The following is a 109,859-nucleotide window of genomic DNA, read 5'->3' on the forward strand; positions in this document are numbered from 1 at the left end:
GCGCCGACCTCGGCGGCGACCCGACCTTCGCCGAAGCGCTGGACCGGGTCCGGGACACTGTGCTGGAGGCGCTTGACCGCGCCGAGGTGCCCTTCGCGCGCATCGTCGAGGAGGTGCGGCCGCCGCGCGACCCGGCGCGGACCCCGCTGTACCAGGTGGCCTTCAACCAGTTGCCGTTCGACGTCCGCGGCCAGTTCGGGACCGGTACCGCCAAGACGGACCTCACGCTGGAGGTGCAGAACCCGGACGGGGAGATGAGCGCCTGGCTGGAGTACAGCACCGACCTGTTCGACCCGGAGACCGTCGCCGAGCTCGCCGGCAGCTACCTCGCCCTGCTCGACGCGGCCACCGCCGACCCCGCGCTGCCCCTGTCCCGGCTGCCGCTGATGTCGGCCGCGCGGCGGGCCGAGGTGCTGGCCTCCTGGCACGGGCCGCGCCTGCCGTACCCGCCGCAGCCGCTGCACGAGCTGGTCGCGGCCCGCGAGCCGGACGCGCCCGCGGTGATCGTCCCGCACGAGGACCGCACGCTGACGTACGGCGAGCTCGACCGGCGGGCCCGCGCGCTGGCCGCCGAACTGATCCGCCGCGGCGTCGGCGGCGAATCACCGGTCGCGGTCTGCCTGCCGCCGGGCGGCGACCTGGTGATCGCGCTCCTGGCGGTCCTGAAGGCGGGCGGCTGCTACGTGCCGCTCGACCCGCGCTACCCCGAGGCGCGGCTGCGCTTCATGCTCGACGACTCCGGGACCGCCCTGGCGCTGACCACGCCCGAGCTGGCCGGGCGGCTGCCCGGCGTGCCGTGCCTCGTCGACTTCCCCGGCGAGCCGCCCGCCGGCCTGGTGCTGCCGCGGGTGTCGCCCGACGATCTCGCCTACCTGATCTACACCTCCGGCTCCACCGGCACCCCCAAGGGCGTCATGGTGCCGCACCGGGGCGTGGTCAACCTGGTCGAGAGCCTGGCCTTCGACGCCGCCGAACGCATGCTGCTGCTCACCCCGCTCTCCTTCGACATCGCCGCCCTGGAACTGTTCGGGCCGCTGCTGGCGGGCGGCGCGGTCGTGGTGGCTCCGCCGTCCGGCAAGCTCAGCGGCCTCGACGTCACCACCGTCCAGGCCCCGCCCTCGGTGCTGGCCGAACTCCTCGACCAGCTTCCTCCCGGGCTGCCCCGCCTCTTCAGCGGCGGCGAGCCGCTGACCGCCGGCCTCGCCGCGCGGCTGCAGGCCGTGGCCGGGCAGGTGCACAACATGTACGGCCCGACCGAGACCACCATCTGGTCCCTCACCCACCGCCTCCGGCCCGACGACCCCGCCATCCGCATCGGCCGCCCGGTGGCCAACACCACGGCCTACGTCCTGGACGCCTCCATGGAGCCCGTGCCGCCCGGCATGATCGGCGAGCTCTACCTGGGCGGCGACGGCCTGGCCCGCGGCTACCACCGCCGCCCCGACCTCACCGACACCCGCTTCGTCCCCGACCCCTTCGGGCCGGGCGGGCGCCTGTACCGCACCGGCGACCTGGTGCGCCGCTGCCCGGACGGCCTGCTGGAGTTCATCGGCCGCACCGACGACCAGGTCAAGGTCCGAGGCGTCCGCATCGAGCTCGGCGAGGTCGAGTCGGCCCTGCTCACCCACCCGGGCGTCACCCGCGCCGCCGCCGCGGTCCGCGACGACGCCCCCGGCGGCCCCGCCCTCGTCGCCTACGTCGACCGCCTCGCCCCGGTCGGAGAACTGCGGGCCCACCTGGCCGACCGCCTCCCACCCACCATGGTCCCCAGCCTCTACGTCAGCGTCGACACCTTCCCCCGCCTGCCCAACGGCAAGCTCGACCGCACCGCCCTCCCCCCGCCCCAGCCCCTGGCCCCCTCCACGTTCGCCGCACCCCCTTCCACGGCAGCGGAAGAACTGGTCCACGAGATCTGGGCCGAGGTGCTCGGCTTCGACACCTTCGGCGTGGACGCCGACTTCTTCGACCTCGGCGGCCACTCCATGCTCGGCACCCGCGTGATCGCTCGCCTCTGCTCCGACCTGGACCTCGAACTGCCGCTCAACACCCTGTTCCTCACCCGCACCGTCCGCCGCCTGGCCGCCGCCGTGGAAGCCCGCCTCACCGCCGAAATCGCCGCACTCTCCGACGAGGAGGCCCTCACCCGCCTCACCTCATCCACCGGACAGGAGGACACCTGACCCAGGTGGCACCCGCCGCCCTGAACGAGGCTCTAGGCCGGGCGAGGCACGCTGACGGCGTGAACCTCGCCCTCGACGACGACGATCTGCGCGCCCGACCCCGGCTGCAGGAACTCCCGCACGTCTGCCTGGGCACGAGGCCGTTCGACCAGACCTACGCCAAGCTCAGCCAGCGCCGCCCGCAAGGATTCAAGGGGGAGCGCCGGCTGCAGCGGCCCGTACTCGATCCGGATCGGATCCGCAGCGATGCCGACCCCGGCTGACCGAAGCCGATGGAACTGCACCGTGAAGTGGACGCCCCACCACGTCGGCGCACCGATGTGCCGTTCCCAGAAGAACTCGATCAGACCGTAGTCACGCCACATCCGCCGCCGAGCCCGGTTCTCCGCCGACGTGGCCCCGAGGATCCCGTCGACCTCGTCCGGACTGCTCGTCGAGTCGGCCCTCAGGACATGCCCCCGCACGATGACATCGACGGCAAGGCGCAGCGTACTCACGCTGGGGTGTTGTGGGGAGCTCTCGTCACACCGGCTGAGTGTAGACAGGTCGCTCTTCTTGGCGCCTGCTGGGGCCGCGCGCATAACCCCGGTCAGCACGTGGAGCGCATGCGGCCGAACCTTGACGGACGTCGTGGCAACCTTCGGCCCAGCCTCGGTCCTCTTCGCCGGAACCAACCCCGGCGTCGCCGTCCCTTCCTGTGGGTGGAAAAGGGTTGGACGGGGTGGTGTTCAGGCCGCTAAGTTGCGGGCGACCGTGACATCGCCCGAGGAGGTGGGACCCATGAACGCAGTAGCTATGTGGGTGCTCCCCCTGCCGTCACGGTCGGGCGATTGACGTAGGTGTCGCCGGGAGCGCCAAGGCACTCCTGAAGGGCAACACCTATGCATTCTCAGCAGGAGCCCACGCCGAGCGGTGTGGAGCGGGAGCTGGACAGGTTCGATGTGGTCGTCGTGGGCTGCGGGCCCACCGGGGCGATGCTGGCCGCCGAACTGCGGCTGCACGAGGTGCGCGTACTCGTGCTGGAGAAAGAGACCAGGCCCACGTCGTTCGTTCGCATCGTTGGGCTGCACGTGCGCAGCCTCGAGTTGATGGCGATGCGCGGGTTGCTGGAACGCGTGCTGCCGCATGGGCGGCGGCGGCCGGCGGCGGGGTTCTTCGCCGCGATCCCCAAGGCGGCGCCCAAGGGGCTGGATTCGGCGTACGCCTACTTGCTGGGCATTCCGCAACCGGTGATCGAGCGGCTGCTGGAGGAGCGCGCGGTCGAGCTCGGGGCGGATGTGCGGCGCGGGAGCGCGGTCGTGGGGATCGAGCAGGACGGCGAGGGGGTGACCGTCGAGCTCGCGGACGGGGAGCGGGTGCGGGCGCGGTATGTCGTCGGGTGCGACGGCGCGCGCAGTACGGTGCGGAAGCTGCTCGGGGTCGGGTTTCCCGGGGAGCCGGCACGGGCGGAGACGCTGATGGGGGAGATGGAGGTCGGGGTGCCGCCGGAGGAGGTCGCCGCCAGGGTGGCGGAGATCGGCGGGGCGCAGCAGCGCTCCTGGCTCCGGCCGTTCGGCGAGGGGGTCTACAGCGTCCTGGTCCCTGCGGCCGGGGTCAGTGATCGTGCGGAGGCGCCGACGCTCGATGACTTCCGGCAGCAGTTGCGCGCGATCTTCGGGACGGACTTCGGGGTGCATTCCCCGCACTGGCTGTCGCGGTTCGGGGATGCCACGCGGCTGGCCGAACGGTATCGGGCCGGGCGGGTGCTGCTGGCCGGGGATGCCGCGCACATCCATCCGCCCATCGGCGGGCAGGGGCTCAACCTGGGCATCCAGGATGCGGTCAACCTCGGCTGGAAGCTGGCCGCGCAGGTGCGGGGCTGGGCACCGGAAGGCCTGCTGGACACCTACGAGGCCGAGCGGCGGCCGGTGGCCGCGGATGTGCTGGACAACACCAGGGCGCAGACGGAGCTGCTGTCTCCCGAGCCGGGGCCGCAGGCTGTACGCAGGCTGCTCACCGAGCTGATGGACTTCGACGAGGTGAACCGGCACCTGACCGAGAAGATCACCGCGACCGGCATCCGATACGACTTCGGCGCGGGGCCCGACCTGGTCGGCCGCCGCCTGCCCGATCTGGCAACGAAGCAGGGCGATCTGTACGGGCTGCTGCATCGCGGGCGGGGGCTGCTGCTGGACCGCACGGAACGGCTGGACGTCGGCGACTGGGCCGACCGGGTCGACTGCCTTGCGGATCCGGCGGCGGAGATGGACGTCCCGGCCGTTCTGCTCCGGCCGGACGGGCATGTGGCCTGGGTGGGCGACGATCAGCGGGAGCTGGACGATCAGCTCGCCCGCTGGTTCGGCTGACGGGCCGAGCCAGACGGGAGGGCATCAGCTCGGGGTGCGCTGGGCGGCAGGCCGTACAGCGCACCCCGAGCGGTTCTACGGCTCGCGGCGGGACAGGGCCCGGTCGAGCAGGACGGCCGGTACCACCGCGGCCGCCAGGGCGGCGCCGATCCAGGTGACGGACGTGATGCCTGCGCCGGCGGTCAGGGCGGCGGCGGCGAGGGCCGGGACGAGGCTGATGCCGAGCTGGAACGCCGAGACGGTGGTCGCCCCGGCGAGGGTGGGCGCCGCGGCGGCGATGGTGAAGACCCGGCCGTAAAGGGCGGGGTTCAGGACGAACGCGGCGACCCCGAGCAACAGGACCAGGGGGACGACGGCCAGCGCGTGCCGGCCCAGCAGCGCCAGCAGGATCGACACGGCCGCGATCCCGAAAGCCCCGGCCAGCAGCGCGAAGGTGGGCCGCCGGTCGGCGATCCGGCCGCCGACGGACACGCCGGCGAAGGCCCCGACGCCGAAGAGCGCGAGGACGGCGGGGATCCACACGCCGGGAAGGCGGGTGAGGTCGGTCAGGAAAGACGCCAGGTAGTTGAACGTGATCATGTAGGCGGCCGTGCTCAGGATGGTGACGCCGTAGATCACCCAAAGCTGGGGCCGCCGCATCGTCCGCAGCTCGCGGCGCACGCTCGGCTCGGTGTCCGCCCGGGTCGCCGGCACCGCGATCAGGCTCAGGACGGTCCCCGCCACGGTCAGGACGACCACTCCCCAGAACCCGCCACGCCAGCCGGTGAAGTAGCTGAGCATCGCCCCCGCCGGTCCGCCGGCGACCATCGCCAGGCTGAGCCCGCTCACCACGACCCCCGAGGCCCGGGCGGTGCGGTCGGGCGTGACCAGGCTGATCGCGATGACCGCCGCGACCGCCCAGTACCCGGCGTAGGCCAGCCCGCTGACGAACCGGGTGGCCAGCAGCACGGCGTAGCTGTCGGTCAGCAGGCCGATCGCCACCGAGGCGGCGAAGACGACCTGCGTGGCCACCAACGTGGTACGGCGAGGCCAGCGCAACGTCAGGATGGCGAAGGGCGGTCCGCCGACGACCACCCCGGCGGCGAAGGCCGAGATCAGCGCCCCGGCCGTCGACAGGCTGATCCGGAAGTCGCCGGCGATCTCCGGCAGCACCCCGGCCAGCAGGAACTCCGCGCTGCCCATCGCGAACAGGCTGAAGGCCAGGATGTAGACGCCGACCGGCAACCTCCCGCCCGAAACCGCAGCCTGCTGAGGGGCGGTCTCGACGCTCATCGGCCCTCACCCGTTCCCATCATCATGATCACGTCCTGCGTCTTCAGTGTCGTCTCGCTCATCGCGATCACCTCCGCCGCAGACGATGCGCCCTCCGTCCCGGAGGAGGCAATTCTTGTTGCCGTTTCTGGGAACGGTGCGGTGAAATGGCGGCGTGGACGACCTTTCCGCCATCACGGCCGCGCTCGCCGAAGTCGGGCCGCGCCTCAAGCGGCTGCGCATCCAGCGGGACGTGACGCTGGCCGAGCTCGCCGCGGCCACCGGCATCTCCAAGAGCACGCTGTCGCGGCTGGAGTCCGGCCAGCGCCGTCCCAGCCTGGAGCTGCTGCTGCCCATCTCGCAGGCGCATCAGGTGCCGCTGGACGAGCTGGTGGGCGCGCCCGAGGTCGGCGACCCCCGCATCCGGCTGACCGCGAGGAAGGTGAACGGCAACACCGTGCTGCCGCTGACCCGCCAGCCGGGCCCGATCCAGACGTACAAGATGGTCATCCCGGCGCGGCGGACGGAGCCCGAGCTGTGCACGCACGAGGGCTATGAGTGGCTCTACGTGCTCTCGGGAAAGTTGCGGCTGCTGCTCGCCGACCATGACCTGGTGCTGGGGCCGGGGGAGGCCGCCGAGTTCGACACCAAGCTGCCGCACTGGTTCGGCAGCACCGGCGAGGGGCCGGTGGAGATCCTCAGCCTCTTCGGCCGCCAGGGGGAACGCATCCACGTCCGCGCCCGCCCGCGTTCGTCGAAGAAATGACCCGAGGGTAGAGTTCCTGGCCGCGTGAAAACGCGCCGCTCCGCCGCCGGGCGGTTCCCTCCTCGCCCAAGGACGTCGTCTTGCTGTTGCCCGTCACCCGTCCGGCCTGGCTCTCGCCGAAGGTCGCCCGTACCGAGCTCCTGTCCGGCCTGGTGGTCGCGCTCGCCCTCATCCCCGAGGCGATCTCGTTCTCGGTCATCGCCGGTGTCGACCCCAGCGTCGGCTTGTTCGCCTCCTTCACCATGGCCGTGGTCATCGCCGTCGTGGGCGGCCGGCCCGCGATGATCTCGGCGGCCACCGGCGCGGTCGCCCTCGTGGTCGCCCCGCTGGTCCGTGAGCACGGGCTGTCCTACCTGATCGCCGCGGTCATCGTGGGCGGCCTCATCCAGATCGCCCTCGGCGCGCTCGGGGTGGCCAGGTTGATGCGGTTCGTGCCGCGCTCGGTGATGGTCGGCTTCGTCAACGCCCTCGCGATCCTGATCTTCATGGCGCAGGTGCCCGAACTCACCGGCGTGCCCTGGGCGGTCTACCCGCTGGTCGCCGGCGGCCTGGCGCTCATGGTGTTCTTCCCGCGCCTCACCACCGTGGTGCCGGCCCCGCTGGTCTCCATCGCGATCCTGACCGCGATCACGCTCGGCGCGGGCCTGGCCGTCCCGTCCGTCGGCGACCGTGGCGAGCTGCCCTCGGCACTGCCCGCCTTCGGCCTGCCGGACGTGCCGTTCACGCTGGACACCCTGGCCGTCGTCGCGCCCTACGCCCTGGCCTTGGCGCTGGTCGGGCTCATGGAGTCGCTGATGACCGCCAAGCTGGTGGACGACCTCACCGACACGCACTCGAACAAGACGCGCGAGTCCGTCGGCCAGGGTGTCGCCAACATCGTCACCGGCCTGTTCGGCGGCATGGGCGGCTGCGCGATGATCGGCCAGACGATGATCAACGTGAAGAACGGCGCCCGCACCCGGTTGTCGACGTTCTCCGCCGGCGTCTTCCTGCTGATCCTGTGCCTGGTGTTCGGGCCGTGGGTCTCCCAGATCCCGATGGCCGCCCTGGTCGCGGTGATGATCCTGGTCTCCTTCGCCACCTTCGACTGGCACTCGGTCGCCCCGGCCACGCTCCGGCGGATGCCGTGGGGGGAGACCATCGTGATGGTCACCACCGTCGCCGTCGTGGTCGTCACGCACAACCTGGCCATCGGCGTGGTGGTCGGCTCGGTCACCGCGATGGTGATCTTCGCCCGCCGGGTCGCGCACCTGGCCACGGTCACCGCCGTCCCCGACTCCGACCCTGGCCGGGCCGTCTACGCCGTCACCGGTGAGCTGTTCTTCGCCTCCAGCAACGACCTGGTCTACCAGTTCGACTACGCGGGCGACCCTGACGAGGTCGTCATCGACCTGTCCGACGCCCACATCTGGGACGCCTCCTCGGTGGCCGCCCTGGACGCCGTCACCAGTAAGTACGCCGCCCGCGGCAAGACCGTCACGGTGACCGGCCTCAACGCGCCGAGCGCCGAGCTGCACGACACCCTCGCCGGCCGACTGTCCTGACCGGCCCGCGCCCGGCTCACCGGGCCGAGGCCACGGCCGGGTCGCTCCGCCGTACCTCGGAAGCAGCGTCCGGGCCGGGCCTGCGGCGGAGCGAGAGGACGGCCCCCACGCTGAGGGCCGTGCACAGCCAGGCGAACCAGTCGCCGAAGCGGGCGTACGGGGTCTTGCCGGGGCCGGCGGGGACTGTGGCGGTGGTCAGGACGAAGTCCTCCCGGGTGTTCTCTGTGTCGCCGCCGGCCAGCACGCGGCCGTAGCCGTCCGAGATCATCGGCGTGCCCTTCTGTGCGGCCCAGGCGATCGCGACGCCGCTCTCCACCCCGCGCAGCAGGCCGCTGCGGCTGTGCTGCCAGCCGTTACCGAACTCGTCGGCAGCCGGTACGGCCAGCAGCCCCGCCCCGGCCAGGCCGTAGGAGCGGGCGGGGTCGGCGAAGTTCAGGTCCATGCAGTTGGCCAGCCCGATCGTGCCCCCGGCCGCGTAGACCAGGTCGCGCCCGGCGACCAGCCCCGCGCCGGGCGCGACGTGCCACTTGGTGTAGACCGCGGGCGCCGAGCCGTCGCCGGCGTAGGCGAGCACCTGGTTGTACTTGGCCTCCGGCGTCTTGTGGATCACCCCGACGACGACGGTACGGCCCAGCGTGCCCAGCGCCCGGTCGAGCACGGCCCGGTCGTCCGGGCGGGTGGCGAACGCGGCCTCGGGCAGGACGACGGTCTCGACGGAGGCGGGCAGCGCGGCGATCCGTTCGGCGTAGCCGCGCAGCCGGTTCTGGGCGTCCGGCTCGTCGAGCTGCGGCGCCCACTGGAACCGCCCGGCGACGAGGAGGGCGACCTGCCGCCCGCCGGTCGCCGGTTCGGCCAGCCGTACCAGCCCGAAGCCGACCGCGGCGGCGCAGAGCACCGCGCCCACGGCGATCGCCCGGGGCCGGAGGGAGGCGAGGGCGGCGGGGACCAGCAGGACGAGGTACTCGACCGACCACGACCCGGCCACCGACGCGATCTGGATGACGGCGGGCAGGTCGGCCTGGGTGCCGGCCAGCGGCCACAGGATGCCCACCGGGCTGGTCATCAGGTACAGGTGCCCGAGCGCCACCCAGAGCGCGGGCGCGGCCAGGACGGCGAGCACCGCCCGGCCCCGGACCATCAGCGCGCGGAAGAGCGCGACGACCAGCGCGAACAGCAGCGCCGAGCCCGTCATGATCACCAGGGCGACCGGGAACGGCACGGACGGGGTGTTGAGGTAGAAGTGCAACTGGTTGCCCTGGGCGAGCAGGTAGGCCAGGAAGGCCGCCCCCGCCGCGCTCCACCCGCCCACGCGCGGTGCTACCAGCAGCAACGGCAGGGGAGCCAGCCAGGTCAGCGCGGGCACCGGGGTGAGGCCGGTGCCGAAGAAGAACAGGACGGCCGAGGCCGTCGCGGCTAACGGAAGGCTAAGCCTGGAGACCATCGATGATCCTTCTCGCGGTCCGCTCGCACAGGCGGCGGAAGTCGGGTTCCGGCAGGGCGATGCGGCCGTTCAGGTAGAGCAGGACCAGGCCCTGCGCCGCGGAGGTGAGCGCCATGGTGGCCTCCAGCGGGTCGTCGCGGCGCAGCAGGCCCTCGTCCATCCAGTCGCGCACGGCGGTGAAGATCGGCCCGAAGGTGGGGGAGTCGCCGGTCTGGAAGTCGTCGGGGTAGCGGCGGGCGTCCTCGCGGCGGTCGGTGAGCAGGAAGCGGTAGACGTTCGGCTGGCCGAGGGCGAAGTCCAGGTAGTCGTTCAGCAGGCCGGTCAGCCGCTCGGCCATGGGCTCGTCGCGGCGCTCGCTCCAGGTGCCGGCCGCGGCGGCGAAACCGGCCTCGGCCACCGCGCGCAGCAGCGCCTCCCGGCTCGGGTAGTGCCGGTAGGCGGCCATGGCGCTCACGCCGACGTCCGCGGCCACCCGGCGCATGGTCACGGCCTCCGCGCCCTCGGCGGCGAGGATCGCCAGGGCGGCGGAGGCGATACGTTCGGCGGTCGTCACGTTTACAGCGTATACAGCCGACGTATACGCTGTAAACAATCAGCCGGTTCCGGCCCGGCGGGCGAAGCCCCGGAGCTGCCCTTCGTGCACGTCGCCCACCCACTCCCAGCCGGGCCTGGCCGAGGTGACGCGGGGGTCGCCGAAGGGGCGGCCCTCCCGCAGGGCGAGGACGTACGCCCGGTCCAGCTCGATCCGCTCGCGGAACCGGCCGGCTCCGCAGGGCGACCCGTGGCCGGGGACGACGGCCTCGACCTTGGCCGCCACGCCCTCGAACAGGTCCAGGGCGGCGAGGTAGTCCTCGACCGGGTCCGCGGTGCCGTCCCAGTCGAGGATCGGGACCAGCACGTCGGAGAGCATGTCGCCGGCCACCAGCACCCCGCGCTCCTCGATGAGCAGCGCCGCGTGGCCCGGCGCGTGCGCCCGGTGCTCGATGATCCGGACCTGCGGGCCCTCCCAGGGGAGCCGGGTGGTCCCGGCCGGCAGGGCGGTGATGAGGCCGAGCAGGTCCAGCGGGATGTGCTCGGCGAGGCCGGTCGGTTCCAGGTGGGCGGCTATCTCGGCCTTGGCGTCCGGGGCGGCCAGTTGCTCGCGGATGACGGCCGCGCAGCGGGCCGTGCCGTACCGCGGTGGCGTGCCGAACCGGGGGTGCCAGAGCAGGTGGTCCCAGTCCGGATGCGTGGAGAAGCCCGCCGCGACCGGCCGCCCCGACGCGGCCAGGTCGTCGGCGAGGCAGGCCAGCTCGTGGTCCTGGATCCCGGGATCGACGAGCAGCACGCCGTCCCGGCCGTGCACGACCACGGTGTTGGTCCGCACGAACTCGCTCTCGTGGACCAGCACACCGTCGGCGACCTGGTTCAGCACGGGTGACTCCCTTTCATTTCGCGCCGTAGGCGCGGAGGAAGGCCTGGACGGCTGAGGTAGCCAGTTGGGCGCGCTCGGCGTCGGAGTAGTCGGCCGAGGCGCCACCGCAGAACATGGCCCGGTTGACCGGGATCCACAGCAGCAGGCCCATCAGGTGGTTGGCCGCCAGGTAGGGGTCGTCGGCGTGGAGGAGCCCGCGCTCGGCCAGCCGCTGGAAGCCCGCGCTCAGCGTGGCCAGGACCGGCTCGAAGCCGAGCTCGTACCAGCTCCGGCCCAGGTCGGGGAAGCGGTCCGCCTCGGCGATGATCAGGCGCCGCAGCCGCAGGACGTCCGGTTCGAGGAGCCGGTCGAGGAAGGCGCGGGTCAGCCGTCCGAGGTCGCGTTCGAGGTCCTCGGTGTTGTCCAGGGTGGCGGCCACGACCTTGATCACGCCGTCGAGCTCGCCCGCCGTACTGATCACCAGGTGGGCGAAGAGCTGCTCCTTGTCGGTGAACTGCTTGTACACCGTCTGCTTGGAGACCGACGCGAGCGAGGCCACCTCGTCCATGCTCGCGCCCACATAGCCATTGCGCAGGAAGACCGAGCGGGCGGCCTCCACGATCTGTGCGCGCTTGCGGGCCGACCGGCCCTCTTCAACCTCTGCCATGAAAGAAGAGTACTAGACAGTCCAGTACTGTGACGAGTACTGTACCGTCTAGTTCCGAAACGACGAGTAAGTCAGGTGGATGACATGAGCGAGCTTCAGAAGCAGGTCCAGGGTCTGGCCGACGAGCTGGTGGACTCCGGCGCCGAGCGCGGGATCCAGGTCGCGGTCTACCGCGACGGGCAGCAGGTGGTCGACGTGGTCGCCGGTGTGGCCGACCCCGAGACCGGCCGCCCGGTGACCCCCGACACCCCCTTCTACAACTTCTCCATCGGCAAGGGCGCCACCGCCACGGTCGCGCACGTGCTGGCCGAGCGCGGTCTGTTCGAGTACGGCACGCCGGTGGCAGAGCTGTGGCCCGAGTTCGGCGCGCACGGCAAGGGCGGCGTGACCGTGGCGCACGTCCTGTCGCACACGGCCGGCGTCCCCGGCGTGCCGCTCGACACCACGCCCGAGGACATCTGCACCTGGGACACCATGGTCCACGCGCTGGAGAACGCCGAACTGTGGTGGGAGCCCGGGACCAAGGTGGGCTACCACGCCTACACCTTCGGCTTCCTGGTCGGCGAGATCGTCCGGCGGGTCACCGGCAAGCCGATCTCCCAGGTGCTGCTGGAGGAGGTCTCGGGACCGCTCGGCATCGGTGACGAGCTCTACTTCGGCATGCCCGCCGACCAGCACCACCGCCTGGCCCGGCTGGAGGACGCGCCCATGGACCCGTCGGCGTTCATGGACATGCCGGCCGACCTGCCCATGTTCAAGGCCGGCCCGATGACCCTCATGCCGACCGCCGAACTCGGCAGCCGCACCGACTACCTGCTGTCCGACATCCCCGCCGGTGGCAAGACCTCCGCCCGCGCCATCGCCCGGATGTACGCGGCGCTGCTCGGCGAGGTGGACGGCGTCCGGCTCATCTCCGAGTCCCGCCTGCGCGAGGCCACCTCGGTGGTGTCGAGCGGCATGGACGAGGTCTTCGGCATGCCGACCGCCTGGGGGCTCGGCTTCGCCATCGGCCGCCCGGACGGGATGCCGGGAGCCGGCCAGGGCGTCTTCGGCGTGGGGGGAGCCGGCGGCAGCGCGGCCTACGCCGACACCGCCACCGGCGTGACGGTCGCGATCACCAAGAACCGGCTGACCCACGACTTCGACGTCGTCAAGGCCGTCGGCGACCTGGTGGCCGCCCACTAGACCCCGCTCGGGCTCCCGAAGAGGGAGGGCCGCTCGGGCAGGTCGAGCACGCCCGACAGCGCGAGCAGCCCGACCAACGCCACCCCCGCGACGAGGACCCACGCGAGCGGGTGGCCGAGGTTGAGCGTCCACGAGCCGGACCTGATCCGGGCGTGGACCAGGAACGCCGGGTCGCGGCGGTTGGCGTACACGGCCCCGGCGAGGAACCAGTGGCGATCGTCGTCGCGCTGTACGACACCCGAGTCCTCCTGCTCCTCTCCCGGCAGGGCGGGCAGCCGGTGGCCGGCCTGGCCGACCCGGAACTCCCAGGCGACCCAGACCGCCGCCAGCACGACGAACGGGGCGAAGGCCGCCACCTGCCAGAGCGGGCCAGGACGGACCACCTCCCACTGGAGCAGGGCGGAGACGGCCAGGCTGAGGTTCACCGCCGCCACTGCCAGCAGGGACAGGACGGCGACGCCGCGCAGGTACGCCCGGTAGCGCCGCGCCGATCCGCGAGGCCGGGCGGCGTCGAGGTCGGGCCTGGCCCGCAGCACGGCGAGGGTCGCGAGGAGGCCCACCACGGTGACCGCCACCTGCGCGAGCACCGGCTCGAAGGCGCTCAGCGGGGTCGTGGGCACCCGGGCGGCGCCGCCGTACCCCGGGAAGGCGGGGAGGGTGGCGGGCAGCGAGCCGTACCGGACCCAGCCGAGCCCGGCGGTGAGCAGCAGGACCGCCGCCGCCGGAAGCGCCCAGAGCCACGGCAGGCGCACCGGGTCGGTGCGGAAGCCGGTGTCCACGGTGACGCCCTGCCGCCGCTCGGCGCTCCAGCCGCCGGCCCGCTTGGCGGCCATGATCCGGCGGTGGGCCACGAAGTGGAGAGCAAGACCGGCCGCGACCAGGACGGCCACGACGACGCCCACCGGGACCCAGAACGTGGCCGGCACGGCGAGCACCCCCGCGCCGACGACGCCGCGAGTGTAGAGCCGCCGCGCACCGGCCACGGCGGGGTCGGTCGCGCGCTCGGCGCTCACGCGCACCCCGAACGGCAGGGTGGGCCGGGCGATCGCCGGCAGCGTGACCAGCAGGCAGGTCACCAGGATGACGGTGATCATGAATTCTCCTCGAAGCCGAGCAGCAGCGCCTCGCAGCGCCGCAGCACCTCCCGCCGGTCCAGGCCGTGCACGGTCGCCTCGGCGAGCAGCACGCTCATCCGCGCCTGCCAGTCCTCGGCGAAGGCGTCCTCCGGCGGGCCGCTGTCGGGATCCCGCCGCACGACGGCGCCGCTCTTGCGGTTGATCCGGATGACGCCCTCCTGCCGCAGCAGGTCGTAGGCCTTGTTCACGGTGTGGAAGTTGATGCCGAAATCGCCGGCGAGCTGGCGGGTCGAAGGGAGCGGGTCGCCCTCCTTGGCCTGCCGCCGGGCGATGGCCTGCAGGATCCGGTCGCGGATCTGCTGGTAGATCGGGACCTCGCTGTCGAGGTCGAGCGTGAGCTGCACCCTCCGATTCTATCTGATATACAACTTATAGAACAGATAGAGCTTGGAGAACATGACATGATCCGATTTGCCCCCATCGGCGCGGTGACGGCGTGAACATCGAGGTCCGCGGCCTGACCAAGGCCTACGGAGCGGTGCGAGCCGTCTCCGATCTCAGCTTCGACCTGCCGCCCGCCACCGTGACCGGCTTCCTGGGCCCGAACGGCTCGGGCAAGACCACCACCATGCGGATGATGCTCGGCCTGGTCACCCCGACCGCCGGCACGGCCACCTTCGGCGGCAGGCGCTACGCCGACCTGCGCAACCCCTCGGCCGTCGTCGGCGCCGTCCTGGACAGCGCCGGCTTCCACCCCGCCCACACCGCCCGCGACCACCTGCTCGTCTACGCCCGGATGGCCCGCCACGGCGTCCGGCGCGTGCGGCAGGTCATGCACCTGACCGGCGTCGCCGCCTTCGCCGACCGCGGCACCCGCGCCCTCTCCACCGGCATGCGGCAACGCCTCAGCCTGGCCACCGCCCTGCTCGGCGACCCGCGCGTGCTGCTGCTCGACGAGCCGAGCAACGGCCTCGACCCCGAGGGCATCGCCTGGCTGCGCGGCTTCCTGCGCGACCTGGCCGCCGAAGGCCGCACCGTCCTGGTCTCCAGCCACGTGCTCGGCGAGATCGAGCACCTGGCCGGCCACGTGGTCCTCATCCGCCGGGGCCGCCTGGTCACCACCGGCCCGCTCTCCCTGCTGTACGGCACGGCCGCCGTCCTGGTCCGCACGCCCCAGGCGGACCTGCTGGCGGCCCGCCTGACCGCCACCGGCACCCCCGTGGAGCACGCCGGCCACGACCTCCTGCGCGTCCACGGCCTCAGCGCCCCCGAGGTCGCCGAGACCGCCGCGCACCACGGCGTCGTCCTGCACGAGATCACGCCGGAGCGCCCCTCGCTCGAACAGACCTTCCTGCACCTGACCGGAGACCCCCGATGACCGCCCTGCTCTTCGCCGAATGGACCCGCCTGACCCGCACCCGTCTGTGGTTGTGGGGCCTGCTGGCCGCCGGGGGCACCGGAGCCCTCATCGGGCTGCTCGCGCTCGCCGGCCCCGAGAACTTCGACCCGCCCCTGCCCGCCCTCCACACCGCCCAGGGCACCCACGCCCTGGTGGGCCTGCTCGGCGTCACCGTCTTCGTCCCCGCCCTGCTCGGCAGCGTCGCGGTCGCCTCCGAACACCGGCATCGCACCATCACCACCACGACGCTCTACGCGCCCCGGCGCTGGACCTGGCTGGCCGCCAAGCTGACCGTCTACACGGGGGTGGGGCTGGCCTACGGCCTGCTCGCCACCGCCGTGACGGGCGGCGCGCTGTTCGCGGTCGCCGCCGCCAAGGGCCTCACGCTCGGCCTGCCCGCCGCCGCCGTCGCGGGCATGCTGGGCCGCATCGCCGTGGCGATGGCCGTCTACACCCTGCTCGGCGTGGCCGTGGGCGCGCTCCTGCGCAACCAGGTGGCCGCCCTGGTCGTGGTCGGGGCCTACTTCTACTTCGTCGAGACCCTGCTGATGGTGCTGCCGGGGGTCCGGGAGCTCTACCCCTACCTGCCGGGCGGCGCCACCGCCGCGCTCACCGGCTTCACCTACCTCACCGACGCCGTCGCCACCCAGACCGGCCAGGCCGTCACCCACCTGCTCCCGGCCCCCGTGGGCGCGGCGGTGCTGGTCGCCTACGCCCTGCTCGCCGCGGCTCTGGCCATCGCGGTGCCGCTGCGCCGCGACATCTAGCGCGCGACCCAACGCTGGGCCAACAGCCGGAGGCTAGCGTCCGTCGTCCCCCTCATCGCCTCATCGAAGGAGACGACCGTGATCCGTGGGATCGTCACCGCCACCGCGATCCTCTCCCTCGCCGCCGGCGCTCTGCTCGCCTCCATGCCGCCCGCCGCCTCGGGGATCCCGCGCGACTGCACGGTGGCGGAAGGCTCCGGGCCGTCCGATTCGGGCCGGGCCCGGTGCACGTCGGGCACGGGCCACTTCCGGGCGGTCGCCTACTGCACCTCCAGCCCGACGTTCAGCCGCGGCGGGTACTACTGGGGGCCGTGGAAACGGCCCGGCGAGGCGTGGTCGGTGGTGACCTGTCCCAGCTCCGCGAAGTACGTCGTCGACACCGGCTACGAACTGGCCAACTGGTAGCCGGGCGGTTGGCCCGGGCTGTCAAGGACTCCGCGCCCGGGTTGTCATAATCGCGGGATGGATCTCGGGGTGCTCGGAGCGGTGACGGTGCGGGGCCTGCCCGTCCCGGCGGGCAAGCAGGCGGTCATGCTGGCGTTATTGCTGTGCCACCCCAATCAGCCGGTCCCGGGGGAGGCGCTGGTGCAGGCGGCCTGGCCCGCCGCGCCGCCGTCCCCGAGCACCTTCCGCTGGCACCTGCACCAGCTCCGCGGCCTGGTCGGCGACCGGCTCACCCGTCAGGGCGACGGACACCTGCTGACGGTCCGTGACGGCGAACTGGACGCGGCCCGCTTCGAGACGCTGACCCGGGCCGCCCGCACCGAGCCGCCCGCACGGGCGCTGCCCCTGCTGGAGCGCGGCCTCGCCCTGTGGCGCGGCGAGCCCTTCGGCGGGCTGCGCGATCCCCTGGCCATCCAGAGCGAGGCCGCCCGCCTGGAGGAAGCCCGGCTGCTGGCCGTCGAAGCCCAGGCGCGGGCCCTGCTCGCGCTCGGCCGCGCCGCCGAATGCGCGCTCGCCCTGGCCGCCGTCGCCGAGGCCCACCCCTTCCGCGAGTCCCTGACCGAGCTGTGGCTTCGCGCCCTGGCCGCCTCCGGCCGCCGCAACGAGGCGCTGCGCCGGTTCGAGCAGACCCGCCGCCGCCTGCGGCACGAGCTGGGCGCCGAGCCCTCCGAACCTCTGCGCCGCCTGCACGAGGACCTGCTCCACCGCGACCCCGCGCCGGAGCTGCTGCCCCCGGACGTGCACGCCTTCACCGGTCGCACGGCGGAGCTGACCGTCCTCGACCGGCTCCTGGACCGCACGCCGAGCGTCGCGGTGATCAGCGGCGTCGGCGGCGTCGGCAAGTCCGGTCTGGCCCTGCACTGGGCCCACCGCCGCCGCGACCGCTTCCCCGACGGCCAGCTCTACGCCAACCTGGGCGAACACACCCCGGCCGAAGTGCTCAACCGCTTCCTGGCCGCGCTCGGAGCCGCGGCCATCCCGGTCGAGCAGGACGCCCAGGCCGCCCTCTACCGCCGCATCACCGCGCAGCGCCGCACCCTGGTCATCCTCGACAACGCCACCGGCTCCGCCCAGGTGCAGCCGCTGCTGCCCGCGGGCCCCGGCTGCGCGGCGGTGGTGACCGGCCGCAGCCGGTTCGAGAGCCTGGTGGCCGAGGGCGCCCTGCCGATCCCGCTGGACGTGCTGTCCCGCACCGACGCCGCCCTGCTGATCGGCCGGATCGCCGGGATCGAACCGGCGATGGCCGAGCCGCTGGCCGAGCTGTGCGCCCTGCTGCCCCTGGCGCTGCGCGTCGCCGGCGCCAGGCTGCTGACCCGGCCCGGCGGCCTCGAAGCGCTGACCGCCCGGCTGGCCGGGGAGCTGCGGCTGGACGAGCTGCGCGTCGGCGAGCTGGACGTCCGAGCCAGCCTGGAGGCCGGCTACCACGACCTGCCCGGCGCCGAACGCCTGCTGTTCGAACGCCTGGGCCTGCTCCAGGCGCCCAGCTTCACCGCCTGGACCGCCGCCGCCGTCCTCGACGTGCCGCTCACCCGTGGCGGCGACCTCCTGGAACGCCTGGCCGAGCGGCAACTGCTGCAGCCGGACGGCATCGACTGCGCGGGACAGGAGCGCTACCGCTTCCACGACCTGATCCGCCTGCTCGCCCGCGAACGCGCCGGCACCGGCCCCGACCAGCACGCCGCCGTGGAGCGCTTCCTGCGCTGCCTGCTCACGCTGGCCAAGAAGGCCTACCTGCGGGAGTACCGGGACGCCTTCCGGCTCATGGAGTGCGACAGCCCGCCGTGGGAACCCGCCGGGCACGTGCTGCCGGAGGACCCGATGACGTGGCTGGCGGCCGAGCGCACCACCCTGCTCGCGGCGGTCCGCCAGGCCGCCGACCTCGGCCACACCGGGCTGAGCTGGGGATTGGCCCTGGCCGGTGTCCGGCTGTTCGAGATCCAGGGCAACCTGCTCGACTGGCAGCAGAGCACCGAGGTCGCCCTCCAGGCCTGCCGGGACCACGGCGACGAGCGCGGGGTCGCGGCGATGACGGTGTCGCTGGGGTCGGTGGCGGTCTTCCAGAAGCACTACACCAGGGTGGTGGACCTGCTGGCCGGCGTGCTGCCCGAGCTGGACAACAAGGCGTTCCGCGCGATGGCCACCGGCAACCTCGCCTACGCCGAGCTCGCCCTGGGCCGGACCGAGGACGGGGTGGCCCGGCTGACCGAGGCCGTCTCCATCGCCGAGGGAGCGGGGGACCCGGTCGTGGAGGCGGTCCTGCTCGCCCGCCTGTCGCTGTTCCAGGACGACCCGCGTCCCGCCCTGGACCGGGCGGCGGCCCTGGCGGCGGGCCGGCGGCGGGTGTCGCTGATGGTCCTGCTGTGCGACCTGCGGGCCACGTTGCAGGGCGGCCACCCGGATCAGGCTGAGGCGCTGGCGCAGCGGCTGGTGGGCGAGGTGCGGTGCTACGGCGACCGGATCCTGGAACGTGAGGCGTTGGCCATGCGGGCCGAGTGCCTCAACGCGCTGGGCCGGTTCGAGGAGGAGGCCGAGTGCCTGCGCCTCGCCCACGACCTGGCCCTCGCCCAGCACGCCCAGCCGGCCGCGGACCGCCTCGCCGTACGGCTGGAGGCCTTGAGCGGTCGGATCCGGCGGTAGGGCAGGCCCTACCGCCGAGAGGCCGGGTGACGTCACTGATCTTGACGCTCCGCCCGGCCAGCATGGGCACATGCGTAAATATCTGGCTGTGACCGTGCTGGCCTCCGCCGTCCTTGCCTCCGCCTCGCCCGCGCTCGCCGCCACCGAACCGTTGCAGCGGCAGGTCGACCGGTTGACCGAGCACTCCGCCGTGCCCGGCGCCTTGTTGTCCGTGCGGGAGCCGGACGGCACCGTCCGCACCTGGACCTCCGGCACCGCGCAGCGCGGCACCGGCAGGCCGATGGTCGGCTCGGACGCCCGTTTCCGTGTGGCCAGCAACACCAAGCCGGTGATCGCCGCCGCCGTGCTGAAGCTCGTCGACGAGGGCCGGATCGACCTCGACCAGCCGGTGGAGAAGTACGCTCCCGGGTTGCTGGACGGCCGGCCGATCACCGTGCGGCAGATCCTCACGCACACCAGCGGCCTGCCCGAGTACGGGAACCTGATCGACCCCAAGGGCCCGCTGGACGACCGCACCTTCCTGCGGGCCGCGCTGGACGCCGACCCGGTCGGCCCCGGCTGGTCGTACGCCAACACCAACTACCTGGTCGCCGGGATGCTCATCGAGAAGGTCACCGGCAAGGGCTTTCGCGCCTACACCCGGCAGACGGTCCTGCGCCCGCTCGGCGACACCTACTGGCCGCGCAAGGACGAGACCGGCATCCGCGGCAAGCACGCCCACACCTACGGCGTGGACCCGTTCAACCCCGAGAGCCAGGGCCGCAAGGTCGTCGACACCACCCGGCAGCCGGCCTACCTGTTCGGCGCGTCCGGCGGGCTGGTCTCCACCCCCGACGACCTGAACCGCTTCTGGCAGTCGCTCTCCCTCTCGACGATCAAGGCCATGACCGCCGACACCGTGCCCGCCGCCGACCCGCCCGGCGGCCGCCAGGGCCTGGGTCCCGTGCGGTATCAGCTCGCCTGCGGCCCCGCCTACCTGCACGGCGGCGGCCTGCCCGGCATCCGCTCGCTGAGCGGCCGCGACCGCGCCGGACGCGCCGTCACCCTCTACGTCACCGGCGTCCCCGCCGACGAGAAGGCCCTGTTCCAGGTGTTCGAGGCCGCCATGTGCGCCGGCCGATGACTTTTCCGCGCCCCGCCGGTCTACCTGCCACAACCCGAGGAAAGGAAGGCGCCATGGGTACCGGCGAGGTTCTGATGGACGGCATCGTGTTCGGCGAGTCACCGCGCTGGCACGACGGACGGCTCTGGTTCTCCGACTGGGGCGCGGGCCAGGTGATCGCGCTGGACGACTCCGGCAAGCACGAGGTGATGGCCAGCGTGCCGTCCTTTCCGATGTGCATCGACTTCCTGCCCGACGGGCGGCTGCTGGTCGTCGACTCCGCCCACCAGCAGGTGCTCCGGCAGGAGCCGGACGGCTCTCTGGTACGGCATGCCGACCTGTCCGGCATCTCGGCCAAGCCGTGGAACGAGATCGTGGTGGACGCCGGGGGCACCGCCTACGTGAACAGCATCGGCTTCGACTTCCCCGCCGGCGAGTTCGCCCCCGGCTTCATCGTGCGGGTCACCGCCGACGGCGCCGTGGAGCAGGTCGCCGGCGACCTGGCCTTCCCGAACGGCATGGCGCTCACCTCCGACGGCCGCACGCTCATCGTCGCCGAGTCCTACGCCAACCGGCTCACCGCCTTCGATCTCGACCCGGACGGCGGCCTGTCCGGCAGGCGCGTGTGGGCCGAGACCCCGGGCGACCACCCGGACGGCATCTGCCTCGACGGCGAGGGCCGGGTCTGGTACGCCGACGTCGGCAACAAGCACTGCGTGCTGGTCCGCGAGGGCGGCGAGGTCGTCGCCACGATCGGCACCGAGCGCGGCGCCTTCGCCTGCGCGCTGAGCCCGGGGGATCAGCCGCGGCTGTACGTGGTCGGCCAGGAGTTCGGCGGGCCGGACGCCGCGCCCAGCGGGCAGGTCGTCGCCTTTCCGGTCACCACGGGCTGAGCCGCGCCGACTGACCGGGGGAGTCGCGGGTACAGGCGAGGCCATGTTCGACGGTTTCGCGGCAGAGGTCGTGGCGGTGGGGGAGACGGAGCTGTTCGTCCGGCACGGTGGCACGGGCAGCCCGATCCTCCTGCTGCACGGCCATCCCCGCACCCACGCCACCTGGCACCGGGTCGCCCGCCTGCTGGCCCGGCAGCACACGGTCGTCTGCCCGGACCTGCGCGGATACGGCCGCTCCGGCAAACCGCCCACCACCGCCGACCACGCGCCCTACTCCAAGCGCGCCATGGCCGGTGACCTGGCGACCCTCATGCGCGAGCTCGGTCACGAGCGGTTCGCCGTCGCCGGGCACGACCGGGGCAGCTACGTGGCCCACCGGCTGGCCGCCGACCACCCCGGCCTGGTCAGCCGCCTGATCGTCATGGACGGCATTCCCATCGGCGAGGCGCTCGCCCGCGCCGACGCCAGGTTCGCCGCCGCCTGGTGGCACTGGTTCTTCCTCGGCCAGACCACCCAGCCGGCCGAACGCGTCATCAACGCCGATCCCGACACCTGGTACGCCACCACCGACGAGCACATGGGACCGGAGGCCTACGAGGACTTCCGGCGAGCCATCCACGACCCGGCCGTGGTGCACGCGATGTGCGAGGACTACCGCGCGGGCCTCACCGTCGACCGGGACGCCGACGACGCCGACCGCGCCGCCGGACGGCGGCTCACGATGCCCACCCTGTTCCTCTGGTCGTCCAAGGACGACATGGAGGAGCTGTACGGTGACCCGCTGGCGATCTGGCGGGAGTGGGCCGGCGACGTCCGCGGCCACGCGATCGACTCCGGGCACCACATGGCCGAGGAGGCCCCGGAGGACGTGGCGCGATCGATCCTGTCCTTCCTCAACGACGGCTGAGCCGGCCCGCCTCGATCAGGCGCGGGCGCGCAGGCGGCGCAGGGTACGCGGATCCTCGAAACCGACCTCGCGGGCGGCGGCCTCGACCGTGGCGCCCCGGCCGAGCAGGTGTTCGGCGCGCTCCAGGCGCAGGGCGTTCTGGTAGGCCAGGGGAGTGCGGCCGGTCGCGCGGGTGAACAGGCGGGTGACGGTGCGCTCGCTGCAGCCGGTGGCCGTGGCCAGCAGGCTCAGCGGCAGCCGCTCGGTGAAGCGGGCCTCGATCAGGTCCTGGATGCGGTGGACCGTCTCGTCCACGTGCGAGCGCCAGCGCAGCAGGGGGCTGATCTGCTCCGCCGTACCGTCTCTGTGGGTGTGCACCAGCATCGCGCGGGCCACCTGACCCGCGGCGTAGGGGCCGTGCCTGGTGGTCACCAGGTGCAGGGCGACGTCGATGCCGCTGGCGACGCCGGCGGAGGTGACGACCCGGTCGTCCTCGACGTACAGCGCGTCCTTGACCACCCGTGCGCGCGGGTAGAGGCGCGCGAGCTCGTCCTGGACGGCGTGGTGGGTGGTGCAGCGGCGGCCGTCCAGCAGCCCGGCGCGGCCGAGCGCGTCGGCACCGGCGCAGACGCTGGCGACCGTGCCGCCCGAGGCGTGGTGCTCGCGCAGCCGGCGCAACGTCCGCGCGCCGGCCGGGCGGGTGGGACCGCGCCAGCCGGGCACGACGACCAGATCGTCGGAGGCCAGCGGTGGCCAGGCGGTCTCGGCGCGCAGGGTGAGCCCCTGGACGGTGGCGACCTCGGCCTCCTCGCCGACGTAGGTCAGGGTGTACGGCCGGCCGAGGTCGTTGGCGGTGGAGAAGACCTGGGCGGGCCCGGCCACGTCGAGCAGGTGCACCTGCGGGATGAGCAGGAAGACGACGCGGGACACGGCCGGCCCCCTTCCTAGGCTCCGGTGAGCTCGGCCACCGTCCTGATGGTGGCGAAGCGGCCGGACAGAGCGTATTCGGTGCGGGCGACGATCTCGTCCACGCCGAGCGTGCGCGGATCCTGGACGAGCTCGTCGAAGGGCGCGTCGTGCGGGGCGTCGCGGTGGGGGATCGGCGTGGTCGCGGTGGCGTCGATCGCGAAGTCCACCTCGAAGCCCAGGTCGGAGGCCAGCCGTGTGGTCGTCTCGCAGCACTGCTCGGTGCGGATGCCGCACACGGTCAGCTTCCTGATGCCGCGCTGGGTGAGGTACTGGTGCAGGTTCGTGGTGGTGAAGGCGTTGTGGGCGGTCTTGGTGAGCACCGGCTCGCCGTCGAGCGGCTTGATGCCGTCCATCAGCCGCACGAACCCGCGGGCGGGGTCGAAGACCGTGCCCGACCCGGGGCGCGAGCCGAGCACCCACACCACCGCGTCGCCCGCGCTCCTGGCGGCCTCGGCCAGGCGGTTGACCTGGGGGACGATGTCCGGCTGGGAGGTGTGCCGCCAGTCGGGCATCTCGAGGAAGGAGTTCTGGACGTCGATGACGACGAGTGCGCTGGTCATGGCCTCAGCCTGGCGACAGGCGGCGGCGAGCTGAAGGCCGGATCCGGTCGGCCTGCGGGCCGATCCGGTCACCGTGGCCCGCCTCGGGTGGACGAGAATGCGACGATTGAGCGGTTTCTGCGTGAGGAGCACCCCTTGATCGACTTTGCGGCCGGCCGGCCTCGTCCCCATGCCTTCGACGTCGCCTGGATCCACGGCTCGCCGTCGGCCAAGCACAACACCGATCCCGACCTGCAGGTGTACGCCTACGACGAGCACACGTTCGTGCTGCGGCAGAACATGGCGATCAACTACGAGGCGCCCTTCCTCTTCCTGCTGTTCGGGAACGAGCAGGCCGTGCTCCTCGACACCGGGGCGACCGAGTCCGCCGAGTACTTCCCGGTGCGGGCGGTGGTCGACGGGCTGATCGACGAGTGGCTGCGCCGGCACCCGGTCGACGACTACCGGCTGCTCGTGCTGCACACGCACGCTCATGGTGACCACGTCGCGGGGGACGCGCAGTTCGCCGACCGGCCGGGCACGGTCGTGGTGGACGCCGGGCTGGGCAGCGCGTGGCCGTTCTTCGGGTTCGACGAGGACCCGGGGCGGGTCGCGCTGGTCGATCTGGGCGGGCGGGTGCTGGAGTGCCTGGCGACGCCCGGCCACCACGAGGCGGCGGTCACCTTCTACGACCCGTACACCGGGTTCCTCCTCACCGGTGACACGATCTACCCCGGGCGGCTCTACGTCCACGACTGGGCCGCCTTCGTCGGCACGCTCGACCGGCTGATCGACTTCGCCTCGACGCGGGAGGTCACCCATGTCGTCGGGTGTCACATCGAGATGACCCGGACGCCTGGGGTGGACTATCCGGTGCGTACCACCTACCAGCCGGACGAGCCTCCGCTGGAGCTGACCGTCGGTCACCTGACCCGGATCCGTGAGGCGGCCGGGCAGGTGGGGGAGCGGACGGGGGCGCATGCTTTCGACGACTTCATCATCTGCCGGTTGGACGGCTGAGCGCGTGTGCCTGGCGGTTCAGCGCCACGGTTGAGGGTGGTGGCTGGCCCGGTTGTTGGGGGCGGTTGTTGGGCGGGGTTGTTGGGCGCGGTTGTTAGGGGCGGTGGCTGGGGGCGGTTTGTCCGGCTTAGCGCCAGTGCCGGTCGCCGATCAGCAGTGCCTCGGCCCCGCCGTCCGCGAAGACCACCTGCCCGGTGACGAACCGGTTCTCCGCACCCCCGAGCCAGCAGATGAGCTCGGCGATCCACTCCGGCCGCCCGGGAAAGCCGCCGAACGGCTGCGGCGCGGCCGTCTCGACCGCCGCCCGCACCTCGGGGTTACTGAAGATCCACGAAGCCGCGGGCGTGTCCACCACCCCCGGCGCGACGGCGTTGAGGGCGATCCCGGCCCCCGCCCAGTCGGGACCCGGCGCGACCCTGCGCACCCACCGGTTCAACGCCCGCTTGGCGATGCCGTACGCGCCGGCCGCGATCGCCGGCTCCCCGTGGACGTAGGCGAGAGCAGCCGCCTCGTCCCCGTCGAGACATGCCTGGACCACCCGCTCGTCCGCCGGCGCGAGCGAGGACGTGGACGACACCACCACCGCCCGAGGCTCCCGCCCCTGCGCCAGCAACGGCCGAAGCCCTTCGAGCGTCGCTACCGCCCCGAAGTAGTTGGTTTCGAGCAGCCCCGTCCGCCCACCACCGGCGACGGCGAGCACCGCGTCGACGGGCCCACGTTCGGCCACCTGCTCCACCAACGACCGCCGCCCCTCGGGCGTGGACAGGTCCGCCCGCACCTCGGCGTCGTCGAGGTCACACCCGATCACCCTCGCGCCGCGCTCACGCAACAGAGCAGCGGTCGCCGCCCCGATCCCCGACGCCGAGCCGGTCACTACATAGGTCCGCATGGCACATCACCCCTTCAAAGGAAATTTCACGACATGGCGCGCGTGGCCCGGTCGAAGAGCTCCACCAGCTCGGCCGCGCACAGATCCGGGTCGCCCCCTGCGGCGATCAGCGGAGCCACCCCGTCGATCGAGGCCCGCAGCGCCGCCGCCATGACCTGCGGGTCGAACGCCCGGAAGTCGCCGGTGCGCTGGCCCTCACGGAACAGCCCGGCCAGCCGGTTCTGCGACTCGACGTGATACCGCTCGTAGTCGCGCAACCCGCCGTTGAGCAGGATCTGCCGCAGCGCCTCCACCTCCCGCGCCTGCGCGGCGATGAACCCCACGTTCGCGCGGATGACGGCGCCCAGCAACTCGCGGCAGCCGCTCACCCCGTCGAGGGCCGCGCTCATGTACGCCTCGCTGTCGGCCACCACCTGGTCGGCCACGGCCGCGAGCAACTCGTCCTTGCTGGAGAAGTGGTAGGTGATCAGCCGCTTGCTGCTGAGCCCGGCCTCCGCGCAGATCGCCTCGAACGTGGTGGCCTGGAACCCGCGCTCGGCCAGCACGCTGATCGCTGTGCGGGTGATCTGCTGCCGGCGCGCCGCCGTCGCCTCCTGCCGGCTGATCACGCGACTCTTCCTTCGTTATCCACTTGGGTAAAATAATCCAAGCGGATAACAAGGCACAACCCCGCCCCGGCGGATCGCTAGGCTGCGCGCATGCCGCACAACATCTGCGCCCTGGTCGTCGCCGGACCGATCGACACCGAGCGGGCCGGCCTGGTGGGACTGCAGGCCGTACTCGTTCATGGCGACCTGCATGTCTTCCCGATCGACCACTACTACTCGGCCTACTGGAGCGCGAAGCGCGCCAATCACGCCAGGCTCGAGCTCCCCGCCGATCTCTCCGCGGCGATCACCTTCCCCGGGGAGGCAGTGCTGCGCGACCTGGCCGGCGAGGTGAGTGGCACGGACCGGCCCCGTTTCGCGATCATCCAGACCGAGTACTTCGCCGGGATGGGCTCCCAGTGGGCGGTCGCCTTCGAGGGCGTGGAACGGCTGTCGCCGGACGGCTCGTCGATCAACCAGGCGCTCGCGGCGCTCGGCGTGCGGGCGACCGCCACCATGGACGAGTTCGAGGTGCTCGGCCTCACCGGCTTCCGCGGCAACCCCGACTACCTGGACGACTACGTCGACCTGTGCGACGAACTCGGCGTCTGACGCACGACTACTCAGTCCTACTGTATAGTGGTACTCGGTGCCACCAAGTACCGAAGAATCCCTGAAGAGGACCGCGATGGACGACCTGACCGAGATGCTGAAAGGCACTCTCGAAGGCTGCGTGTTGGAGATCATCGGCAGCGAGGAGACCTACGGGTACGCCATCACCCGCCGGCTGAACGACCTCGGCTTCTCCGAGGTCGTCGAGGGCACGGTGTACACCATCCTGCTGCGGCTGGAGCGGAACGGGCTCGTCCAGGTCACGAAACGGCCGTCCGAGCTCGGCCCGGCGCGCAAGTTCTACGCGCTCAACGACGCAGGACGCGCCCGCCTCGCGACCTTCTGGGCGAAATGGGAGTACGTCTCATCGCGGATCGACAAGCTCAAGGAGGGCGGCAGATGAGCTTCTGGGAAACCATCACCGGCAGCGATCTCACCAGGGAGTGGAAGGCGTTCGAGGTCCGGGCCGCGGCCTTGCCGGCCGACTATCGGGCGGCGTGGGAGCAGATCAAGGCTCACCTCTTCGCCTACGGCGACTTCACCGGCCGGAACCTGACCCCGATCGTCGACGGCGCCCTGGGCCTGCTCGAAGAGACCGCGGCCGACGGGCAGGACCTGCACGACGTGCTGGGTGACGACATCGCGGGCTTCTGCGCCGCCCTGGCCGGCGGACAAGGCGCCCGCACCTATCGCGACCGGTGGCGGGCGCAGTTGAACAGGAACGTCGCCAGGAAACTGAGCCGGCTGGGAGGCTGACGTGGGCATCCGAGACATCATCGAAGGCAAGAAGCAGTGGCGGGCGCACCAGGCACGGGTCAAGGCGCTCCCGCCGGACTACCGGATCGTCTACGAGGAGATCCAGCGCTACTACTTCAAGGTCGGACCGACCGACCTGATCGACGGGTCCCTGCTGCCGGGGCTGCTCGACTTCTTCGAGGAGGGGGCCGCGGCGGGCACGGGTGTCCTGACCCTCATCGGCGAGGACGTCGCCGCCTTCGCCGACGACCTGATCAAGGACACCCCCACCTTCGCCGACCTCTACCAGGAGTCCGTCGCCGCCAAGCACGGGACGCCCGAGCACTGACCCCACCGACGACGGTGCGGGCGCCGTCCTGGCCACCGCCCAGGCCAGGACTAGCGGGCGGTGGGTTCAAGGGGACACGATCCTGCGCCTGCCGCCCACCGAAACGGTCGTCGCCGCCGTGACCTTCGTCCAGCGCGACGCTAGAGCGCCTCACCCAGCAGCCGCCGCAGCTCTTCCCCCTCGACGACGGCCGACGCCTCCGCCCGCCCGCCGAACCGAAGCTGCGTGAGCACCCAGAGCTCGGCGCGGCCGAGGTCCGCCTGCGTCTCCTCCACCAGGTCGGGAGGCAGGTCGTCCGGCTCGGTGGCGCGGTAGGCGACGAAAAGGTCGGGCACCGTCAACCCCCGCCCGTCCGGCCCGAACCGCTCAGCAAGATCCTCAGCCAGCTCCCCCCGCGCCCGCCCGGACAGCACATGTGCCGACAGCGCGTAACCCAGGAACTCACCGATCACCCCACCGGGATCGTCGGTGACACGGATGATCGGCCCGTCACGCCAGATGGCACGCATGACCGGACAGACTAGATCCGAAACAGCGACAGTCAACTCGCGCAGGATCTCCATACTCCTGCCGGTTGGTCCTGCAGTGACTCGGTTAACCTTCCGCTTCTGGCTCTACGAGCGACGTGCCCCCACATCTACGGATCGGCTGCCGCACCTTTAGCCGGGCTCAGGCTGAGGGCGGCGCAGGTGCCCGAGGCGAAGCCGTACACCGCGGTGAGTGTTGAAGGGGGCCAACGAGGGGATCGGCGTGCGAGAGATTCGGGGCGAGCTGGTTCTGCGGCCGGATGCCCGCAAGGGGTGGGTCTTGCTGGGGGCGGCGTCGCTGGCGGCCGTTGCCATGGTCGGGGCGATTCTGATCGGTGATGCCCCGACGGTGTTCGCGCCGATCGTGGGCGCCGCCTTCGTCCTCCCGATCCTGCTGGGAGCCGGTGCCCTGGTCCGGGCCCGGATCGTCCTGACCACGGATGAGATCGTGCTGCAGGGGATCTTCTCCGAGCAACGCCGCCCTCGGGGACGTGCCGCGCAGGTGGTGCGCGTGACCCTCCTCGCGCCGCGGGGGTCGCCCGGCGAGACCCTGTTCGTGCTCGAGCGGACGGTGAGCCGGTGCTCAGGGTGCCCGGCGGCGGCTACGCGCGCGAGGACATCGACCGGCTGGTCACCGCGCTGGGGGTGCCGTGCAGCGGGCCCGATCATGCCGTCAACGCCAACGAGTTGGCCAAGACGCACCCGGGGCTGGTGTCGCGGGTCGAGCGGCATCCGTATCGGATCGCGTTCGCGGTCCTGGCGGTCGTCGTCATCGTGATCGTGGCGTCGATCTTGGGTTGACCGGTGGGGTGTACCATCGGTACATGCCGTTGCCACGTTTCTACCGGCTGCCCGCCGACCGGCGGGAGTCGATCCTGCGGGTCGCCAGGGAGCACTTCGCCCGGGACGGCGCCGACCGGGCCTCCTACAACAAGATCATCGCCGAGCTCGGGATCTCCAAAACCTCGGCCTACCAGTACTTCGACGGCAAGGACGACCTGTTCGCCGGGGTGATCGAGGATGTGCACGCGCGGATGTCCCAGGCGCTCGGGGCCTGGGCGGACGCCGGCTCGGCCGAGCAGTTCTGGGAGCGGTTGCGGGCGGCGTCCGACCGGCTGGCCGCGCACGGGCTGGCCCATCCCGAGGACCTGGCGCTGCTGGATGCGAGCACGGCCCAGGACCCGGCGCCGTGGCTGGCGCCCGTGCTCGACAACGGGCGGGCGCTCGGCGTGATCAGGTCCGACGTGGATCGGGAGCTCATGCTCGCCGCCACGGCCGCAGTCCTGCGCGCCGCCGATGTCTGGGCGGCCGAACGGCTACGCGAGGGCCGAGCCGTACCGGATGTGATCTGGAGCCTGGTACGAGGAATGTGGAGCAAGCCCGATGAGAGCTGAGATCGACTGGAACATCCCGGCCACGCCGCCGGGGTGGAGGGGTGCGTTCGAGCGGTTCATGGGCCCGGGCAAGACCCGGGCGGAGCTGCGGATGGAGGTCGCGGGCTCGCTGGCGTGCATGGCGCTGCTCGGCTGGCACCTGCTCGTGACGCCGATCCAGGGCGGCTGGCCGCAATGGCTGGTCACGGTGGTCATCGGCCTCGACCTCGTGGGCGGCGTGATGACCAACGCGACCAACGCGGCCAAGAGGTGGTACCACCACAAGCCCGCCCGCGCCCGGCTCGGGTTCGTCGCCGCGCACCTCGTCTACCTGGCGGCGATGGCGTTCGTGGTGCTGGACGCGGCGTGGGGGTGGTTCCTGGCCAATTCCGCGCTGCTGCTGGCGGGCGCCCTGCTCATCGAGAGCGTCAGGCTGGAGGCCAAGCGGCCCGCGGCCATGGCCTCCTACATGGCCGCGGTGCTGGTCAACCTGACGGTCCTGCCGGTGCCGGAGGCCCTCGACTGGTTCACCGTCCTCTTCTTCCTCAAGCTCCTGGTGTGTTACCTGGTGCCGGAAGCGCCCATGCGCTCGGCGCCGGTCACTGGACCGGGATCAGCCGCAACGCCTCCTCCTTGAGCCCGCCCAGCGTCTTCATGTCGTACGGCGGAGCCGGGTCGTACTCGATGGCGAGCTGAACCGTCTGCGCCACCCGCTCCCCGGCCTCCCTGGCCAGCAACATCAACGCCATGTCGATCCCCGACGACACCCCGGCCGCGGTGACGATCTTCCCGTCGAAGACGACCCGCTCCTCGACCGCCGTGCTGCCGAGGCCGTCCAGGTGCCGCACCCACCCCCAGTGCGAGGTGGCCCGCTTCCCGGCCAACACCCCCGCCGCGGCCAGCACGAACGAGCCCGAACACACCGAGGTGGTCCAGGTGGAGGTCTCGTGCGCCCGCGCGATCCAGCCGGTGAGCGCCTGGTCGTTCATCGCCCCCGTCGTGCCGGGCCCGCCGGGCACGATGATCACATCGGGGCTGGGCACCTCGTCGAAGCCGGCGGTGGCCAGCAGGGTGAGCGTGCCCTGGTCGTCGGTGACGGGCCCCGGCTGCCCGGCGACGAAGGTGACCGTCCAGCCGGGCGCGAAGGCGAGCGCGGTGTACGGCCCGACCGCGTCCAGCGCGGTGAACTGCGGATACAGAGCGATGGCGACATGCATCGTGGTCAGCCTTTCCTGGAGTGGAACCGGCGGCGGTAGTCGCCGGGGGAGACCCGCCAGTGCCGGCGGAAGACTCGGTACAGCGTCTCCGGCACGCCGAGGCCGGTGAGGCGGGCGACCGTGTGCAGCGGGTGGTCGGTCGCCTCCAGCAGCCGCCGGGCGGCCTCGGCGCGCGAACGCTCCACGTACCGGCCCGGCGACAGGCCGCTCTGCTCGGTGAAGACGCGGGAGAAGTGCCGCTCGCTCATTCCCGAGCGGGCGGCGAGCGCGGGCACGCTCAGGTCGTCGGCCGGGTGCGCGTCGATGTAGGCGAGCAGGTCGCGGAGCGGCTCACGGGTCGGGGCGGCGATCTCCATGGGGCTGCTGAACTGGCTCTGGCCGCCCGGCCGGTGCAGGTACACGATCAGGCCGCGGGCCACGTCGCGCGCCAGATCGTGGCCGTGGTCCTCGGCGACCAGCGCGAGGGCGAGGTCGATGCCGGCGGTGACCCCGGCCGAGGTCCAGACCTGGCCGTCCTTGATGTAGATCGGGTCCGGGTCGACGGCCACCGCCGGGTACTCGGCGGCCAGGCGCCGGGCGGCCAGCCAGTGCGTGGTGGCCCGGCGGCCGTCGAGGAGCCCGGCGTGAGCGAGCAGGACCGCGCCGCTGCACACCGACGCGACCCGCCGCGCGCTGCTTGCCAGCCGGGCGAGGCCGCCGATCAGCGTGTCGTCGTGCCGGGTCCGCCAGACCTGGAGCCCGCCGGCCACGAGCAGGACGTCGATCTCGCCGCTCACCTCGCCGATCGCCCGCTGGGCCTGCACCGTAACGCCGCCCTGCGCGGTGACCGGCCCGGCGGCGGGGGCGACGATCTCCACCTCGTAGGCGCCCGGCTGGATCAGCCCGGCGGTGGAGAACACGTCCGCCGGTCCGGCCAGGTCGAGGAGCTGGAAGCCCTCGTGGATGACGATGACGACGCGCATGCCTTTCATGCTGGTCGATCGGCGGGATGGCGTCTATGACACGTCTATTGCAGATTGCGCCATCGCCCTTACGGCATGCGGAGGACGACCTTGCCGGTGGTGCGCCGGGTGATCAGCGCGGTGAGGGCGGTCGCGGCCTGGTTGAGCGGGTACTCGGCCCCCACCAGGGGCCGGAGGCGTCCCGAGGCGGCCAGCTTGAGCAGGTCGTGGAGCGGCTCGGCGGCCCGGCTGCCCGGCAGGCGCAGGTGGGCGCCCAGCCAGTAGCCGCCGACGGTGATGTTGCGCTCGGTGAGGTTCGCGGGGTCGAGGGGCGCGGGGTCGATCCCGCCGGAAGTCCCGTAGCTGATCAGGCGTCCGAAGGGGGCCAGCGCCCGGGGGGCCGCGTCGAACACAGGGCCGCCGACGGCGTCGAGGATCACGTCGGCCGGTGCGCCGCCGTTGGCCTCGCGGACGCGCTCGGCGTAGCCGTCGGCCTCGCCCTCGACGGCGGCGTCGGCGCCGAGCCGGAGGACCAGGTCGCGCTTGTCGGGGGTGGAGGCGGTGCCGATGACCCGTCCGGCGCCGAACTCCTTGGCCAGCTGGATCGCCATGTGGCCGACGCCTCCGGCCGCGGCGTTGACGACGACGGTTTCGCCGGGAAGGATCCGCGCCGCCGTACGCAGCAGATGCCAGGCGGTCAGCCCCTGGACCAGGAGGGCGAGCGCGGCGCCCGCGGGCAGGTCTTCGGGAATCTCGACCGGGTTGGTCGCCAGCGCCTTCGTGGCGTAGCCGCTGTTGGCGAAGGCGAGCACGCGGCGACCGTCCGGGTCGCGGCCGACGACCTCGCTGCCCGGGACGAACGGAAGTTCGGGCGGCTGGTAGGCACCGCGCAGGCGTTCGGCGTCGGCGAAGTTGAGACCGGCGGCCTCCACGTCGAGGAGGGTCTGGCCGGGGCCCGGCACCGGGTCGGGCAGGTCGGCGGGGGTCAGGACATCGGGCTCGCCCAGGCGTTCGGCCACCATTGCTCTCATGCCGTCAACGCTAGAAGCCGCACGATCGCGCAGGTAGCGGGCAGGGTTTGTGGTTGAGGCGGAATGCATGAAGATTTTTCATACGTTGTCGCCCTCGTGGATGACCTGAGTGTGGCCGAGCTGCGCGTGCTGGTGGCAGTGGACGGCGAGGGCAGCGTGTCGGGGGCGGGGGTACGGCTGGGCCTCACCCAGTCGGCGGTCTCGCACGCCCTGCGCGCGGCGGAGAAGAAGATGGGCGCGGTGCTCTTCCAGCGCGGACGCAGTGGTGCCAAGGCCACGCCGGCCGGTCATGCGGCGGTCGGGCACGCGCGGCGCATCCTGAGGCTGATCGAGGTGATGAAGGTCGACACCCGTACGGCCGCGCGGGGCGAGGTCGTGGGGACGATCCGGGTGGCGGCCTTCCGCAGCGCGGCCTTCCACCTGCTGCCCAAGGTGCTGGTGCGGTTCGGGCAGCGGCATCCGAAGGTGACGGTGACCGTGCGGATCGTGCCGGACCTGGGGCGCGGGATCGCGGGCGAGGTGGCGGACGGGCGCGCCGACGTGGGCGTGGTCACGCTGCCGGTGTACGTGGACGGGCTGGTCACCAAGGAGCTGTACGCGGAGCCGTACCTGCTGGCCTATCCAGAAGGGCATCCGGATCCGCGCTCGCTGCCCATGATCGATTGGCACGAGAACTGCGCGGGGGAGACCCGGCGCTGGCTGGCCCGGCAGGAGTGGATCCCGCCCGGCGACATCACCGTCGAGGACGACGGGGTGGTGATGTCGATGGTGGGACACGGGCTCGGCGCGGCGATCGTGCCCCGGCTGTCCACGGTCGGCGCGCCCGGCAAGGTCGCCACGGCCTCGCTCGGCGACGATGCGCCGCAGCGGCACGTGGGGTACGTGACCACGCCCGAGCTGGCCGGCTCGGCGATCATCCGCGACCTGCTCGGCGAGCTGCGAGCCATGAAGGTCCTGCCTTAGTGATTCTTTGAACGATCGTACTAGTTGTACTATCGTTCAAAAAACACAAGGAGGACTGCCATGTCTGCTGTGGCCACCCGACGCGAGTGGGCGGGCCTGGGCCTGCTGGCGCTGCCGACGGCGCTGCTCGGCCTGGACCTGACCGTGCTGTACCTGGCCTTTCCGAGCATGGCCGAAGCCCTGAACCCGTCGGCCACGCAAACCCTGTGGATCATGGACGCCTACGGGTTCTTCGTCGGCGGGTTCCTCATCACCATGGGCACCCTGGGCGACCGGATCGGGCGGCGTCGCCTGCTGGTGACCGGCATGGCCGCCTTCGCCGCGGTCTCGGTGTTCGCGGCCTTCGCCCCGAACGTCGAGCTGCTGATCCTCGCCCGGGCGCTGCTGGGGGTCGCCGGGGCCACGCTGATGCCCTCGACGTTGTCGCTGATCTCGGCCATGTTCACCGATGTACGGCAGCGCGCGGTCGCGATCGGGATCTGGGCGATGATGTTCGCCCTGGGCATGGCCGCCGGCCCCATCGTCGGCGGCGCCCTGGTCGGCACGTTCTGGTGGGGAGCGGCGTTCCTGCTCGCCGTCCCCGTCGCGGTCGTGGTGCTGGCGGGGGCGCGGGCGCTCCTGCCCGAGTACGCCGATCCTGGCGCGGGCCGGCTCGACCTGGTCAGCGTCGCCCTGTCGCTGGCCTCGATCCTGCCGGTGATCTATGCGATCAAGCACGCCGCAGCGCACGGCGCGGACCTGGGCACCGTACTGCTCGCCGCGCTCGGCGTGCTGGCCGGAGTGGTCTTCGTGCGTCGCCAGCGCGGCCTGGCCTCGCCGCTCCTGGACGTCACGCTGTTCACCAGCCGGGCGTTCTCCGTGGCGCTGACCGTCCTGCTGATCGGGCTGGTCGGGGTGGGCGGATCCATGTATCTGGTCACCCAGTACCTCCAGCTCGTCGAAGGCCTGACGCCGTTCGCGGCGGGACTGTGGATGGGGCCGCCCGCGCTGGCGATGTTCGCCGCGGCGATCGGCGCACCCCTCGTCGCCCGGCGGGTGCGTCCCGGCCTGGTCATGGCGGGCACGCTCGGCCTCTCGGTGATCGGCTACGCGCTGCTGGCCTCGGCGGGGCTCGGGGACGCGGTGCTGGTGGTGGCCGGGTTCGCGTTCATCTACCTCGGCCTCGGCGCGATCGCCGCCCTCGGCACCGACATGGTCGTCGGCGCCGCCCCGGCCTCGAAGTCCGGCTCGGCCGTCGCCATGTCCGAGACCGTCCAGGAACTCGGCATCGCCGTCGGCGTGGCCGTCCTCGGCAGCCTCACCACCGCCCTCTACACCGCCCGCATGGTCGCCCCCGCGGACGTCGCACCGGAGGTCGCGGCGCGTCTCACCGATAGCCTTCCCGGAGCGCTGTCGCTGGCCGGCCACGTGCCCGGCCAGGTGGTCGAGGACGCGCGGCAGGTGTTCGCCGACGGGGTGAACCTCGCCGCCGCCGTGGCCGGGGCCGCGATCGTCGTGGCGGCCGTGCTCTGCCTGACGGCCCTGCGGCACGTGCGTCCGCTGGGAGACGAAACCGAGCGGCCGTGACGGGCTGGACTACCCTGGACCCCAGGGGAGGGGAGCATGAACGAGGAGAGCGAGCCCGTCGACGGGCGCAAGGCCCGCGGTCACCGGCGACGCGCCGAGATCATCGACGCCACCCTCGCCATCGTCATGCGGGACGGCGCCGCCGGCGTCACCCACCGCACCGTCGCCAAACAGGCCGGCATCACCACCAGCCTGAGCACCTACTACTTCGCCACCCTCGACGACCTGCTGGTCGCGGCCCTGTCCAGCGTCGCCGACGCCTACACCGCGCGTATCCACCAGATCGTCGCCGGTCCCGGGGACAAGCTCCGTGGCCTGGCCGAGCTGATCGCCGAGTCCGGCGGCCCCGGCCGGGCGCGCGCCTTGGCCGAGCGTGAGCTCTCCACCCTGGCCGCTCGCCGCCCGGCGCTGGCACCCGTCGCGCGTCGCTGGCGGGAGAACGTCGCCGAGCTCGCCGCCACCCTCACCGACGACCCCGAGGCCATCGCCGCCCTGGTCGCCGCCTCCGACGGCCTGTGCACCGCGATCCTCATCGACAACGCCCCGGCCGACAGCGACTACGTCCACCGCATCCTGGCCCGCGCCATCCACGCGCCCCAGGACGCGGTCCCCTCCTGAACGGGCCTCGACGGTACGGCACGCCCGAATCAGTGCCAGCCGGTGCACCACGAGGAATTCGACCCCGCGCTCTTGCCGCAGGCCCGGAAGACGAGATTCGGATCTGAACTGGTGTAGTGAGCCGGCGTGTAGTTCCTGGGGTCACCACCGCCGTTGCCCCAATAGGTGAAGGGGCCGCACTGAATCCAGCCGTTCCCCTTCGTGCTGGAAACGTCCATCCAATACTGGTCGCCGTTGTTCCAGGCGCCGGCGAGCCGGGCCCACCCGGCCTGTCTCCCATTGACGTACCCGAAGCGCAGTTCCGCCCTCGCGCGGCTGAAACTCACCGAGGCGACTGTGTAGGTGCCCGTGGCGTTAACCGGATTCGGCCACGAAGAGCAACTTGCGGGATCCGCCGAAGCGGTGCTTGGAAGGGCCAGTTGTGCGGCAAGGAGTCCAACGGTAGCCGTCAGACCGGCAAGAGATTTTCTGAGCATGTCCGTCTTTCTGTGAGGTCGAACCCTGTTGGGCCATGGGATTCTGCGACCAGGTCCAGCCGGCGTACGGCGGTGCCCGGTATTCGACAGCGGTCCCGCGTGTCACGTCGGTCTCCGGACTGGGAGGCTGACGCCGTGAGCCTAGGCGTCCGCCGTTGGTTTTCTGTTGGGTACCGCAGTCGGTGAGATCGGAATCGGAAGCCCCTTGCCGCGGCGGCGGGATTACCGGGTTCGCGCCGTTCCTTGTCGTTGAGGGGACGACGGGTGTCGTGTTCCGTTCTCCGAGACCCGTGCAAGATTGGCCGGCATGGAGTTCTTCTGTTACCACCGTGACCGGCCCGGTTCTGCTGCTCTGCGCGAGAAGCTCACCGAGGAGCACTGGTCCTACATGGACCACTACACAGCCGAGCTGATCGCCCGTGGGCCGACCCTCGACGGCGACAGGGCCACCGGCAGCGTGCACATCGTCGACCTGCCCGATCCGGCAGCGGCGCGGGCGTTCGCGTTCGACGAGCCCAACCAGCAGGCCGGCGTCTATCGGGACGTCATGGTGCGCCGCTGGCGCAACGTGCTGGGTCGCACCATGTGGGACTTCCCCGGAGGGCGTGATGGCGGTGACCGCTATCTGGTTCTCGGCCTGGCCGAGGGAGGGGCCGCCGACCTCGTTCCGCCACCCGGCCGGCGAGACGACCTGATCGCTTACGGGCCACTGCTGTCCGACGACGGCACTTTCTGGCTGGGCACCGCCGCCTTGATCCAGGCCCCGGATCCGGGTACGGCCCGCACGATCCTGACTCCTGAGCTGTATGCCGATATCGAGGTCCACGACTGGACGTTCGGCGGACGGCGATGAACGTCTTGCCGAAGGTGGCGACGGTCAGGGCGCCGCGAGATGGCGGACGCCGCCTTCCACGGTGAGCGCGGCACCCACCCGTGCCGCGCGGGGCGCTCCCCCTGCTCGGGGGTCGAAGGCGATCATTGTTACTTTACCTTCCGGAAGGTAAAGTAAAAGTGTGACGACGAACGCGAAGGAACGCATCCTCGACGGTGCCCTCGATCTGCTCCGGGCCGAGGGCGGGGGAGCGGTCACCCTGGATGCCACTGCGAAGCAGGTGGGCCTGACCAAGCCCGGGCTGATGTACCACTTTCCGACGAAAAATGCCCTCATGCTCGGCGTCGTCGACCACGTCGGCGCGCGGTGGGAACGCCTCCTGCTCGCCCACCTGGGACAGCCGAAGGAGACCGCGTCCCCGCGGCAGCGGATCCAGGCCTACGTCGAGGTCGCACTGTCCGAGCGGTTCGACCGAGCGGACTTCGCGGTGTTCTCCGACGCGCTCTACCGAGAGGCCCTCACCGAGACCTGGGTGCGCCGCTTCGAGTCCTGGGTGACCGTACCCACCACGCTGCCACCGGCGGTGCGGGCCCGGCTCACGGCGGCTCGCCTGCTGGCCGACGGCTACTGGATGGCCGATGCGACCGGTGTCTTCCCGGTCCCCGAGCAAGACCGGCAGCAGGTGCTCGAGGTCGCCAGGCACCTCCTGAGAGACGAGGATCCCGCATGAAGAAATGGTGGTTGCTGTCCGCCGCGATCCTGCTAGAGGTAGCCGCCACACTGTCGTTACGCGCGGCCCTCGACAACCCGGTCTGGTTCGGCATCGTGGCGGCCGGTTACGCCGGGGCGTTCGTCACGATCGCGTTCGTGCTGCGCCTGGGCATGGGCGTCGGCGTGGCGTACGGCATCTGGGCGGCATCCGGCGTCGCGCTCACCGCGATCCTCTCCTCCATCCTGTACGGCGACGCGCTGTCCACGATGACCGGCGTGGGAATCGCCCTGGTCATCGGCGGGGTGCTGTGCGTCGAGCTCGGCTCCCGCGCCCATCCACGACTGGAGGGCACGTGAGCTGGCTGTTCCTGTCCGCCGCGATCGCCTCCGAAGTCGGCGGCACCCTGGCGTTGCGCATGGTGTCGCACGGCCGTGGCCGTACGCCCTGGGTCATCACCCTGATCGTCGCCTACCTCGCGGCGTTCGGGTTCCTCACGCTCACCCTCGCCGACGGGATGGCGCTCGGTGTCGCGTACGGCATCTGGGCGGCGTCCGGCGTCGCGCTCACCGCACTGGCCTCTCGCGTCCTGTTCGGTGAACCGCTCACCAAGGTCATGGTCCTCGGCGTCGCGCTGATCGCCGCGGGCGTCTTGCTCATCGAACTCGGCGCCGCGCACTGATCGACATCAGCAGCTCACCGGCGCCGGCCAAGAGAATGGAGATCCGCATGACAGCCCATCAGGACCACGTCCCGACCAGCGGTGACGACCTCGAGCACGGCGTGGAGGAAGGCTGGGGGAAGGTCGCCGACGCCTTCCGAGCCAACTTCGACGACCCCGGCGAGGTCGGCGCGGCCTGCAGCGTCTACGCCGGCGGCCGCCTGGTCGCCAACCTGTGGGGCGGGCTCGCCGACCGCGAGACGAACCGGCCGTGGAGCGACAGCACCATCGTCCAGGTCGCCTCGGCGACGAAGGGCGCCACCGCGATCTGCGCCCACCTGCTGGCCCAGCGGGGCGAGCTGGACCTGGACGCCCCGGTGACCCGGTACTGGCCGGAGTTCGGCGCCAACGGCAAGGAAGACATCAAGGTGCGCTGGCTGCTGTCGCACCAGGCCGGTCTCCCGCTCGTCGACGGGCCGCTGACGTTCGAGCAGGCGTGCGCGTGGCACCCGGTCATCCGCGCGCTCGAGGCGCAGAAGCCGTTGTGGAGGCCGGGCACCGAGCACATCTACCACGCCGTCACCTACGGGTTCCTGGTCGGGGAACTCGTCCGCCGGATCAGCGGCAGGTCGCTGGGCACGTTCTTCGCCGAGGAGGTGGCCGCCCCGCTCGGGCTGAGCGCCTGGATCGGGCTGCCCGAGGAACACGAGGAACGCGTGGCCCGCCTGCACTACGCCGACGCCTTCAGCGTGGAGGAGTTCCTCGCCGGCCTGATCACGGCGACCGGGCTCGACGCGGACACCGTCACCGCCTGGGTCCAGTCCATGTGGACCCCGGGCTCGATCCAGATGCGCGCCGGCGAGCTCGGCGGCGCCCTGGACAACACCTCCGGGGACTACATGCTGACGCGGGCCTGGCGCGCATCGGAGTTCCCGGCCGCAAACATGATCGCGGACGCGCACTCGCTGGCCCGGATGTACGCCGCCACCGTCAGCGACGTCGACGGGTTCCGGCTGCTGGATCCGGCCACGGTCGAGCGGATGTCCGTCGTCCAGACCGACAAGACCAGGATGTACGGCTTGCCGCCGGGTCTGGACCTTCCGGCTGACCGCTCCTTCTACCTGTCGCTGGGGTTCTGGCGAGCGTCTCCCATGGCGCCGATGCTCGGGCCTGGATCGTTCGGCCACCCGGGCGCCGGCGGATCGATCGCCCTCGGCGACCCCGACGCCGGTGTCGGCTTCTGCTACGTCACGAACCTGTGGAACTTCCGCCCCGACGACCCCCGAGCGTCGAACCTGGTCAAGGCCGTCCGTACCTGCCTCGACCGAGGGTGAGACAAGCCGCCCTTCGTCTGAGGCGAGCAGGCAGGCCGGGGACACCTCCCGGACGGACCCGGCCCCGATTCCACTGGCAACAGGCGTCAGCGCCTTCCCTGCCAGGAGTAGAAAGCGCCGTGCAGGTGCTCGAAATGGTGATCGACGTGGTCCTCTGACCACTCCACGTCCTCGAAGATTCGGGCTGGATCGCCCTGAGGGCTCCAGGCGTAACCGTAGGGGCGACCCCAAGGCTCGCCCTGCTGGAAGAAGACCACCCCGCGCTCGCGGCGGATCTCCTCGAACTCCATCTCACCGACGGTCCGGGAGCCGAGCCGGTCACCGTCCTGCATGGTGCGAGCGAACGCCTCCATCCCTACGACCGAACGGACGAACTGCTCGTCGCCGGCGCCTCGGAAGGCCACGATCGCCAGCATCATGACGCCGGCGATCGTGAGGACACCGAGGAACGCCAACACTTGCGAACGTCGACTGCCAACCGGCATCGCGGCCTCCAGCGAATCGTCGTGGCGAAGGTCTTGGTTGCTGCCGTAGTTGAAGATCCCGCTGTTGTGGTTGAGTAACTGCCTGATGGTGATCTCGCGGCCGTCGTCGCCGTTGCCGCAGGCCCGGTCGGGCAGCCACTTGTCCACCTTGTCGTCGAGGTCCAGCTCGCCCTCGGCCTCCAACTGCAGCACCACCGTGCTGGTGGACGCCGGCTTCACCGATCAGAAATCCTTCGCCACGTCGTCAGTTCTGCTGGCCGTACCGGTGAAAGGATTGATGACCATGACCGACAGCAGACCGCTGGGCGCCGACGAGGCCACGTTCCTCGCGGCGGTCCGTTCGGGCGACCCGGCGCGGTTCGCGCTCGTCACCGAGCGCCACCGGCGTGAGCTGCAGGTGCACTGCTACCGGATGCTCGCGAACTACGAGGACGCCCAGGATCTGACGCAGGAGACGTTCCTGCGGGCGTGGAACAAGCGCGAGTCGTTCAAGGGCCATGCGACCCTGCGAACCTGGCTGTACCGGATCGCGACGAACGCCTGCCTCGACTTCCTGGAGAAGCGCAACGACCGCACCCCCGTGCCAACCGGACTGCCCGATCTGGGCTCCGAGGTGCTGTACCTGCAGCCCTTCCCCGACCGGATGCTGCCCGAGGATCCGCAGGAGTCGGTGGTGGCGCGGGAGACGATCGAGCTGGCGTTCATCGTCGCCGTCCAGCACCTGCCGCCGCGGCAGCGGGCGGTGCTCATCCTGCGTGACGTGCTCGGCTGGCCGGCGTCGAAGACCGCCGACGTCCTCGAGCTGACCGTCGCCTCGGTGACCAGCGCGTTGCAGCGGGCGCGGGTGACGATGCGCGAGCAACTGCCGGGCCGCCGCCTCGACTGGCGCAGCCCCGCCACCCACGAGCTGTCGGACGACGAGCGCAGTGTGGTGAAGGCGTACATCGACGCCCATGAGCGCAACGACCTGGACGGGCTGATGGCCCTGCTCCGCGACGACCTGCGCTTCGCCATGCTGCCCGAGCCCGGCACCTCGGTCAGCACGGCGAAGGATGCGGTGGACGGCTGGGTCTCCGGCGGGCTGTTCCAGCGCGGCTACGACGACTGGCGTTGCCTCACCACGACGGTCAACCTCATGCCTGCCGCCGTGCTGTACCGCCGCATCCCCGGGGACGTGCAGTACCGGCTGTTCAACATCGCGGTCCTGCACATCGTCGACGGGAAGATCGCCGAGTTGACCGGGTTCGACGCCACCGGCAAGCCATGGCTGGGCCTGCCGGCGACCCTGCCGTCCGACGTCGACGAAATCACCGCGGAATGAGCAGCCCGCCCCACCGCCCGCCGACGAAGATCATCGCCTCGTCTCGTAGCGGGTCATCATCACCCCGCCGGGAAACGTCCGCGTCTCCACCAGCTTCAAGTTCACCCAGTTGTCCAAGGCGGCGAAGTACGGCGTGCCGCCGCCCACCAGGACCGGCTGGGTGACCAGCACGTACTCGTCGACCAGCCCGGCCCGCATGGCCGCCCCGGCGAGCGTCGCGCCGCCGATGTCGATCGGGCCGCCGTCCTCGGCCTTGAGCCGGGCGATCTCGGCGACCGCGTCGCCGGTCACCAGGCGGGCGTTCCAGTCGACCTTGTCGATCGTCGAGGAGAACACCACCTTCGGCATGTCCCGCCAGCGACGCGAGTACTCCATCTCGGCCGGGGTGGCGCCGGGCCGCTGGTCGGCGGTGGGCCAGCTCGCGCTCATCACCTCCCACAGTTTGCGCCCGTACAGCGCCAGGCTGGTCGCGCCCACCCGGTCGGACCACCACTGGAACAGCTCGTCGCTCGACGACGAGTCCGGTCCGTCCCCTCCGCTCCAGCCGAGGTCGTCGCCGCGCGCGGCGGTGTAGCCGTCCAGGGTGACGTTCATGGCGAAGATCAGTTTCCGCATCGTGTTCAGCCTCCTGTGAGTCGGTCTCGTACGTACCGACGGTGACGGCGCGGGAAGCTAATCGGTGCGCGATCCGCGGGCGGCCGGTTCAGGGTGCTGCTGTCCCGGCCAAGGCGACGGTTGCTCGGCGCGGCCCACGTTCTGCTTTGTCGCTGTGAACCCCGGCGGTGGAGTGCCGGCAGCACCCTGGCGTGCCCCGTCAGCTTGATCGTCGCAGGGAGTCCACGTACCGATAGGCGTCGTGTGCTGCCTTCCGCCACAGGGCGAGGGTCTCGGTGTCGCTCTGCTGGGCTGGGAGCGCGACCCATTCCCGCATGGTCCGCTTGCCCATGGTCACCGGGTCGGCGGTTCCCTCGTCGAGGAGCCGGCGAGCGTGATCGTGAGGGAGCTTCACGATGAGCTCGCCGTCGTGGCCGAGGAAGGCGAAGATCTTGCCCCCGGTGCGAAGTCCCGGACTGCGGAACATCGTCGCCAGGGCAACGTCCGGGTCGTCGGCGTAGTCCTCGGCGAGCCTGTTCAGAAGGTCCCGATACAGAAGATCTCGATCATCAGCCACTGGCGAACCCCGCTTCCGGTAGAAGGCGCTGGAGCGCCGCCGAGGAGCCGTCGACGACGAGCCCCTGGGCCTGGGCCGTCGGCAGTGTCATCAGCCCCGTGAAGAGCGCGACCAGCACCTGCGGCGGCGCGGTGACGGTGGCGTCGGCCTGCCGCGCCGTAGAACAGGGGAGCACCTGGATCTGGCCGTGGTCGGCGATGATGTCGCAGCCGTCGTGCAGGTCGCCGAGGCGCACGGTGACGGCGGGCTCATCGGGTGAGCCGTCCCGGCACAGGTGGCGCAGGGGCAGCGTGAACCAGTGCATGCGAAACGCGTCGCCGTCCGGTGGTTCCAGCATCAGCGGCGCGCCCCAGCGGGTCAGTTCGCGGACGACGCCGCTGAGCTCCTGGCCCCGGTCGGTGAGCCGGATGAGCGTCGCGGCGATCGGTGGCGGCTCGTCCTGGCGGGTGATCACCCCGTTCGCCTCCATCTCGCGCAGGCGTTCGGCGAGCAGATTGCTGGCGACGCCTGGAAGGCCGCGTCGCAGGTCGGAGAACCGGCAGGGGCCCTGAGTCAGCAGCTCGCGGACGATCAGCAACGTCCATCGGTCGCCAACCAGGTCCAAGGCCCGGGCCATCGAGCAGTACTGGTTGTACGAACGCATACCCAACAGCGTAGCAGCATGGTTGAGATTCTCATCTAGCTGGTTTAGTTTCTCTACCAATCGTTTCGCTCATCGGAGGACATGGCATGAGTGTCGTCAGCACCGCCGCACCGGTCCCGCTCCCGGCCTACTATCGGATCCTCACCGGCGGGATCGACGCCTACGGCGACGGCCGGGACCTTGCGCCCCTCCTGGCCGACGACCTCGACTTCGAGGGCCCTATCGCCGGGCGCGTCACCGGGGCGGCCCGCTTCCTGCAAGGCGTCAAAGGGTTCATCGCCAACGTCGGCACGATCGACCTGATCCAGGAGGTCCACGGGCCCGACGGCAGTGCTGTTCTCTACGACGCCCAGCTTCCCCGTGGCGGCGTCAGGTTCGCCGAGTTCTTCACCTTCGCCGACGGCAAGATCCAACGGCTTCACCTCCACTACGACCCCGCCGACTACCTTGCCAAGGGAGGAGCCTGACCGACCGGCACCACCGGCGCTTCCCGCGGTGCCGGGATGGCTCCTGTGTGGGGTTGTGCACGCATGCCCGACATCAAGCACTTCGATCCCGAGGCGACGCTGGACCAGGTGGTGACCCTGTTCTGGCAACGCGGGGCCGACACCACCGGCATCGCCGACGTCGTCCAGGCGACCGGGCTCAGCCGTTCCAGCCTGTATGCCACCTTCGGCGGCAAGGCGCAGTTGCAGGCCGCCGCGCTGGGCCGCTATCTGGAGCGGCAGTCGCGGCCGGTGTTCCAGGCCCTGGCCGCGGACGAGCGCGGGGTGCCGGCCATAGCCGCGTTCTTCGCGCGGCTGGTGGCGGCGCGGTGTTCGGGTGAGCACGCGCGCTGGGGGTGCCTGGTCACCAATACGCACGCCACGGCGAGCGGCGGCCTGCCGGAGATCCGGGACATCCTCGACCGCCACCACGATGCGCTGCGGGCGTCGATGCTCGCCGTACTGCAGGCCGCGCGGGCGCTCGGCCAACTCCGGGACGGTCTGGATCTGGAGGCGGCCGCCGAGGCCCTGACCCTGCAGGCCTACGCGGTCAACCTGCGCTCACGAGCCGGTGCCGAGGCGGACGATCTGCTGGCCGGCGTGCGTGCCGTACTCGATGGTTTCACCACCACCCAGGAGAGATGATGAGCGGTTTTCGCACCTACGACGAGAGTGACGCCCCCGAGGCGGCCCGCCCCACGGGGTCATGGCCGAGTCGCCGGAACTGCTGGCCGGCTACAACGCGCTGGCCGAGCAGTTCGGGAAGTCGTCGCTGCCGGCGGTGGCCAAGCAGGTGGTGCTGATCACCGCGAGCGTGGCCAACGGCTGCGAGTACTGCGTGGCCGCGCACTCCACGCTCGCGCTGCGCGCCCGGGTGCCGGCCGCGGTGGTCGAGGACCTGCGCGCGGACCGGCCGCTGGACGACCCTGCGCTGGAGGCGGTTCGCCGGCTCACGCACGCGATGGTGGCCCAGCGTGGCTGGGTGACCGAGGCCGAGATCGAGGAATTCCTGGCCGCCGGTCACACCCGCCGTCACGTGCTGGACATCGTGCTCGGCGTCGGCATGAAGACCCTGTCCAACTACACCAACCACATCGCCTGCACCCCGCTCGATCCGGCCTGGGCCGACCAGGCGTGGACGGGCGCGCAGGTCAGGGGCTGACTCCTTCCAATCAGCCTGTACGGCTACCGCACCAACCCGATGGCCAGGGCCATGCCCAGGAACAACGTCAGCTGATAGGCGCTGTTGATCACGGTGAGCTGGGCCGGCTTCTGCTCGAAGGCGTTGTGCTGCGCCAGCGTCGTCAGCGACAACCCGAGCCAGGCGGCGAATCCCACGGCCAGATCGAGCCAGAGCGGGGCGCCGCCGTACGAAACCGACACGACGGAGCACGCGGCGGCGAGCACCAGCGCGGTGAGGAGAATCGACGCCAGGAGGACGGCGAACGGGCGCTTGCCGGCCCGCCTCGAGTCCTCCTCGGTGACCCCGGTCAGCTTCCGCCAGACGCTGCCGAAGAGCCCCCAGTCGCTGTACCACACCCAGGCGATCGCCATCCCGACCACGATCGCGGCCACGACGGCCACCCAGCTGATGCTCATCTCCATGCGGATCCCTCTGCTCGACATCTCCCGGACGGTTGATATAATCAACCACGATGGAGAAGATCAAGCAAGACTCGAAAAAGCCTCGCTCCTACGGGCAGTTCTGCGCCCTGGCGCGCGCCCTGGACATCGTGGGCGAGCGCTGGACCCTCCTGATCGTCCGCGAACTGCTCCCCGGGCCGATGCGCTACACCGAGCTCAAAGCCTCCCTCGCGGGGATCGCGACCAACCTCCTGGCCGAGCGGCTGCGGGCCCTGGAGTCCAACGGCATCATCGAACGCCGCCTGCAGGAGACGAGCGTCGTCTACGCGCTCACGCCCTGGGGCGCAGGGCTACGCGAGCCGATGGAGGCCCTCGGCAGATGGGGCGCGCCGCTCCTGGAGACAGGACGCGACGGCGACTCGTTCCAGCCGCGCTGGCTGACGCTTGCTCTGCCCGGCCTGCTCCGGGGCATCACCGCGACCCCTCCGGTGGAGCTCGGCATCGAAACGGACGGGTTGCTCATGATCCTGCGTATCGACGAGCACGGCCCCAGTGCCATCGTCCGGCCCGATCAGCAGCCGGACACGGTCTTCGCCGCCGCCCCGGAGGTCGTCATCGGGCTCGCCGCCGGTGCGCTCACGGTCGAACAGGCGCTGTCCGTGGGGGACGTCCGGGGCGACAGGCAGGTCCTCGAGAAGGTGTTCCCTCCGGAGCGAAACCCCATTGCGACCGGGTCTGCGCCGCCACCGATGGGTGGCTGACCGTACTCGCGATTCGCGCATCCCGATGTGCGCCGGCTCGTTCTCCCGCCAGCATGTGACACAGGATTCAAGCTGTCTGTCACACTCACCATCGCCTGATCGCGTCCCCCCGGCTCGGCATCATCCGCACTGCATTCTCCGCCCGCGTCGTCTCCGAGGGGGCGCCATCGAGTACGTGCGCTGGGCCAACCGCCTGGTTGCCGGCCTGCCGGGAGTGCGGAGCAGTCTCTTGCGCGAGCGCCACGTGCTCAAGGTCGTTCTCGTTGCTTATGGCCGTACCGCTGTTCCTCAACCCGGGATTGGAGCCGCTGACCGGCGCGGCCAACGTCGATCGGCGAAGGCCTTCTTCGCCACCAGCGTGGCGGTGACGGGGGTCGAAGTACAGCGGAACGAAAACGCCCGCTAAGCCCGTTAGCGCAGGTCAGCTATAACGGCTGAGTACGGGGGTCAGGAGAGGCTTGGCGTACGTTCCCGTTCGATCACACAGATCCGGACACGTTCGATCGGACCGAGGCTGTGAGTCCGGGGCGCCGGGGCGCGGTGCCGTTGTGATGGGGCCGCGAGGTCACTGGGCGGGGCGAAGGTCGGCGAGGTCGGCGTGGGCTGCCTCGATTGCCTCGGGGTAGGACTGAGCTTTGTCGTGTTGGGCCAGGGCTCGGTAGATGCTGGCCGGGCCGGGGTTGCGGCCCTTGCGCTTGCCGGTCGGGATGATCAGGTCGGGGCGGATGGCTTCGACGGATTCGCCGGCGGCGCGGCGGCGCAGCACGGTGTGCAGCATGTCGTCGGTGATGACGGGTGGCCGGCCGCCGTGCTTGCCTTTGCGGGCGGCGGCGTCCAGGCCTTCCAGGGTGGCTTCGCGGATGTTCTCGCGTTCGGTTTCGGCCATGGCGGCGAAGAAGCCGAAGAGCATGCGGCCAGGGCCGCTGGGGTCGTAGATGCCGGGGAGCGGGCTGGCGAGCATCTCCAGGATCAGGCCGTGGGCGGTCAGGTGGTCGGCCAGGGCGGTGAGTTCGGCGGCGTCGCGGCCGAGGCGTTTCGTCTCGTACACGGTGAAAATGACGCGGCAGTGCGGCGCGTGGGCTTTGATCTGGCGGGCGGTTTGCAGTGCGGCTTCGAACTGTGGGCGGACCCGGACGCGGGTGCTGATCTTCTCGGAGAAGAGCTTGTCGCGGGGAATGCCATGCGCGGCCAGGGCGTCGAGTTGTGACTGCAGTTCCTGGGTGAGGTGGGAGCAGCGGGCGTAGCCGATGCGGATGTCGGCGCCGGGGGTGCCGGTATCAGGCGCGGCCGGTGGCGGGGTTCCGGGTCGCCAGGGCTGGCCGGGGCCGCGGTCGGCTGGGGTGGGCACACGCAGCAGCTTGGCGAGCCGGGCGACCTTCTTGAAGCGGCCGGTGTGGTAGATCCCGGCGACGGCGCCTGAGCGGGACCGGCAGGGTGAGCCGGGCTGGGCGAGCCGACGGCCTGGTGTCTCGCGGCGGCCGTTTTCGATCTTCCTGCCGGAAAGGATTCGTTTGAGAACTTGGCCATCGCCGAGCGGCGGGAAGCCGTAGAGCCAGTCCTAGGCGGCGATCGTCCGCACATCCGTCATGACGGGACACCTTTCCGGCGCGAAAGCCCCGTCTTGGCACAGTCAAGCCTTTGCTGGCAGAGGGGATGATCGTGGATATAGAGGCGGGTAGCAAGATCGCATGAACGTCACCGGGGAGTTGCTGCCGCTGGCGTTGGGTGTTGCGATCAGCCCGGTGCCGATTATCGCGGTCATTCTCATGCTGCTGGCGCCTCGCGCGGGCGGAACCAGCACCGGGTTCCTGATCGGCTGGGTGGCCGGCGTCGTGATCGCCACCGTGCTGTTCGCGATGCTGGCAGAGGCCGTAGGGCTGGAGTCGGGTGGGCAGCCATCTGCCGTGGTGTCCTGGATCAAGCTGCTGCTCGGTGTGGTCATGCTGCTGTTGGCGATCAAGCAGTGGAAGGCCAGGCCCAAGGAGGGCCAGGCGCCCAAGCTGCCCGCCTGGATGGCGGCGATCGACAAGATGACCCCGGGCAGGAGCGAATCGATCGGTTTTCTGCTGTCGGCGGTGAACCCGAAGAACCTGGCCATGTGCGTGGCCGCCGGGGTGGCCATCGCCCAGGGCGGCTCCCATGTGCTGCCGCTGGTGGTCTTCACGGTGATCGCCGTCAGCACGGTCGCCGTCCCGGTGATCGCTTACGCGGTGGCCGCCGAGCGGATGCGCGGGCCGCTCAACTCCCTGCGCTACTGGCTGGAGCACAACAACGCGACCGCATTGTCGTCCTGCTGCTCGTGCTGGGCGTGGTGCTGGTCGGCAAGGGTCTTGGAGGACTGTGATGGAGCTGCGTGAACTGGCCGCTGACGCCTACGTCTACGGTTTCCCGCTCGTGTTCGACGTCGGGCAGATCGACCGATTCGTCCGCGAGGGTGTGGGTGACCTGCCCGGCGCGCCGTTCAACACCTTCGCGCACGGCAAGCACCTGGCCACGCCGAAGGACGAGTTCGTCAGCGTCAACAACGACACCCTCTACTCCATCGCCCAGCTCGACCTTTCCAGCGGCCCGGTACGGCTACGCGTGCCCGACACCGGCGAGCGCTACTACGTACTGCAGTTCGTGGACGCATGGAGCAACAACTTCGCCTACGTCGGCAAGCGCGCCACAGGCACCCGCGCTGGCGAGTACCTGATCGTGCCACCCGGCTGGAGCGGACAGGCCGACGTGCCGGTGATCCATGCACCGACCGCGGTGGCCACCATCGTCGGCCGCATCGCCTGCGACGGCCCCGACGACCTGCCCAACGTCTTCGCCCTGCAGAGCGGCTTCACCCTCGACGGCCAGCCAGGCAACGGTATCCCCGACGTGAAGGCTCCGCAGGACCTGCTATTTCTGGAACGCCTGCGCCGGTGGATGGCCGCTTTCCCGCCCGCCCCCGCTGACCAGGACTACGCCGCCAGGTTCGCGCCGCTCGGGCTTCTGGACGGCCGGCCGTACACCAGCGCGGCCCCGGAGATCCTCGCCGGGCTCGCCGACGGGCGCGAACGGATCGAGCAGACCATGAAGGCCGGCCACCAGGCCCCGGTCAACGGCTGGGACGTCAACCCGCACGCCTTCGACTACAACCTGGACTTCTTCGAGCTCGGCACCCTGGACGAGGCGGCTTGGCGCCTCCCCGACCGGGAGCAGTCCTACCTGGTGCGCGCCGTCAGCGCCCGGGCGGCGTTGTGGGGCAACCATGGTTACGAGGCCGTCTACCCCACCGTGCGCGTCGACTCCGACGGCCGGCAGCTCAATGGTGCCCACTCCTACACGCTGCGGTTTGAGGAGCTGCCGCCGGTGGGCGCGTTCTGGTCGATCACCATGTACGCGGCGCCCGACTACTACTTGGTGGACAACCCGATCGGCCGCTACTCCATCGGCGACCGCACCCCAGGCATCCAGCACGCCGGCGACGGATCGCTGACCATCGTCATGAGCCACGAGGAGCCCGCCGACACCGCCAACTGGCTGCCTGCCCCCGCGGGCGACTTCCGGCCCATGATGCGGCTCTACATGCCGGGCCAGGCCGTTCTGGACGGCAGCTACCGGCTGCCACCGGTGGTTCGTGAGTGAAACCGTCTTCTCCTTGCGTGCCGCTGCGCCTCAGTCCTGGGCGTCCTGCTCGTCCTCGGCGTCGGGATCGGGAGTCTCGGGGTCGCGCAGCGGACGGCGCGCCCCGCCGAGCTCGTGGCGGTAGGAGGAGTAGCGTCCGTGCACGTTGATGTGCTTGCAGATGAACGGCGAAAGGCGCGCCACATCCGCCTCCTGCACCGGATAGCCCTGCTCGCGTAGCTGGGCCAGGGCGTCGTCGATGTGGGTGGTGTTCCACAGCACCAGGCAGTTCAACACGATGCCCAGCGCGCCTAGCTGATCTTCCAGGCCGTCGTAGTAGCGGTGGAACAGCTGTCCTTTGCGACCGTGAAAAACCCGCTGGGCCAGGGCATGGCGGCCTTCCTGCAGGTTGCGGATGCCCTTGATGTCGCGCCGCAGGTCCTCATCGTCGATCAACGCCAGCACGTGCAGCGACTTGAAGACGCGGCCGTAGGTGTTGATGGCCTCACCCAGCGCGGTGGGGTGGCCATCGCGCTGCAGCATCCGCACGACGTCGTATGGGCTGACCTCGCTGGTGTAGATGGAGGCGACCAGCCGAATGATCTCCTCCCACTGGTGGGCGACCTTGGCCAGGTCCAAGCGGCCGCGCGCCAGCGAGTTCAGGGCGCCGTAGTCGGCCTCGGGCTGGGACTTCCATAGCTTTTGATCCGGCAGATCGGCCAGCGCCGGCCGGTACTCGCGATCCAGCAGGTGCGCCAGGCCGAAGACCAGGTCGGAATACGAGCCGGTGGCGGTCACGATCACATCCGCCCGCCGGCCCTCGCCGCTGGAGAAGGTGACGTCCAGGGCGTGCAGGCAGTCGCGGTCGGTGCCGGAGACGACCTTGGCCGCGACGCCGAACGCCTGATCGTTGATCATGTTGAGCCAGGTGACACCGCGCTTGGGACCGAAGTACTTGCGGTTGGGGCGGGCGTAGGCCGAGGGGACCGGGACGATGAAGCGCATCCCGTCGATCGCCGCGACCAGGCCGCCGCCCAACGTGCGGAGGGTGCTTGGTGCTGCGAGCGAACTGCGACCTGTGCGATGGAACCGATGGAACGGGAACGTACGCCAAGCCTCTCCGGACCCCCGTACTCAGCCGTCGCGGCTGACCTGCGCGAACGGGCTTAGCGTACGTTTTCGCTCCGCTGTACATCGACCCCGGTGACGGCGCGGGGGCATCTCGTGGCAAACAGGGCCTCGGCGGCCTGCGCCGCGCCCACGCGGACCTCCAGCTGAGGTTCGCGGGCGCGAGGCCAAGCCTGTCGTACATCTCGCCCAACGCCCCGCCGCGGTGTGGCCGAGCGCGGGTGAGATGCCGGCCGGCGTATCGGTGACACGCCGGTCGGCTTCGCCGTCGATCCGGCGCAGGGCCCCTCAGGCCTCGCGCGTAGCGCTGCTCGCGGTGCGCTCGAACGGGGTGACCAGCGGCCATTCCACGTCGACCTCGAGTGCCTCGTTGACGTAGTTGGTGAAGATGTTGCGGGCGACGTTGGCGATCACTTCGACGATCTCCTCGTCACTCAGCCCGGCCTGCCGAGCCGCGTCGAAGGTCTCCTTGTCGACCGGGCCACGGTTGCGCGTGATGGCCAGCGCGAGATGCAGGGCGGCCTCGGCCTTGGCGTCGGAGCTGTGGCCGCGGCGGGCCGCGGTGATCTCTTCCTCCGGCAGCTTGACCGCGTTGCGGGAGACCATGGTGTGCGCAGATAGGCAATAGGCGCAGCCGTTGGCCTCTGCGACGGCCAGGGCGATGCGTTCCTGCGTGGCGGCCGGGAGCACGCCCTGCTTCAGCGCGCCGAACAGACCCAGGAAGCCCTGAAGCGCGGCGGGACTGTTGGCCATCGCCTTGGCCATGTTGGGGATCACGCCCAGGGTCTGCCGGGTGGCGGCGAGCTGCTCGGCGGCGGCGCCGGTCGCGGTGGCGGGGTCGATGAGGGGAACACGGGTCATGGGGCACATCTCTCTTTCACACTGCCCAAACAGAACGTTCGGTTCGATACGAGGAGCGACGCTAGGGCGGCGCGTCGGGATTTGTCAAACAGAACGTTCGGTTCGATACTGGTGGGGTGACAACGCCAGAGACGAAGGCCTCCCCGGTGCGCGAGCGCCTGTTGGCCACCGCGGACCTGCTGTTCTACGCCGAAGGCATCAGGGCGGTCGGCATCGACCGGGTGATCAACGATGCCAGCGTCTCCCGCTCCACCATGTATGTGCACTTCCGCACCAAAGAAGACCTGGTCGCCGCCTATCTGCGGCGCCGTACCGACACCTGGCGCGCTCACGTCGAAGCCGAGGTGTACGCCCGGGCCGGCGACCCGGGCGGTCGGGTGCTGGCTCTGTTCGATGTCTTCCACGAGCAACTGTCCAGTCCGGCCTATCGCGGCTGCCCGTTCGTCAACGCCGCCGCCGAATACCCCCACCACGACGGCATCCAGGCCGTCATCGCCTACCACCGGCAATGGCTGCCGGATCTGCTGCGGCGCCTGCTGCAGCGGCCATCTGGTGATGACGCCCTGGTCGCCGCGCTGGTCCAGCTCATCGACGGCGCGATCACCGCCGCCCACCTGGATCGCGACGCCCACGCCGCCGCGACCGCACGATCGACCGCGGCGCTGCTGCTTGATCGGCCGCTCGCCTCCGATCGGCCGTAGCGGCGCGCCCGCGTCATGACCGCGAAACCTGTCAGCGGCAGATTCAGGCGGGCTGCCCGGCCTCTTTCCCGCTCACCTGCTGACCGTCGTCCTCCTCTTCCGCCCCGACCTTCACCTGCAGCGCGCAGGCGGCGTCGGTCTGCTTGTCGGTGGAGTGCCGCCATGTCCGGCGTCCGCGGAGTGGTCGCGGGGAAAGGGATCTGCGTGCCGTACCGATCCGCCCCTGCTGCGTTCAGATTCCCGACGAAGGTCGGAAAGCGAGGGCGGCGGCCAGGCAGGCGATGGGTATGACAGGCAGCACGTACCGGTGGTCGAAGTCCAGAACCGCGACCGGGCCGATCAGCAGGCCCATCGCCACGGCCCACGGCAGCAGCGCCACGCGGGGCCGCCGGATCGCGGCGGCCCCGCCCAGGAGGAGGATCAGGCCCAGGAGCGGGCCGCGCAGGTAGGCGGCGTACTGGTAGGCGATGAGGAAATCCGCGTACGGGGAGACCGACGACAGGCCGCGGATGTCCGGGTCGTACTCCCGTTTCACCTTGGCGATCAGCGGCTGGCCGGGCAGCTCCCAGTGCCCGCTCTTGAAGCCGAACGCCGGGGTGGTGCGGTCGGGGTGCGGGATCGGGGTCCAGGAGAAGGCGATGGCGGTGTCGCGGGCGACGCCGCCCAGGTAGTCCAGCGGCTGGGCGAGGATCGCCGCGATCGCGAACGAGCGGGCCAGGTCGTTGTGCGTGAAGCGGTCGCCGGGCAGCAGGTTGAGCGAGGCTCCAGGCGCCCACACGTACTCGGAGGCCGCGTCCACTTTTGTCCCGTTGGGGCAGAGGCGCGCGAGATCGGGCGGCGGCTGGATGCGGGCACAGTCGGCGAACGTCATCGTGCGGGCCCACAGGGCGACCCCATCGGCGCCGCTGATGGCGAAGCGGCCGTGGTGCTGGGCATACCAGGCGGCGTACCCGGCCAAGGGCAGCGCACCGGCCAGAACCAGCGCAGCCAGCGGCCGCCGCCCCACGCGCCGAACGGCCAGCACGAGCACGACGAGCAGGAGCAAGGGCAGCGCGATCGTCCTGGTCAGCGCGGCTGCGGCGAACAGCAGGCCCGCTCCGGCGGCGGCGCGCACGGACAACCGCGGCGACCACATGAGTACGGCCAGCCCGGCCACGATCAGGAAGATGAACTGCGTGTCGGACAGGACGGCATGCTCGAGGCGCAGGAAGGAGGCGTCGAACAGCAGCGGCACCGTCGCCGACGCCGCCGCCCAGCCGGGCGTCGCCCTGCGGCGCAGTACCGCATAGAGCAGCATGCCGGTGCCCAGGCCGATGGCGTGCTGGACGGCCGCGACCAGCTCCACGCTGTGGAACGGCAGCAGCGCCCGCAGCAGCAGCGGGTAGCCGATCGGGTGGAACGTCGCGGACGGAGCCGGGTGCACGGCGGTGTCGAGGTAGGTGAAGGAGTCGTACCAGTAGAGCGTGACAGGGCGGTAGCCGAGCATCGTCACCACCCGCAACACGGCAGCCAGGAGCAGCAACGCGGCGAAGACGCGGTGGTCGGCGAGGGCGGCCAGGCGGCGCGGCGAAGGCAGCGCCACGCGAGTGTCGGTGAGCACGCGAAATCCGATCGTGGGGGCAGGACGGAGGTCCGCGCATGCCGAGGACGACGCATGGCGGTAATGGGGGCGGCTCTCGGCGTCAGGCCGGGATCAACAGCGAGACTGCGGCCCCGGGTTGCGCTGGGTGCTGGGCTCGGCACCGACCAGGAGAAGGGCCTGGCCGTCGGCGCTCATGACGCCGTCGTGCACGTACCACTCGCCGGGGGCGGAGGGTCCCGAGGGCTTGTCGTACGAGATGTACGAGGGGGCGACGCCGCGCTCGCGCAGCAGGGCCGAGATCTCGGCGACGCTCTTGTTGACGTAGTCGACGCAGTGCAGAGGCTCGCCGGGCAGGGCGATGCCGGGCGGCATCGTGTACCTCTCGCCGGGCATGGCCCGTCTGCCGAGACTGATCTCGGCCTTCTTGTCGAAGTCGACCGGCACCTTCAGGCCGACGGGGCAGCCGGCGAACCGCTCGCACGGTCCCGGGGCGTCGATGGTGGTGATCGGGCCGTCGGGTACCGGTTGGCCGGATCTCAACCAGTCAACGTCGTTGATCACGACTATTTGGCCCGCCAGGCTCGCGGAGGTCGGTACGAGGTCGAGCGTGATGTCCAGGCCTCTGGCCCGCAGCTCCCGCTGGTACACCTCGGGCTCGGCCAGCAGGTCCTTCACCGTGATCACGTAGTGGTCGTCCACCAGCTCGATGTCGAGCGCGGCGGAGGCGGGCGCCTGGGCGAGGCCGAAGGACAGCAGGGCCGCGAGCGTGGCCAGCACCGGTACGGTCGCCCACCTGCGCGACCAGGTGCGGCGGCGCTCGGGGACGGGGACGGAGGTGATCTCATCGAGCAGTTCCCTGGCGAGCGGCGTCGCGCCGGGACCGGGATCGGGCGCGATGCCGGCCACCAGTCGGTCGATCTCGTGCATCACACAGCCCCCTTCGTCATCGCGACGGCACGCAAGCCGATGCGGGCCATGTCGACGCCGGCCGCGTCCAGGTGTCCGGCCAGCCGTTTGCGGGCCCGATGCAGCCGCAGCCGGGCGTTGGCCCGCGAGCAGCCCACGACGGTGGCGATCTCGTCGGCGTTCAGCCCCTCCCAGCCGGCCAGCGCGAGGATCTCCCGGTCGTCGGCGCTCAGCCGCGCGAACGCCTCCCGCACGCCCGCCAGGCTCTCGCCGGCCTCGGTGTGCTCCGCCCACACCGCGAGCTGGTGACCGAGCCGCTCCACCAGCTCGCTGCGGCGCGACTCGGCGCGGCGGCCGTTGGCCAGCACCCGGCGGGCCACGCCGAACAGCCACAGGCGCGCGTCCCGACCCTTGGGGATGTCGTCCAGCCGGCGCCAGGCCGTGGCGAACGTCTCGGCGAGGGCATCGGCGGCATCCTCGTGGGAGTCGGTCCGTCGTCGGACATAGCTGAGGATGTCGGGATAGCTGGCAACGTAGATCACCTCGAAGCGCTGCTTGCGGTCATGGTGGGTCACGCTGCCTTCTCTCATCCGTAAGGTCCGACACCCCGTACCTGTCCGGACCCGCCAGATAGTTTCACCCCGATTTCCGCCGAAAGTGGCTTCTCGCACGTCCTGTCGGCCGCCGGCATCGCGCCGCGACTCCGCCCGGATTTGGGGCGATGGGTTCGCCATGGCAGGCTCATGCCGCATGATTGACGACTTCGCGAAAGACACCCTGCACGGCAGGCTGCGGCGAGACCGCAAGGCGTTGCTGTGGAAGCTTGACGGCTTGGCCGAATACGACGCCCGCCGGCCGTTGACCGCGACCGGGACCAACCTGCTCGGCCTGGTCAAACACGTGGCCACCGTCGAGGCCAGGTACTTCGGCGAGGTTTTCGGCCGTCCTTCCCCGGGGCCGCTGCCCCGGTGGCAGGACTCCGACGGCAGCGATCATTGGGCGGCCGAGGACGAGAGCCTCGATGAGATCGTCGGCTTCTACCGGCGCACGTGGGAACACTCGGATGCGACGATCAACGAGCTCCCGCTCGACGCCGCAGGTCACGTGCCGTGGTGGCCGGAGCCTCATGCCGGCACGAACCTGTTCGCCGTCCTGGTGCATGTCCTCGGTGAGACCGTACGGCATGCCGGGCACGCCGACATCCTGCGTGAGGGCCTCGACGGCCGGACCGGGTTGCGCCCCGAGCACGAGCAGCGGATCGACGAGGAAGCCCGTGCGGCCCACCGCGCGAGGATCGAGCAGGCCGCATCGCTCACGGCTCAGCCGGCCCGGCGCACCCGGTAGCGCAGGTGAAGCACCCGGTTGCCCCGGATCACCACGTCAGGATCCTCCAGCAGGTGCTGCGCCTGGACCGGCCCGAAGAAGCGCTTGCCGGACCCGAGCACGACCGGCACGACGTCCATGCGCACCTCGTCGACCAGGCCCACGGCCAGCACCTGGCCACCGACGTCGCCGGCGGCGACCTCGACCAGGCGGTCGCCCGCGAGCTCCTGCGCCTTGGCCACGGCCGTCTCGACGCCCTCGACGAAGTGGAACGGCGCGCCGGGGTCCCAGCCCTCGGGCGCCGGCCGGTGCGTCACGACGACCACGTGGTCGATCCCGCCCGGCGGCTTCCCGTCCCAGCCGCCGGTCAGGTCGAAGACGTGCCGGCCGACGATCGTGACGCCGATCTGGTCCCAGTACGGCCGGGTGTAGTCGTACGACGTCTGCGACACCTTCACCACGCCGCTCTCGTCCAGCGGGACGTCACCGCTGGTCAACCAGTCGAACAGCGGTCCGGGCTGGTCATCGTCGCCGGCGATGAAGCCGTCCACCGACACCGAGCTGTACATGACCACCTTGCCCACGGGGCTCTCCTCTGCTCTGGGGTGCCCTCAAGCTAGCGTCTGGTGAGCCGGCGCTCTTGTAAGAAATCAATCGGCCGGCAGCGGCCAGCCGTCCAGCACGTGGCCGGGGTGTTCGCGCAGGAAGCGCCGCCGGACCTCGAGGTAGCGGGTCGGGGTGAGCCCGGTGAAGGCCCGGAACTCGTGGCCGAAGTGCGCCTGGTCGAAGTAGCCCGCACCCCCGGCGAGCTCGCCCCAGTCGATCGGCCCGGCGGGGTCGATCGAGAACACCGTGGCGGTGAAGCGGTAGGTGCGGGCCAGCCGCTTCGGCGTGATGCCGACGAGCTCCTTGAACCGTTGCGCCAGATGCGTGCCGCTGACCCCGGCCGCCGCGCTCAGGTCGCCGATCGTCACCGCCCCGCCGGTCGCCGCGATGACGCCGCTCGTGTGGCGCACCAGCCCCAGGCCGGCGGTCTCGCGCAGCCGTCGCATCAGCTCCTGTTCGAGGAGCGTCACCATCTCGTACGGCCCGGCCGCGCCGGCCAGCCGCTCGCGCAGTTCGGCAACGGCGGGCCGGCCCCAGACCTGCTCCAGCGTCACCGGCCGGTCACGCAGCTCCGCCGCGGGCATCGGCAGGAACTGCGCCGGCCCCCACGGCTTGAAGTGCACGCCCACGGACCGGGTCCGGGGCGGGTAGCCGAACTCGATCGCGCGGGTCGGCATGGTGACCACGCAGCCGTCGGCGTACTCGGCCGTCTCGAGGTCGGTGCCGGCGCGGATGCGGAACGGCGGCCCGAGGTTGACGATGAGCAACGCCGAGGGAGACGGCGGCAGCAACAGCCGGGCGTACGGCGCCGAGCCCTCCAGGTAGTAGAGGTCGTCGATCAATCCGTCGAGCGGCGGCCGCGGCTGTGCCTGGTTATGAAGGTGGCATCCAGGTTGGTCATTGGGTGTCGTTTAGCAGCTCAGAAGCAGTCTTGTGGTTGCGCGAGACGGGTGCCGTCAAACCTTGGGATGTGTCGGAAGAAGCCTCCGATCACGGTCATGCGACACCTAGATGACCAAATAGATGTCATCAGATGACCAGCCGCTTCCCCTTCGGGGCAGCGGACAGAATCAGCGCAGATTGCGTCGTGCGCTATCGCCACACCCGGCCAGGGCGTTTGCTTCGAGGGCGTGGCAAGCTTCGAGCTTGTCGCTCGAGCTTCCGGTTGAGGCGGAAGGCGGGGCTTTGGGCCAGATACGCCTCCGTAGTCACGTGCGGTCGGGCGAGAGTCTCTGCGTGACCCAGGAGGACCCTGACTGACTCAATCGATTCCCCTGCTTCAAGATGAGCGCGCGCCACGCTGGATCTGATGGCCCGCAGAGACACGCTGTGGGGGTCGGCGATCCGGGCAGACTGGGCGAGTCCTCGGACTAGCTCGTAGACGTACGAACGCGACAATGCGAGGCCTGTTGAACTCGTAAACAGCGGACCGGACCTTCGCCCACGCCTTGCCAGGTACGCATCGAGACGTTGTCCGGAGTAGGGCGCAAGAGGAACGGGATAGAGAGTGGTGGCATTCGCCAGGCGTAGCGTTCTGATATCACCTGTATTGCCCAGATCGTCTACACGAGCGTCGAGGAGCGCCTTCGTCTGCGAAGCAGTTGTGATCAGAAGTGTGACGATGGCGACCGTCCGTAGACTGCCGGTAGCCACAGCGCTAGCCGCCAGAGAAAGCAAGTTGGCCTCGGTCAGACGGCGGGTCGACTTGGCGGCACCGCGAACACACCGTGCACCTTTGAATGGGTTTGTCACAATAAGACCGATTTTAGCCAAGTACCCGTACCAGCTTGAAATGACCGACAGCCTCTGCTGAGTCGTGGCGTCGGACAGCTGAGAATGATGGAGGGCTGCGACATAAAGGTCAACTTCGCTTGGATCGACCCGGTCCACGAAGAGGCCGCGATAGTGTACCCAATCCAGCCACCACGACAAGGCCCGTGTGTAGATCGAAATGCTGGAGGCGTGTTCGCTGGAGTGAAGCCAGTGGCGGGTCGCCTCCATGACAGCAGCACTCGCTTCGACTTTGCTTAGTAGAGCCAGAAGTTCGGCCGGCTCTCGCGCGGGCGGTCTGGACCCTTTGTCGGGCAGAACGATCGGCAGGCGGCTGAGCGGGATCAGCTCTGAGAGATCATCGTCCACTACGCCTCGATGTGGCCGGTGCTAGCAATCATCGTTGCCAGCGTAGCGATTTGATGGTTCTGGACGGCCTCACGATACAGGAGTAACGTCAGGGAATAGCGCTAAGTGCGATATCCGTAACGATGTGTGATGAGTCTCTGTGCGGAGCTCACAACCAGGTGCCATGCCCTACCTCAGTCAGTGCTCCAGGAGGTGATGGAGATAGGCGACTCTCGGCGAACAAATCGTGACCGCGACAATGCACCCCACAGCCGTGACCTACGCCAGGCTGCAGTGGAGCGCTTGGTGTGCCTGCACAAGGCCGGGCAGATAACCGGTGAGCACATCTCGCTAGTGGCCGAGTGTTGTGACGTTAGCTCCCGGACAGTCCAACGCTGGCTGAGCAAGGCGCTGGCAACCGGACAATCCGGCTATGGGCAGCGGTCGCGGTTCGAGGTGACTGCCGAACTGCGAGTGCGGCTGGCCTACTGGCGCGGCAATGTCTCAGCGGTCCATCGGGAACTGGCTGAACTGGCCGCAAACGACGGTGTGCCGGCACCGAGCCTGCCCACTCTGCTGCGGGCGGTACGTCGGGATCTCACCCCGGGCGAGCGCGCTGGATATCGCGTGGGTGAACGGGGCCTGCGCGACCATTACGTCTATTTGCGTCGCCCCCCTGGGCATCGCAATGAAGTCTGGGAAGCCGATCACCTCGAAGCGCCTCTTGAAGTGGAGCTCGATGGCGTCTGGCGCAAACCATGGGTAACGTGGTTCATCGACTGCGCCACCAATGTCATCTGCGGGTTGTCGGTGTCGGCGAGCTACCCCAATCGCCAGAGCATCATCGTGGCGCTGCGTGCAGCGATCGAGTGCGAACCCGACTATCCCTTCGGTGGTTTGCCCTCCAGGATCCGCGTCGATCGCGGGCGAGACTTCCTGTCGAAGACCGTTTCATCCACACTGCAGCGCCTAGCGGTCATCGTGGAGGACCTTCCTGGCTACTCTCCTTACCTTAAAGGCACAGTGGAAAGCCTCAACGGCGCTTTCGTCAAGATGAGGGTCAACGCCCTGCCTCGCGCCCGGCAAGCGCAGCTCTCGATCGACGGCAAGCCTCTCGACCCCGACCAGCCGGGATTGACCTTTGAGGCATTCGTCGCCGAAGTCTTGCAGTGGGCGCAGTGGTGGAACAACGACCATCGACTGGAGGCGACAGGTTCCACGCCAGCCCAAGCATGGAATGCGGATCCCACGCCCATTCACCAAATCGCCGATCGCGAACTGCACATCCTCACTTTAGAAGAGGATGGGGTGATCCGTAAGATCACCAAGAAAGGAGTACGGCGAGGCAGGAATCGGTACTACTCGGATAGCTGGATGACCGGGAGGGTGGGTGAGTCGGTAACGCTGAAGTGCTTGCCTAATAATGAACGCCAAGTTGAGGTGTTCAGTGCAGACAATGGACGCTACTTGGGGTCAGCTTTCCTGTCGGATCAAGCGACACCTGACCAACGGCGGAGAGTGAGAGACGCCCGCGCTCGTCAGTCTCGACAGTTGCTGAGCGATCTGCGGGCGGCGGAACGCATACGCCGAGAACGGTACGCAGCGGTCAGCACGCCCGTTACGCCACCTAAGATCACCGCGATCACTGCTGACGAGGCGCGGCATGCGAGCCAGGCGGTTGATGACGATGCGATGGCCCGACTGGCGTCCCCCATCAAGATTCAGCCGCAATCGTTGCCTCGCGGCTGGGTCCTGCCGCGCTCTGCCTCTACGCTCGGCATCGCACCAGACGCCGAGCCAGCGTCGAATGTGCCCCGGCCTGAGACCCTGTCGCCTGAGCAGGGTGTGGTCCCATCGGAGAGCGAAGGGGGATCCCCTGAGCCGACTGGATGAGGACTCATTTCGTCTGGGTATGCCCGCCGAAGATCACTACCTCAGGCTTCCTGAGGCCAATGTCGTGGCTACAGACGCACTCCAAGAGACGCTCTACAACATCGGGGAGGTCATCGATGCGCACGCCATGATGTGCATTCACGGAGATGCCGGGCTGGGCAAAACGCTTTCGGTTAACCAGACACTGCGAGACCTTGCGCCCGAGTCAACGTTCCGCATTCAACTGAGGGAACGTCCAACACCACGCTACCTGCGTCACTCCCTGTTCTCAGCTCTCGGTATCAGCGGCAGGATGCCTGCACGGCCCGCCGAGTTCGATCGGCTACTGAAAACGGTCTTGGCCGAGCAGCTCCGTATCTTCGTTTGCGACGAAGCCCAGTGGCAATCCCCGGAGTGCTTCGAGTACTGGCGGCACTTATGGGATGATCGGCGCACCGAGATGGCGGTTATCTTTGTGGGAGGCGGTGACTGCTACAGGGTACTGCGGCGTGAGCCGATGCTTGCCTCGCGAATCTTCATCTGGCAGGAGTTTCGTCGGCTGAGCACCTCACAAGTGAGGCAGGTCATGCCGGTCTTCCATCCGATCTGGGCGGAGGCAGCTCCGGACGATCTCGATTTCATCGATGAACACGCCGCTCACGGGAACTTCCGCCTATGGGCAAAGCTCACATATCACCTCGTCCGGATGCTTGAGCGCACCGGTCAGCAGCAGGTCAACCGACCGCTGTTGCTTCATGTCTTCAGCAAACTGGGTGGGCGCGGATGAGTGTCGAAGGGACAAGATCGGGCGGGATAACTGTTGTGCTGGACGCCGCCGACGATCATCGATTCGTGAGCGATGCCTGGGACGTTCATGATCCAAGCTCAGGCTGCCTGGTAATTGACCCCACTCCGGGCACAGTGACGGGCACCGACAGCGCACTTGCCTTACTCGATGCGCTAGGCAAGTCCCTGGACGAGGTTTCCGAGATCACACGTGGTCGGGGCTACTTGCCTCAATTGCTGCACTTGGCGCATGCGTGGGCCGAAGCGGAAGGAGTGTGGCACGTCATCGTTCTTCGCGGACATCGTTTGAGCACAGAGCAGCTGGTCTATCTCCGTGCCGTCACGGAAGGCATCGGTGCGGCACTCACTGTGATCTGGCACGCGCCGGCTCCTGAGAATTGGCAGGAGGCCGTTGGCTCAGCATGCCCGGTGAAGATCGTTGACACGGTCGGGGCAGCCATGGTGGCCGCGAGATTTAGGTGCAGGCCTTGGGCGAGAAGAGCTGTCACGAACATGCCTCGACGCCAATGCCTGGTCGCATGGCGGGGTCCCGAGGCCTTTCGTGCCGCCCTACACCTGGGCTCTTACCGAAGAGATCTTCCCAGCTCCCAGGAATTGACGGAGGCCTTGGAGTATCCACTGCCGTTCGTGCCCACCAGCGATTTCCTCCATTACCTGGCTGACGCTCAGCGTGAGTGCTCTACCGGTGGCGACGCAAACGCCAGACGTACGTTCAAGCGAATCCATAACCTCTACCTCGACGGAACGTCCCTCGCCTGCGCGTGGATTGTCAATCAGCCTGACCTGCAGAAGCTTGATGCCGCAAGCGTCGAAGATCAACCAGCGCCCGCGATCACACCTGCGAGGTTGGACGGCCGTCTGTGGGCGACAGGCGAGGCCGCAGCCCTTCAACACCTGCCTGCGCGCGACGATCTCTTTCATCGAGGTCATACTCCTTTCAAAGTTGGCGACATCGATCAGCTTCGTCTGTTCCTGGCAGGCCTGGTTGCCGATTGTCCGACAAGAGAACATGCAATCACGCGAATTCGCGGCGCCCAGGCCGGATTTTTGGCCCATGGGCTGCTTCTTGCGCTACCCAGTCCATTGCACCAGGCCACTGGTCGAGGACTCACTATTCATTTCACCGCTGACGATGCTGAGCGCATCCGCACGCGTGTCGTGCACCCTGTTCATGCTGCCGCACTTGCTCTGGTTCTCCTGACTGGCTTGTCGGCGCGCCAGCTGATCGCCGTCCCTATCTCTGCCCTCAGCGGTGATGCGTCTCACCTGGCTGTTCATGAGCGCCTCAGTGCCGATCCGTCTCACCCGGGAAGCCTCGTAGAGTACGGCATCCCGCCCTACGTCCAACCTCTTGTGGGCGCAGCGCGACTGTTTCTTCTACGCTGCGGCGCCTCCGACGACTCCTCGTTGTTGGCTGACGGCTTCGGTCGCAGCGACCAAATCCTGCTGAATAGCGCTCGCCGTTGTGCTCTACCTGTTCACGCGCTGATCAGCCGCCGTCAGGGTGTTCGCCCCTGGGACCTGCAGGCTCGGTGCTGGCGCATCGGCGCGCCGCTCCATTGCGTGGTTGACGACGGTGAGCCCACGGCAGCAGACGTTTTCGAGAAAGGTGCGACGTAGCATGCTGGACCTGGAACTGATCCGAAACCGCATGGTGGAGCTAGGAGTACATGATGCGGAATTCACCATGCGAGTCGGGACGTCACTCTCTGAGCTGCGTTGTGCTGGATCCCTGGCAGGTCTCAGCGTGGATGCGGTCGTTCGTATTGCCGATCTGCTGGGCATTGATATCAATTTGCTTCTCGGACGTGCCCCGTCACGGAAGCGTGCACCAGCTTCCGATGACTCGGTAATCGAGGCGGCGCTCTCCCGGCATGGCCAGGTACATGAGCGTGACCTGGCGACCGCGCTGCGTTGGAAATTATCCCGAGTGCGGGAGGCGGTTCAGGATCTCCAGGTGAGGCTCATCGGCACAGGCCTGCACCTGGTCCGCGTCGGGGATTTGGTCCACCTGGAAGCCTTTCCCGAGTTTTTAACAGCTGAAATCGATGAGGTTCTGGCGACCCAGGCCCAGCGGCGGCTTCCCCTCACTCTCATCGAAGCAGTCCATCTCATGTCCGCCTTGCACTCCACTGCGGCCCATGGATATGTGGATCCTGGGTCTGCCGAAGTTCTCGGATTGCGAGGCCTGGTACACCGCGAAGCCGGAGAGCTGCCAACACTCCACGCCGACGTTCTCTATGCGATCGACACGCTTGCGTGATCACCGACCATAGCGGGGTGGTATTGTTGGCCGGCGGCGCCGTCCTTGCTTATCAGACGGGCTGCGAAGCGGAGCGGCGCGAGTTTTGGACTTCGTTATCATGGTCCGCCTGTGACTTCTTGCGTCACTAATGGATCATGCCTGAGGGGTTGCTTCAAAGTCCCGGCTTAGCGGCGTCGCCTTGGAAATTGATATCGCCTGGTCCTCCGGCGATATCAATTTCGGTTACAACCCTATAGCTGGATGCCGAGCATCCTGAACCGGTGACCGCATCGCCCCTCGCTTCATGCGTGGCCGTCAGCCTGTCCTGTCTCCATCTGCTCAAACTCGAACAGATGACTGGCAGGTACGCGAAGAGCGTCGGCGATCTGGAACACCTTGTCGAGATGCGGGCTGAACATGCCGTTCTCGATCCGATTCACGGTCTTACGGTCTACCTCGGCCAGTTCCCCGAGCGTCTCCTGGGTCAGCCCTCGCTGCTCCCGCATCACCCGCAGTCGCATGCCGAACTGTCTTCGCAGCTCAGCGATACGAGGCGAGGGCGGTAGCGGCACTCAAACACGTTCGCGCGCATGATCCCTCAAGGTCTGTACCAGCGTTGGTACAGATTGTGTTGGGGAGGTGGAGCGGTCTCATCATTCCTGGGATGTTCAGGACACCTCAAGATGCGTCGGCAACATGACATAGAGGGCCACCCCATGACGCTTGACCTGTTGGACACGGCGAGGACTGTCACGCCAGCACGTTTGAACATGGCAGGCCGGATCTCGCCGGCCTGGCTCCTGACCCAGGCTGCCCAACTCGCCATCGAGATCCAGACGATCCTGCGACTCATCAACGGCGCGCAGCTGAACCTGCTCGAGGAGCTCCAGGCTCACAGCGAGATCACCGACATGCTCCACATCGCCGCCCACGCGGCGGTGATTGTCGAGTCGAATCTTCCACGCGCTCCATCGTGGAGCAGCGGACCGCCGCGCGTTCGTGCCGTCTTTGCTCAAGCGCGCGAAGCTGGCACTGATCCATCGGTGATCCGGCCGCCGGGCGAGCGGCATGCGCGTCCCGTGCTGGATCCGGGCTTCCGTGAGGCGATCGAGAATGCCACCTTTCCCGATGCGGAGCCGAAGGCACTCTGTAGTGGCCTCACCGTAAAACGACAGGCATGCGCCAACTCCATCCACGCCGGTATCGGCGCTGCCCACTGCCACGCCCATCTCACGGCTGCCGAACAGCAACGACGTGCCGTCCTGCAGCAAGCACAGCAGCGCTACCGGCAAGCGATCGAGGATGCTCTTGACGATCAGGCCATGTCTGTGGCTGAAGAGTGGGTGACTCGGTACGGGCGGGGCCCCCTCCGGCTTGATATCCCTGCCCCTCCCAGGCCGACCGGGACCTCGTGGGAGACATCCGCAGCGATGGCAATTGCTGAGACGCACGCACAGGCGACTCAGCGTCTCCATACGCTGCGCTGGCCGCAGCTCTGTCCTCGCGCCGGTGAGATCCTCGGAGCGCTTCTCCAGCCCACCCCGGTGACCGTCAGCGAGCTTGCCTCGGCTGCCGCCGCGCGCAGCCGCGGCAGGTGGGCGGAGGGGGAGGCGTGGCTAGCGTCGGAAATCTGGGACGGCATACGGCCTCTTGACCACGACTTGCTAGCGGTCAGCAAGAGCGCGTGCATCGACGAACATCCCACTGTTCAGTCGATACGTGCGGCGACGCGCAAGGCAGCAACCTTCTGGCGGCACTGGCAATCTGTTTTTGACGACTTCGTCGCCGAGTGCGGCTGCGCCAAGGTCACGACCATGGCCGACCTGCTGACCTTCTGGCAGCACATGGACCTGCTTATTTCCCATGGACAGGGCGCGCAGACACGATGGCGCCTCAATCCCGCAGCCCCCTCGCCGTGGCAATGTCTGCAACCCCCCGGCCAACTGGAGGCACAGGGAGAGAGTGTCGCCGCATCGCTGGCCCGCTGGCTTGCGGCGCGTTCATGACGATACGCCAGCGAGACCCAGTGGTGTGGGAGTGATCATGCGGCTACTCATATTTGAGACGATCTCTTGAATTGGGCAGAGACCTGCACAAAGGGCGCCGGCCGTTCGTGGCTGCTGGGCGAGCCTGTCGTAGGTCGATTACTGTTAGGCGAAATGATCTCGCTGGCCGACCGCCGCTACCGCTTTCGGCGCCTCCGCTTGTACCGCACGCGATTTTCGACCTCGTGTTCGATGATCCGAAGGAGTGGTCGGCGGAAAGTGCGAATGAAGGGGCTCTCGCACAGGCCCTCACGAGGCGACCTGGCGCAGGGGCGCCGACTATCGTCCTATCGAAGGGCACCTCGCCCGGGCGATCTGACACGGCTCGACCGCAAAGAGCCACGCCGCGCTCGCGCCCGGGCCAGCGGCTGCGAGTCACATCATGGCCGACGACTAAACGTAGGTAGGCCTATTGGGCACCTGAGCAACCGCCGTGCCATTCCGTTTTCGCGTGGGGTGCCCCGGTAAGGCACCTGCCACGACCGCAAGCGGCGTTCGGCTTGGGGATCTCGCCTCAGCCGGGGGCGGCGATCGTGTGGATTTGCAGGTGGTTGAGCACGCTGTGATGGGCCTGCCAGCCGTCGGGAAACTTGACGGGGACGTTGAGGTGGACCGGGTCGGTAGCGGGATGGGCGTCCAACAGGTGCGGAATCCCTGCTCGCGCAACGATGATGCAGGCATGGCGGTGCCGTGAGGTCAGCACACACAGCCGACCCGCCTCCAGGTGGAAGGCAGTGGCGTCGCGGCGGCCCGACAAAGGGTGGACTACGATGACCACCTCGAACTGCCGTCCCTGCAGTCGGTTGGCGTTGTCGACAACCACCCGCTCAGCGCCGGGGACGTTGGTGCCGGGCAGTAGCCGTCTGATCTGCTCGGCCTGGTCGCGGTGCACGACGCCGATGGCGATGTCATCGGGGAGGAGGGGGCGTCCGCCGGGATGGTGCTCGCAGCGTTCGACGGTGCCGCGCGCCAGCAGCCGGGCGGCCAGCCCCGCCGCCGCCTGGGCCACCTCGCCGTCGGTGCGTGAGGTGTGGCGGGCGGGCAGTTGGTGCAGGGCCCAACCGGTGCGGCGGGCCAGATCGAGGGTGTCATCCAACGGTGAGCGCACCCCGGCGGTGGTGAAGTGCAACTCCCGGACCCCGTTGGCGACTCCGGCGGCGAACGGAGTGTAGGGGTAGAAAGCCGGCGAGACTAGAGCCGCCGCGCTGGCTGGCAATCTCCAGGAAACCGGCAGCCGGCGCTCCACCACGGCCGCGCGCTGGTGGGCGAGCAGCACGTCGACGGCGTTGTGGCGCGGATCATAGGTCAGGCCGGTCCAGCGTTCGGTCGTCACGGTGGTGAACGGATCGAGCTGACCGGGGTCACCTACGAACAGGCCGCGCTCGAATTGGGACGCCACCAGCAACAGCGCGTCCGAGCGCATCTGGTAGGCCTCATCCACGATGGCCCAACGCCAGCGATGATCTTTGACACGCGCCCACTTGGCGGCGGTGGCCAACACGATAGCGCACTCGTTCAGGCCGATGATCTTGGTGTCGATGCTGATGTTGCTGAAACGGGCGAGCGGGCTGCGGGCGGCGGCATAGTCCTCGCCGCTGAGGCGACCCAGGCGCAGCCCCGGATTTTCGGCGGCCAGGCCGGCGGCCAGGCCGGCGATCTGGTTGTTGGTCTGAGCGATGATCATGACGGGTTCGCCCGCTTTGGCCAGGTCCCGGGCGGCGGTGCGCACCAGCGTGGACTTGCCGGCACCGGGCGGAGAGTCCACGACGACACCGCGGCCGCCGGTGCGATCGATGGCGGCCAGGTCGTCCAGAACGGTTTGGACGGCTGCCCGGGCGGTGGCTGCAGGGTCAGAAAGGAGGGAGGTCATCGGCTGGCTCCGGGAACGATGCCGCGCTCAGGCGGGCGGGGGATGGGGGTGCCGCCATCATGAGGCAGGCGCTCATGCCGGGTCGGCGTCGTGCGGATCGAGGTCGCGCGCGGGCGCCGGTGGGACAGGGTGGCTGTGGGTCCAGGGAGTCTGATCGCGGGAGGGGAACTCGGGTTGCGCCCATTGACTGGGAGAGGCGGTGTAGCAGACCCGCTCGCCGAGTTCGGGGACGGCATCGGCCGCCGGTCTGCTGGGCGTGCCCATGCCGCTGGTGATCTCCATGATGATGAGGTGGGTGCCGCTCTGTTCGTGGGTGATCTGGTGGATACGGGCGGTGGCCCGGGGGCGATGGGGGTTGAGCAGGTCCTGGTCGCGGGTCAGCGGAGGAGGGTCGTCGGTGCGGACGGTGAAGCGCGGGCGCAGGACGCGGCGGCCCTTCGGACTCCTGGCCTGGCGATCCGGTTCGCGGCTGATCACAATCCCGGCGAAGGCGGCGCCGGCGGCGCGGCGTTCGGCCAGCACGAACGGGTCGTCGAGGGCTTGTTCGTCTTCGAACATGTGGCTGGCACGCTCCAGCGCGGCCAGGCGTCGGGCGGCCTCTACCGGATGGTCGTGCACCGGCTGGGGCGGGCCGCCGTGCATCAGGTGCAGGCTGTGGCGGGTGAACTGGTCGCGATCATCGTCCCAGCGGCGCGCGCACCGTGCCGCCGGAGGAATGGCGCGCAGCAGCGCCAGAGCGCTCCAGAGCTGGTTCCATGTGGGCCTCAGCTGAGCATCCAGTGCCCGCTCCAGCTTCGCGGCCGATCTGTTCGCCGACGTGTGATCGCCGGCGGCGAGGGCGTGCCGGTGGGCGCGCATGCGGGGTTCGAGTTCCACCAGGTCGAAGGTCGGGTCGGTGGCCGGTCCGGCCGGGGGAAACTCCACCGGGTTCTCGGTGCGCAACGCCGCCTCGGCACCGCTCAGCCCGGACGGCGGCTCGATCCAGGCCAGCAGCGCCGCGAGGCTCTCATCCTCCAGCGCGCTTTGGCCGCTGGCCCAATGGGCGGCCAGCTGCCTGGTCATAGGAAGCAGCAGGCATGAGCCGGGGTAGTCGGCCTGTTCGGTGAAGAAGGTCAGCCAGCGGCCAAGCAGCGCCACGGGCGCCTGCGTCGTGCCTGGCTCGCGTGATCCCTGGAACCGCAACGAGCGGCCCACCAGCCGCAGGTGTTCGACGGTAGCCCGGTTGGCGACGATCAGCTGGGGCGCGTCCGCGCACCGTTGGCGGGCGGCCTTGCCGGTATGGGTGGGCAGCTGCTGCAGGGCGTTCTCCCGCCGCCGGATGTAAGGCAGGACGACGGCGGCCAGCTGGGCGTAGAAGGCCTGCTGCTGGTCGCGATTGCGCGGCTGGCTGACGGTCAGCAGCACCGGCCGGTGACGATCGGTGCCGACCATGCAGGCCAGCGGCGCGGCGGCCTCCCCAGCCATCGCCGCGGTGACCAAGACGAGGGGCTCGTCGACGAGGTGGTAATGGCGCACCTGCCGCAGGGGCTCGGCGCGGCCCTGCCGGGCCGCGCGTATCCGGGCGAGCGCGAGCAGAGTGCTCATGCCGCACCTCCGGCCAGCTCGGCGCCCGCGGCCAGCTCGGTGCGCAACCGCTCGGCGTGCCGCAGTGCGCGCGCGACGTCGGTCTGGTCGGCGCTCGGGATGCGCTGGCCCTCGGCCAGGGCCAGCGCGGTCTGTGCAGTGCCGATGCCACCCAAGACATCGGCCACGCCCGGCCCGTACACATCGAGGGAGTCGTCCTGGCGTGCCTCGGCGCGGCACAGCCCGGCCAGCTCGCAATGATCCAGGCACTCGGGCCGGTAGCGGGCGGGAACCTGGCGAAGGTCGCCGGCCAGCTGCGCCTGCGGCCGCCTCGCCACTCCGGCAGCGTCCACGGCGAGGTCAAAGCTCACCTGCGCGGGGAGCAGCTTCACGAGCGTCTCGATGCGGTCCATGCGGGCCAGTTGCGTGGTCATCATAGCGATCTGCTTGCGGGCATCGATGAGGGTGGCGATCGGCGTGTTACCGAAGTTCTTCGGGGTCACCAGGAAGATCGAGGCGGCCACCAGGTCCGGGTCCAGCCCGGCATCGGCGAACAACTCCCGCAGCGCGATCACGTAGACGGCGGCCTGACGGGTCGCTGCCGCCACCTGCGTGCCGTCCGCCTGCCGGTCGATCACCGGGAACGACTTGATTTCCACGACGTGGAACTTGTCGCCGATCTTGAAGGCGATGACGTCGGGCTCCAGATAGACGAGTTGGCCGCCGACGGCCAGGCGCAGCATGGGGTGGTCGTACAGGATCCCCGGGCTGGAGCCGCCGCGCGCGGCGTGGGCCAGGACCTGGCGGGTGCGGCGATAGCGCAACTCACGGTTGGCGTTGTCGCCCACGCTCTCCAGTGGGATGTAGGCCACCTGCTCGATCGGCAGGCCGAGGCTCTCGCGCAGCAGCGCGAGCAGACGCGCCCCTCCATGCTCCTTCACCTGGCGTTCGAAGGCGTTGCCGCGGGAAAGCGCGAACGGCGACTGACCGAACGGCCACGGGTAGCCGGCCTGACGGGCGACTTTTCCTTTGTCGGCGCCGCAGGCGTCCAGCAGGGCCCGCCGGCTGCAGCCGGGATTGGCCGATAGCCCGACCAGGGTGCGCGCGGTGTGGTTGACGGGCGGCTGACCGCCGCGCAGCGCGTCGAGCCGCGCCGCGGTGGTGGAGTTCACGGTGGGATTCACGGGTGACCTTGCTGGTAGCGCCGTAGGGACGGGGGAAGACGCGCCATCGGCTTCAGTGCGAGCTCGCGTCGTTTCGGATCATTTGCAGGCGGGTGCCGAACAGCCGTTCCGTTTCAGGAAGCCGTTGGCGGGCCCAGGCTGCCGCCTGCTCGCGCTCGGCGCGGTCCACGGCGACATGCACGGCGAGCTCGGCCTCGGCGGCCTCGGCCACCTGTCGGGGATCCAGCGGCGGGGCGTGCCCGCTGAGCTCGGGCGGGGCCAGCGCGCCGGGGATGCTGACAGCGAAACTGCGCAGCAGCCGGTCGGCGCGAGCCCGAGCATCGGCCAACCAGTGCGGGCCTCTCCGGTCGAACCATTCGATGGCGGTAGCGATTTTGGTGGTGGCGGTGAGAAAGTCCACGCGCGGACTGTGCGCGCCGACGATGCGCCGCTCCAGTGGCCAGGTGCTCACCGTCAGCAGCGCCCGGGCAGGGGCGAGCCGGTCGGCGGTCAGGGCGGGGCACACATAATACGGCCGGGCGTTGGGTGCCGATCGGTAGGAGCGCTCCTCATCACGGCGCATGCTGGCCAGCCGGGAGGCCGGCAGCTCGCCCGGGAAGAACGCGCCGTGCACCGCGGTGATCAGCTTAGGGGCCGCCGCGACCTCCAGCAGGGACAACACTTGATGAACCTGCTCGCGGGTGGGCAGCAGTGCGGTCACCGCGCGATCGACAGCCGGCGGGCCGGCGGCGGTGAGCACCGCGCCTTCGCCTTGGCCCAAGGCGGCGGCCTTGTCCTGCCACAGCGTCTCCGCATGCCGCAGTTCGCGACGCAGGCCGCTGGCTCGGGCGGCGTCCCGCTCCACCATCGCCGTGCGCAGCGCCTGCCGCAGCTGCCCCATGCGGTTCTCCAGCTCATCCAAGCTCTCTTCAGCACTGTGCATTCTCCGACGCTACCAGAATTCCAAATATTTCCATGGTTTCCCAAACTTTGCTGTAGCGTGATGCGTCATCGGGGGCTGCTGAGCGTCAAAACGACAGGAGCTAGCCATGAGGATGCTGCACGTCTCGGATTGGCATATCGGACGAACAGTGACCGGCAACCACAGCCGCTACACCGAGTTCGAGGCCGTCCTGGCCGAGATCGCCGACATCGCCCGTGAGGTCAAGCCCGACCTCATCGTCAACACCGGCGACCTGTTCGACCGCGCCCGACCCGCGGCCGCCGATCTCGGCCTGGGCGTGCGCGCCCTGGTGGAACTGGCCGGCGTGGCCCCCACGGTGGTCGTGGGCGGCAACCACGATTCACCGGCCCTGTTGCAAGCTCTGGACACGCTGGTCAACGCCCTGGCCGCCGGCGAGAACGGGCGGCCGCCGCGGCTGCGCTTCATCGCCACCGCGGCCAACGCCGATCCTGCGGCGGTGAGCATCTTGACCTTTCCCTCCGATGACGGCCACCGTATCCGGCTGGCCCCGCTGCCGTTCGTGCACCGCAACCGAGCCTTGGCCGATTGCGACCGCCCTGATGAGGCCGGTCAGGTGTATGCCCACCACCTGCGCCAGATCCAGCAGGAGCTGGCCAACCGGCTGCGCTGCGGGCACGACCCTGCACGTGACGTCCTCATCATGGCTGCCCACCTGTTCGTCGAAGGGGCCCTGCCGTCGCACAGCGAACGGCCGCTCGACATCACTCAGGACTACGCCTGCCCGGCTGACGCCCTGCCCGCCGTGACCTACTACGCGCTCGGCCACATTCATAAGCCCCAGGCGATTGGCAGGGCCGGGATCACCGCCCGCTACGCGGGCAGCCCCCTGCAACTGGACTTCGGCGAGGAAGGCGAAACCAAGAGCGTCGTCCTGGTCGAGGCCGGGCCTGCTCGCCCGACCCGAGTGGAGACCATCGCGTTGCGCTCCGGCCGCCGGTTGATGACCTTTACCGGCGACCTGCATCGCCTGGCCGAGCAGGCCGAAGACATCGGCGATGCGTTCGTCAAGGCTGTCATCGAGGTCGACGGCGCCGGCCTGGGACTGGGTCTGTCCGCCAGCGTGCGGGCGATCATCCCGCGTGCGACCCTCGTCGAGCTCGACGAGCGGCTGCCCGGCTGGCAAGACGTGCCCCTCCTGGAGGCGCGCAGCGACATCACTCCCGAACCCGAGCTGAGCGAATCGTTTCTCGCCTACCTCACCGAGACAGGCTTGACCCCGCAGCACGCCGAGCAGCTGCAGCACGCCTTCACGGCGTTGCTGAGCGACGCCGACCGCGACGACGACCACGTCACCACCGACCCGGTCGAACAGATGCTGCGCGATGCCCTGCCGGCCGGCCACGACCGCCTGTGACCTCACCTTTCGAGTCTTGAAGGAACCCGATGCGCCCGCTACAGCTGACCTTCTCCGGCCTGCGCAGCTACCCCGGCCAGACCCCGACGCTGGACTTCTCCGGCAAAGCGCTGATCGCCATCCTCGGCGACACCGGCGCGGGCAAAACCTCCATCCTGGAGGCGATCACCCTGGCCCTGTATGGCGCCTCCTCCTGGAGCAACCGGGTCAGGGAACTGCTCGCAGACGGCGCCAGCGCCATGACGGTCGACCTGACCTTCACCCATCACGAGCACACCTGGCGGGTGTGCCGCGTCTACTACGCCAACAACCGCCCGAGCACGCACCTGCTGCAGAACCTGGACACCGGAGAGGAGGTCGACGACAGCAGGGCCGTCAACCGCCGCGTCGAGCACCTGCTGAAACTCAAACGCGATGAGTTCCAGGCGGCGGTTCTGCTTCCCCAGGGCCGCTTCGACCGGCTGCTGACCGCCACAGACGCCGAACGCGCCGAACTGCTCAAAGGCATCTTCGGCACGCGGTTCTTGGAAACGGCCCGCACGCACGCCGAACGACGGCGCGACAGCCTCAAGGAGTTGCTGCACCTGGCGCAACTGGCCCGCCGGGACTTTTTCGACCAGCCCCGCATCTGTGCTGAGCAGGCCAGCGGCGCCGCCCAGGCGGCCGAGCGGCTGACCAACCGGCTAAGCACCGCGTACGCGACGATGCGAAAGCTGCAGACATCGTGCAGCCGGCACGCCCGACGCCGTGACTACCTCGATGTCGCCCTCGACCACCTCTCGCAACCGGCCGCACGGCCCGACACCACGGTGCTGGACAGCGTCGCCCAGGCTGCACATGACCTCGGTAAAGCCCAGCGGCAACTGATCGAACGCCGCGGGCTTGCTCGCACCCGGCACCTGCACGCCCAAACCTGGCTGGAGCAAGCCGCCAACCAGGGCATCACCACTAAGACGATCGCTGGAGCGCAGGCCGTGCTCACCGATCTGCCCGCCCGGCAGGAGGCGCTCCTGGGCGCCCAGGCACAGCTGAGCACCGACGAGCACGCATTGGGCAAGGAAGAGGCCGAGCTTCAGCGCATGGCCACCGACCTCGAACAACTCCGCAGCGAGGCCGACACGCTCGCCACTCGCGCCGCCACCCTCCGCGAGCAGGCCGAGCGCGCCGCCGCCGAGGTCGCCGCCCTGGACAACGCCACCCGGGCCGCACTGGCCGCCGCCATCACAGCCGGGCACGCAGCCGCGGCTGTGACCGCCGCCAACGCCACCCACCTGGCCGCACAGGGCGAACTCCCCACCTTGCACGCAGCCCATGAGCAGGCGCGCACCGCCGCTGCCACTGCGATGCGGCACCACGAGGCGGCCCGGCGAGAGGAAGCCGCGCACGCCGCCGGCCACGGACTGCGTCCCGGTGACAGCTGCAGCGTGTGCACCCGCGACCTGCCCACGGGATTCCAGCCACCGGCGCCGGTCGACCCGGCTCACCTGCAGCGTCTGGAGCGGGAACGTGCGCGCGCCGACGGCGACCTCGCCCGCAGGTCCGAGGCCCTGACTCGCGCGCGAGGGCATGCAGAGACCGCCGAGCAGGCACTGGCCACCCTCACCGAGCAGCACGCGACCGCATCGAGCCGTGCCGCCAACCGCTTGGCGGCCGCCTTGGCCGCCGCAGGCTCCACGGCGATCGTGGCGGGTGAGGCCGTCACGACCGCAGACCACGACGGCGAGACCTTCGCCCAGCGCCTTGACCAAACCGCCGCCCCGCTGCTGCTAGGCCAGACAGAAGCCGAAACAGCCGACGACCAGACGGACGACGACGCACGAGCCGTGCAACTGACCGCATCGCTGTGCGCTCCGGCACACCACCTGGCCCGATCCTTGGCCGAGACCGCCGATAGCGCCCGGCAGCAGGCTCAGACCGCGGCCGCCGATGCCCGCAGCGTGGGTGCGCTGCTGAGCACGCGGGGGCAGGAGCATGCCGCCCGCGCCGTCGCACATGTCCAAGCTCGCCGACAGCACCGGGCGGCGATCGACGCTGTGCGCGAGAGTCTGCGCCGCCTACCCTCTGCGGTAGGGGAGCCGCTGCACGCCACACCATCCACCATCACCCACGAAGACATCACGACCGCCATCGCCACCTGCGCCAGGCTCAGCAAGGAACTCACCCAGACCCAAACCGAACTGGCGCAAGCCACCGCCGACCTAGCGGAGATCGAGACACAACAGGCCCGGCTTGAGCACCAGCGAGACACCGAGATCACCGTTCAGCTCACCACCCTGCACACCGCCGCCATCGCCTACCTTGGCACGCTCCACCGCGCCCATCAGATGCTCGACACCAACACCGACACCGCCCCCAGAGTCGTGCTTCCGTCCCCCCCAGTAGAAGCCAAGACGGACGACGCAGCGCTACGCGCCTTCTGCCAAGAGCTGACCGCTGCCACCACCACGCTCCTCGGGTACCTACGCCTCGCCCGCGACCAGGCAGCCCGCGATCTGGAAGCCACTCACGCCGACCTGCACCGCCAGGCCCGCCACCTGCAGGCGGGAGATCAGGGCGGTGACCGCGCCATCGCCCCGGTGCGCCTCGCCGACGACATTGCGTTGTCCGAACCGCAGGCGCTCGCCCCGATATCGGAGGCCATCGGCGCAGCACGGCTCCAGCACAGCGAGCAAGCGGCTCTCGCACAGCGCGCCGAAACACAGATCGAGCCAGCCGAACGACTCGATCGCGCCATCGAATCCGCGACCACCCGCCTGAATACGCTCACCCGGCTGCACAGCCACCTGGCCGACGGCAAGTTTCTGCGCTACCTGACCGACCAGCGGACCCGATCCCTGCTCATCTTGGCCAGCCAGCTGTTTTCCCAGCTGTCGTCCGGCCGGTTCGGCTTCAGCGACGACTTCCGCATCGTCAACCTCGCCACACGTACACCTCGCAGCCCCAAAACCCTGTCGGGCGGCGAAACGTTCCTTGCCTCCCTTGCGCTCGCGCTGGCACTGATTGAGCTGCACAGCCGCAACGGCGCCCGGCTCGGTTCGCTGTTCCTCGACGAAGGCTTCGGCGCCCTCGACTCGACCGCCCTGTCATCGGCGCTCAGCGTCCTGCGACGCGAAAGCGGCGGCGACAAGCTCGTCACCGTCATCAGCCATTTGCACACCGTCGCCGAGGCCGTGGACCAGGTCCTATGGATCAACCGCACCCCGGACGGCTCACAAGCGCGTTGGCTGACCGAGGCCCAGCGGGCCGCCCTCATCTACGACCATGTCCAGTCCGGGCTGCTGAGCCTCGCGGATCAGGCGAGCTGACTGAAAGCGTCATCCGTGGTCCACCCGCACCCCCATCTCTCCGCTGTAACGACAGCCGTCCAGGAGCCAACATGATCCTCACTACTTCGCCGCACAGCATCACTCGCCAACCCGCGGCCCGCGGTTCTCCGTGCACGCGCACGTCCATGCGCTATGTCCCCACGACGAGGCGGCCGCTGACGATGCCGCCGCCGTTCCGCAAAGCACCGAACAGACAGCGAGGGCCCCATGCCCTCTGTCTCGGCACGCCAGTGACCGGTGATACCCAAGGAGCGAAACCAAAGATCCGTCGTGAATGTCGGGCACAAACGATAACGTGTACGGCGCCACGCATCAGGGAGACGTCGAATGAGCGACATCGCCGCTGAAATCAAGCGCGTTATAGGAGCCCTGGACAAGCCCACCCTGAAACTCCTGGACCGTAAGTGGGCTTCATTCGCCCTGGCCGTCTTCAAGACGTCTTTCAGTCGTGACCGGCAGAGCGTGCAATGCGATCGTCTGCATGTACAGGTGGACACCTACCGAGAAGAACTGCTGTCGATGGGGGAGCAAGCCCCGGAACGCGGTGGCCGGGCGTTGTGTCTGGAGTGGATGAGGCAGCAATGGCTGTATCGATCGACGAACGACGCCGGTGAGGAAGAATACTCCCTCACCTCCCACGCTCTCGAGGCGCTCTCCCTCGTCGAGAACCTGACGCGCGAGCGGGCGCTGATCAGCGAATCGCGGCTCACCACCATCTTGCAGACTGTCCAGCGCTGGGCCATCGAGGCCAGCTCCGTCCGCGAGGACAGAATCCGGCGACTGGAGGATCAGATTACGCAGTTGACGGCGGAACGGGATCGCCTCGCCGAAGGAGGAGACGTCTTCACGGCATCGGATGAGCGCATGCTCGAAGGCTATTTCGACCTTTCAGACCTCATCGGTCAACTGCCCAGCGACTTCAAGCGTGTGGAGGAGTCGGTGACGCAGATGCACCGGCAGATCATCAGCAGCTTCCGGGAAGAGGACCGTCCCGTCGGCGAGGTGTTGGATGAGTACCTCGCCAAGACGGATCGGCTGATGTCGGCCACGGCTGAAGGCCGGGCATTCGAAGGTGCTTTCACCTTGCTGCGTGATGATGCCCTCCTGCTCGATCTCAAAAACGACTTGCAGGCCATCCTCGCTCATCCTTTCACCGAGGCACTCACCGCTGCGGAGAAGACCTTCCTATACGGAACCGTGGCCGTCATTCGCCAAGGCATCGACGACGTACTCGTGCAGCGCAGCAGACTCACCACCACCTTGCGTGAGCACATCGTCAATCACGACATCATCAAAGAGCGCGAGTTGGAAAGGCTGCTACGCGACATCAACAAAGAACTTGCAACATGGATGCACAAGGCCGGGCCGCGCACCGCCGTCCCACTCGAGCTGATGCCGACGACCTTGGACGTGATCCACCTTCGCCAGCGCTTTTACGATCCTGGGTCGGAGACACCACCGCCTCCCTTGGGGCAGATGCCCCACGAGGTGCCGCAGCCGCCGTCCCTGGACGATATCCGCCAGCAGGGCGGGCCCTTGCTGGAGCAGTTGCGGCTCGCTGTCACCGAGGCATTCGCAGGCGGAAGCGTCGAGTCGGTGGGTGAGGCCTTCAACGCTCTTGAGCCCCCGCTGCGCCGTCCGGTCGAAATTCTGGGGCTCCTCCACATCGCCACCCAGATCTGCGCCCTGGACCACATGCAGCCGGCCGAGATGTACCACGCCATTCGTGCCGATGGGAGTTCACGAGACTTCCAGGTGCCGCGCCTGACACTCAACGAGCAGGACACGGCCGCATGGGCGGCCCTGAACGTGGGACCGGATCAATGACCGACACGTGGAGCGACGACCTGAGCGCTGACTCCTTCGACGACCCCGAGGACGATAGCCTGTGCTTGTTCGACGGAGATCTGGGCGGATTGACATTCGACCAGCGCAAGAGCCTGGTGTCCTTGCTCAAGCATCGCTACATGTCCAGTGCCCAGCAGCCGGCGGAGTGGCGCACGCTGCTCGAATCCGAGGCCGCCATCAGATCCCGGCTCAACGACCTGTTCCTCGATCTGCACGTTGATCGCCGCTACGAGGTGGCCTTCAAACGCCAGGCCCAGCCAGACGATGTCGGCGGCCGCTTTCCCACCCTTCTGCACGACCTGGCCTACACCAGGGAGGAGACCATCCTGCTGGTGTTCCTCCGACAGCGCTTTCGCAGCGAACACGCCAGCGGCGAGGAAATCGTCCTGGTCGACCATGACGACCTCCTTCAGGCTGTCGCGCGGTTCCGGCCACCGCACGCCACCGACCGATCCGGAGACGCCAACCGCGCCAAGAACGCGATCGAGAACATCGCCAAAGCCCACATCCTGCTCAAGACGCCGGATCGGAGCCGCTACCGGATCTCTCCGGTGATCGAGGTCCTGCTCCCCACTGAACGCTTGAACGAGCTGCTGCAGTGGCTCATCGGTCAAAACGGCAGCCGGACGTCCGCTGACACGTCCCAGGACGCCTCACCCCCGGAGGAACGCCCATGACCACCCCGCCTGTGACGACTGAGCCGCTGCTGCACCTCCATGGCACCAGCGAGGGCACCACCCAGTGGAAGGCCGAAACCTTCCAAATGGTGAACTGGGGCGGCTTCCAAGATCACCACCAGGTCGAATTCTCCCAGCGTGCGACCCTCATCTCTGGCGCGTCAGGCACCGGCAAGAGCACTCTGCTGGACGGCTACATCGCGCTGATGATGCCCTCGACCACGCCCTTCAACGGAGCCTCCAACGAGGCCACCTCCGGGCGTGCCCGCAGCGTCGATCAGCGCAATCTTCTCACCTACCTGAGAGGCAAAACCGACTCCGCCCGCCAGCAGGGAACCGACGAAGTCCACGACTGCGTGCTGCGCGGCAAAGACGCACCCACCTGGGGCGCGGTGGCGATGACCTTTGTCGACGACAACGGCCTGCGCTACACGGCGCTGCGCGCCTACTACGTTGGCCGAGGAGTCAGCAGGGCCACAGACGTCACCATGAAGATGGGGACGGCGGAGGGCTGCCTGAACCTCAAAGACCTGGCCCCCTTGGCCGAATCCAAGTTCGACAAGCGAGCCTCGGCAGCAAGATTACCCGCCCTCACCTGGCACGACCAGTATGAGGTCTTTGAACAGATCCTGTTCACCCGACTGGGCATCGGCGCGAGCGGCGACGGCAGGAAGGCACTACGGCTGTTGGCACGCATCCAGGGCGGCCATCAGGTGAAGACCGTCGACGGCCTGTACAAGTCCATGGTCTTGGAAGAGCCCGCCACCTACGCCGCCGCCGACAGAGCCATCACCCACTTCGAAGACTTAGAACGGGCGCACGACGCCATGGAGACCGTGGCCGAGAAGGCTACGGTCCTGCGCGATCTCCCTCTGCTTCACCAAGACCTTCAAGAGGCGACACAGAAGGCCGATGCGGTCGAGCTGCTCGGAATCTCCGGCGATGGTGACACTGCCTTCCGTGTGTGGACCCTCACCACCGAACGCTCACTTTTGGCCGAAGCGGTGAAGGCCAACCGGGCCAGCCGCGAGGTGGTCCACGGCAAACGGGCTGAGGCTCTTGCCAGGGAGAGTGCCCTGAAGGCCGAGATCGAAGAGCTGAAGAGGCAAATTCGTGACCACGGCGGAGACACGCTCGACAAGCTGCACCAGGACGTACAAGAGCTGGAAAGTGACCTTGGCCAAGCCCGCCACAAAAGGGAGCGGTTCGACGGGCGCATCCAGCCGCTGACGGTCGCGATGGGCTCGCAGCAGGATTTCCTGCGGCTACGCACCGCCGCCGCCCAGTTCACGGCCACCTTCGCCCGAGCTGTCAAAGACCTGGAACAGCAGCAGCAGGTCATCCAGCGCGACAAGTTTCCACACGAGGAGCAGGAGCGCCAGCTCAAGGAGGAACAGCGGTCCCTGTCCGGGCGTGAGGGGCTCGTTCCGACTCACCTCCACAACGCGCGCGTGATGATCGCTCAGGCGTGCGGCATCCCGGTGGAGAATCTGCCCTTCGTCGCCGAACTCATCGATCTGGCCCCGGGACAGGAGGCATGGCGTAAGGCCGCAGAGGTCATCCTTGCCCCGATCACCAGGGTCATGCTCGTCGACGAGGAACGCCTGGGGACACTCAGCCGCACCATCGATCCCCTCCGCCTCTCCGTCCGGATCACCTTCGAAGGTGTCCCTCTCGGGCGTCCCGAGGAGTTCAATGGCGACCCCCGGCGCATCTCAGGGAAGCTGATGTTCAAAGATTCCCTGTTCGGGCGCTGGGTTCAACAGCGCGTTCAAGCCTCCACTCTCGACGCCCGATGCGTCGAGGGCCCCGCCGAGCTCAACAGCGGCGGACGCTGTGTCACGCCCAACGGTCAGACCCGTGACGGACGCAGAGGCGCTCACGGCGATCCGGCCGGCGGCCGTTACATCATCGGCTTCTCCAACACAGCCCGCCTGGCCGAGATCGATGAGAACCTCGCCCAGCTGCGCGTGATCCTCGACGACATGGAGCAACAAGCCACCGCCGTCGGAGACAAGATCGCTGACCTGCGGCGACGCAAGGAAGCCTTTCAGTTCGTCCTGGACACCGAATGGCAGGACATCGATGTGGCTGGCGTAGAGGCCAAGATCGCGGCCAAAGAGGCCGAACGCAAACGCATCCTGTCCACCAGCGACATCCTTCGAGCTTTGCAGGAGGAGGCGGAACGAAAGACGGCAGAGCACGAGCAGTCGCAGCGCACCAAGCACCTGGCGGAGCAAGAGGTCGACGACCTTGATAAGGCATATATGAACCTCACGCAACGAGAGAGCTCTGTGTGCACAGACATCGACGCGATCGATTGCGCCCGCTTAATGCCGCTACGGGAGGAACTCCTCGTCTACTTGGACAAGGAGTTCTCGCACGTCGCCGACCGCTCGGACTTGCCGGGCTTTCCCGACGGCGTGAGAAGACTGCGGGGACGCCTCGGCCACCTGATGAAGCAGGAACGCGACAACGCGCAAAAGGCCCGCGACTCGCTCGAACGAATCTTCCAGACCTTTCAGAGCCGCTGGCCGGACCCGAATCTCGGCCAGGCGATGGCCTCCTACTCCGCTTATCGCGACATCTTGGACGATATCCTCACCACCGGCCTGCACGAGCGCCGCCAGGAGTGGAAACGCCGCCTGTCGAAATGGAGCGGCGAAGACCTGGTGCCTCTCAACGGCGCCTTCGACACCTCGATCGAAGAGATAGAAGACCGTTTGTACCCGGTCAACGAAATCTTGGCCACTCTTGCCTTCGGTGCAGGCCGAGACCGACTGAAGATCGTCCTACGCCGCCTTCACCGCGATGACATCACCAAGTTCCGCCGTGAGCTCAAGCTTTTGTCGTCGGGTGTCACCGAGAAACTCACTGATGAACAGGCCGAAGCGCGCTTCAAACGGCTGCGCGCGTTCATGAACCAGATCCGCAAGCCCCAGCAGGGCTCGAAAGGCACCCCACTGCGAGACCATCTGCTCGATGTCCGCAGGCACGTCGAGATCACCGCCGCCCGCCTCAGCACCGAAGGCATCGAGATCAGCACGTATGCCTCGCTCGGCGGCAAGAGCGGAGGCGAGACGCAAGAACTCATCGCCTTCATCGTCGGCGCCGCCCTCCGCTTCCAGCTCGGCGACGAAAGCCGCACTCGCCCACGGTTCGCGCCGGTCATCCTCGACGAGGGATTCATCAAGGCCGACTCCGAGTTCGCAGGCCGAGCCGTCCAGGCTTGGAAAGGATTGGGCTTTCAACTCATCATCGGCGCCCCGCTGGACAAAGTGACAGCGCTGGAACCGCACGTGGACCTCGTCATTGCCGTAACGAAAGACAACCGGACCAACTACTCCTACATCACCAAGCTGGCTTCCCTCACTGGAGCCGCTCCGTGAAGAGCCCCGAACAGATCCTCCGCATTGTCGGCAAGCGCATAGCCGCCACCTGGCACCTCGACCTCGATGAGCAGCCCGCAGGCTGGCCACGCACGTTCGCCCTAGGAGCCTTGAGAAGAACCGACCTGGAGACGGCCTTCGCCGACATCCACGCCAGAATCCTGGCATGGCGTGATTGGGCAGAGCGCCACCGCCTCACCCTCCACATGAGCTCTCGGCGCGTGCATGGAACCCTCCAGTCGGTGCCCACCCATGTGTCCCTCCCGGACCTGGACACCGCCGTCGATCTCCTCGGATCGGAGTGGAACACCCGCATCCAGCGCGGCCGGCGCCGGCTGGCGTACCTGCGATCGACGTTCCCCTCAGGAACGGAACACCCCAAGATCGTGCGCGCTGTCGACGGTTACTCGGACGTGGACTTCGACCTCCTCTGCACCGCGGCGTCCTGGTTCACCCGCAACTCCGCCTGTGGCCTCACACCTCGACAGGTTCCGATCGAGGGGCTCCATGCGAAGTGGCTGAACACTCACAAGAGCCTCGTCCAAGCCCTGGCGCAAATCGAATCTCTCGGGCTCCTACCGGAGCATCCGCAGCGTATTCACTTCACCTACCTGGATCCCGATCACCTCACCAGCGGCGCCCGCCGACACGATTCGGCGACAGTGGGCGACTGCATGAGTCCGGCCTATCGGCCGCAGATCGTCCTTATCTCCGAAAACAAGGACACCGCGATTCACTTCCCGATCCTGACCGGCGGCATCGCGATCGAAGGCGCAGGATTCGCCGGCGCCGGAGCCATCTCGACATTCAACTGGATTGTCAGCGCCCGACACCTCGTGTACTGGGGTGACATGGACGCCGACGGCTTCGAGATCGTCGACCACTTCCGCCGAAGCGGCCTGGCTGTAACCAGCATCTTCATGAATCTAACTGCATTCGAACGCTACGAGCGGTTCGGCACCCTGACCGACGCACGAGGCGAGCCCGTGCATGCTTCGTGTCGCAAGCCTTTGGTGCACCTCGCTGAGCATGAACGTGAGCTTTACGAACTGCTCACGGATCCTCAATGGAGGAGGGTCCGAAGGATCGAGCAGGAGAAGATCCCATTGATCACCGCATGGCAGTGTGTGCAAAGCCTCATCAGCTCCGCCTGATCGCGGCCAGCCCTCTCTAACCATCATCTGCGCGGATAGAGGGCTATCTCAGGCCGAACGCTGCTGCGACACTCCGCGCGGGGAGGCACACTCCTGGGCATCGCAGCCGCAACCATTTTCACGGCCCCGCAGCTTCAATCGCGTCTCGAGCGAGCACCCGGTGCACCGTCTGAACAGGTAGGAGACGCTCGATGACCACGTTGTGGAGGAGGCCATAAGAACAAATCAGGAGCCGGTGCCGTGGCAGCATGTCACGCGTTTCGGATTGTGCTCACTCGGGCGGTGGCGTTGCGTCAGGAATGCCCCGGCAGCGTGCCGGGCGGGTACGACATGGTCGCCAGCTGGGTTGCCGAGGACGCCGAGCCGATGCTTGCCCTGGTCAACGAGATGCGGACTGAGGCTGGGTTTACACCTGCGGCTCTGGAAGAGGTGCCGCGGATCGAGGAGAGCGCGCACGGGCGCGGACTATACCGCCAAGTACGCTCTGCGGTGCGCCTTCCTCACTCAAGGGAAGAGCGGGCTTCAGGCATTGCCGTCTAGATCCGCAACCCTCTGGCGCGGACGGCGCTGGCACGCCTGGAGACGGACAATGCACGGCCTCGGCGCTGTGACCGCGTTCAAGCGATCTCCGTCGTGCGCCGTCCTGTCGCCGCCAGCAGCTTGAGGTGTGCAGCGCTCGATCCGCGGGCGGCTGCCGCGCGCTGGTGCTTCCGTCAGGGCAGGTTGGTGCGCTCTTCCGGCGAGCTTACGCGGGCGGCTAGGCGGTCGACGTGGGCTGGGTTGGCGGCGGGCTGCGGCTGGAGGAAGTGGTGATCGAAGTGGCCGTCGGTGATCGCTCGCATGGGCAGGATGATTCCACCCTTCTTCTGGCATCGGGCGGCGCAGACATCGGGGTGCAAGAGGGTGGTGTCGGGGACGATCCAAGCCGTCTGGCCTGCCGTGGCGTCGGTGAGCCGGTAGATGATGCCGGCGCGGGAGTAGGCGCGTCCATCGTCGAGCCACTGCTGAGGCAGTGTGCTGCCGTCGGTCCGGGTCAAGATGCCGTTGCTGTCGGGGTCGAGGCCGAGGACTCCCGCGCCGCAGCCTTTGGCGTCGATGATGAGCCAGGTGGTTCCGCCTAGAACGACGTGGTCGATGTTGGAGCCGCCCAGGTTGAGAACGCCCTTGCTGCCGCCGGTGACGTCGCCGAAACCTCCGAGGTCGTGGAAAAGATGGAAGTGGTCGGGCCGGACGGTCAGCCATTGTTGCAGTGCTTGGGCGACCTGGCGCTCGTGGAAGGCTCCGCGGCGGGAGGCGGAGCCATACTTGACGGCCCCGGACTGGGTCAGGCTGTGGCCCGGTGTTCCGTGCACGGTCACGCTCATCGGCGCTCACCCTTCTCGCGGCGGGGAAGAGGCTTCGACGGTAGCTCGGAAGAGTGACAGTTTCGGTGGGCGCGTTCGCGGAGGCGCGTGCCTACGGTGGCGGGGATTCGTGCGGCCGTGCCTTCCCGGGCGCGGGCCGCATCCGGTGAGCTTGCTCGTGTGCGCGGGCAGGTACACGCAGAGGTTGGGCGGTTGACGGATCGGTGCGGTGAGCCGGCGGTGCGGGCAGGCGGCACCAGCGGGCGCCGTGGCGGATGGCCGGGAAGGGGTGTGCGCGGTCGGGCTGCCAAGTGGTGAGGGCTATGGGCCGAGCCTGCGGGAGCATCCTCATCTGGCCAGGGGTGAGGATCGGGTCTCGCTGGAAGAAGGTGCGCGCGGTCCGGTCCCGGTTAACCGGCGAGCGGCCACCCTTGGTCGGCCCGGCGGCCGCTGGCGCTCTTGACGTGGAGAAGCGGGCGTCTCCGTCGCGGCGCTGGGCGGAGCAGGTCCGCGGCATTGGGGATCTGGGGTCCGGCCTCCCTGATGGTGTTGTCGTCGGTGAGCGGTTCGGTGCCCGCCGCCCGCGCGCATGTCCGCGGGGGTCGGCCGGACGCCGTCACGCTCGTGTGAGATCTGTCAGGGGTGGCGGGAGCGAGATTGACGGCGTCCGCGGCGAGGCGTTGCATCGGCTACGCCAGGCCAGGACAACGGAGAGTTGCGCCGCGCTTGGGCCGCCGGGCTGCTGCCCGTCCCGCAGATGCCGCCCGCGCCGGCGCGCTGCGCGATCAGATCCCGCCGTAGCCGCTCGGCGCGCGCTGGTGCGCGCAGCTGCTGAGTGAGCTGACCGGCCTGGAGGCCATCGGTGCCGACATCGAAGAGGCGTGCAGGCGCGGCCTGATCAAGCAGGTCGGCGACTACAAGGGCTGGCCGCTCTACGACGTCGCCGCGTTGAAGGAGCTGGCCGCGCCCGCTCATCCCCGTCACGACGAGCTGGTCGAGGCCATCGCCACCCGGCTGGAGGTCGCCGCGTGGCTGGGAAGTCCGGCGGCGAAGGGCATGACGCAGGCTGAGCGGGTCGTGCTGTTCATCATCGCGAAGCGCACGCAAAGACTACCAGGCGAATGCTGTGGCACCGCGGCGACCGCGATGACGACGGGCGGAAGATCACGCTAACCGAGACGATCTACCTGCGAGCCAGCCTCGGCCCCCGCGGCTTGAGCGAGGTGCTGCAGCGGCTGGCGGCCGCGGTCTCGAGGTGCGGGTGGCGATCGGCACCGACGCGTCCGGCCGGGTGGTGTTCGCCGGCGCGGCCATGCTGTCGACCATCACCTGCCGTACCTGCCCGCGTCGGTGCAGTTGCCGAGACCCCGCTCTGACATGACGTCGTGACATGGCGTGAGGTCTGGCTAAGCGGTTTGAAGAAACTACCGCACTTAACAGGTTGGCTTCCACCTGGCCTTATGCGCTCCCTGAGTCAGCGGACGCGACTGTTGCATAGGACTCCTAACTAACTCTGTCAAGCCTTGTTCTCCCCGGCCACTCTAGTAAGGATCTTCAGGAATCAGATGTCCGACGAAAGGTCTGTATGTGACTGCTTCGCTACGGTTACGGGTTCTGACTTGGGTCGCCGCCCCGGTCGCCCTCATGGTCACATTGGTGACTCTTCCCGCTTCGCCAGCGCTCGGCCAAGCCAACGATCCCGACCCTCAACGCCTGCGTGCCGCTAACGCAGCCATCCGCGACAACCCGGATATGAAGCCGGAGAAGTTGCCGAAGCCTGCAGCTGTCAAAGAGCCGGCTAACTCCTGCAGGAAGATGAAGGAACACCTTTCGGAGTTCCGGGCCAAGGGCGCCAAGACCATCACCTGCCTGGACGCTCCGGCGGAAGCCACGGCCGCAGAAGTTGCGGCGCCGCCTGGCGGGCTTCCCGAAGGACTGCCTTCTTGGTGCGTCCAAGCCGCCAACGGAGGATGGCAGTACACCCGATTCAACGCATGTACTTGGCGATCCTGGACGCTTAAGTGGGTGAACGTCGACACGGGGGCACAAATCGGCTCAGTCGAGCTGATCGTCTGGGACGATGTCCTCACAGCGTGGAGCGAAGGCGCCTTCGTCTACGGACACAGGGTGTACGCCTACAACCCCCAGGGCGCGTGGAATCCGCGAACGTATATGGTGTCCACGCCGACCTGTCTAGCGCGATGCGTAGTAGGCAGACCTGCCCCCGACAAGGGAGTAATTCAGCTGAACACCATTGTCGTCTACGACACGTATCTCCAAGAGAACCTGCCGGTCCCCAGCAGGGGGGTCGTGAGCCTGGATGCGGAGCTCGTCGCTGTCGACCCTGACTCCAACGACCAGAATCTCACCATTGACAATCCCCACCCCGTAATCCGCTGCGACGACGGAATGCTGAAAGGCCATGCCACGCTTGCTGGTTGTGTAATGCGGGACTACAAGCCCACCCTGGTCTTCCGCTACTCGGAGATGCCAGACATTGTCGACCACGTCAAGATGTCCCAGGCAATCGGGTCGCCCGGCGAGCCCGGCACTTCACCCCTGCAGCGCATGTACGACGATACAGATGCCGCTGACAATCGAGAGATGGCCTGCGAGGACGTTACTCCTGGCCCCAGTCAAAACTGCGACGAGTATCCCTTCGCCCACTCGTATCAGGGTGCCGTTACCTGTGGCTGCGATGACTGGACGGCAAGGGCCGTGAACGCCACAGACAACACCAGACAAGGCACGGTCATGTCCATGTTCTTCCAAGCGTACCGAGTCCTCGACGGTGACGCCTTCTGGGTGGACACCTCCTCCTCCTAATCAGCAAGGTTTACTCCATGAATGACGAGATACCGTTGTCCCACGACACCGTGTGGGTGTCTTACCATCAGCTCATTCTGAGGGGCCTGGAGGATCCACCGCCGGACCACCCTGACAGCTTTCCCAATGGGTTGGTAGCAGCAGCCGAGACCGACGGCGCGACCATTCTCACGGGAATCTCGATGGGGCCTGTGGAAGTAACGGCAGAACTCGTCAACGAAGCGCCTCCTCCTGCCGTCGATGAGTGGGAGGAAGTGGTCGAGCTCTCCGTCGAGTCCACCCATGGCAGTCTGCATGTGTTTGGGCTTGACGGAGACCTCACTGACCTCTCCAACCTCGCCTGGCTGGGTCCTGGCCGCTACCGGCTGCGCGTCCACGCTAGAGGCCGGGATACGGATCCGGACGGGACGGCTCGCACACCCTTCGAGTCGTACCTGATCATCTCGTGGCCTGCGGATCACTCTCCTGAAGTGGTCTACAAGCGGACAGATCGCTACGGGCAGATGCGTCGCAGCCTCTAGGGGATCGAGAAGAGTGTCCCGCCTTCTTCGGAGAGGCGGGGCACTCGCACTATTCGCCTCGTTGTCCCTCTGGTGCTACCCGCTGCAGACGGATGCCCGCCGGCCGGGTCGTGTTCGTCCGGCGCGGCCACGCAGTCGACTACCACCTGCCGTAGTTGCCCGCCTCTGTGGCGTTGCCGCTCCGCCCGAGCCACGCTCCGTCTGCGCCTGGGGCATAACGGCATCGGAACGTCGGCGAGGTGGCTGGTCTGCGTGCTGCCCGGAAAATGGAGGTTTTGCTGTGGCGCTGAGGGCTTGAGCGCCTACGAGTAACTACGGTGAGTGATCGTCAATCTCTCACCGTAGTCACGAGTGGAGCACGATGCACCGCACGGCACTCACCACAGCCCTCCTCGCAGCAGCACTTCTCGCCACCACCCTTGCCCCAGCCTCAGCCTCGTCGCGAGCCGAAGGGCCGCTGCTCTCCGAAGCGGTCGCCACGCTGCCTGTCGCTGTCGAGGTCCGCGAGGGGTACGTCCGCACATCGTTCAAACACTGGGTCGACGCCGATCGGGACGGCTGCTCTACCCGCTACGAAGTGCTCCTCGACGAGGCCGTCGTCGCCCCCGCAGTCGTAGACCGATGCACGCTCGTAGGTGGCTCCTGGTACAGCTACTACGACGACGTCACGGTGGCAGACGCGAGCGGCCTCGATGTTGATCATCTCGTCCCGCTGGCTGAGGCGTGGGACTCCGGGGCGCGCACGTGGGACGCCGCGAAACGCGAGGCGTACGCCAACGACCTGACGGACCCCTGGCATCTGGTGGCCGTGACTGCGAGATCCAACCGCAGCAAGGCCGACCAGGACCCGTACACATGGCAGCCGCCCGTGGAGGGCGTGCGCTGCCAGTACGCCGCCGAATGGACCGCGATCAAGCTCCGGTGGGGACTCACCATCGACGCGGCCGAACAGCAGGCGCTTACCGACCTCGGAGCCGCCTGCCCGGAGCAGCATCTCCCGACCCTGGAGGATCAACGCTAGGCGGTAGGCCGTCCCGCACGCTCTATCTGGCTCGGGTCGGAGGCTCTTCCCCTTCCTCCTCATCGTCGCGGGACTCCTGACCGTCGCCGGCGCGCGGCCTGCCGGTGTTCCTTTTGTGGAGGTGACCTCGACGACCGCGATGAAGGTCGCGGCCACCGAGGCGGCGGTCTCGAGTTCGGCGCCGGGAAACTGGCGCAGTCGATGGGCACGCCACGCGACAGTAGGTGCCGCTCGATCTGGAGGCTGGGCAGCATGTCGCGGGCGACGCGGCCGATCCGCTCGCACGCCACGCGGTCCACCTCGCCGCGCTCGACGGCCTCCAGCAGTTCCCCGAGTCCGCCGTCCCGCGGTACGGGGACGCCGAGGCGGGCGTAGTCCTCGGCGGAGATCTGGCTGCGCTCGTCCAGGCCGAGCATCCCGGACTCCACGTCCCAGAAGTGGGCGACGAACGCCTCACCCGGGCCCAGGAGCAGGCTGGCCTCGGCGAGCTGACCGGCGAGCGAGGAGCGCGGGTCCTGGTTGTCCTTGGTGGAGCAGCGGCCGAGGAACGCCGTCCTGGGCCTGGAAGCCGTCGAGGCCTGGTATCCGGGCAGGTCGCTCAGGTCGATCGGGGCATCGAACACGGGGGGTGGGCCGTCCTAGCGTGAGAGGAGACGCCGGCAAGAGCCGCCTGGACTCCAGGAGGCTCCAACCCCCACGTGTGTGGGGAGCATCCCCGCTTCCACGGGGGCGGTGGGCCGGCTGGTTTCCGGTACCCGTACTTCACGATCGGCGTTCCGTCCGCTTTCGTTACGCTCCGGCCTGGAGCGCCAACAGAACGTGGTTCATCGCCAACCCGGCCGCCACATCACTCGTCTCACGTGTCGTTGCTGTCAACAACGCGAAGGATCCCCGGTGAAGACCATCCCCCTGATTGCAGCCGTCGCCGCCGCGAGCGCATTCCTCTCCGCCACGCCGGCGGAAGCCGCTCTGCCCGCTGTCCAGATCACCCGGGTCTACTACGACTCGCCGGGCTCCGATCGGCGCTCCAACGCCAGCCTGAACGGGGAGTATGTCGTCATTCACAACACCACCAGGAGGGCGATCGACCTCGAAGGCTGGCAGGTCAGGGACAAGACCGGCTACAGCTACGAGTTCGGGCCGGACGTCATCCTCGGCGCCAACAAGAAGATCACCCTCCGCACAGGCAGCGGCTCCGACGGCGCCTCCACCCTCCACTGGGGACGACGCCAATATGTGTGGAACAACGACAAGGACACCGCCTACGTGCGGAAGCCTGACGGCAGGCTCGTCGACTCCTGCGCCTACAACTCCAGCCGCTACGACTACAAGAACTGCCAGTGACCGACTCCTCCAGCGGGCCGGCTGGAGGCGTTCGGCTTCGAGCAGATCCGCACCCGCATGTCCGGCCCCCGACGAGGCGCCGTTGCTGGAGATCAGCGAAGACCAGAGCGTCGGCGACAGCCTGCACCGAGGCGTCACCGCGCGGGGCCAGGTGGTGAAAGCCACCGGGTTCGTCATCCCGACCCGCCAAGTGATCCACGAGATCAAGAAGCGTCGAAGGCCCTCATGGAGGCTCTGAACCCCCATAACGATCTCCGATCGGCCGAGGGCCCGAGGTGCTCCCTCAGCGGCCGGGAGGACACTGGTGTCGTGAAAACGTTCTCCCCCACCAGCTCACGCGAGCCCGCCCTTGTCTGGGTCGAATCCATGGGCGGCCCGTTGATAGCCGTGCCCGTTTCTGCGCTGACCCAGTGGCATGGGTGCACAACATCGGGGATGGTCATCGGCAGCGGCCAGGTTCTGGACGACTACGATCGCGCCGGTGAGGTGGAGGGGCTGGCGGGAGTGATCGCTGTCGGCGAGGACCGGGCTCGCGGGTTGGTCCTGGGGGACGAGCCCGCCAGCAGTTGCTACATGGCCGAACACCGAGCGTTCGTACGCTGGCTCGGTGCCGACTGCGAGGCCGATCTGGTTGCTGCGGCTCATGCGGTGCTTGCCGACCCTGCCACCGCATGGGAGGACTGTGGCGTTTGGGAGACGGACGGGCCGGCGGTGCTCATGGATTCTGTGACAGCCGGGGCTGAACTGGGCCGCGAGTTTCCGAACGGGGGAGGGCTGCCGGAGCAGGCCCCTGTCCCGATCGGACCCGGCAGGTGGACGGTCCGCGCCGTCCACGCCTCATCGATCGAGGGTACTTCGGTGGTCGTGATCCAACTTCTGCCCCAGCCATCGAACTGATCTAGGCGCTCACAAGGGGGTAGGGATCAAGACGCCTGTCCGTCTAGATCTTTGGAGACCAGACACACCCTTAGGTGTCGACGCGGATGCGCCAGATGCTCACGGACTCCGCCTCGACCGTGTACAGCCCGAGCAGACCGGCGATGAACAGCTCGTAGGCGTCAGGGATGGCACAGATAAGGGTGGGTGCCTGACGGAGCAAACGATCACGCTCCGGCCCGTGCATACCACGGTTCTACCAAGTAGAATTCTAGTATGACTGAACCTATGACGAGCATCAAGGTTCCCGAGCGCGTCCGTGAGCTCATCCACGACGTGGCCGCCCAACTCAGCAAGGAATCCGGGCGCTCCGTCCCGATGGCCGAGGCCATCGTTCGCATGCACGGCAGCTTCGCCACCGAGCGGCACCGTAACCGGCTCGCCTGGGAAGAGGCCGCTCAAGAGGTGAAGGACGACACTGACGCGATGGCCCGCGCACAGGTGACCGCTGACCGGCTGAACGCCCTCCTTCAGGCGCGGCAGGCGGGCCGGTGACCATCCTCGGATACGTCCTGGACGACACCGTCCTGGTCGAGGTCGGCCGCGGCGATTTCGACGTCCGCGCGCTCATGGTCATCTTCAACCAGTCCGACACCCGCACCAGCGTCCCCGCGATCACGCTGGCCGTGGCGGAGGCCTCGCTCTCGCCCGACCAGCGGCGCGTCGTGCGAGGCATGATCGACGCGCTCGACAACGTCGAGCTGGCACTCGTGTCCACCCAGGACGAAGCGGCCCGCCTGTCGGAGGTCGTCGCCCGCATGACCCCGCCGGCCGACATGGCCGCAGCCCACGCCATCGCCGTCTCCCAATATCTGGACTGGCCCATCCTCACCATGAGCCGCAAACGGTGGGCTCCCGTGGTCACCGAACTGCCATGGCGCATCGAACTGGTGGAGATCCGCGACCCCGAGTGACCCAGACCCCCTGGCCATAATGTGGTCGCGAAACGGGCAAACGGCGCGATACCGTAGGTCTTGATCAACCCCTCCGCGGGCCTCGAGCGCGAGGCTCGGTGTGGGCACGGGTCGAACGGCGTCGGTTACCTCTTTCTGCAAAAAAGATCAATTCCGGCGCCATCGTCACATGCGTGCCTGCTCCCGGCCTCGCGCCCCGGGTGCGGTGCGGAGTGGGCGCGGGTCGAAGTTCGTCGGTTATTCACTGTTAATGGGGTGTGCGCGCCCTGACCCTTATGTGCGCCCTCGTCATCACATACTTCACCGCCCGGCCGCCGTACCGGCTGGTGACCTGCTCGGCGCGCACCGAGGCCACGTTCGTCGGCGCTCAGCGCGAGCACTGCCCAGTGATGGCGACGGTCCGGTCGCAGCGCTACAGCCACTCGCGCACTGTCCGGTAGACCGCGTGCGGCCCGGCCGGCGTGTGCGACGGCCGATGAGACCCTCTGCCGCCCGCCTCGGCTCGGGTCTCATGCGCACGCGCTACCGGCGATGATGAGCATTCTGCTCCGGCCCGTTCGCCAGCCCACCCCGGCACTGCGGCGCGCCGAGATGACTCACCCGCACCATCTCCCCGTCGTTGAGCAGTTCCCCGAGCGGGGTCGTCGTCTGGCTGGCCTTCGGGTCGAGAATCTCGACATTCAGCCCCGGGGCCTTGCATGCGACCGTGTCGACGCAGCGGTCGGCCCCCACGTCCGCCCGTACACCTCGGCGATGGCCCGGGTGTTCGTCGCGACGAGGGCGCTCGCGGTCATCTCGCCCGGACGGGCCGGGTCGCGCGTAGGGTGATGGAGTGATCTTCTCGGCCGGAGGCGCGCTCCAAGTGGTGGCTGGAGTGCTGCTCGTATTCGCCGCCGGCTGCTCGGCTCCCGCAGCGGAGCACCGCAAGGCGCCGGCCTCGCGGGCGTCGCTGTCCTTACCCGCGATGGCACCCGCGACGCCCTCCCCGGTGCCGCATGTCTCCTCCTGGCAGCCTCCGCCCGTCGATCCCTCCGACGGCCGCTCCGCCGTACTGACCGTGGGGTTCGCGCGGATGCGTGGGCAGCGGGTCGCGGTGAGCGGGGGAAGGGACGGGCAGGTGCGGCTGTGGTCGGTGCCGAGCCTGGAGCCGGTGGGTGAGCCCTTCGACGGGGTCGAGTCAGTGGTGGTCGAGCGGAACGGGCGTTCGGCGCTCTTCGTCATCGGCAAGGACGGCGGGCGGCTGTGGGATCTCGACACCAGGCGGGAACTGCTCCGGATCAAGGGGCCGGTCAGTGCGGTGACGGCCGATCGGGAGCGGATGTACGTCGGGGATCGGGCGGGCCGGGTGACGATCTGGGATCTCGGCGGCCTGCGTGAGCTCGGGCGGCTGACGGGTGATCCGGGGCGGCCGGTCACCGCGCTGACGGTGGCCGAGGAAGTGCTGAGCGTCGGGGTCGGCAACTTCGGTGACGAACCCGGAGGAGTCGACCTGTGGGATGTCGCCGCTCGCCGCAAGATCGGAGAGTTCGGGGCGCGCGAGGAGGCGGAGAGTTTCAATCCGCTTCAGGCTGCTGTGGTGAGCGGTCGCGCGGTGCTGTTCGGAAGCTCGATGTACGGCCTGCACAGTTGGGATCTCCACACGCGACGTGAGCGCTCCGAGCCGCTGAAGAACCTGGGCAAGGCGATCGCGGCCTGGGGGTTCCCGTCCTTCACGATGGCAGGTGACGTGCTGGTGACCGGGCAGTCCATCGGTTCGCCGATCGAACTGCGTGACCCGGCGACCGGCCTGGTCACCGCGACGCTGACCGGTGCGACCTCGTCGACGGTCACCGCGCTCGCCGCGCGGGGACGGCTGCTGTTGAGCGGCGAGCGGGACGGCACGGTCCGGCTCTGGGATCTCGTCAAACGTCGCGAGCTGGCCGGTTCCTAGCGTCACGGGTGCCGAGGATCTATCCGTGCAAGGCGCGGGCCCGACGGCTATGCGCTGGAGCACCTCGCACCACCGGTCGGCTGATCGACCTGCCGGCTCTGTCCAGCCGTCGCCGTTCGCGGGGCCGGCATCAGGGTGAGGACGACACCGCCGCCGACCCCGCCGACCGCATGGCGATCTACACGAACACCGCGCCGGATCTGCGTCTCGGCGAACGTGATGCCCACACCGCCACGTCCACCAGGACCTGGCCCGGCCCGGCCACCGGGACCGGCGCCTCACCCGGCTCTGGGGCGCGGCTCGCCGCCTCAGGCACGGGCGTCCGGCCCCTGAACGAGTGACCAAAGGCCCTACCTCGGCGGATGCGGAGGAGGTCGGATGGAGTCGATGAAGGGAGAAGCTCATGATCGTCGTAGGTGTCGACGGCTCCGAAGCGAGCCGGGCGGCAGTGGAGTGGGCGGCCGACGACGCCTGCCGCACGCACCAGCCGCTGCTGCTCGTCCACGGCCTGGACCGCTGGGCGTATGAGATCGACAGGTATCGTGCTCCCGAGCTGACCGACTGGCTCACCCAGGGCGGCGAGACGATTCTGGCCAAGGCCGAGGAGATCGCCCACGCCCGGCAGCCGAAGGTGGAGGTCACCACCAAACTCGCTGATGGGCCGCCTGCGCTGGTGCTGCGGGAACAGGGCAAGCATGCCTCCGAGATCGTCGTCGGCCGACGCGGCCTGGGTGGATTCGCCGGGGCCCTGGTCGGGTCCGTCAGCATGAACGTCGCCGGTCAGGCGCACCGCCCGGTGGTCGTGGTCCGCCAGGACCCGGGGCCGCTCGCGGGCCTGATCGTGGTCGGCGTGGACGACTCGCCCGAGTGCGGACCGGCCCTGGAGTACGCCTTCCGGCAGGCGGTCTCCCGCGACGCGCGGATTCTCGCCATCCACGGCTGGCGGCTTCCCGCTCTGCCGGGCTACCCGGCGCTCTACGTCGACCTCGACGAGGTCCGTACGGCGCAGCAGAAGGTCGTCACCGACCGCCTCGCCGACCTGACGAACCGGTATCCCCACGTCGAGGTCGAGGTCATGGTGCGGAACGCGCACCCGGTGGACCTGCTGGTCCAGGCCTCGGCCGAGGCCGACCTGGTGGTCGTGGGCTCGCACGGGCGCGGCGCGCTGAGCGCCGCGCTGCTGGGTTCGGTGGGCCGGGGCGTCCTGCACCACGCTCACTGCGCTGTCGCGGTCGTGCGCGCCTGACCCGCAGAAGGATCTGACCCGCTCGGTGTCCGCCGGCCGCTTCACACCACGACGGAGGTCCTCCGATGCGACGCGGTCAGCGACGGCTCCACGGTGGCAGCCCGGCCACCGGGTTCCTCAAGGGCGCCGACGGGGCGTCGTCCACGCGATCACGCTGGCAGGTACAAGCGCCGGCCGTACCTGAAGCAGACGCTTCCGAGGCCGACGCCCCTCCTGGCAGGGGTGGGCGTTTCGCTGTGGGGATGCGAAACTCGCCTGTGTGTCGAATCCGTTGTTGCCGCACATGCGGCTGGACGAGCTGCTGGCCGAGCTTCAGGTCCGGTTGAACACCGTGCTGGCCACCCGCGACCGGGTGCACGCGCTGCTGGACGCGGTGGTGTCGGTGGGCAGTGACCTGGACCTGGAGACGGTGCTGCGGCGGATCGTGGAGACGGCGACCAATCTGGTGGACGCCAGTTATGGCGCGCTGGGTGTGGTGGGTGAGGGCAGCACGTTGCTCCAGTTCATCCCGGTGGGGTTGAGCGAGGAGGAGATCGCGGCGATCGAGCATTGGCCGCATGGGCTGGGTCTGCTCGGGTTGCTGATCAAGGATGCCCGGCCGTTGCGGTTGGCGCGGATCTCCGATCACCCCGAGTCGTATGGTTTCCCGCCGGGTCATCCGCCGATGGGCAGTTTCCTGGGTGTGCCGATCCGGGTGCGTGACGAGGTGTTCGGGAATCTGTACCTGACGGAGAAACGTGGTGGTGCGGAGTTCGACGAGGAGGACGAGGCGATCGTCATCGCGCTGGCCACCGCCGCCGGTGTCGCCGTGGAGAACGCTCGGTTGTATGAGGAGACTCGTAGCCGGGAGACGTGGTTGCGGGCTTCGTCGGAGATCACCACGAGCCTGCTGTCGGGCGTGGAGTCGCAGGAGGTTCTGCGTATGATGGCGGCCAGCGCCCGTCAGATGACCGACGCCGACCTGTCCGCCGTCCTCCTGCCCGCGCAGGGCGCGTTGAAGGTCCAGATCGCCGACGGCGACGTACCGGACGACCTGGTCGTCCCCATGGAGGGCAGCCTGGCCGGGCTGGCCTTCTCCCGGGGCGAGTCCATGAGCGAGGCGAACCTCCAGAACTCCGCCTATGCCAATTCCCCTTTGAAGGAACTGGGCTTCGGCCCGGGGCTGGTCGTCCCGCTCGGCGCGCCCCCGGCCGTCCGAGGCGCGTTGATGCTCGCCAAGCGGCCTGGGCGGATCCCGTTCAGCGGCGGCGATCAGAGGATGCTCGAGGGGTTCGCCGGACAGGCGGCGATCGCGCTGGAGCTGGCCGAGGCGCGTCAGGACGCCGAGCGGCTCGGTCTGCTGGAGGATCGCGACCGGATCGCCAAGGATTTGCACGATGTGGTCATCCAGCGGTTGTTCGCCGTCGCCATGACGCTGATGAGTGCGGTCCGGCTGGTGGAGCGGCCGGAGGCGTCGGCACGGCTGCAGCACGCGATCGACGAGCTGGACGGGACCATCCGGCAGATCCGCTCCACCATCTTCGCTCTTCAGGGTGCGCGCGAGCCCGGCTCGCCGAGCCTGCGCGCCCAGATCGTGGATCTGGTCGAGGGCGCCCGCGGGCATCTGGGCTTCATGCCCGGGCTGCGGATGGAGGGCCAGCTCGATCACCAGGTCCCCGACGCGCACGCCGGGCACCTGCTCGCGGTCCTGCGTGAGGCGCTGTCCAACGTCGTCCGCCATGCCCGGGCCACCAGAGTGGAGGTGTCGGCCGAGGTCGCGGACGGGCAGCTCACGCTCGTGGTGGAGGACGACGGAGTCGGGATCGGCGAATCGGGCCGCCGCAGCGGCCTGCGCAACCTGGAGGACCGCGCCGCCCAGCTCGGCGGGGCGGTGGATCTGGAGAGCGTCAGCGGAGGAGGGACGCGGATCCGCTGGCACGTACCGCTGTGATCCGGCGGCCGGTCACCTGCTCGACGCCCACCACGATGTAGTGGTCCCGGCCGCCCGGCGCCCACGGCTCCAGCGGCAGCCCGGCCAGCCTGGCCACCTCGTCGGGTTCGATGACCGCCCTGGCGTGCCCGATCACGGTCACCGACCAGCCCGTGCGCTCGCGCGGGTCGAAATCGTCGGCCTCGAACGCCACCACGGCCTGCCGGGTGGCGGCCGCGAGCTTGGACCCCCTTGACGTGCGGATGACGATGCTCTCGCCGTCGAGCAGGAAGTTGACCGGTTGGACGGCGGGCAGGGCGCGGTCGGTGAAGACGATCCGGCCGATCTCCGCTGTCGACAACAGGTCCAGGCATTCCTGGCGGGAGAGCACTTGGAGACCGGAACCGTCGTATTGCATGAGGTCCAGCATGCCGCCTGCCCGCCTTCGGGGTTAGGGGCGAAAGTCCCGGTCAGTCGTGACGATCCGCCTTGAGCCTGGCGGCCATGGCCGCGGCCTGGGTACGGCGTTGCATGTTGAGCTTGCTGAGAAGGTTGGAGACGTAGTTCTTGACCGTCTTCTCGGCGAGGTAGAGGCGCTCGCCGATCTGCCGGTTGGTGAGTCCTTCACCGATCAGTTCGAGAATGTGGCGTTCCTGGTCCGACAGCGCTTGCAGGGGGTCCTTGCGACCGGCTTGGTCGCGGAGGCGCTGGAGCATGGTGGCGGTGGTCTGGGGGTCGAGCAGTGATTGGCCGGAGGCGACGGTGCGTACGGCGCCGACCAGGTCGCTGCCGTGGATCTGTTTGAGGACGTATCCGGAGGCGCCGGCCATGACGGCGTCGAACAGCGCGTCGTCGTCGGCGTAGCTGGTCAGCATGAGGCAGCGCAGTTCGGGGATTTTGGAGCGTACGTCGCGGCAGACGTCGACGCCGTTGCCGTCGGGCAGGCGGACGTCGAGGACGGCGACGTCCGGTCGGAGCGCGGGGATGCGGGCCATGGCGGAGGAGGCTGTGCCGGCCTCGCCGATGACCTCGATGTCGTCCTCGGACTCCAGCAGGGCGGCCACGCCTCGCCGTACCACCTCGTGGTCGTCGAGCAGGAACACGCGAATCATGCTCCCGACGCTATCCGTCATCCAGGTCGGCGAGTAGGGACCAAAGTCCCACCCTCGATCGAGGCGGCGCGTACGGCGGCGGAGCCAGCCCCCCTCAGCCGGCATCCGGCCCCGGGTGCGCGGCTCCGGACAGGAGCGCCATCGTCTGCCGGGCGATCTCGGCCTCCTCGTCGGCGGGGAGGACCAGGACACCCACTTCGGCGCCCGGAGGGGAGATCACCCGGTCACCCGCCTCGTTGCGCGCGGCGTCGACCACGATGCCCAGGCGTTCGAGCCCGGAGAGGGAGCGAGCGCGGACCTCGGGCGAGTTTTCGCCCACGCCACCGGTGAAGACGATCGCGTCCACCCTGCCGAGAAGGGCGTAGTAGGCGCCCACGTACTTGCGGATGCCGCGGCAGTAGACGGCGAGCGCCAGTTCCGAGTGCACCTCCCGCAGATCATGGGTTCCGGCCAGGGCCTTCAGCCCGGAGTCGTGGCTGAGGGCGTCCTCGACGGCCTGGGGGTCCAGTCCGCGGACGCGGGCGAGGTAGCCGGGCATCCCGGGATCGATGTCGCCGCAGCGGGTGCCCATGACGAGGCCTTCCAGCGGAGTGAGCCCCATGGAGGTGTCCACGCTGCGTCCCCGCTCCACCGCGGTGGCGCTGGCGCCGTTGCCGAGATGGAGCACGATCAGGTTGCCCTCGTGGCCGAGCGTGGCCGCCTGACGGACGGCCGCGGCGCAGGAGGTGCCGTGGAAGCCGTAGCGGCGCACCCGCCAGTCGCCGGGCACCGCGTACGTGTACGCCTCCGGGGGCAGGCTCTGGTGGAAGGCGGTGTCGAACACGGCGACCTGCGGAACACCGGGGAACACCGCCTGGCATCGCCTGATCCCGTGCAGGTTGATTGGGTTGTGCAGGGGCGCCAGCGGCTCCAGTTCCTCGATGGCGGCGATCACCTCGGCGTCCACGAGCACCGGGTCGCGGAACCGGTCGCCGCCGTGCACCACCCGGTGCCCGATCGCGACGGGCACCGGGTGGTCGCGGGCGAGTCCCGCCAGCAGGTCGTCGAGCCCGTCCACGCCCTCGAGCTTTCCTGCCGCCAGCCGTACCCCGTCCTCGATGAGCTGGTACTTCACACTGGACGAGCCGGTGTTCAGGACGAGTACGGCCACGTCCACTCCCTGATCTCGGGCGCGTCCTCGCCGTGTTCGCGGGTGTGGGCCCTGGCGTGCAGGCGGGCGTCCGACATCCGCTGGCGCAGGTGGGCCTGCTGGACGGCCAGGCCGGGAACGCGGTCGATCACGTCCATGACCAGGTGGTACCGGTCGATGTCGTTCAGCATGGCCATGTCGAACGGCGTGGTCGTGGTGCCCTCCTCCTTGTAGCCGCGCACGTGCAGGTTGTCGTGGCCGCGGCGGCGGTAGGTCAGCCGGTGGACCAGCCACGGGTAGCCGTGGAAGTTGAAGATGACCGGCTTGTCGGTGGTGAACAGCGCGTCGAACTCGGCGTCGGGCAGGCCGTGGGGATGTTCGCTCGGCGGCTGCAGGCGCATCAGGTCCACGACGTTGATCACGCGGACCTTGAGGGACGGCAGATGCTCGCGCAGGAGGGCCGCGGCGGCGAGCGTCTCCAGGGTGGGCACGTCGCCGGCGCAGGCCAGGACCACGTCGGGCTCGGCCCCGTCGTCGTTGGAGGCCCATTCGACGATGCCGAGCCCGCGGGTGCAGTGGACGATCGCCTCGTCCATGGTGAACAGGTCGAGCACCGGCTGTTTCCCGGCGACGATGACGTTCACGTAGTCGCGCGAGCGCAGGCAGTGGTCGCCGACCGAGAGCAGCGTGTTGGCGTCCGGCGGGAGGTAGACCCGCACGACCGACGCCTTCTTGTTGACCACGACGTCGAGGAAGCCGGGCTCCTGGTGGGAGAAGCCGTTGTGGTCCTGTCGCCAGACGTGGGAGGAGAGCAGGTAGTTGAGCGAGGCCACGGGCCTGCGCCAGGGGATGTCGTCACAGGCGTCGAGCCACTTGGCGTGCTGGTTGAACATGGCGTCGATGATGTGGATGAACGCCTCGTAGCAGTTGAACAGCCCGTGCCGGCCGGTCAGCAGGTAACCCTCCAGCCAGCCCTGGCACAGGTGCTCGCTGAGCACCTCCATCACCCGGCCGTCGGGTGACAGGTGGTCGTCGCCGTCGACGATCCGGGCCTCCCAGGTGCGGTCGGTGACCTCGAAGACCGGGCTGAGCCGGTTGGAGGCGGTCTCGTCCGGTCCCATCAGCCGGAAGCTGTCCGGGTTGGCGGCGATCACGTCACGCAGGAAGCCGCCCAGGGCCCGTGTCGGCTCGCTCTCCCGCGAGGCGGGCGCCTTGACCTCCACGGCGTGGTCGCGGAAGTCGGGGAGCACCAGCGGGCGCAAAATCTCGCCGCCGTTGGCGTGCGGGCTCGCCGACATGCGCCTGGCGGGTACGGCCCGCAGCACGTTTTCGCGGGGGCGGCCTTCGGCGTCGAACAGTTCCTCGGGCCGGTAGGAGCGCATCCACTCCTCGAGCTGAGCCATCCGCTCGGGGTGGTGACGAACGTCTGCCAGCGGTACCTGGTGGGCGCGCCACGTGCCCTCGACCGGCAGGCCGTCGACCTCGCGGGGGCCGGTCCAGCCCTTCGGCGTCCGCAGGATGATCATGGGGAAGGGGCCGCCGTCGCGCATCTCGTCGAAGACGAGGTCGAGGGTCTGGGCCATCTCCTCGTGCGAGGGACCGACGACGTGGGGGCGGTAGCCGTACCCCTCCATCAGTTTGAGCAGCTCGGACTCGGGGATGCGGGCCAGCACGGTGGGGTTGGCGATCTTGTAGCCGTTCAGATGCAGGATGGGCAGGACCACGCCGTCGCGCTTGGGGTTGAGGAACTTGTTGGAGTGCCAGCTCGCGGCCAGCGGTCCGGTCTCGGCCTCGCCGTCGCCGACGATGCAGGCGACCACCAGATCCGGGTTGTCGAAGGCGGCGCCGTAGGCGTGGGCCAGACTGTAGCCGAGCTCGCCGCCCTCGTGGATGGAGCCGGGGGTCTCCGGCGCGACATGGCTGGGGATGCCGCCGGGAAAGGAGAACTGCCGGAACAGCCGCCGCATCCCGACTGCGTCCTGCGGGATGTCGGGATATTTCTCGGTGTAGGTGCCTTCCAGCCAGGCGTGCGCGACGGCGGCGGGACCGCCGTGCCCGGGGCCGGCGATGTAGATCATGTCTTGGGCGCGCTCGGCGATGACCCGGTTGAGGTGGGCGAAGCAGAAGTTCAGCCCTGGCGTCGTGCCCCAGTGGCCGAGCAGGCGCGGCTTGATGTGCTCCGGCTTCAGCGACTCGGTCAGCAGCGGGTTGTCCAGCAGGTAGATCTGCCCGACCGACAGATAGTTGGCCGCCCGCCAGTAGGCGTCGATGTGCTCCAGTTTGTCCATGAACGCCACTCTTGCCGCTTGCTTCAGTCTCATGCCAGGGACGAAAGTCCCGGGCCTTGGAAGCAGGGTCCCGATGTCATCGGCGAGTCCTGCCGCACCGGTCCGGCGTGGCCTTCTCGACATCCACGAAGGCTGAGCGGTGTCGAACAGTTCAAGGTCAGTCGCGCTTGCGAAAGCAGATGAGTGCTCTGGACGCCCAGTTCCTCCACTTAGAGACCGCCACCAACGTCGCCAACGTGGGCGGGTTGTCGATCCTGCCCGACCGCTGTCCCGGCGCGAGGTGGTCGATCAAGCGACGGAACGCCTCGACGAAATGCCGCAACCGCGCAGGCGGCTGCTGCCGGTCCCGCTCGGGCTGGACCGCCCCTACTGGCGCGTCGGCCCATCTGTCCGAGGCCGCCACCGTCGCCTGGGGGCTGCTCCAGCGCGAGGCGCCGAACTCCGGAGCGTGCGCCCCCGCGTCGGTCGGGCAGCTCTCGGAGCCAGTCGGCCGCTGGCTGAAGCACGCCATCCGGCCCGGGGCTGGGTCACCGGCTTCGACAGTTGCTGCGCGTGCGTCGGCGAGATGCGCTGGCGCGCGCTCGGGTTGGCCCCGGTCACAGCTGGTACGGGCGGGTATCTCCCCCAGCGCCGCGTGCCGCCTAGCCACGGAGGTCGTCATGACACCGGCCGCCGCGCTCGACCCCGCGCATCGGCTGGACAGCAGGAGACGAGCGGTTCGCCCGGCCCATGTCCGAGTCGGCTCAGAGGAGTTCGACGTGCGGCGCGAGATCGGAAGCCGTGGCGTACTGGAGTTGGCCGCCGTGCGTCGACGGGGCAGCCGGGACGGCGGCGCCGCCCGCTACCTCACCCTCGAGACGGGCTTCTGGGACGAGTACCGAACGGACGGGGAACCGTTCCCGGAGATCGCCCCCTCCTGGGACGGGGCGATCTTCATCTGGTACGTCCTCGACAGATGATCTTCCGCTGAGGACCTTCGGCCCGGTGAACGGGACCTTCTGCCCTCGGAGGCCAGGTCCCGGCGGTAGACCATCGAGACATGGATGGCAGCCTGCTCGTGGCGACACCGTTCGATCTGAGGTCCGTGTCGCGGACGCGGTGCACGCTCAGCCGGTGGGCGGTCGAGCAGGGACTGGCCGGCGAGCGGCTCCTGGACTTCGTGTTCGCCGTCAACGAGTGCGTCATCAACGCGGTGAGGCACGGGGGTGGGCGCGGTCGGCTGCGCATGTGGCGCGAGGGCGACGAGCTCTGCTGCGAGATCGCCGACGAAGGGGGCGGTTTCCCCGCCCGGCGGCTCAGCTCGGATCTGCCCGGCGCTGACGCCGTCGGCGGCCGTGGCCTGTGGCTGGTCAGGAACCTCGTCGATCGGGTGGGTGTGACCACGGGAGCCGCCGGCTCCAGTGTGCTGGTCGCGATGCGAACAGGAGCCGGAGAGCAAGGATCGTCATGATCGTCGAGCGGGACGGAACCGTCCGGCAGATCCGCTCCACCGTTCGGCCCTGCGGGGCGTGTCACGCCCCGCTCGCCGTGCCTGCGTCCAGATCACCAGCCCGCGTGAGACGCTGTCGAACCTCGTCCGCCGCTCCCGCGCCATCAAGGCGGACGGGTCGGCCGAGGAGGAGTACGGCACGCGGGTCCGATGGCAGGTGCCGCTGCGAAGCGGCCGGTCTCCCGCCCGACGACTCCGGCGGGCGCAGATCGGGACGAAAGCCTCTGTGTCGCGGTGCGTCGAGGAAGGAGCGTGGGTCCATGACAAACGGACGCGTGGTGGTGGGCGTCGACGGTTCGCCCGCCTCGCTGGCGGCTCTGAGCTGGGCCGAGGAAAAGGTCGCGCACGACGGCGGCGAGCTGGTGATCGTGCACGTGCACGAACCGCTGCCGCTGGCGCCCTACGCCAAGGTGGGCGGCAGGGTGGCGCACGGGGACTGCGGCTGCGCCACGGTCAAGAGGCGCGGCGGCCGGCTCGTGGAGGGTCTGCCCGCACGGGAACTGGGCCGGTACGCCGCAGGGGCGGACGTGCTGGTGCTCGGGTCCAATGCCGGCGAGCGGCAGGGCGAGTGGCTCGGCGCCACGCTGCTGGCCTGCCTGCGGCAGGCGCCGTGTCCTGTCGTCGTGGTGGCGCCCAGCCCGGCTGTTCAGGCGGACGAGCGTGCGACAGCCTCCCGGGTTTCCGTCTCCGGACGTTGAGCGGGTCTGAGGGCCGTCGGACGAAGGGACCAACGGCCCTACTCGGCCGGCCTCCAGCGCTGTGCCATGGAGGTGGCAGAGGAGGAAACATGATCATTGTCGGGGTAGACGGCTCTCGAGCGAGCCACGCCGCCATCGAGTGGGCCGCGGACGACGCCGCCCGGACGAAGCGGCCGTTATGCCTGGTCCACGCCGTGGACCGCTGGCCGTACCAGGTGCAGCGGTTCCCGGCCGCACCGGACTGGCCCGACCCGCTCCTGCGGGGCGGGCAGAAGGTGCTGGCGGAGGCGGAGCGGATCGCGCGTGCCCGGCAGCCGCACGTGGAGGTCTCCGCCGAACTGCGCGAAGGCGCGCCCGCGGCCGAACTCCGTGAGCGGGCGGCCGGCGTGGACGAGATCGTCCTGGGCAGTCGCGGGCTGGGCGGAATCGCCGGCGCGTGGCTGGGCTCGGTGAGCACGCACGTGGCCGGTCAGGCCCACTGCCCGGTCGTCGTGGTGCGGGCGGGCCAGGGACCGGTCACCGGCCGGATCGTGGTCGGCGTGGACGACTCGCCCGAGTGCGAGCCGGCGTTGGAGTACGCGTTCGCGCAGGCGGTGCTGCGCGGGGCGACCGTCCACGCCGTTCACGGCTGGCAACTGCCCAACCGGCTGCACGCGCCTGAACTGTCCATCGACATGGACGAGATCCGCACCGCGCAGCACCAGGTCGTCACCGACCGCCTGGCCGCGCTCAAGGAGAAGTGTCCGCAGGTCGAAGTGGTCGAGCATCTGCAGTTCGAGCACCCGGTTGATGCGCTGTCGCGAGCTTCGGCCGAGGCCGATCTGGTCGTCGTCGGATCCCGGGGGCGAGGAGCCGTGGGCTCCGTCGTGCTGGGCTCGGTCAGCCGCGGGGTCCTGCACCATGCGCGGTGCGCCGTCGCCGTCGTCCGCTCCTGAGGGACGGGTGGGCCTTCGCCCGGGTGACTGTGGGACCAAAGGCCATCTCACCAGGGCCTTTCGCCGCTGCAGCCGGCGCGGCGGCCGGAGCAGTGTGGAAGGTGGAACCTGAGGAGGTAGCGATGTCCGTCGAAGTCAAGGACGTCATGGGGCGGGTGGCGATCGCCGTCAGCAAGGACGCTCCGTTCACCGAGATCATCGAGGCCATGCAGCGCTACGCCGTCGGCGCGGTCACCGTCATCGACACCGACCGCCGCCCCGTGGGCGTCGTTTCGGAAGACGACCTGCTGCTCAAGGAGACCGACACCGTACGGCATGCGGTCTCCGTCTTCGAAAGCCGTCGGCAGCGCGCCGACCACGGCAAGGCGGCGGGGGTGACCGCCGAGGAGCTGATGACCTCGCCCGCCGTCACGGTCACCCCCGGCACCGCGTTGCGCGAGGCCGCCCGGGAGATGCATGCGCGGCGCATCAAGCAGCTTCCGGTCATCGACCCGGTGACCGGCCGGATGGTCGGGACGATCCATCAGTCCGACGTGTTGCGCGTCTTCCTGCGGCCGGCCGAGGAACTGCTGGCGGAGACCCTGCGGACGGTGCGGCCTCCGGAGGGCGTCACGGTCGCGGTCGAGAACGGGGTCGTGACCTTCGCCGGCCGGGTGGCGCGGGCGTCCCAGCGGATCCACCTGGTGGAGCAAACCCGGCAAGTGGAGGGGGTCGTCGACGTGATGACCCACCTGACCTGCGACCACGACGACACTCTCATGATCGTCCCGCCGCTGCTCTGACCGGCTGCCGGCCCGGGTCGTAAGCCCCTGCGGGCAGGGACCTTCGGCCCTGGGCGACGACCGCCGTGGCCGGTCTCATGGAAGGCATACCTTCGAAAGGGGAACATCGTGATCGTGGTGGGGGTGGACGGCTCCCGAGCCGCCCTGGAAGCGGTGGCCTGGGCCGCCCGGGAAGCGCACCTGCGAGCGGTACCGCTGCTGATCGCGCACGCCATGCCCGGCTGGGCGATCGAGGAGCACGGCGGGCGCCTGGCGGAGGTGGCCCGATGGATGCGGGAGGGAGCGGTCGGCGTCCTGCAGGCAGCGGTTGCCCGCGCCCGGCAGGAGGAGCCGAAGCTCGAGGTGGACACCGCGCTGCTGGCCGGCGATCCGCGCACCGCCCTGACCGAGGCGGCAGGGCAGGCCCGGCTGCTGGTCGTGGGGGACTGCGGACTCGGTCCGGTGCGCGGACTGCTGATCGGATCGGTCGCCTACGGTGTGGCGGCACACTCCCGTGGTGACGTGGTGATCGTCCGTTCACCACGCCCGAACCAGGGAGGCGACATCGTGGTGGGCATCGACGGGTCCGAGGCGAGCGAGCTGGTCCTCGCCGCAGCCTTCGCCGAGGCGAGCCTGCGCGGCGTCCGGTTGCGAGCCGTGCACGCCTGGACCTGGCTGGAGGCGGGCGGCGGCTTCTGGCCCATCCCCGACGACTTCGACGATGCCAAGGCCGAACGCCGGCTGATGAGCGAGGCGCTCGCCGGCTGGCGGACGCGCTACCCCGAGGTGGAACTGGTCGAGGAAGTCGTCCGTGGGCACGCCGTCGACGTGCTCCGCCAGGCATCCGAGCACGCCGGGCTGCTGGTCGTCGGTTCGCAGGGGTACTCGGCGGTGGCCGGTCTCGCGTTCGGCTCGGTGAGCAGGGCCATGCTCCACCACGCCCCCTGCCCGGTCATGGTGGTGCGCACTCCGCGCGGGGAGGGCAGATAGACGCCGAGCCCGCTCGGCCAGGGTCCTGAGGACCTGCCCGGCCTGTCCGACGCCGGGCAGGCCCTGCCGGTGATGATTTCGCCACGGCTCGGGGTTGTGGCCGTAGAGCGGAGGAAGGTGCGATCGACGACGTCGAGTGCTCCAGCAGGACCGCGGAGTGAGCACGTTGACGTGCACGTGGAGGCTAACGGGGCCGAGGTGGCCGTCCAGCACGCTGACCAGGTCGGCCACCCGGCAGATGATGGCCAGGAGCGACCGGGTGTGCTCGGTGCCCCGGTGGGCGGAGTGCTCAGCGAAGATGTCGACGATCGAAGATGTCGACGATGGAGACTGGTCATGAGATCACCCTGCGAGGGGCGGCCCGGTCGCCGACGCCGTTTCGGCCAGGTCTAAACGGGACGCCGGGCGATGCGCCGGCCGGTGACGGTCTGCGGGCGGATCGTGATGTAGAGATCGCGCTCACCTCCGGCCCAGGGCTGCACCGTGGAGAGCCGCTCGCCGTCGGGAAGGTGGTGGATCGGGCCCCGGATGAGGACGCTCCAGCCGAGGTGGGTCGTCTCGTCGATCCGGTCCACCTCAAAAGCGATCTTGAAATCGACGCCTTCCATGCCCGTGCGGAGGTCGTGGTCCATCGCGCCGCCGGCACGGGTGCGGAAGACGACGACGCCGTCATGGAGCACGTAGGTGACTGGCAGCACGGTCGGGCCGTCGAAGCCCGCGAAGGCGACCCGGCCGATCCCGCCGGGCGAGATGAGCCGCAGGCACTCCTCGGGGCTGAGGTCGATCAGCACCGGCTCGGGGGCGGCGGCGTGCTCGGCGAGGAAGCGGTCGAGCGCTCCGGTGTTCGGCATGATGGCTCCTTTTCATCGGGTGACGCCACCGACGTTAGCCGCGGGCGCGATCCGCCCGGCACGGCCATAAGCCCTCCACCGGTGGGACCAACGTCCCGGCGCGAGGAGCGCGGTGGCCCCCCTCCGGGCATGCCTCCGTCAGGTGCGCGTGAGCACCACCTTCAGCCCGCTGGTCTCCTGGGCGTCGGCGAACACCTCGTAGGCCTTCTCCATCTCCTCCAGGGGGAAGCGATGGGTGACGAAGGGCGCGGTGTCGAGCCGCCCGGCGGTATACGGCCCGGGCTGAACAGCCTCGCCGTGGCGATGGCGGCCAGCCCGATAGGCCCGGCGCCGACGACGACCACGGTGTCACCCGGGGTCACCTTGCCGTTGAGCACTCCGTCCTCGTAGAGGTGGGCAGGATGTCGGCGAGCATGAGCACGCTCTCATCGCTCACTCCGTCGGGCACCCGGTGGGTGGAGGTCTCTGCGTACGGCACGCGGACGTACTCGGCTCGGACGCCGTCGACGCGGTGACCGAGGATCCAGCCGCCTCCTCCGAGGCAATTGGCCGTAGGACCCGGTACGGCAGTAGCGGCACCTGCCGCAGCCGGTGATGCCGGAGACCAGGACCCGGTCTCCGGCCCGCAGGCCGGTGACTGCGTCGCCGGTCTCGACGACGGTGCCGGCCGCCTCGTGGCCGAGAATCCGGCCGGGCTCGCAGGTGGGCACGTCACCCTTGAGGATGTGCAGGTCGGTGCCGCAGATCGTGACGGCGTCGACCCGTACGATCGCGTCGGTGGGCTGCTGGATCAGTGGCCAGGCGCCTCCTGCCAGGAGCGCCGGCCGGGACCGTGGTAGACGAGCGCTTTCATTTTCAGGCACCTCCGTAGATCGGGATGTAGTCGGCGATGTCGTTGTCGGTCCAGGTCACCTCGTCACGCAGGGCCACGACGCCGTCCACGTTCTCGGCGTGGCGGGCGGCGAGCGCCGCCTGGCTGTGCTTTTCGACCTGACCGGTGAGGGTGACGACGCCGTCGGTCACGGTGACGTCGATTCTGGCCGCGGCGTGCAGCGGCAGGCCCTTGACGACGTCCAGCCTGATGGTCTCGTCGTTGCGGACGAAGACCCGGATCAGGTCACGGCGGGTGATGAGCCCGACGAGCCGGCCCTGCGCGTCGACGACGGGCAGGCGTTTGACGCCGTGCTTGTCCATCAGCCGGGCGGCGGCCACCACCGAGGTGTCCTGCGTGGTGACCACGGCGGGGGAGGTCATCAGGTCGCGCGCGGTCTCGCCGAACGACTTAGTGTAAGCGCCACGCTCGTGATCGGTGAGGTGACGGACCCGGGCTCGGAGCGGGGGACGGTAGTCGTCGCCGTAGTACTGCTGCTTGAACTCCTGTTTGCGCAGCAGGTCGGCCTCGGAGATGACGCCGACCACGCGGTCGTCACCGTCGAGGACGGGCGCGCCGCTGACGGCGTTCTGGATGAGCAACTCGGCCACCGTGTGGAAGGGGGCCTTCTCGTCGACGGCGACGACCTCGCAGGTCATCACGTCCTGGACCTTGACTCTCATGGGTTCCTCCGGTGTTCGACCCGGACGACGCCGGGAACGGTGCTGGTGATCACTTCGGCCACCCGGCGGGCCCGCTCGTCGGCCGGCCCGTCGAGGAAGGCCACCCCGTCGTGCACGGTCACGGTCCAGCGCGGGCCGTGCGGGTATTGCTCGCGCAGCGCCTGCACGATGTCCCGGCGCAGGTCCCGGTCCGTCCGGGCCAGGAGCGCCAGCAGGTCGCGTCGGCTGATGATGCCGACGATCCGCTCCCCGCGCAGGACCGGGACGCTCTTGAACCGCTTGCCGATCATCAGGTCGACGACGGTGGCGATGTCGGTGATCTCGGTGACGGTCATGACCTGTTCGGTCATGACCTGTCCCACCACCCGCGGTGGTGGAGCGCCGAGTCCCTGGACGGGCAGCGCGTGGGCGCGGGGGTCGGGCTCGAACTCGCCGGTCAGCAGGTCGAGCTCGCTGACGATGCCGGCGAGGCGGCCGTCCTCGTCCAGGACCGGGGCCGCGGTGATGTTGAGATCGTGGAGCAGCCGGACGGCCTGCCGCACCGGATCGGTGCGGCGGACCGTGATGA

115 protein-coding genes and 1 pseudogene (2 of these 116 running past the window's edge) are annotated in these 109,859 nt (G+C 69.3%); 67 read left to right on the forward strand and 49 right to left on the reverse strand.

Annotation, left to right across the window (positions count from 1 at the left end; translation table 11 throughout):
- Window positions 1-2,180: the 3' portion of an amino acid adenylation domain-containing protein gene (locus AB0I67_RS15850; protein ID WP_357923595.1), read on the forward strand. It extends 904 nt beyond the left edge of the window; only the last 2,180 of its 3,084 coding nucleotides appear in the window; its start codon lies beyond the left edge, outside the window; the stop codon is at window positions 2,178-2,180.
- 32 nt (window positions 2,181-2,212) lie between these two features.
- Here the strand turns inward: AB0I67_RS15850 and AB0I67_RS15855 are convergent, their stop codons facing one another.
- Window positions 2,213-2,677 carry a hypothetical protein gene (locus AB0I67_RS15855; RefSeq protein WP_357923597.1) on the reverse strand — a complete coding sequence of 155 codons (465 nt, stop codon included), beginning with the start codon at window positions 2,675-2,677 and terminating at the stop codon, window positions 2,213-2,215.
- Window positions 2,678-3,061: 384 nt separating this feature from the next.
- Here AB0I67_RS15855 and AB0I67_RS15860 point away from each other — a divergent pair, with 384 nt between their 5' ends.
- Window positions 3,062-4,525 (forward strand): FAD-dependent monooxygenase, encoded by a 1,464-nt coding sequence (locus tag AB0I67_RS15860; RefSeq protein WP_357923599.1) that lies wholly within the window; start codon window positions 3,062-3,064, stop codon window positions 4,523-4,525.
- 75 nt (window positions 4,526-4,600) lie between these two features.
- On the opposite strand, the gene AB0I67_RS15865 is transcribed toward AB0I67_RS15860, so the two are convergent.
- On the reverse strand, window positions 4,601-5,797 hold the full coding sequence (locus AB0I67_RS15865; protein ID WP_357923601.1) for a Cmx/CmrA family chloramphenicol efflux MFS transporter: 1,197 nt from the start codon (window positions 5,795-5,797) through the stop codon (window positions 4,601-4,603).
- Window positions 5,798-5,951: 154 nt separating this feature from the next.
- Between AB0I67_RS15865 and AB0I67_RS15870 the strand changes: the two genes are divergently transcribed.
- Both AB0I67_RS15870 and AB0I67_RS15875 read left to right on the forward strand, forming a co-directional pair.
- The gene (locus AB0I67_RS15870; RefSeq protein ID WP_357923603.1) at window positions 5,952-6,542 is read left to right on the forward strand and encodes an XRE family transcriptional regulator; all 591 of its coding nucleotides are present in this window, start codon (window positions 5,952-5,954) and stop codon (window positions 6,540-6,542) included.
- Window positions 6,543-6,622: 80 nt separating this feature from the next.
- Window positions 6,623-8,086 carry a SulP family inorganic anion transporter gene (locus tag AB0I67_RS15875; protein WP_357923605.1) on the forward strand — a complete coding sequence of 488 codons (1,464 nt, stop codon included), beginning with the start codon at window positions 6,623-6,625 and terminating at the stop codon, window positions 8,084-8,086.
- A gap of 16 nt (window positions 8,087-8,102) precedes the next feature.
- Here the strand turns inward: AB0I67_RS15875 and AB0I67_RS15880 are convergent, their stop codons facing one another.
- Genes AB0I67_RS15880 through AB0I67_RS15895 form a run of 4 tightly spaced genes read right to left on the reverse strand, consistent with a single transcriptional unit; the run spans window position 8,103 to window position 11,587 of the window.
- Window positions 8,103-9,527 (reverse strand): nitrilase-related carbon-nitrogen hydrolase, encoded by a 1,425-nt coding sequence (locus AB0I67_RS15880; RefSeq protein ID WP_357923607.1) that lies wholly within the window; start codon window positions 9,525-9,527, stop codon window positions 8,103-8,105.
- Window positions 9,511-10,080 carry a TetR/AcrR family transcriptional regulator gene (locus AB0I67_RS15885; protein ID WP_357923609.1) on the reverse strand — a complete coding sequence of 190 codons (570 nt, stop codon included), beginning with the start codon at window positions 10,078-10,080 and terminating at the stop codon, window positions 9,511-9,513. Before AB0I67_RS15885 ends, AB0I67_RS15880 begins: the two co-directional genes overlap by 17 nt.
- 39 nt (window positions 10,081-10,119) lie before the next feature.
- Window positions 10,120-10,941, reverse strand: coding sequence for an MBL fold metallo-hydrolase (locus AB0I67_RS15890; protein WP_357923611.1), 822 nt, complete (start codon window positions 10,939-10,941; stop codon window positions 10,120-10,122).
- A 13-nt stretch (window positions 10,942-10,954) separates the two neighbouring features.
- On the reverse strand, window positions 10,955-11,587 hold the full coding sequence (locus tag AB0I67_RS15895; protein WP_357923613.1) for a TetR/AcrR family transcriptional regulator: 633 nt from the start codon (window positions 11,585-11,587) through the stop codon (window positions 10,955-10,957).
- 84 nt (window positions 11,588-11,671) lie between these two features.
- Here AB0I67_RS15895 and AB0I67_RS15900 point away from each other — a divergent pair, with 84 nt between their 5' ends.
- Window positions 11,672-12,772 carry a serine hydrolase domain-containing protein gene (locus AB0I67_RS15900; protein ID WP_357923615.1) on the forward strand — a complete coding sequence of 367 codons (1,101 nt, stop codon included), beginning with the start codon at window positions 11,672-11,674 and terminating at the stop codon, window positions 12,770-12,772.
- On the opposite strand, the gene AB0I67_RS15905 is transcribed toward AB0I67_RS15900, so the two are convergent.
- Both AB0I67_RS15905 and AB0I67_RS15910 read right to left on the reverse strand, forming a co-directional pair.
- Complete coding sequence (locus AB0I67_RS15905) at window positions 12,769-13,866, reverse strand: hypothetical protein (RefSeq protein WP_357923617.1); 1,098 nt, start codon at window positions 13,864-13,866, stop codon at window positions 12,769-12,771. The two genes, AB0I67_RS15900 and AB0I67_RS15905, sit on opposite strands and share 4 nt — an antisense overlap.
- Window positions 13,863-14,252 carry a GntR family transcriptional regulator gene (locus AB0I67_RS15910; RefSeq protein ID WP_357923619.1) on the reverse strand — a complete coding sequence of 130 codons (390 nt, stop codon included), beginning with the start codon at window positions 14,250-14,252 and terminating at the stop codon, window positions 13,863-13,865. The genes AB0I67_RS15905 and AB0I67_RS15910 overlap by 4 nt, the downstream gene beginning before the upstream one ends.
- Before the next feature lie 92 nt (window positions 14,253-14,344).
- Between AB0I67_RS15910 and AB0I67_RS15915 the strand changes: the two genes are divergently transcribed.
- The 7 genes from AB0I67_RS15915 (at window position 14,345) to AB0I67_RS15945 (ending at window position 21,997) form a co-directional block, all read left to right on the forward strand.
- Window positions 14,345-15,226, forward strand: a complete 882-nt coding sequence (locus tag AB0I67_RS15915) for an ATP-binding cassette domain-containing protein (protein WP_357923621.1) — start codon at window positions 14,345-14,347, stop codon at window positions 15,224-15,226.
- A complete protein-coding gene (locus tag AB0I67_RS15920) occupies window positions 15,223-16,014 on the forward strand; it encodes an ABC transporter permease (RefSeq protein WP_357923623.1) in 792 nt (263 codons plus the stop codon). Before AB0I67_RS15915 ends, AB0I67_RS15920 begins: the two co-directional genes overlap by 4 nt.
- Before the next feature lie 78 nt (window positions 16,015-16,092).
- Window positions 16,093-16,419, forward strand: a complete 327-nt coding sequence (locus tag AB0I67_RS15925; protein WP_357923625.1) for a hypothetical protein — start codon at window positions 16,093-16,095, stop codon at window positions 16,417-16,419.
- A 57-nt stretch (window positions 16,420-16,476) separates the two neighbouring features.
- Window positions 16,477-19,095 (forward strand): AfsR/SARP family transcriptional regulator, encoded by a 2,619-nt coding sequence (locus AB0I67_RS15930; protein WP_357923627.1) that lies wholly within the window; start codon window positions 16,477-16,479, stop codon window positions 19,093-19,095.
- Between the two features lie 70 nt (window positions 19,096-19,165).
- Complete coding sequence (locus AB0I67_RS15935) at window positions 19,166-20,218, forward strand: serine hydrolase domain-containing protein (RefSeq protein ID WP_357923629.1); 1,053 nt, start codon at window positions 19,166-19,168, stop codon at window positions 20,216-20,218.
- Window positions 20,219-20,271: 53 nt separating this feature from the next.
- Window positions 20,272-21,090 (forward strand): SMP-30/gluconolactonase/LRE family protein, encoded by an 819-nt coding sequence (locus AB0I67_RS15940; RefSeq protein ID WP_357923631.1) that lies wholly within the window; start codon window positions 20,272-20,274, stop codon window positions 21,088-21,090.
- Window positions 21,091-21,133: 43 nt separating this feature from the next.
- Entirely contained in the window at window positions 21,134-21,997 is an 864-nt protein-coding gene (locus tag AB0I67_RS15945) for an alpha/beta hydrolase (protein WP_357923633.1), read from the forward strand.
- Between the two features lie 15 nt (window positions 21,998-22,012).
- On the opposite strand, the gene AB0I67_RS15950 is transcribed toward AB0I67_RS15945, so the two are convergent.
- Together AB0I67_RS15950 and AB0I67_RS15955 are read right to left on the reverse strand one after the other, a co-directional pair.
- On the reverse strand, window positions 22,013-22,906 hold the full coding sequence (locus AB0I67_RS15950) for a DJ-1/PfpI family protein (protein ID WP_357923635.1): 894 nt from the start codon (window positions 22,904-22,906) through the stop codon (window positions 22,013-22,015).
- A gap of 14 nt (window positions 22,907-22,920) precedes the next feature.
- The gene (locus AB0I67_RS15955; protein ID WP_357923637.1) at window positions 22,921-23,505 is read right to left on the reverse strand and encodes an isochorismatase family protein; all 585 of its coding nucleotides are present in this window, start codon (window positions 23,503-23,505) and stop codon (window positions 22,921-22,923) included.
- A 135-nt stretch (window positions 23,506-23,640) separates the two neighbouring features.
- On the opposite strand from AB0I67_RS15955, the gene AB0I67_RS15960 reads away from it, so the two are divergent.
- Entirely contained in the window at window positions 23,641-24,504 is an 864-nt protein-coding gene (locus AB0I67_RS15960) for an MBL fold metallo-hydrolase (protein ID WP_357923639.1), read from the forward strand.
- 127 nt (window positions 24,505-24,631) lie between these two features.
- Here AB0I67_RS15960 and AB0I67_RS15965 read toward each other — a convergent pair whose 3' ends face one another.
- Window positions 24,632-25,393 carry an SDR family oxidoreductase gene (locus AB0I67_RS15965; protein WP_357923641.1) on the reverse strand — a complete coding sequence of 254 codons (762 nt, stop codon included), beginning with the start codon at window positions 25,391-25,393 and terminating at the stop codon, window positions 24,632-24,634.
- Window positions 25,394-25,419: 26 nt separating this feature from the next.
- Window positions 25,420-26,001: a TetR/AcrR family transcriptional regulator gene (locus tag AB0I67_RS15970; protein WP_357923643.1), complete on the reverse strand. Its 582-nt coding sequence runs from the start codon at window positions 25,999-26,001 to the stop codon at window positions 25,420-25,422.
- Between the two features lie 90 nt (window positions 26,002-26,091).
- On the opposite strand from AB0I67_RS15970, the gene AB0I67_RS15975 reads away from it, so the two are divergent.
- From AB0I67_RS15975 to AB0I67_RS15990, 4 genes are all read left to right on the forward strand, one after another.
- A complete protein-coding gene (locus tag AB0I67_RS15975; protein WP_357923645.1) occupies window positions 26,092-26,592 on the forward strand; it encodes a hypothetical protein in 501 nt (166 codons plus the stop codon).
- 76 nt (window positions 26,593-26,668) lie between these two features.
- Complete coding sequence (locus AB0I67_RS15980) at window positions 26,669-26,995, forward strand: PadR family transcriptional regulator (protein ID WP_357923647.1); 327 nt, start codon at window positions 26,669-26,671, stop codon at window positions 26,993-26,995.
- Entirely contained in the window at window positions 26,992-27,348 is a 357-nt protein-coding gene (locus tag AB0I67_RS15985; protein ID WP_357923649.1) for a DUF1048 domain-containing protein, read from the forward strand. The genes AB0I67_RS15980 and AB0I67_RS15985 overlap by 4 nt, the downstream gene beginning before the upstream one ends.
- A 1-nt stretch (window position 27,349) precedes the next feature.
- Entirely contained in the window at window positions 27,350-27,676 is a 327-nt protein-coding gene (locus tag AB0I67_RS15990) for a DUF1048 domain-containing protein (RefSeq protein ID WP_357923651.1), read from the forward strand.
- 140 nt (window positions 27,677-27,816) lie between these two features.
- On the opposite strand, the gene AB0I67_RS15995 is transcribed toward AB0I67_RS15990, so the two are convergent.
- The gene (locus tag AB0I67_RS15995; RefSeq protein ID WP_357923653.1) at window positions 27,817-28,185 is read right to left on the reverse strand and encodes a hypothetical protein; all 369 of its coding nucleotides are present in this window, start codon (window positions 28,183-28,185) and stop codon (window positions 27,817-27,819) included.
- A 597-nt stretch (window positions 28,186-28,782) separates the two neighbouring features.
- On the opposite strand from AB0I67_RS15995, the gene AB0I67_RS16000 reads away from it, so the two are divergent.
- From AB0I67_RS16000 to AB0I67_RS16010, 3 genes are read left to right on the forward strand one after another with little or no spacing between them, the layout of a single operon-like run.
- Window positions 28,783-29,004, forward strand: a complete 222-nt coding sequence (locus AB0I67_RS16000; protein WP_357923655.1) for a hypothetical protein — start codon at window positions 28,783-28,785, stop codon at window positions 29,002-29,004.
- A 23-nt stretch (window positions 29,005-29,027) separates the two neighbouring features.
- Window positions 29,028-29,597, forward strand: coding sequence for a TetR/AcrR family transcriptional regulator (locus AB0I67_RS16005; RefSeq protein WP_357923657.1), 570 nt, complete (start codon window positions 29,028-29,030; stop codon window positions 29,595-29,597).
- Window positions 29,587-30,213, forward strand: a complete 627-nt coding sequence (locus tag AB0I67_RS16010) for a hypothetical protein (protein WP_357923659.1) — start codon at window positions 29,587-29,589, stop codon at window positions 30,211-30,213. Before AB0I67_RS16005 ends, AB0I67_RS16010 begins: the two co-directional genes overlap by 11 nt.
- Here the strand turns inward: AB0I67_RS16010 and AB0I67_RS16015 are convergent.
- From AB0I67_RS16015 to AB0I67_RS16025, 3 genes are all read right to left on the reverse strand, one after another.
- Window positions 30,176-30,793, reverse strand: a complete 618-nt coding sequence (locus tag AB0I67_RS16015; protein WP_357923660.1) for a DJ-1/PfpI family protein — start codon at window positions 30,791-30,793, stop codon at window positions 30,176-30,178. The genes AB0I67_RS16010 and AB0I67_RS16015 overlap by 38 nt on opposite strands.
- 5 nt (window positions 30,794-30,798) lie before the next feature.
- Window positions 30,799-31,755: a GlxA family transcriptional regulator gene (locus AB0I67_RS16020; RefSeq protein ID WP_357923662.1), complete on the reverse strand. Its 957-nt coding sequence runs from the start codon at window positions 31,753-31,755 to the stop codon at window positions 30,799-30,801.
- A 68-nt stretch (window positions 31,756-31,823) separates the two neighbouring features.
- Window positions 31,824-32,765, reverse strand: a complete 942-nt coding sequence (locus AB0I67_RS16025) for an NADPH:quinone oxidoreductase family protein (protein ID WP_357923664.1) — start codon at window positions 32,763-32,765, stop codon at window positions 31,824-31,826.
- A gap of 96 nt (window positions 32,766-32,861) precedes the next feature.
- Here AB0I67_RS16025 and AB0I67_RS16030 point away from each other — a divergent pair, with 96 nt between their 5' ends.
- From AB0I67_RS16030 to AB0I67_RS16040, 3 genes are read left to right on the forward strand one after another with little or no spacing between them, the layout of a single operon-like run.
- Window positions 32,862-33,728 (forward strand): LysR family transcriptional regulator, encoded by an 867-nt coding sequence (locus AB0I67_RS16030; RefSeq protein ID WP_357923666.1) that lies wholly within the window; start codon window positions 32,862-32,864, stop codon window positions 33,726-33,728.
- Between the two features lie 60 nt (window positions 33,729-33,788).
- Window positions 33,789-35,294, forward strand: coding sequence for an MFS transporter (locus AB0I67_RS16035; RefSeq protein ID WP_357923668.1), 1,506 nt, complete (start codon window positions 33,789-33,791; stop codon window positions 35,292-35,294).
- A gap of 36 nt (window positions 35,295-35,330) precedes the next feature.
- Window positions 35,331-35,912, forward strand: a complete 582-nt coding sequence (locus tag AB0I67_RS16040; RefSeq protein WP_357923670.1) for a TetR family transcriptional regulator — start codon at window positions 35,331-35,333, stop codon at window positions 35,910-35,912.
- Between the two features lie 29 nt (window positions 35,913-35,941).
- On the opposite strand, the gene AB0I67_RS16045 is transcribed toward AB0I67_RS16040, so the two are convergent.
- Window positions 35,942-36,238 carry a hypothetical protein gene (locus AB0I67_RS16045; RefSeq protein ID WP_357923671.1) on the reverse strand — a complete coding sequence of 99 codons (297 nt, stop codon included), beginning with the start codon at window positions 36,236-36,238 and terminating at the stop codon, window positions 35,942-35,944.
- A 457-nt stretch (window positions 36,239-36,695) separates the two neighbouring features.
- Here AB0I67_RS16045 and AB0I67_RS16050 point away from each other — a divergent pair, with 457 nt between their 5' ends.
- The 5 genes from AB0I67_RS16050 to AB0I67_RS16070 all read left to right on the forward strand — a co-directional run bounded on the left by AB0I67_RS16050 (window position 36,696) and on the right by AB0I67_RS16070 (window position 39,924).
- On the forward strand, window positions 36,696-37,241 hold the full coding sequence (locus tag AB0I67_RS16050) for a YciI family protein (RefSeq protein WP_357923673.1): 546 nt from the start codon (window positions 36,696-36,698) through the stop codon (window positions 37,239-37,241).
- Between the two features lie 160 nt (window positions 37,242-37,401).
- A complete protein-coding gene (locus AB0I67_RS16055) occupies window positions 37,402-37,950 on the forward strand; it encodes a TetR family transcriptional regulator (protein WP_357923675.1) in 549 nt (182 codons plus the stop codon).
- Window positions 37,947-38,288: an SMR family transporter gene (locus tag AB0I67_RS16060; protein WP_357923677.1), complete on the forward strand. Its 342-nt coding sequence runs from the start codon at window positions 37,947-37,949 to the stop codon at window positions 38,286-38,288. Before AB0I67_RS16055 ends, AB0I67_RS16060 begins: the two co-directional genes overlap by 4 nt.
- On the forward strand, window positions 38,285-38,611 hold the full coding sequence (locus tag AB0I67_RS16065; protein WP_357923679.1) for an SMR family transporter: 327 nt from the start codon (window positions 38,285-38,287) through the stop codon (window positions 38,609-38,611). Before AB0I67_RS16060 ends, AB0I67_RS16065 begins: the two co-directional genes overlap by 4 nt.
- A 47-nt stretch (window positions 38,612-38,658) precedes the next feature.
- Window positions 38,659-39,924 (forward strand): serine hydrolase domain-containing protein, encoded by a 1,266-nt coding sequence (locus tag AB0I67_RS16070; protein ID WP_357923681.1) that lies wholly within the window; start codon window positions 38,659-38,661, stop codon window positions 39,922-39,924.
- Window positions 39,925-40,010: 86 nt separating this feature from the next.
- On the opposite strand, the gene AB0I67_RS16075 is transcribed toward AB0I67_RS16070, so the two are convergent.
- Window positions 40,011-40,628 carry a serine hydrolase domain-containing protein gene (locus AB0I67_RS16075; protein ID WP_357923683.1) on the reverse strand — a complete coding sequence of 206 codons (618 nt, stop codon included), beginning with the start codon at window positions 40,626-40,628 and terminating at the stop codon, window positions 40,011-40,013.
- Window positions 40,629-40,692: 64 nt separating this feature from the next.
- Between AB0I67_RS16075 and AB0I67_RS16080 the strand changes: the two genes are divergently transcribed.
- Window positions 40,693-41,730, forward strand: a complete 1,038-nt coding sequence (locus AB0I67_RS16080) for an RNA polymerase subunit sigma-70 (RefSeq protein ID WP_357923685.1) — start codon at window positions 40,693-40,695, stop codon at window positions 41,728-41,730.
- 30 nt (window positions 41,731-41,760) lie between these two features.
- Here the strand turns inward: AB0I67_RS16080 and AB0I67_RS16085 are convergent, their stop codons facing one another.
- The 3 genes from AB0I67_RS16085 to AB0I67_RS16095 form a co-directional block, all read right to left on the reverse strand.
- Complete coding sequence (locus tag AB0I67_RS16085; RefSeq protein WP_357923687.1) at window positions 41,761-42,345, reverse strand: dihydrofolate reductase family protein; 585 nt, start codon at window positions 42,343-42,345, stop codon at window positions 41,761-41,763.
- Between the two features lie 199 nt (window positions 42,346-42,544).
- Entirely contained in the window at window positions 42,545-42,901 is a 357-nt protein-coding gene (locus AB0I67_RS16090; protein ID WP_357923689.1) for a TfoX/Sxy family protein, read from the reverse strand.
- Window positions 42,894-43,544: a winged helix-turn-helix transcriptional regulator gene (locus AB0I67_RS16095; RefSeq protein ID WP_357923691.1), complete on the reverse strand. Its 651-nt coding sequence runs from the start codon at window positions 43,542-43,544 to the stop codon at window positions 42,894-42,896. The genes AB0I67_RS16090 and AB0I67_RS16095 overlap by 8 nt, the downstream gene beginning before the upstream one ends.
- Before the next feature lie 86 nt (window positions 43,545-43,630).
- On the opposite strand from AB0I67_RS16095, the gene AB0I67_RS16100 reads away from it, so the two are divergent.
- The 3 genes from AB0I67_RS16100 (at window position 43,631) to AB0I67_RS16110 (ending at window position 45,191) form a co-directional block, all read left to right on the forward strand.
- The gene (locus AB0I67_RS16100) at window positions 43,631-44,011 is read left to right on the forward strand and encodes a nuclear transport factor 2 family protein (protein ID WP_357923693.1); all 381 of its coding nucleotides are present in this window, start codon (window positions 43,631-43,633) and stop codon (window positions 44,009-44,011) included.
- Window positions 44,012-44,074: 63 nt separating this feature from the next.
- On the forward strand, window positions 44,075-44,674 hold the full coding sequence (locus AB0I67_RS16105; protein WP_357923695.1) for a helix-turn-helix domain-containing protein: 600 nt from the start codon (window positions 44,075-44,077) through the stop codon (window positions 44,672-44,674).
- A 61-nt stretch (window positions 44,675-44,735) separates the two neighbouring features.
- Window positions 44,736-45,191 carry a carboxymuconolactone decarboxylase family protein gene (locus AB0I67_RS16110; protein WP_357923697.1) on the forward strand — a complete coding sequence of 152 codons (456 nt, stop codon included), beginning with the start codon at window positions 44,736-44,738 and terminating at the stop codon, window positions 45,189-45,191.
- Between the two features lie 23 nt (window positions 45,192-45,214).
- On the opposite strand, the gene AB0I67_RS16115 is transcribed toward AB0I67_RS16110, so the two are convergent.
- Complete coding sequence (locus tag AB0I67_RS16115; protein ID WP_357923699.1) at window positions 45,215-45,628, reverse strand: DUF1761 domain-containing protein; 414 nt, start codon at window positions 45,626-45,628, stop codon at window positions 45,215-45,217.
- Window positions 45,629-45,684: 56 nt separating this feature from the next.
- Here AB0I67_RS16115 and AB0I67_RS16120 point away from each other — a divergent pair, with 56 nt between their 5' ends.
- Window positions 45,685-46,374 carry a helix-turn-helix domain-containing protein gene (locus AB0I67_RS16120; RefSeq protein WP_357923701.1) on the forward strand — a complete coding sequence of 230 codons (690 nt, stop codon included), beginning with the start codon at window positions 45,685-45,687 and terminating at the stop codon, window positions 46,372-46,374.
- A gap of 565 nt (window positions 46,375-46,939) precedes the next feature.
- On the opposite strand, the gene AB0I67_RS16125 is transcribed toward AB0I67_RS16120, so the two are convergent.
- Window positions 46,940-47,722: a recombinase family protein gene (locus AB0I67_RS16125; protein ID WP_357923703.1), complete on the reverse strand. Its 783-nt coding sequence runs from the start codon at window positions 47,720-47,722 to the stop codon at window positions 46,940-46,942.
- 340 nt (window positions 47,723-48,062) lie between these two features.
- On the opposite strand from AB0I67_RS16125, the gene AB0I67_RS16130 reads away from it, so the two are divergent.
- Both AB0I67_RS16130 and AB0I67_RS16135 read left to right on the forward strand, forming a co-directional pair.
- A complete protein-coding gene (locus tag AB0I67_RS16130; protein ID WP_357923705.1) occupies window positions 48,063-48,731 on the forward strand; it encodes a GAP family protein in 669 nt (222 codons plus the stop codon).
- Entirely contained in the window at window positions 48,718-49,992 is a 1,275-nt protein-coding gene (locus AB0I67_RS16135; RefSeq protein WP_357923707.1) for a DUF1254 domain-containing protein, read from the forward strand. Before AB0I67_RS16130 ends, AB0I67_RS16135 begins: the two co-directional genes overlap by 14 nt.
- Window positions 49,993-50,022: 30 nt before the next feature.
- Here the strand turns inward: AB0I67_RS16135 and AB0I67_RS16140 are convergent, their stop codons facing one another.
- Window positions 50,023-51,009 carry a Tn3 family transposase gene (locus AB0I67_RS16140; protein ID WP_357923709.1) on the reverse strand — a complete coding sequence of 329 codons (987 nt, stop codon included), beginning with the start codon at window positions 51,007-51,009 and terminating at the stop codon, window positions 50,023-50,025.
- A gap of 378 nt (window positions 51,010-51,387) precedes the next feature.
- The gene (locus AB0I67_RS16145) at window positions 51,388-51,960 is read right to left on the reverse strand and encodes a carboxymuconolactone decarboxylase family protein (protein ID WP_357923711.1); all 573 of its coding nucleotides are present in this window, start codon (window positions 51,958-51,960) and stop codon (window positions 51,388-51,390) included.
- A 146-nt stretch (window positions 51,961-52,106) separates the two neighbouring features.
- On the opposite strand from AB0I67_RS16145, the gene AB0I67_RS16150 reads away from it, so the two are divergent.
- Window positions 52,107-52,661, forward strand: a complete 555-nt coding sequence (locus tag AB0I67_RS16150; protein ID WP_357923713.1) for a TetR/AcrR family transcriptional regulator — start codon at window positions 52,107-52,109, stop codon at window positions 52,659-52,661.
- Window positions 52,662-52,893: 232 nt separating this feature from the next.
- On the opposite strand, the gene AB0I67_RS16155 is transcribed toward AB0I67_RS16150, so the two are convergent.
- From AB0I67_RS16155 to AB0I67_RS16165, 3 genes are all read right to left on the reverse strand, one after another.
- Entirely contained in the window at window positions 52,894-54,261 is a 1,368-nt protein-coding gene (locus tag AB0I67_RS16155; RefSeq protein WP_357923715.1) for a hypothetical protein, read from the reverse strand.
- A 93-nt stretch (window positions 54,262-54,354) separates the two neighbouring features.
- Complete coding sequence (locus tag AB0I67_RS16160; protein ID WP_357923717.1) at window positions 54,355-55,170, reverse strand: hypothetical protein; 816 nt, start codon at window positions 55,168-55,170, stop codon at window positions 54,355-54,357.
- Entirely contained in the window at window positions 55,170-55,724 is a 555-nt protein-coding gene (locus tag AB0I67_RS16165; protein ID WP_357923718.1) for an RNA polymerase sigma factor, read from the reverse strand. Before AB0I67_RS16165 ends, AB0I67_RS16160 begins: the two co-directional genes overlap by 1 nt.
- 175 nt (window positions 55,725-55,899) lie before the next feature.
- On the opposite strand from AB0I67_RS16165, the gene AB0I67_RS16170 reads away from it, so the two are divergent.
- On the forward strand, window positions 55,900-56,493 hold the full coding sequence (locus AB0I67_RS16170; RefSeq protein WP_357923720.1) for a DinB family protein: 594 nt from the start codon (window positions 55,900-55,902) through the stop codon (window positions 56,491-56,493).
- Here the strand turns inward: AB0I67_RS16170 and AB0I67_RS16175 are convergent.
- From AB0I67_RS16175 to AB0I67_RS16190, 4 genes and pseudogenes are all read right to left on the reverse strand, one after another.
- Entirely contained in the window at window positions 56,469-57,056 is a 588-nt protein-coding gene (locus AB0I67_RS16175; protein WP_357923722.1) for a dihydrofolate reductase family protein, read from the reverse strand. The genes AB0I67_RS16170 and AB0I67_RS16175 overlap by 25 nt on opposite strands.
- 66 nt (window positions 57,057-57,122) lie before the next feature.
- A complete protein-coding gene (locus AB0I67_RS16180) occupies window positions 57,123-57,662 on the reverse strand; it encodes a helix-turn-helix domain-containing protein (protein ID WP_357924071.1) in 540 nt (179 codons plus the stop codon).
- Window positions 57,645-57,938: pseudogene (locus AB0I67_RS16185) on the reverse strand (DUF6597 domain-containing transcriptional factor); the annotation flags it as partial. The gene AB0I67_RS16180 and the pseudogene AB0I67_RS16185, both read right to left, overlap by 18 nt.
- Before the next feature lie 232 nt (window positions 57,939-58,170).
- Complete coding sequence (locus AB0I67_RS16190; RefSeq protein WP_357924073.1) at window positions 58,171-59,079, reverse strand: site-specific integrase; 909 nt, start codon at window positions 59,077-59,079, stop codon at window positions 58,171-58,173.
- A 411-nt stretch (window positions 59,080-59,490) separates the two neighbouring features.
- On the opposite strand from AB0I67_RS16190, the gene AB0I67_RS16195 reads away from it, so the two are divergent.
- From AB0I67_RS16195 to AB0I67_RS16210, 4 genes are all read left to right on the forward strand, one after another.
- Complete coding sequence (locus tag AB0I67_RS16195; RefSeq protein ID WP_357923724.1) at window positions 59,491-61,089, forward strand: Mu transposase C-terminal domain-containing protein; 1,599 nt, start codon at window positions 59,491-59,493, stop codon at window positions 61,087-61,089.
- Between the two features lie 19 nt (window positions 61,090-61,108).
- Window positions 61,109-61,855: an ATP-binding protein gene (locus AB0I67_RS16200; RefSeq protein WP_357923726.1), complete on the forward strand. Its 747-nt coding sequence runs from the start codon at window positions 61,109-61,111 to the stop codon at window positions 61,853-61,855.
- A gap of 626 nt (window positions 61,856-62,481) precedes the next feature.
- On the forward strand, window positions 62,482-63,495 hold the full coding sequence (locus tag AB0I67_RS16205) for a hypothetical protein (protein WP_357923728.1): 1,014 nt from the start codon (window positions 62,482-62,484) through the stop codon (window positions 63,493-63,495).
- A gap of 1 nt (window position 63,496) precedes the next feature.
- Complete coding sequence (locus AB0I67_RS16210; protein ID WP_357923730.1) at window positions 63,497-64,138, forward strand: hypothetical protein; 642 nt, start codon at window positions 63,497-63,499, stop codon at window positions 64,136-64,138.
- Between the two features lie 284 nt (window positions 64,139-64,422).
- On the opposite strand, the gene AB0I67_RS16215 is transcribed toward AB0I67_RS16210, so the two are convergent.
- Window positions 64,423-64,641 carry a helix-turn-helix transcriptional regulator gene (locus tag AB0I67_RS16215; protein WP_357923732.1) on the reverse strand — a complete coding sequence of 73 codons (219 nt, stop codon included), beginning with the start codon at window positions 64,639-64,641 and terminating at the stop codon, window positions 64,423-64,425.
- A gap of 195 nt (window positions 64,642-64,836) precedes the next feature.
- Between AB0I67_RS16215 and AB0I67_RS16220 the strand changes: the two genes are divergently transcribed.
- Window positions 64,837-66,126, forward strand: a complete 1,290-nt coding sequence (locus AB0I67_RS16220) for a hypothetical protein (RefSeq protein WP_357923734.1) — start codon at window positions 64,837-64,839, stop codon at window positions 66,124-66,126.
- A gap of 553 nt (window positions 66,127-66,679) precedes the next feature.
- Here AB0I67_RS16220 and AB0I67_RS16225 read toward each other — a convergent pair.
- From AB0I67_RS16225 to AB0I67_RS16240, 4 genes are all read right to left on the reverse strand, one after another.
- A complete protein-coding gene (locus AB0I67_RS16225) occupies window positions 66,680-68,035 on the reverse strand; it encodes an AAA family ATPase (protein WP_357923736.1) in 1,356 nt (451 codons plus the stop codon).
- A gap of 72 nt (window positions 68,036-68,107) precedes the next feature.
- Window positions 68,108-69,619, reverse strand: a complete 1,512-nt coding sequence (locus tag AB0I67_RS16230) for a hypothetical protein (RefSeq protein ID WP_357923738.1) — start codon at window positions 69,617-69,619, stop codon at window positions 68,108-68,110.
- Window positions 69,616-70,770: a hypothetical protein gene (locus AB0I67_RS16235; RefSeq protein ID WP_357923740.1), complete on the reverse strand. Its 1,155-nt coding sequence runs from the start codon at window positions 70,768-70,770 to the stop codon at window positions 69,616-69,618. The genes AB0I67_RS16230 and AB0I67_RS16235 overlap by 4 nt, the downstream gene beginning before the upstream one ends.
- A gap of 64 nt (window positions 70,771-70,834) precedes the next feature.
- Window positions 70,835-71,704 (reverse strand): hypothetical protein, encoded by an 870-nt coding sequence (locus tag AB0I67_RS16240; protein ID WP_357923742.1) that lies wholly within the window; start codon window positions 71,702-71,704, stop codon window positions 70,835-70,837.
- A gap of 106 nt (window positions 71,705-71,810) precedes the next feature.
- On the opposite strand from AB0I67_RS16240, the gene AB0I67_RS16245 reads away from it, so the two are divergent.
- The 6 genes from AB0I67_RS16245 to AB0I67_RS16270 all read left to right on the forward strand — a co-directional run bounded on the left by AB0I67_RS16245 (window position 71,811) and on the right by AB0I67_RS16270 (window position 83,494).
- The gene (locus AB0I67_RS16245; RefSeq protein WP_357923744.1) at window positions 71,811-73,100 is read left to right on the forward strand and encodes an exonuclease SbcCD subunit D; all 1,290 of its coding nucleotides are present in this window, start codon (window positions 71,811-71,813) and stop codon (window positions 73,098-73,100) included.
- A 29-nt stretch (window positions 73,101-73,129) separates the two neighbouring features.
- Window positions 73,130-76,405: an SMC family ATPase gene (locus AB0I67_RS16250; RefSeq protein ID WP_357923746.1), complete on the forward strand. Its 3,276-nt coding sequence runs from the start codon at window positions 73,130-73,132 to the stop codon at window positions 76,403-76,405.
- 348 nt (window positions 76,406-76,753) lie between these two features.
- A complete protein-coding gene (locus AB0I67_RS16255; RefSeq protein ID WP_357923748.1) occupies window positions 76,754-78,253 on the forward strand; it encodes a DUF3375 family protein in 1,500 nt (499 codons plus the stop codon).
- Window positions 78,250-78,951: a DUF4194 domain-containing protein gene (locus tag AB0I67_RS16260; protein WP_357923750.1), complete on the forward strand. Its 702-nt coding sequence runs from the start codon at window positions 78,250-78,252 to the stop codon at window positions 78,949-78,951. The genes AB0I67_RS16255 and AB0I67_RS16260 overlap by 4 nt, the downstream gene beginning before the upstream one ends.
- Window positions 78,948-82,340: an SbcC/MukB-like Walker B domain-containing protein gene (locus AB0I67_RS16265; protein WP_357923752.1), complete on the forward strand. Its 3,393-nt coding sequence runs from the start codon at window positions 78,948-78,950 to the stop codon at window positions 82,338-82,340. The genes AB0I67_RS16260 and AB0I67_RS16265 overlap by 4 nt, the downstream gene beginning before the upstream one ends.
- Window positions 82,337-83,494 carry a Wadjet anti-phage system protein JetD domain-containing protein gene (locus AB0I67_RS16270; protein WP_357923754.1) on the forward strand — a complete coding sequence of 386 codons (1,158 nt, stop codon included), beginning with the start codon at window positions 82,337-82,339 and terminating at the stop codon, window positions 83,492-83,494. Before AB0I67_RS16265 ends, AB0I67_RS16270 begins: the two co-directional genes overlap by 4 nt.
- 713 nt (window positions 83,495-84,207) lie before the next feature.
- On the opposite strand, the gene AB0I67_RS16275 is transcribed toward AB0I67_RS16270, so the two are convergent.
- Window positions 84,208-84,858, reverse strand: a complete 651-nt coding sequence (locus tag AB0I67_RS16275; protein WP_357923756.1) for a nuclease-related domain-containing protein — start codon at window positions 84,856-84,858, stop codon at window positions 84,208-84,210.
- A gap of 927 nt (window positions 84,859-85,785) precedes the next feature.
- Here AB0I67_RS16275 and AB0I67_RS16280 point away from each other — a divergent pair.
- From AB0I67_RS16280 to AB0I67_RS16295, 4 genes are all read left to right on the forward strand, one after another.
- The gene (locus AB0I67_RS16280; protein ID WP_357923758.1) at window positions 85,786-86,010 is read left to right on the forward strand and encodes a hypothetical protein; all 225 of its coding nucleotides are present in this window, start codon (window positions 85,786-85,788) and stop codon (window positions 86,008-86,010) included.
- A 579-nt stretch (window positions 86,011-86,589) separates the two neighbouring features.
- A complete protein-coding gene (locus AB0I67_RS16285) occupies window positions 86,590-87,663 on the forward strand; it encodes a hypothetical protein (RefSeq protein ID WP_357923760.1) in 1,074 nt (357 codons plus the stop codon).
- A 17-nt stretch (window positions 87,664-87,680) separates the two neighbouring features.
- On the forward strand, window positions 87,681-88,184 hold the full coding sequence (locus tag AB0I67_RS16290) for a hypothetical protein (protein WP_357923762.1): 504 nt from the start codon (window positions 87,681-87,683) through the stop codon (window positions 88,182-88,184).
- 361 nt (window positions 88,185-88,545) lie between these two features.
- Window positions 88,546-89,205, forward strand: coding sequence for an HNH endonuclease family protein (locus AB0I67_RS16295; RefSeq protein ID WP_357923764.1), 660 nt, complete (start codon window positions 88,546-88,548; stop codon window positions 89,203-89,205).
- 59 nt (window positions 89,206-89,264) lie between these two features.
- Here AB0I67_RS16295 and AB0I67_RS16300 read toward each other — a convergent pair whose 3' ends face one another.
- The gene (locus tag AB0I67_RS16300) at window positions 89,265-89,828 is read right to left on the reverse strand and encodes a recombinase family protein (protein ID WP_357923766.1); all 564 of its coding nucleotides are present in this window, start codon (window positions 89,826-89,828) and stop codon (window positions 89,265-89,267) included.
- Window positions 89,829-90,099: 271 nt separating this feature from the next.
- On the opposite strand from AB0I67_RS16300, the gene AB0I67_RS16305 reads away from it, so the two are divergent.
- From AB0I67_RS16305 to AB0I67_RS16315, 3 genes are all read left to right on the forward strand, one after another.
- Complete coding sequence (locus tag AB0I67_RS16305) at window positions 90,100-90,549, forward strand: lamin tail domain-containing protein (RefSeq protein WP_357923768.1); 450 nt, start codon at window positions 90,100-90,102, stop codon at window positions 90,547-90,549.
- 82 nt (window positions 90,550-90,631) lie between these two features.
- Window positions 90,632-90,787 (forward strand): hypothetical protein, encoded by a 156-nt coding sequence (locus AB0I67_RS16310; RefSeq protein ID WP_357923770.1) that lies wholly within the window; start codon window positions 90,632-90,634, stop codon window positions 90,785-90,787.
- A gap of 71 nt (window positions 90,788-90,858) precedes the next feature.
- Window positions 90,859-91,446: an Imm21 family immunity protein gene (locus tag AB0I67_RS16315; protein WP_357923772.1), complete on the forward strand. Its 588-nt coding sequence runs from the start codon at window positions 90,859-90,861 to the stop codon at window positions 91,444-91,446.
- Between the two features lie 70 nt (window positions 91,447-91,516).
- Here AB0I67_RS16315 and AB0I67_RS16320 read toward each other — a convergent pair whose 3' ends face one another.
- Window positions 91,517-91,648 carry a hypothetical protein gene (locus AB0I67_RS16320; protein ID WP_357923774.1) on the reverse strand — a complete coding sequence of 44 codons (132 nt, stop codon included), beginning with the start codon at window positions 91,646-91,648 and terminating at the stop codon, window positions 91,517-91,519.
- 65 nt (window positions 91,649-91,713) lie between these two features.
- Between AB0I67_RS16320 and AB0I67_RS16325 the strand changes: the two genes are divergently transcribed.
- From AB0I67_RS16325 to AB0I67_RS16335, 3 genes are all read left to right on the forward strand, one after another.
- Window positions 91,714-91,980, forward strand: a complete 267-nt coding sequence (locus AB0I67_RS16325; protein WP_357923776.1) for a hypothetical protein — start codon at window positions 91,714-91,716, stop codon at window positions 91,978-91,980.
- On the forward strand, window positions 91,977-92,399 hold the full coding sequence (locus AB0I67_RS16330) for a hypothetical protein (protein WP_357923778.1): 423 nt from the start codon (window positions 91,977-91,979) through the stop codon (window positions 92,397-92,399). The genes AB0I67_RS16325 and AB0I67_RS16330 overlap by 4 nt, the downstream gene beginning before the upstream one ends.
- A gap of 257 nt (window positions 92,400-92,656) precedes the next feature.
- Window positions 92,657-92,839 carry a hypothetical protein gene (locus tag AB0I67_RS16335; RefSeq protein ID WP_357923780.1) on the forward strand — a complete coding sequence of 61 codons (183 nt, stop codon included), beginning with the start codon at window positions 92,657-92,659 and terminating at the stop codon, window positions 92,837-92,839.
- Between the two features lie 82 nt (window positions 92,840-92,921).
- Here the strand turns inward: AB0I67_RS16335 and AB0I67_RS16340 are convergent, their stop codons facing one another.
- The gene (locus tag AB0I67_RS16340) at window positions 92,922-93,131 is read right to left on the reverse strand and encodes a hypothetical protein (RefSeq protein WP_357923782.1); all 210 of its coding nucleotides are present in this window, start codon (window positions 93,129-93,131) and stop codon (window positions 92,922-92,924) included.
- A gap of 142 nt (window positions 93,132-93,273) precedes the next feature.
- On the opposite strand from AB0I67_RS16340, the gene AB0I67_RS16345 reads away from it, so the two are divergent.
- The 3 genes from AB0I67_RS16345 to AB0I67_RS16355 all read left to right on the forward strand — a co-directional run bounded on the left by AB0I67_RS16345 (window position 93,274) and on the right by AB0I67_RS16355 (window position 97,505).
- Complete coding sequence (locus tag AB0I67_RS16345) at window positions 93,274-94,329, forward strand: WD40 repeat domain-containing protein (protein WP_357923784.1); 1,056 nt, start codon at window positions 93,274-93,276, stop codon at window positions 94,327-94,329.
- 403 nt (window positions 94,330-94,732) lie between these two features.
- Window positions 94,733-95,575 carry a universal stress protein gene (locus tag AB0I67_RS16350; protein ID WP_357923786.1) on the forward strand — a complete coding sequence of 281 codons (843 nt, stop codon included), beginning with the start codon at window positions 94,733-94,735 and terminating at the stop codon, window positions 95,573-95,575.
- Between the two features lie 283 nt (window positions 95,576-95,858).
- Entirely contained in the window at window positions 95,859-97,505 is a 1,647-nt protein-coding gene (locus AB0I67_RS16355; RefSeq protein WP_357924075.1) for a GAF domain-containing protein, read from the forward strand.
- On the opposite strand, the gene AB0I67_RS16360 is transcribed toward AB0I67_RS16355, so the two are convergent.
- The 4 genes from AB0I67_RS16360 to AB0I67_RS16375 all read right to left on the reverse strand — a co-directional run bounded on the left by AB0I67_RS16360 (window position 97,462) and on the right by AB0I67_RS16375 (window position 102,013).
- Window positions 97,462-97,902: a pyridoxamine 5'-phosphate oxidase family protein gene (locus tag AB0I67_RS16360; RefSeq protein ID WP_357923788.1), complete on the reverse strand. Its 441-nt coding sequence runs from the start codon at window positions 97,900-97,902 to the stop codon at window positions 97,462-97,464. The genes AB0I67_RS16355 and AB0I67_RS16360 overlap by 44 nt on opposite strands.
- Window positions 97,903-97,954: 52 nt before the next feature.
- On the reverse strand, window positions 97,955-98,596 hold the full coding sequence (locus tag AB0I67_RS16365) for a response regulator transcription factor (protein WP_357923790.1): 642 nt from the start codon (window positions 98,594-98,596) through the stop codon (window positions 97,955-97,957).
- 94 nt (window positions 98,597-98,690) lie between these two features.
- Window positions 98,691-99,746, reverse strand: coding sequence for an acetate/propionate family kinase (locus AB0I67_RS16370; RefSeq protein ID WP_357923792.1), 1,056 nt, complete (start codon window positions 99,744-99,746; stop codon window positions 98,691-98,693).
- Entirely contained in the window at window positions 99,728-102,013 is a 2,286-nt protein-coding gene (locus tag AB0I67_RS16375; RefSeq protein WP_357924077.1) for a phosphoketolase family protein, read from the reverse strand. Before AB0I67_RS16375 ends, AB0I67_RS16370 begins: the two co-directional genes overlap by 19 nt.
- A 758-nt stretch (window positions 102,014-102,771) precedes the next feature.
- Between AB0I67_RS16375 and AB0I67_RS16380 the strand changes: the two genes are divergently transcribed.
- The 6 genes from AB0I67_RS16380 to AB0I67_RS16405 all read left to right on the forward strand — a co-directional run bounded on the left by AB0I67_RS16380 (window position 102,772) and on the right by AB0I67_RS16405 (window position 106,886).
- Window positions 102,772-102,972 carry a hypothetical protein gene (locus AB0I67_RS16380; protein ID WP_357923794.1) on the forward strand — a complete coding sequence of 67 codons (201 nt, stop codon included), beginning with the start codon at window positions 102,772-102,774 and terminating at the stop codon, window positions 102,970-102,972.
- A gap of 80 nt (window positions 102,973-103,052) precedes the next feature.
- On the forward strand, window positions 103,053-103,463 hold the full coding sequence (locus AB0I67_RS16385) for an ATP-binding protein (protein WP_357923796.1): 411 nt from the start codon (window positions 103,053-103,055) through the stop codon (window positions 103,461-103,463).
- Window positions 103,464-103,762: 299 nt separating this feature from the next.
- Entirely contained in the window at window positions 103,763-104,200 is a 438-nt protein-coding gene (locus AB0I67_RS16390; protein WP_357923798.1) for a universal stress protein, read from the forward strand.
- 89 nt (window positions 104,201-104,289) lie between these two features.
- Entirely contained in the window at window positions 104,290-105,135 is an 846-nt protein-coding gene (locus AB0I67_RS16395; RefSeq protein ID WP_357923800.1) for a universal stress protein, read from the forward strand.
- Between the two features lie 122 nt (window positions 105,136-105,257).
- A complete protein-coding gene (locus AB0I67_RS16400) occupies window positions 105,258-105,917 on the forward strand; it encodes a CBS domain-containing protein (protein WP_357923802.1) in 660 nt (219 codons plus the stop codon).
- A gap of 108 nt (window positions 105,918-106,025) precedes the next feature.
- Complete coding sequence (locus AB0I67_RS16405) at window positions 106,026-106,886, forward strand: universal stress protein (RefSeq protein WP_357923804.1); 861 nt, start codon at window positions 106,026-106,028, stop codon at window positions 106,884-106,886.
- Window positions 106,887-107,275: 389 nt separating this feature from the next.
- Here the strand turns inward: AB0I67_RS16405 and AB0I67_RS16410 are convergent, their stop codons facing one another.
- The 4 genes from AB0I67_RS16410 to AB0I67_RS16425 all read right to left on the reverse strand — a co-directional run.
- The gene (locus AB0I67_RS16410) at window positions 107,276-107,737 is read right to left on the reverse strand and encodes a pyridoxamine 5'-phosphate oxidase family protein (protein WP_357923806.1); all 462 of its coding nucleotides are present in this window, start codon (window positions 107,735-107,737) and stop codon (window positions 107,276-107,278) included.
- Window positions 107,738-108,162: 425 nt separating this feature from the next.
- Complete coding sequence (locus tag AB0I67_RS16415) at window positions 108,163-108,600, reverse strand: alcohol dehydrogenase catalytic domain-containing protein (RefSeq protein WP_357923808.1); 438 nt, start codon at window positions 108,598-108,600, stop codon at window positions 108,163-108,165.
- Window positions 108,593-109,291: a CBS domain-containing protein gene (locus tag AB0I67_RS16420; protein WP_357923809.1), complete on the reverse strand. Its 699-nt coding sequence runs from the start codon at window positions 109,289-109,291 to the stop codon at window positions 108,593-108,595. Before AB0I67_RS16420 ends, AB0I67_RS16415 begins: the two co-directional genes overlap by 8 nt.
- On the reverse strand, window positions 109,288-109,859 hold the 3' portion of the coding sequence (locus AB0I67_RS16425; protein WP_357923811.1) for a CBS domain-containing protein. 31 nt of this gene lie beyond the right edge of the window; only the last 572 of its 603 coding nucleotides appear in the window; its start codon lies off the right edge, out of view; its stop codon occupies window positions 109,288-109,290. The genes AB0I67_RS16420 and AB0I67_RS16425 overlap by 4 nt, the downstream gene beginning before the upstream one ends.

The sequence above is a fragment of the Nonomuraea sp. NPDC050310 genome (assembly GCF_040655795.1).
Classification (GTDB): domain Bacteria; phylum Actinomycetota; class Actinomycetes; order Streptosporangiales; family Streptosporangiaceae; genus Nonomuraea.

What these genes read in the sequence shown, in the direction of transcription:
- AB0I67_RS16025 (WP_357923664.1), bottom strand. Translation starts at nt 32,765, where the DNA reads ATGAGAGCAATGGTGGCCGAACGCCTGGGCGAGCCCGATGTCCTGACC.
- AB0I67_RS16070 (WP_357923681.1), top strand. Translation starts at nt 38,659, where the DNA reads ATGACAGCCCATCAGGACCACGTCCCGACCAGCGGTGACGACCTCGAG.
- AB0I67_RS16040 (WP_357923670.1), top strand. Translation starts at nt 35,331, where the DNA reads ATGAACGAGGAGAGCGAGCCCGTCGACGGGCGCAAGGCCCGCGGTCAC.
- AB0I67_RS16105 (WP_357923695.1), top strand. Translation starts at nt 44,075, where the DNA reads ATGCCCGACATCAAGCACTTCGATCCCGAGGCGACGCTGGACCAGGTG.
- AB0I67_RS16225 (WP_357923736.1), bottom strand. Translation starts at nt 68,035, where the DNA reads ATGACCTCCCTCCTTTCTGACCCTGCAGCCACCGCCCGGGCAGCCGTC.
- AB0I67_RS16420 (WP_357923809.1), bottom strand. Translation starts at nt 109,291, where the DNA reads ATGAGAGTCAAGGTCCAGGACGTGATGACCTGCGAGGTCGTCGCCGTC.
- AB0I67_RS15980 (WP_357923647.1), top strand. Translation starts at nt 26,669, where the DNA reads ATGGACGACCTGACCGAGATGCTGAAAGGCACTCTCGAAGGCTGCGTG.
- AB0I67_RS16355 (WP_357924075.1), top strand. Translation starts at nt 95,859, where the DNA reads ATGCGGCTGGACGAGCTGCTGGCCGAGCTTCAGGTCCGGTTGAACACC.
- AB0I67_RS16395 (WP_357923800.1), top strand. Translation starts at nt 104,290, where the DNA reads ATGATCATTGTCGGGGTAGACGGCTCTCGAGCGAGCCACGCCGCCATC.
- AB0I67_RS16005 (WP_357923657.1), top strand. Translation starts at nt 29,028, where the DNA reads ATGCCGTTGCCACGTTTCTACCGGCTGCCCGCCGACCGGCGGGAGTCG.
- AB0I67_RS16230 (WP_357923738.1), bottom strand. Translation starts at nt 69,619, where the DNA reads ATGAGCACTCTGCTCGCGCTCGCCCGGATACGCGCGGCCCGGCAGGGC.
- AB0I67_RS15905 (WP_357923617.1), bottom strand. Translation starts at nt 13,866, where the DNA reads ATGATCACCGTCATCCTGGTGACCTGCCTGCTGGTCACGCTGCCGGCG.
- AB0I67_RS16095 (WP_357923691.1), bottom strand. Translation starts at nt 43,544, where the DNA reads ATGCGTTCGTACAACCAGTACTGCTCGATGGCCCGGGCCTTGGACCTG.
- AB0I67_RS15985 (WP_357923649.1), top strand. Translation starts at nt 26,992, where the DNA reads ATGAGCTTCTGGGAAACCATCACCGGCAGCGATCTCACCAGGGAGTGG.
- AB0I67_RS16080 (WP_357923685.1), top strand. Translation starts at nt 40,693, where the DNA reads ATGACCGACAGCAGACCGCTGGGCGCCGACGAGGCCACGTTCCTCGCG.
- AB0I67_RS16120 (WP_357923701.1), top strand. Translation starts at nt 45,685, where the DNA reads ATGGAGAAGATCAAGCAAGACTCGAAAAAGCCTCGCTCCTACGGGCAG.
- AB0I67_RS16085 (WP_357923687.1), bottom strand. Translation starts at nt 42,345, where the DNA reads ATGCGGAAACTGATCTTCGCCATGAACGTCACCCTGGACGGCTACACC.
- AB0I67_RS16360 (WP_357923788.1), bottom strand. Translation starts at nt 97,902, where the DNA reads ATGCAATACGACGGTTCCGGTCTCCAAGTGCTCTCCCGCCAGGAATGC.
- AB0I67_RS16215 (WP_357923732.1), bottom strand. Translation starts at nt 64,641, where the DNA reads ATGCGACTGCGGGTGATGCGGGAGCAGCGAGGGCTGACCCAGGAGACG.
- AB0I67_RS16410 (WP_357923806.1), bottom strand. Translation starts at nt 107,737, where the DNA reads ATGCCGAACACCGGAGCGCTCGACCGCTTCCTCGCCGAGCACGCCGCC.
- AB0I67_RS16180 (WP_357924071.1), bottom strand. Translation starts at nt 57,662, where the DNA reads ATGCCCGCGGCGGAGCTGCGTGACCGGCCGGTGACGCTGGAGCAGGTC.
- AB0I67_RS15935 (WP_357923629.1), top strand. Translation starts at nt 19,166, where the DNA reads ATGCGTAAATATCTGGCTGTGACCGTGCTGGCCTCCGCCGTCCTTGCC.
- AB0I67_RS16350 (WP_357923786.1), top strand. Translation starts at nt 94,733, where the DNA reads ATGATCGTCGTAGGTGTCGACGGCTCCGAAGCGAGCCGGGCGGCAGTG.
- AB0I67_RS16260 (WP_357923750.1), top strand. Translation starts at nt 78,250, where the DNA reads ATGACCGACACGTGGAGCGACGACCTGAGCGCTGACTCCTTCGACGAC.
- AB0I67_RS16295 (WP_357923764.1), top strand. Translation starts at nt 88,546, where the DNA reads ATGCACCGCACGGCACTCACCACAGCCCTCCTCGCAGCAGCACTTCTC.
- AB0I67_RS16200 (WP_357923726.1), top strand. Translation starts at nt 61,109, where the DNA reads ATGCCCGCCGAAGATCACTACCTCAGGCTTCCTGAGGCCAATGTCGTG.
- AB0I67_RS15975 (WP_357923645.1), top strand. Translation starts at nt 26,092, where the DNA reads ATGCCGCACAACATCTGCGCCCTGGTCGTCGCCGGACCGATCGACACC.
- AB0I67_RS15865 (WP_357923601.1), bottom strand. Translation starts at nt 5,797, where the DNA reads ATGAGCGTCGAGACCGCCCCTCAGCAGGCTGCGGTTTCGGGCGGGAGG.
- AB0I67_RS15940 (WP_357923631.1), top strand. Translation starts at nt 20,272, where the DNA reads ATGGGTACCGGCGAGGTTCTGATGGACGGCATCGTGTTCGGCGAGTCA.
- AB0I67_RS16365 (WP_357923790.1), bottom strand. Translation starts at nt 98,596, where the DNA reads ATGATTCGCGTGTTCCTGCTCGACGACCACGAGGTGGTACGGCGAGGC.
- AB0I67_RS16060 (WP_357923677.1), top strand. Translation starts at nt 37,947, where the DNA reads ATGAAGAAATGGTGGTTGCTGTCCGCCGCGATCCTGCTAGAGGTAGCC.
- AB0I67_RS16400 (WP_357923802.1), top strand. Translation starts at nt 105,258, where the DNA reads ATGTCCGTCGAAGTCAAGGACGTCATGGGGCGGGTGGCGATCGCCGTC.
- AB0I67_RS16135 (WP_357923707.1), top strand. Translation starts at nt 48,718, where the DNA reads ATGGAGCTGCGTGAACTGGCCGCTGACGCCTACGTCTACGGTTTCCCG.
- AB0I67_RS16100 (WP_357923693.1), top strand. Translation starts at nt 43,631, where the DNA reads ATGAGTGTCGTCAGCACCGCCGCACCGGTCCCGCTCCCGGCCTACTAT.
- AB0I67_RS16390 (WP_357923798.1), top strand. Translation starts at nt 103,763, where the DNA reads ATGACAAACGGACGCGTGGTGGTGGGCGTCGACGGTTCGCCCGCCTCG.
- AB0I67_RS15945 (WP_357923633.1), top strand. Translation starts at nt 21,134, where the DNA reads ATGTTCGACGGTTTCGCGGCAGAGGTCGTGGCGGTGGGGGAGACGGAG.
- AB0I67_RS15995 (WP_357923653.1), bottom strand. Translation starts at nt 28,185, where the DNA reads ATGCGTGCCATCTGGCGTGACGGGCCGATCATCCGTGTCACCGACGAT.
- AB0I67_RS16275 (WP_357923756.1), bottom strand. Translation starts at nt 84,858, where the DNA reads ATGAGCGTGACCGTGCACGGAACACCGGGCCACAGCCTGACCCAGTCC.
- AB0I67_RS16050 (WP_357923673.1), top strand. Translation starts at nt 36,696, where the DNA reads ATGGAGTTCTTCTGTTACCACCGTGACCGGCCCGGTTCTGCTGCTCTG.
- AB0I67_RS16015 (WP_357923660.1), bottom strand. Translation starts at nt 30,793, where the DNA reads ATGCATGTCGCCATCGCTCTGTATCCGCAGTTCACCGCGCTGGACGCG.
- AB0I67_RS15895 (WP_357923613.1), bottom strand. Translation starts at nt 11,587, where the DNA reads ATGGCAGAGGTTGAAGAGGGCCGGTCGGCCCGCAAGCGCGCACAGATC.
- AB0I67_RS16255 (WP_357923748.1), top strand. Translation starts at nt 76,754, where the DNA reads ATGAGCGACATCGCCGCTGAAATCAAGCGCGTTATAGGAGCCCTGGAC.
- AB0I67_RS16325 (WP_357923776.1), top strand. Translation starts at nt 91,714, where the DNA reads ATGACGAGCATCAAGGTTCCCGAGCGCGTCCGTGAGCTCATCCACGAC.
- AB0I67_RS16385 (WP_357923796.1), top strand. Translation starts at nt 103,053, where the DNA reads ATGGATGGCAGCCTGCTCGTGGCGACACCGTTCGATCTGAGGTCCGTG.
- AB0I67_RS16375 (WP_357924077.1), bottom strand. Translation starts at nt 102,013, where the DNA reads ATGGACAAACTGGAGCACATCGACGCCTACTGGCGGGCGGCCAACTAT.
- AB0I67_RS15860 (WP_357923599.1), top strand. Translation starts at nt 3,062, where the DNA reads ATGCATTCTCAGCAGGAGCCCACGCCGAGCGGTGTGGAGCGGGAGCTG.
- AB0I67_RS16115 (WP_357923699.1), bottom strand. Translation starts at nt 45,628, where the DNA reads ATGAGCATCAGCTGGGTGGCCGTCGTGGCCGCGATCGTGGTCGGGATG.
- AB0I67_RS15955 (WP_357923637.1), bottom strand. Translation starts at nt 23,505, where the DNA reads ATGACCAGCGCACTCGTCGTCATCGACGTCCAGAACTCCTTCCTCGAG.
- AB0I67_RS16145 (WP_357923711.1), bottom strand. Translation starts at nt 51,960, where the DNA reads ATGACCCGTGTTCCCCTCATCGACCCCGCCACCGCGACCGGCGCCGCC.
- AB0I67_RS16240 (WP_357923742.1), bottom strand. Translation starts at nt 71,704, where the DNA reads ATGCACAGTGCTGAAGAGAGCTTGGATGAGCTGGAGAACCGCATGGGG.
- AB0I67_RS16020 (WP_357923662.1), bottom strand. Translation starts at nt 31,755, where the DNA reads ATGCGCGTCGTCATCGTCATCCACGAGGGCTTCCAGCTCCTCGACCTG.
- AB0I67_RS16010 (WP_357923659.1), top strand. Translation starts at nt 29,587, where the DNA reads ATGAGAGCTGAGATCGACTGGAACATCCCGGCCACGCCGCCGGGGTGG.
- AB0I67_RS16110 (WP_357923697.1), top strand. Translation starts at nt 44,736, where the DNA reads ATGGCCGAGTCGCCGGAACTGCTGGCCGGCTACAACGCGCTGGCCGAG.
- AB0I67_RS16220 (WP_357923734.1), top strand. Translation starts at nt 64,837, where the DNA reads ATGACGCTTGACCTGTTGGACACGGCGAGGACTGTCACGCCAGCACGT.
- AB0I67_RS16170 (WP_357923720.1), top strand. Translation starts at nt 55,900, where the DNA reads ATGATTGACGACTTCGCGAAAGACACCCTGCACGGCAGGCTGCGGCGA.
- AB0I67_RS15880 (WP_357923607.1), bottom strand. Translation starts at nt 9,527, where the DNA reads ATGGTCTCCAGGCTTAGCCTTCCGTTAGCCGCGACGGCCTCGGCCGTC.
- AB0I67_RS15965 (WP_357923641.1), bottom strand. Translation starts at nt 25,393, where the DNA reads ATGCGGACCTATGTAGTGACCGGCTCGGCGTCGGGGATCGGGGCGGCG.
- AB0I67_RS15900 (WP_357923615.1), top strand. Translation starts at nt 11,672, where the DNA reads ATGAGCGAGCTTCAGAAGCAGGTCCAGGGTCTGGCCGACGAGCTGGTG.
- AB0I67_RS16290 (WP_357923762.1), top strand. Translation starts at nt 87,681, where the DNA reads ATGAATGACGAGATACCGTTGTCCCACGACACCGTGTGGGTGTCTTAC.
- AB0I67_RS16245 (WP_357923744.1), top strand. Translation starts at nt 71,811, where the DNA reads ATGAGGATGCTGCACGTCTCGGATTGGCATATCGGACGAACAGTGACC.
- AB0I67_RS16265 (WP_357923752.1), top strand. Translation starts at nt 78,948, where the DNA reads ATGACCACCCCGCCTGTGACGACTGAGCCGCTGCTGCACCTCCATGGC.
- AB0I67_RS16250 (WP_357923746.1), top strand. Translation starts at nt 73,130, where the DNA reads ATGCGCCCGCTACAGCTGACCTTCTCCGGCCTGCGCAGCTACCCCGGC.
- AB0I67_RS15930 (WP_357923627.1), top strand. Translation starts at nt 16,477, where the DNA reads ATGGATCTCGGGGTGCTCGGAGCGGTGACGGTGCGGGGCCTGCCCGTC.
- AB0I67_RS16190 (WP_357924073.1), bottom strand. Translation starts at nt 59,079, where the DNA reads ATGGAGGCGACCCGCCACTGGCTTCACTCCAGCGAACACGCCTCCAGC.
- AB0I67_RS16285 (WP_357923760.1), top strand. Translation starts at nt 86,590, where the DNA reads ATGAAGCCGGAGAAGTTGCCGAAGCCTGCAGCTGTCAAAGAGCCGGCT.
- AB0I67_RS16160 (WP_357923717.1), bottom strand. Translation starts at nt 55,170, where the DNA reads ATGCACGAGATCGACCGACTGGTGGCCGGCATCGCGCCCGATCCCGGT.
- AB0I67_RS16210 (WP_357923730.1), top strand. Translation starts at nt 63,497, where the DNA reads ATGCTGGACCTGGAACTGATCCGAAACCGCATGGTGGAGCTAGGAGTA.
- AB0I67_RS15920 (WP_357923623.1), top strand. Translation starts at nt 15,223, where the DNA reads ATGACCGCCCTGCTCTTCGCCGAATGGACCCGCCTGACCCGCACCCGT.
- AB0I67_RS16035 (WP_357923668.1), top strand. Translation starts at nt 33,789, where the DNA reads ATGTCTGCTGTGGCCACCCGACGCGAGTGGGCGGGCCTGGGCCTGCTG.
- AB0I67_RS16130 (WP_357923705.1), top strand. Translation starts at nt 48,063, where the DNA reads ATGAACGTCACCGGGGAGTTGCTGCCGCTGGCGTTGGGTGTTGCGATC.